This is a genomic window from Candidatus Avoscillospira sp. LCP25S3_F1 (assembly GCF_052117125.1).
Lineage (GTDB): Bacteria > Bacillota > Clostridia > Oscillospirales > Oscillospiraceae > Avoscillospira_A.
Genome location: NZ_JBQKJT010000002.1, coordinates 115,343 through 230,685 on the forward strand (window position 1 = coordinate 115,343; position 115,343 = coordinate 230,685).

The following is a 115,343-nucleotide window of genomic DNA, read 5'->3' on the forward strand; positions in this document are numbered from 1 at the left end:
GCATCCTTCCCATCCCCCCCTGTCGGATAATTTGTACACCCGTTCAGACTAAGCGATTTTGCGACTGTTCATTGTTTATCCCACGTAACCTCAGCCCTGCCGTTTCCGTCTTAAAGAGTAGATAGAAAGGAGGCGTCCCATGGACGACGAAGCAATTTTAACGCTATTTTTTGCACGGAATCAGGAGGCCATCCGGGAGACCGACCGCAAGTACGGCGCCTATTGCCGGCGGATCTCCCAACAGATTCTCGGAAGCCGGGAAGACGCGGAGGAATGTGTCAACGACACATGGTTACAGGCGTGGAACAAGATTCCGCCCCAGCGGCCACAGTGTTTTCAGGCGTTTCTCGGACGCATTGCCCGCAATCTGAGCCTGGACCGCTGGGACCGCCGCCAAGCGAAAAAACGGGGCGGCGGTCAGATCCAGATACTGCTTTCGGAGTTGGAAGCGTGCCTGCCGTCATCGGATTTGCCGGAGCGGCGGCTGGAAGAACAGGAATTGGGCAACGTTTTAAGCCGGTGGTTGTTCCAGCAGCCGGAGAAAAACCGGGTGGCCTTCGTCCGGCGGTATTGGTACGCCGATTCTCTGGCGGAGACGGCGGCACGGATTGGTTGCAGCACCGGCGCGGCCAAGTCTCTGCTCCACCGAATGCGGCGCAATCTCCGGGACTATTTAGAAAAGGAAGGTGCATGGAAATGACATCCAAGGAGTTTTTGCGGGGCATCGGCGCGCTGGATTCCGCGCTGGTGGAAGAAGCGGAAACGTATCAGGCGTCCCCGTCCCGCCATTGGGTCCGCTGGGTCGCGGTGGCGGCCTGCATAGCCATTGCAGCGGCGGTGTCCTGGAAGATGCTGCCCCGACTGACCATGGAAACAACGGAAACGCCGCCGCCGCAAAGTTCTGTGACGACGCCGGACAGAAACCACGGTGACGGCGCGGCCATCGCGCCCGAAGATACCGAAGATACTGCGGCGACAGAGTATCCGGCCGGTGAAACCCTGGGCGGCGTGGCCCTGGGTATGACCCAGGAGGAAGTGGAGGCCGTTCTGGGCAGCGATTACGACGCCACCGAACCCAGAGAGCAGGCGGAGAACTACACGGACCTCTGCTGGTACTATCCGGAGATCAATGTACGCTTTGTGGACGAGGGCGCGGGCTGGTTCGTGCAGGAACTCTATGTACAGGCGGGCAGCAGTCTGACCCTCTCCACCGGCATCGGCGTCGATTCCACCCGGGAGGAGATTCTCGCGGCGTATCCCGACGCCGATGTTGCCGAGGATACCGGTCTCTGGTCGGCCCATATGCAGTATGGGGACAGTGGCCTTTGGATTTTTCTGGACGCAGAAAATGGAAATTCTATTCGTCTTGCCGCCCTGTCGCCGGAGACGGGGGCAACGGATTTGCTGACCAATACATCCATCGGCGGGCTGACATTGGGATTCAGCCGGGAGATGGTGGAGAACGTTCTCGGTACCGATTACGAAGCCTCCGCCGTCACGGAGCTGCGAACGAATTTTAAGGCCGTTACCTGGCGCTATCCGGGCGCAGAGTTTCGGTTTGCCGATACGGGAGACGGCTGGTTCCTCAATCAGATCAGCCTGTCTGACGGCAGTCCCCTGACCCTCTCCACCGGCATCGGCATCGGTTCCACAGAAGCAGATGTCCGGGCGGCCTATCCGGATGCCCGGGTTGCCACAGAGGAAACCGATCCCTACGCGGAGAGCGTGGCACGCACGTTCCTGTATTGCGGGGATGTCAGAAGCGGCCTGCGGTTTTATGTGGATTCCAATTCGGTGTTTGCCATAGAGCTGGGGCCTTTGACCCTGGAGCCGGAACCCTTTTGGCAGTCTCTGACAGCTGAGGAAATCGTGGTGCAGCGCACCGACGGCTCCCAGGTAACCCTCATGGACAAGGCCGCCAAGCAGGTCGGCACGGTTCTGACCATTTCAGACCCGGAACCGGCAGAAAACCCCGGTGAGACGCCCCAGTGGTTGCTGGATTTTGGCAACGGTGTCTATCTGGCCGTTTACGGTCAGAATGATCTGGCAACGGTGTACACCGGCGACCATCTGGATACCACGTTGGAAACCATGACCGAAGAACTGACCGGCGTCTATCTGGACCTGGACGGCACATTGGCGAGCGCCATGGAAAATCCCACAGAGACGTGGGAATGACGCAGCCATAGATACTCCTCCCGCTCTGAGAGGCGGCGTAAAAAATCAGATGCATTGCATCCTCCCTTGCAGCGTGCGTCAGGCTGCTCTCTTCTCCCGTACAAATCAGCATTTCTCCTTTGTTCAATCTTATCTTTGAGGCATACACCATCTTGACTATTGGATATCGTTTGATATAATATTTACATATGCCATAGATGCGTCCATGTCTGTAATGACATAGTATTTCATTTGGTAATTTTCCCCGGTTTCTCTCTATATTATTGGATAAGCTCCAATAAATTTCGCATTTTTTCTATGGTATTCGCAGAAAGAATCAGAACAAAGGTGTGTGTGTGTATGGGGATTCTTCGTACAATCAAAGGAAACTGCTGCAAGATTGGGCTCTGGGCGGCCGCGGCGCTGCTAATCGTGGGAGTGGCCATGGGCTGTGTCTATGCGTCGGAACCATCGGCCAATGTTGCCGTCTCCTTCGTCAACTACGATATGGGAACGTTGCCCGGCGCCTACCCCAGCGGGTCCGTACCGGACGGCGCCATGCTGTATACCGCCGCAGATCTTGAAGCTGTGGACGGATTTCAGCCGTCTGCCGGCTGTACTTGGTACTTATACAAGGAAGCGGCCGATGGAGAGGATGCCTTCGGCCCCGCCGCTATTCCCGATCCGCCATCTCGGGTGGGCTATGAATTCTACGACTGGGCTTCCCTGAACACCACCAACGCCGATGGACTCCACACAGTGGGTGGCGACACCGTGTTTCTGGCCCGCTACGCCCGCTCCGGCCAGTATCTGGTCAATTTCTACTATCAATATAATGACGATACCCGCAGCGTGGCAGCCCCCACCACCTCTACCGTCGGCGGTTTGGGAGACTCCGTCTCCATGGAGCTGCCCCAGCTGGAAACGTTGAACGGCCTGACCCCTCAGATTCACTGTCTCTATGAGGAGGAAACGGCGCCCGGTGTCGCTGAGGCCAAGGCGGCCGCGGAGCAACTCAACACCATGCTGCAAAATGGTACCTTTTCTGCCACCTTGGACGAGAGCTTTCTGGAATTGTGCCGGACGGCCTGGTTCGTGGAATGGGATACGACTACAAACAACTATCAAACCGACGAAAATGGCGTTGTGCGGATCAATATTCCAGTCGTCTATGCATTCGATGGAACGGCCTCCTTCCAGGTACACTACTATCTGCAAGGCGCCGACGATCCCCGCAGCTATGAGCCTGTGGAAGCGGATTTTGAAACAGCGCAGATCTCCGGCAGCACCCATGTCAGTCTGGAGGAACTGGGACTTGTCAAGGAATACGAAGGGTTTACCCTCAATGCCATTTCCCGCCAGTATGCCGCCGGCTATACGGTAAGCCCCAACGGTTCCACGGTCATTGATCTGCACTATGACCGGGAGATGTACTACGTCGCCTATGCCCTCCACGGCGGCAATTTACGCGAACCGGTGGCGTACCGTTACGGACAGACCCTGCCCACCGGCAAGGCCGCAGACAACAGGCTGCTGGCCACGCCGGTGCGTGCAGGTTATACCTTCACCGGCTGGACCTACCGCAGCAGCGACGGAACCGAACTATCTGCACTGCCTGCCACCATGCCCGCATACGATCTGGTGCTGGAGGCCAACTGGGAGCCGGCTGCCACCACGGTCACCATTGCCTACTGGATGGAAAACGCCAACGACAAGGACTATACGCCGGTAGCCAGCCGGGAGATCAACGTAACCACCGAATCTGTTTTGTCCTATGAGGATATCGCCACATTTCTGGAACCGGATGCCGATGGAATGCAAGCCGCAGGCATCTCAGACGGCGCTTACTTTTCCCTGGTCACCGATGGAGACAAGGCCATCTCTCCCGTCACAGCCGCCGGAGACGGCAGCACCACCATCAACGCCTACTATGACCGTAAGGAGTATACGCTGGTGTTTCATATCGGCAAGGTTGTGGGCAACAGCTATCAGATTTCCACCAGCGGTAATTCCAGCAGTAAAGCAGGGCCAACGGATTGGACCAGTGGCTATTCCGGCTGGAAATCCGGCGCTGATGCTGTGGAATTGACCATGAACGGTCACGCATATCAAATCAGTAATGATACGGAACTCTGTTACCAGATCACAGCAAAATACGGCGCTTTTATCGGTGATGAGTGGCCTGCGGCCAATGAGAATACCGTTCCCAAAACGGTCTCTTCCGGCGGCATAACGTATCAGCTGTTCACCTGGGGCACCCATGCAGCCAGTCCCTATTTTAAAAACAAAACCAATAAAAATATCATGGGTGTCTACTCCACCATGTCCGCTGAGCTGATCATTCAGGCGGATCGGCCCGATATTCCCCACCATCTGACCGCCTATTGGGCCAAGATTTCCGGCAAGGGTGCCAACGGCAGCAACAACGGCGAGTACAAAATTCATCACTATCTGTTGGAGGCCGTTCCCGGCGCGGTGGATGCCAACACGCCGCTGGTTTCCTTTGATGATTATCAAAACTACACCAGAATCTCCGTGTCACAAAACACCAATCCAGCCACTGCCGGTATCACATCCATTGGGTTTTATGAGTACGAGGAATTGCAGGTGCGCACCACCCATACCTCCGCCGGTCAGAATCCCCCGGCCTTTGCCAATCTGACGTTCCAATACGGCTGCTACAACGGTGCGGACGTGTATTTCTTTTACACCTATGACAACTACACATTGACCTATTATGAGAACAATCCCGACCTTACCGGCGGCAGGCCTGCGGCGTCCCAAAACATTCCCTTCCACTATGTCGGCGGCAAGCCTCTGAAGGATACGCTGGCTGTGTCGGACTTTGTCCATGATTATGAACCGGAGAACCCCTATACCTGCCAGTACGGCAACCAGCACCTGTTTGCCGGTTGGTACCGGGACCCGGCGTGTACCATCCCCATCGATTGGGACACCATCGCCTCGGAAAGCTCCATGACAGCCTATGCCAAATGGGACTCCCCCACCTTCGACCTGACCCTGGAGACCCCCGGCGGCAGTCTGTCGGAGGATATCCTACAGAGCATTCGGGATAAGGGCTACGCCGTGGAGGTCACGGCGGACAGCGGCGGCTGTTCCTATCGCATCCATGATGTCACCGACGGTACGCCCATCAATCAGGTCCTGGGCCGCTCCCAGCATCCGGTGAACCGCTACGGTCTGGAATTTCAGGACTGGTATGAGACCGATGCAGACGGCCTGGCCAATCGATTCCTCTTTGATGACTCCCAGGTGATGAACGGCCACCGCACTCTCACGGCCCACTGGGTGGAACAGGACACCGGCGTCTATGTGGTTCGAGCTTTGACGACCCAGAACCCCTACAACGGTCTGGAACCCGTGGAAGTAGACGGCGTCGTTTACTACCGTCTCCGTCAGGATGAGACGGTGTCGGGTCTGGTCGCGGGCAGCACCGTCACCCTGGAGCCCCGGCTAATCAGTGCCTATCTGCCCACCCACGGCAGTCTGACCCGCATCATCACCGGCTCCGCGGACGATCCCACTATCTTTGACTTTGTATATACGCCCATGGGGAACCAGACCGTCACCTACACGGTCCACTATGTGCTGGACATCGGCGAAAATTACGGCCGTACCGCCTCTGCCAACTCCATTGCCCTTTCCAACTCCGTCACGTTCACCCTGTCGGCAGGCCGTGCCCGCAGTACCAGTTCCATTACCGGCGCCATCCGGGCCATAGCGGCGCCAATTCCCGGCTATGTCCCCCGGAACGGCTATCAGTCCGGCATGGTATTGTCCAGCTCAGCCGACGAAAACCACCTCTACTTCTACTACGTCGCCAACGCCGATGCGGGAGCGGATCTGGGCCTGGTTGGCGGAGAGGAACCATACGGCGTTTCCTGCCGGGTGGACTATTACATTTGGGATGCTGCCACCGGCGAATACACTTTGCAAGACACCACAACCATGGAAAGCGCTGTGGGTACCATTCTGTATGCCGCGCCCTATGCCCGGCAATATCTGAGCCAATCCGATACGCCCGATTTGGCCTTAGATCAAACCCATACGTCCTCGTCTGTTGTGGTATCGGAACATGGAAACAACACCCTCCCCCTCTATTTCAAGCCGTCTTCCGACGGAGAGAGCCCTCCGGACACTGATTGGAACCACCCCGCAGAAGATCTGCCGGAGCCCCAACCGAACTATGTGCCCACGCTGCCGCCTGCGCCGGTACCGGATACCGATGGAACCGGCGATGGTGAATCCGGCAGCGGTGAATCTGGCGGCGGCGAATCCGGCGGCAACGAATCCGGCAGCGGCGAGACCGGCGGCGGTGAATCTGGCGGCGGCGAGACCGGCGGCGGCGAATCCGGTGGCGGCGAGACCGGCGGCGGCGAATCCGGCGGCGGCGAATCCGGCGGCGGCGAATCCGGTGGCGGCGAGACCGGCGGCGGTGAATCTGGCGGCGGTGAATCCGGCGGTGGTGAATCCGGCGGTGGTGAGACCGGCGGCGGTGAATCCGGCGGCGGTGAGACCGGCGGTAGTGAATCCGGCAGCGGTGAATCCGGCAGCGGTGAGACCGGCGGTAGTGAGACCAGCAGCGACAACACGCCTCCCATCTACTATACCCTCCACTATGCATCCAACGGCGGTACGGTCTACCCGGCGGAACAATACACCGCCAACACCGTAGTCCCCCTGGACAAGACGCCCCTGCGGGCAGGCTGCCACTTCACCGGCTGGTATGCCGACGCGGCCCTGACCCGGCCCATCACCTCCGTCACTATGACCGGCAACTACACGGTTTATGCCGGATGGGAGTCTTCCACTGTACCGGAGCTTCTCAACGGAACCGATCATTTCGCCTATATCATCGGTTATGCCGATGGCACCGTGCGGCCGCTGGCGCAGATCACCCGGGCCGAGGTAGCCGCCATTTTCTTCCGTCTTTTGGACCCGGATATCCGGACGGCAGCCCTGACGAATCAAAACCCCTTTGCGGATGTGGACGACAGCGCATGGTACAATCAGGCCGTTTCCACCCTCCACGCCCTGGGCATCTTCCAGGGCCGGACAGAGACGCTGTTTGACGCCGATGCGCCCATCACCCGGGCAGAATTTGCTGCCGTCTGCGCCCGGTTCGACCGCAGCGATACCACTGCGACCAACAGCTTCACCGATCTTGCGAACCACTGGGCGCGAGAGGAGATTGGCTGTGCCGCCTCCCTTGGCTGGATTCTCGGCTATGCGGACGGAACCTTCCGGCCTGATCAGCCCATCACCCGAGCCGAAGCCATGAGTATGGTCAACCGGGTGCTGCACCGGCTGCCGGAAACCAGCGACGATCTGCTGCCGGATATGGCAGTCTGGCCTGACAATCGGCCGGAAGACTGGTACTATCTGACTGTGCAGGAGGCCACCAATACCCATGCCTATATTCAAAAGGGTGATCTGTACGAGACCTGGACGCAGCGGTTGGATGATCCGGACTGGAGTCAATATCAATGACTGTACGTTTCCCCTAACAGTTGTATCCCCGGAATTTTAGAGACGCCCCTCTCCCCTTTGCCTTCAGCCAAGGGGAGAGGGTGATACCGCCAACAAGCCGCCTAAGACAGCATGGTTGGAAAAAAACAGCGCCAGCCCGAAGAAACGGGTTGGCGCTGCTGTATTTTTCGGGACATTCCGAGAAGACGGCGCAAGCATTGGCATACATCCTGTGTAACTCTGACTGGAAGCAATATAGCCAACAATCGTTAAAGCACTCTATAAGGCGTCTGGAACTCCCGGCCATGACGCTGTGCCCCCTTTTGTGCGGATGCTTGTGGCTCGCCCGGTAAACATGTCCGCGGATCAAGTTGTCGGTATCACCGTGGACGGCAGAGGGCGGAAGCTGTTGCGCGTACCGTCCAGCCGCACCTGGTCCGCCCGTGCTGTGTCGAGAATGATATTATTTTGGGAAGTCTCGTCCACCTGCACGGCTATGACGTCCATAGCCACTCGCCGGTCTGCTGTCAGAATGGCCTCCACCTGACGGGTAAAGCAGGAGCCTTCCCGCTCTTCCATACTCTCATCCGCTTCGGTGGTCGCTACGATATGATTACACGCAATATAGTTGCCGCTGCCGGAAACCAGACGGATCACCACCGGCGTCACGCCCAGGGGCTTCAGATACTGCCGCTCCATGGACTCGGAAATGTGGTTGGACACCACCGTGTTGCCGCTGCCGGACAGATGAAACAGGCCGAACGTGTCATCCAGGCCGTTGTCATAGGCCTGCATGGGCGGCCACGGCTCATGGTCCCGGAGGAAGTGGTTGGAGGAAATCAGATTTTCTGAGCAGCTCCCCGCCAGAATGACCATGCCCGGGTAGAACGTATGGAATCGGTTGGCGGTGACGGAGCATCGGACGGCATTGGACAGGTGCAGGCTGCTGCTGCCTCTGGGGAACACGTTGTTGGATGTCACCAGCAGACCGCCGAAGTTCTCCGCAAAAATGGTGTAGCCCCGGAAACCGGCGCCCAGCAGATTGTCGGTGATCTTGGACGCCTGGCCGGAACCGCGCAGCTCAATGCAGTTTCCGCACTCAGCCAGGAAGCAGTCGTGAATGGACAGGGCGTCGGCGTGGCAGCAGGTGATGGCATGCTCCAGATAGATCATGCCCATGCCGGTAAACCGGAACGAATCGTGGGGCACCGCCACATAGACGCCAGTCTTGCCGTTGCAGTATGTATTCTCCGGGTCCTCCGGCATGTCCGCCGTCTCCAGAAAGTGCAACCCGTCAATGCAGAAGTTTTCAAACTCCACGGAGCTGATCCGCGGCTCTCCCTCCCGCTTTACCAGGAAGGCCGCCCGCGCCTCCTCGGTCTCGCCGGGCCACGATTCCACCAGAATACGGCTGCCGCCGGGCCACAGCTCCCGCCACCGGCTCCACTGCTCTCTGGGCGTATTAAAGCGGATGCTGGACGAGGTGAACCCATGGCCGGAGCCCTGGATCTTCAGATAGCTGATATCGATGACCACCTGAGTCCGCAGATGGTAGTCTCCGGGCGGCAGATAGATCACCGCACCGGGCTTACCGCCGCCATTGCGATCTGTGTCCGTCTGATGCAGGCGAATATGGTCCAGAATGCTGTTGATTACCTGGCCCACATCCTCATAGGGATCGCCCACAGGCCATTGGGTCACATCATAGAAGTTGGTTTGTTTCACCGTAAATCCTCCTTGCCGTCATTGGACCGTATCCAGCTGCCAGCTCTCCAGCTGCCGCAGCACAGCCCGACCGCCTCTGGCACAAATCCATGCTCCAGTCTGCCGGGGTGTGGCATAGATATTGTTGGAATGATTGTTGCGATATTGGTCGGCAAACAGTTCCAGGGAGCTCTGGTCCGACAGGATGTGCAGGTCCAGAACCGTTCTGCCGCTGAGCCGCAGGCCGCTGCGGGACACGCCGACGCTCCAGCCGTCGCTGTTGCTGCGGTCCACCCGCAGTTCGCCGCCGTGCAGGTCCACGGTGCAGACCGTCTCCCGGCCCTCGCCGCAGCGCAGGTGCAGCTCCACCGCCTCCGCGTCGGTCTCCGCCATATCCAGCAACAGCTTCAGCTCAAAGCTGATGCCGTCGCCCACCGGCAACGCCACAGGTTCCCCGGTGACCGTTGCCCGCTCCCAGCGCGTATGGTCCCGCCGCAGCGCCTGCAGCTCCGCAGCCGGCACAAACTGTAGCTGGTGATCCTCCGTCATGCGGACCTCCCGGGGCACATTGAAGAAACCGCACCAGCCCTCCTGATAGGTAGGTCCCCAGTCCTTCCACAGTGGCATCCATTCCCAGCCGTTGGCCCAGCTGACCACCAGCCGCCGTCCATCCGGGGCCAGGAAGCTTTGGGGCGCGTAGTAGTCGAAGCCCCAGTCCATTTCCTGGCAGACCTGCGGGAAAAACCGCCCCGTCTGCTGGTCAAAATCGCCAACCATATAGATCGACGTATGATCGCCTGCACCCATGGGCGAGGTCGTCAGAACATATTGATCACCTACGGGGAAAAAGTCGGGACATTCCCACATATAGCCCCACTCACCCCGACTCTCAGCCAGAATGCTGCAAAACGTCCAGTGCAGCAGGTCCTCCGACCGGTACAGCAGCGCGCAGCCCCGTCCGTGACGGCCTGCGCCGCATACGAGATAAAACTGATCTCCCTGCTTCCACACCTTGGGGTCCCGGAAGCAATCGGGGGACACCCCCTCCGGCGCTGTGATGACCGGATTACCGGCATACTTTTCAAAATGGATGCCGTCGTCGCTCCAGGCCACACACTGAGTCTGCTCAAATCCTCTGCCGTGGTTGGCGCAGCCCGTGTAGATCAGGTACAGCCGTCCATTGTGTTCGATGGCGCTGCCGGAAAAGCATCCGCCCCGCTGGTGGGCGTCGTAACTTTCGCTGGGCGCCAGAGCCAGCGGCATATACTCCCAGTGGAGCAGGTCCTTGCTGACGGCGTGACCCCAGTGCATGCTGTCCCAGAAGCCGCAATAGGGGTTGAACTGAAAGAAATAATGGTAGGCGCCCCGAAAGTATATGAGGCCGTTGGGATCGTTCATCCAGCCGGTCTGGGGCATAAAGTGGTAGCGCTGCCGCATGATTCCGCGGCCCACCGCCTCTTTGGTGCGGTCAATCTCCGTCTGTGCATGGAGAATGCGCTCCTGCATAAGTTTCTGTGACATGGTATCCTCCGATTGTTAGTCTTTTACGGCGCCGGCCGTCATGCCCTGGACAATGTATTTCTGGGCAGCCAGCGAAATGACCATGACCGGGAAACTGAACAAAAACGCACCGGCACACATGGGTCCCAGATCCAGGTTGTATGCCGAAAGGAATCCCGCCAGACCCACCGTAAAGGTCTTGGCGCTGGTACTGGTCAGCAGCAGCGCCAGCAGGAAATCATTCCAGGCCAGGAACAGCGTAAAGATAAAGGCCGTGGCCAGTCCCGGCGTGCAGATGGGCAGAACGACCCGCCAAAAGGTCTGGAAGCTGCTGGCGCCATCCACATAGGCAGCCTCGTCCAGGGTCGCCGGAATCCCTTTGTAAAAGCTCAGCATGGTCCACATGACAAAGGGCATATTGACCGCCGCATACACGATAATCAGCGCTACCCTTGTATCATACAGACCCAGGTCGCAGATCAATTCGTAAATGGGTACCGCAATGCTGGAGGTTGGGATCATTTTCAGGCACAAAACCAGAACCACCAGGGCCACGGACAGATTGGAGCCGGACCGGGAGATGGCATAGGCTGCCAGGGCGCCCAGCAGCAGGGCCAGACAGGTGCTGACTAACGCCACGCTGAGGCTGTTGACCAGATAGCTCCAGGCATCCATCCGGGAAAACAGGCCAAGAAAGTTCTCCACCGACAGCGTCTTGGGAAAGAACGCCGGTGGAATGGCGATGACCTCCTGGCCGGGCTTGAAGGAACAGGACACCACATAGAGATAGGGAAACAGCCAGAATATGGTCAAAACCAACGTCAATGCAATGATGGCGTTTTTTTTCACCGCAGTTTTTCGTTTCATATTGCTCTCCCCACTCCCTTACATGCTTTTTCTGGGGTTCCACAGGCTCTGCATAAACACCAGCGTAAACACCACCAGCACCACAATGAAGATCACTGCCATGGAGCTGGCATAGCCGATGTCGGCATACCGCGTCAGCGTCTTGTAGATGACGATGCTGATGGTCTCCGACGAACTGTTGGGGCCGCCCTCGGTCATGGCCCAGATGATATCAAAGGTTCTGGCAGCGTCGATGATGCGTACCGACAGCGCCGTCAGCAGAACCGGTTTGATCATAGGCAGTTTGATGGTCAGAATCTGCTGCAGTGGGCTGGCGCCGTCCATTTTTGCGGCCTCCAGCACGCTGGAGTTGATGCCCCGCAGACCGGCCAGCGTCATCAGCATCATAAAGGGCGTGGTCAGCCAGATATCCGCAATGCAGCAGGCCAGCAGCGACCACCGTTCGTCAGCCAGCCAGATGATATCACTGCTGCTGGACAGAATCCCCACGCGGGTCAGCAGCTCGTTGACAATGCCAAAGCTGGAGCTCATCATCAGCTTCCAGGTCAGACCGGCTACCAACGGCGCTATCATCAACGGAGCCATCATAATGGATCGCAGAATTCGGCTCCCTTTATAGTTCAATTCAAAAAACAGCGCAAAAACAAACCCCATCACCGTCTCTACGCCGACGGCGATTACAATGTAGACGATGGTATTCCGCAGCTGCTTCAGGAATCCACCAGCCGTAAAGGCCCGAATGTAATTGGCCAGGCCCACAAAGGAACGGTCTCCCGTCAATCCAATCTCAAAAAAACTGTCATAAACCATGGTCAGTATGGGATAAATCAGAAAGGCTCCCATAAAGATGGCCCCAGGCAGGAAAAACAACAGCAATGTTTTTCTGGAAATCAGTCTCATAGTATTCTCCCATCTTCCGGCACAGCATCCCATTGGCGGCCATGCCGACACGGATTTCCCGCACGGGGGGACGCTGCCCCAGGCAGCGTCCCCCGACATCTATTCTCGCAGCAGAGATACCTTGCTTACTTGCCGATGGCCTCGATCTCCGTCTTGGCATTGTTCAGGGTCTCAGTGACGTCCGCACCGCCCAGGCAGGACTCCACCACACCGATGAGGACCTCCTCAATCTGCGCCCAGGTCTTTACCATGGGTCTGGCCTGGGACTGGGTTGCGCCCAGTGTCTCCAGCACAGCCTTGGTGTGCTCCGTACCTGCCTCGTTGCCGGCCGCTTCATAGACAGAGGTTCTGGCCGCGATCTTCAGGGTCAGATCCATGTAGTCGCCGTTGTGTTCATACATGTATTCCACATACTTCTGGGCCATTTCCTTGTTTTCAGAATTCTTCATCACACACTGATACCAGGGACCGGTGGTGGCACCCACACCGGCGCTGCCGCCGATCATCGGCGCGCATCCTACCTTATCGGCGCCCATGGCTTCCACCGCAGCGGAATACTGATGGCTCCAGTTGAGCTGCATGGCCACCTTGCCGTTTGTGAACAGCTCCTGGGATTCCGTAGCAGCCGTGGCCAAGGCGTCGGCAGGCGTGTAGTCGGCGGCAGCGGTCTCTACCATGAAGTTCAGAGCGTCCACATAGGCCTGATCGGTGATGTTCACATTGCCTTCGCTGTCAAAGATCAGCCCCTCGGCGCCGGCCTGGCAGGCAAAGTCCAGGAAAGAGCAGACGGCATCGGAGCCGCTGCCGAAGACGGTGGTGCCGTACATATCACCGGTGGCCAGCTCCTGGGCCAGGGCCTTGTACTCGTCCCAGGTGGTGGGAACCTGATCCTCAGAGATCAGATCCTTTCTATAGATGAGAATCTTTGAGTTGACCCACATGGGATAGCCCAGCAGCTTGCCGTCAATCGTGCCGCTCTCCTCCAGCGTCGGAAGGAAGTCGCTGGTGTCGGCGCCAGTCACAGGCTCAATGGCATCGGCAAAGGCAGCCAGCCACACCACGTCCATGCACGCCACATCGTGTGTGGCCTGATTGGCCCGGATCTCGGTAGACAGCTTGTCGTACATTCCGGTATAGGCCACGGCGTCAATGATGACCTCACAGCCGGTCTCCTCCTGGAACGCAGCGGCAGTCTCTTTGGCCAGAGCCTCCGCAGGAGAGCCGCTCTCCACCAGTACCGTAATGCTGCTTCCCGCTCCGGTATCGCTCTCCTTGTCCCCGGTGGTCTCTTTGGAACCACAGGCGCCCATGGTGGTCATCATGGCCATGGCAAGCACAAAACTGACGATCCGTTTTTTCATTTTTCGCTCTTCCTTTCAATATAATTTTACAGTTGATTGTCCGGTGCAGCCCGATATGGAACGGGTTCCACATCGAAGAATTTATATTGCAACATGGAACCCGTTCCACATTGCAATAGACTCTCTGCCCGGTTGTCTTCATTATAAGCCCCATGGCTTTCAAGTCAATCTTTTTTTGATGATTTTTGTTTTTTTGTGCACATTATAAAACGATCATCCCGGTAATTTGTTAAATATTCCATTACCGCGTTGTATGCCCTTTTCTCAGCGTCACCCCAAGCACCACGCTTTTATTCTGGGGCTTTCTGCCCTGAATCTGATCGGTCAGCAGGCGTACCGCCTCTTTGGCCAGTCCCGCGATGGGTTGTACAATTGTCGTCATGCGTGGTTCCACCACATTGGTCAAAAACGTGCCGTCGTAGGAGACAAAGCAAATATCTCTGGGGACCTTGTATCCCCGCCGCAGGGCCTCGTTCATACATTCGATGGCCAGCCAGTCCACAGCAAAGACACCATCGTAGTCGAATGGTTGGGAGAATACCGCTTCCACCACTTCCTGATAGTATTGGGAATCCAATCGATTCCATTCCAGCTCATACATGGTTGTACGGCAATGTCTCCTAGCCATACACTTCTCAAATTCCTGATGGCGCTGGTGGTACGGCGATTCCACTGCCGTCGAGCCGCAAAAATGCAGAATGTTGCGGCAACTGCATCGCAGCAACTCCTCCGCCGCCATACGGCCGCCGGACGCATGATCCACCGCCACCACCGGGATCTCCTCGTCCAGATAGCGGTCCAGCGCCACAATGGGCTTTTGCACCTTTCTGTATTCCGCAATATCCAGGGAATGCACCCCGCTGATGACGCCGTCCACAATATGTCGGTTCAGCATGTCCAGATATTCCAACTCCGCATTATGGGCTTTGGCCGTATTGCACAGCATCATCTTATACCCCGCGTCATACAGATCCTCCTCCACGCAATCCACAAATTCCGCAAAAAAGGGATTGGAAACGTTGGGGACCATCACCGCAATAATGCCCGTCCGTTTACGATACAGATTCCTGGCCAGCTCATTGGGGGTATAGTTCAACTCCCGCATGGCCTGCTCGATTTTTTCCCTTGTCTCCTCCGCCACATATCCGCTTCCATTGAGCATTCTGGAGACTGTACCGACGCCCACCTGGGCCCGCTGTGCCACATCCTTGATCCGTGCCACATGGATCTCTCCTTATCGTTTTCTCAGTTGCCCATCAGGTTAAACGAAAACAGCTCCACATAATGGCAGCTGCCATACACCCCTGAGCCCATCGTCCATTGGCTATTGATTTTGAATATTATACCGTAAATCAGCTCCTAACTCAAGCCTTGCCTGTATGTGCTCAATGCCCATGCCGTTCAGTTCCTTTACCATGGCGTCGGGGTCGGGTCAATAGGTGGGGTCGAACTTCCATTCGCCCTGTTTGGGCCAGTGGAAGAAATCGACCACGATGACGTCGATGGGCAAACCACGGCGTTTGTATTCCCGGGCCACCTCCAGCAGCTCCTCACACCGCCCGGCCCACGCCGGGATTGTTCCACAGCAGGCCGTAGCCCCGGGACGACACCACAAATGAAGGATGAAGATTTTAAGGTGTTTCAAAACTTCAATCTGTCTCTCTCCGCCAATAGGAAGCGTCGATTTTGCATGGATGGGCTTCAAAAAACGTGAATCGTTCTTGTCATGGAAACACACTCCACCGGTGAAAGAACCGCGGCATCTTACAGCAGGTTCTGCGCTTCCGTATGTTCCATCATCTTGCAGTATTTACCAAGTTTTGATATAATCAGCTTATCAGGCAAAATAAATCAGACCCTGACTGACGGGTTCTGTCATCCAGGCCAGGATGCCTGTCCCCGTGCCAACGTAATCCACTGCCTGTGGAAGCAGTTGGCTTGCCTGTATAATCACTCGATTCTTTTCAATATTGGTACATTAAGGAGCATTCTATATGAGAAACTGTTTCTGTAAACTTGCAGCGCTGTTTCTGTCTGCGGCGCTGCTGCTGGGTACGCTTCCGGCCCGGGCGACGAGCAATGTGGACAATTTCGGCCAGCAGGGCGATGAATTGGTACAGGAAGTATATGATGCTGCCATCAACTTTGCCAACGTGCGCAATGACAAGGTATTTACCTGGCCGTCGGAAGGGACGGTGCTGGTGTATACCGGCACCACCGTGACCGCTACACTGAAAAAGAGCGTGGAACGGTTGGACGGCATGGTGATTCCCGCCGGACTGGTGGTGGATTTTTACCACGATTGCAGTGTGTTGAACAATCCAACATTCCCCCATGGGTACCAATTCATTGCCCAATACGATACCACCGACGGCCAGCCGGACACCGTCCATGCGCAAGAGCTGCTATATGAATTTGATCAAATCTTCGGTACCCATATGGCAGACAGTACCACCACCCACGGCGTCGCGTTCCGGGACTTTTATGATGTCCGGGCCACCGATTATTTTGCCGACGCCGTATCATGGGCATTGGAGGAGAACATCACCAACGGTTCCGGCGCCAACACGTTTTCACCGGATGGCACGGTGACACGGGCTCAGGCCGTGACATTCCTGTGGCGGGCCGCCGGTTCTCCCGCTCCCTCTACAACGGTCTCCCCCTTTACCGATGTGGCCGATTCGTCCCAGTATTATTACAAGGCTGTGCTCTGGGCTGTGGAGCAGGGCATTGCCAACGGCGTTGGCAACAGTCGGTTCAGTCCCGACAGCGCTCTGGCCTATGATCAGTTCCTTGCCATGCTGTGCCGGGCCGCCGGTGGCAACACCGGCAGCGACTGGTCCGCCGACGCCATGACCTGGGCGTCCCAGAACGATCTCACCGATGGGGTAACCATCACCGCCAAAGGGGCCTGTCCCCGGCGGGATGTGGTCTACTTCCTGTGGAAGCAGTCCGGCACGATTCAGGAGACCCCGGACCAGGATCGTAACATGACCTTGTCCGAAGAGGAGATGCTCACCGCGCTGCTGGTCAACGGTCTGGCAGAACAACAAAGCGTCATTGATGTATCGGACTACTATCTCAATGCCGAAACGCTGCTGGCGCTGGCCCGGGAAATCGCAGACATCGATGGAGAAAATCCGTTCTATGTCAATACCATAAACTGCACCCAGGCCCAGGACGGACATGTGCTGACGCTGAATATCGCGTACAGCTTGATCTTTACCGATGGTGTCATTGACAGCAGCAGCGGCGGTAGCTCCTGGATGGTCATCAGTCAGGAGGCCAAAGACAAAGCCAGGGAGATCGCAGCCCAGTACATCACTCCGGATATGTCGGACTACACCATCGCCAAAACCCTTCACGACTATCTGGTGCTCCACTGTGCATACGACATGCGCCTTTACAGCGGCGATATGCCGTATGTCTCCTATACAGCCAGTGGCGCACTGTTGGAGGAAACCGCGGTCTGCGCCGGCTACGCCAAGGCATATGAAGCGTTGCTGACCGAAGCCGGTATTCCCTGCGAAACGGTATCCGGCTATGGAAAAGGTGGATATCACGCCTGGAACATTGTTCAAATTGATGGGGATTGGTACCATGTGGATACCACCTGGGACGACCCCACTCCCAATCGGGAGGGCTATGTCCGCTACAACTACTTCCTGCTCAGCGACAGCGCCATGGGCCGGGACCACAGCAACTGGGATGCCGAGCACCTCTGCACCAGTACCAAATATGATACGTTAGGTCTTCCGCCTGTCACCGATGGGAAAATCTCTGGTGAAACTGGTGCAGGAGCGCAAATAACGGACGATTTTGGTGGGCTGCTGTCTCCTACGGATAACCAAACGTATCGCTCCATTATGGCGCCGATCTATGAACAGCTGATCGCGGCCGGACAGAGTTTGTCGGGGCAATCTGCGAAAATCGACATCAGCGAGTATGAATACGGTTATGTTTTGGAAGCATTGCGTAAGCTCAACGACCATCCGGACTACGGCAGCCGGTTCCTGTATGGCCGGTATGATTCGGAAACCGTGTTTGTCTACGACCGCACCTACGCCGAAGCAACGATGCAAGTGTATCTCCAGGAAGTGGAACAGGCCGTCGCGCAGCGGGAAGACGCCTACCGCACGCCGGAGCGCTGTACGATGGAGCAGTTGACCTTGTGGTATCAGGTCAGCGACCTGCTGCGTCAGGAGGGTTATCGTCTGGGCGATTTTGTCTCCGGTGAGGATTTTACCATTGGCACCGCCTATTCCGGCAGCACCGGAAATGACGCAGATGGCTGGTCCTATACCATTCCATTGCAGTACAACGATTGACTGTCCGGTTCCACCCTTCTGAGCAAATACCAGCAGCTGGCCAATCTTCTGCTGCAAAACCGCTGCATATGGAGCTGTAAAGTTTTTGTATGCAATCTATATTTCCTATAGCAAACTGCCCAACTCCGTACATGGAGTTGGGCAGTTTGTATCACCTAAGGGTTCCTGTATTGACACCAGCATTGCCAACCGGCTATTCCAGCAAATCCAGCAGTTCCTCTTTAGACATCTGGAGAATGGCGCCCTCGTTGCCTTCTCCGATGGTCTCCATCAGAGCGGCTTTTTTCGATTGCAGTTCCAGAATCCGCTCCTCAATGGTGTCCTTGGCAATCATCTGGTAGACTTGGACATGGCGCTGCTGTCCCATACGGTGGGCCCGGTCCGTGGCCTGGCTCTGGGCCGCCAGATTCCACCAGGGGTCATAGTGGACGACCACGTCCGCGGCAGTCAGATTCAGACCCGTTCCGCCAGCTTTCAGAGAAATCAGAAACACCGACGCCTCCCCCCGGTTAAATGCCTTGACCAACTGGGCTCTCTGCTCCTTTGGCGTGGAGCCTTGGAGCGTGAAATGGGAAATGAAATGGGCATCCAACCCCGCCCGAATTCGGTCCAGCATGGAAGTAAACTGGGAAAACAGGAGAATCTGATGGCCGTTCTCCACCATACCGCTGCACAATTCCAGCACCGCCTCCAACTTACTGTGGGGGCCATCATAGTTTTCAAAGCACAGCTCCGGCGCACAGCAGATCTGCCGCAGCTGGGTCAGCGCCGCCAAAATGGCCAGCTTCCCCTGCTCCCCGGTTTCCAGGTTCTTCCGCGCCTGCATGGCCGTGGCATGATACAACTTCCGTTCCTGCTCTGACAAAGGGATTCTGCGGACGTACTCAATCTTTGGTGGCAGCTCCTTGAGCACGTCTTTTTTCAGCCGCCGCAGCAGGAAGGGCTGCACCAGTCGCCGCAGCTGCTCCATAGCATCCTTGTCACCGCTTTTGACCACTGGCTTTTCCAGCTTTTCTACAAAGCTCCTGTGGGTAAACAAATAGCCGGGCATCAGAAAATCGAAGAGATTCCAAATCTCGCTGAGACGGTTTTCAATGGGCGTACCCGTCAGGATAAATCGCTGTTGACATAGAATCCGCTTCACCGCCTTGGAAATCTGGGTGGACTGGTTTTTGATGTGCTGGGCCTCGTCCAGTACACAGCAATAGAACTCCGTTTTTATATAGGATTCGATATCCTGACGCAGCAACTCATAGGAGGTCACCCACAAGTCGGCCTGGTTATAATCCTTTCTCAGCTGACGGCGCTCCGCTGCCGTACCCAGAATGGCGGCAGCCCGCAGCTCCGGCGCAAATCTTGCCAATTCGTCCATCCAGTTGAAAATCAGAGAGGCCGGACACACTACCAGACTGGTACGGCCCACAGCCGTCCGGGTAACGGTTGTCAGATAAGCAATAACTTGCAGGGTTTTTCCCAGGCCCATCTCATCGGCAAGAATGCCGCCGAAACCGCAGGATTCCAGAGTTTTGAGCCATTGAAAGCCGGTCTTCTGATAGGGGCGCAAAATGGGTTCCAGTTCCGGCGGCAGCGGATATTCGCCGTCGACCCCAGAGCGGAACTGTTGCATCATGGCGCGGAACTGCCGGTCCCGCCGCACCTCCAGGTTTTCCCCGGTTTTCAGCAGTTCCTCCACATAAGGGGCCCGAAACGCCGGCAGTTCCACCGTCCCCGCTGTCAGCTGCTTCGGCGTCAGTTGCAGCATATGGGCCATTTCTGCCAGGGTTTCATAGGCGGAGCCATCCAGAGCCAGATACCGGCCGTCGGTCAGCTTATGGTAACGGCGCTTCTTGAGCATACTCTGATAGAGCGCCTCCAATTCCTGGGGTGGAAATCCCCCGGTATCCAGCTGCACCGTCAACATTCCATCGCTGACGGAAACGCCCACAGCGGACGGCCCCGGCTCCACCCGTTTTCCTTGCAGCCGGTCGCTGAGAAATACCTCCCCCCGCTCCTGGAAGGTCTGTATCCCTTCACTGAGCAGTTGAAACAGCGCCGTGTCATCGATTTCCCATTGGAACACGGCGCCCCGGACCCATTGAAACGACTGTTCCACCAGATATTTGGCCTGCTCTTCCGCCAGAACGTCCCGCTTGATTCCCGGCGGGGCCGCTGCCCCCAGGTCAAACGTATCGGCATCATACCGAAACGCCAGACGCAGCAGCAGCGTCCTATTTTCCAGGTCCAGGTAAAACTGCGGCACACATTCATCGGGCAAAAACTCCGTCAGTAAACCATCCGGATCATATAACTCCACCATATTTTGAATGCGGGGCACCACACAGCTGCAAAACAGTGGCAAATCCTCCATGGACAATCGCATTGTATGGCTGGCGCTACCCAGCAAGGGCTGGACATTTTTCTGAAATTCCGCGTCACAGCGGATGAATTGCTTCGCACTCAGTCCATAGAATCCACTGGAATCTCCAAAAAATCTCCAGTCCTCCTGACTGTCCCATTGCAGCTGTGCACCTCCAGAATGACGGCGAATTGTAACTGAGACCTGGGGACGGCTCTCCTCCAGACAAACCGGATTTGGGCTGTCCGCCACAGACACTGTGGTGTTTTGAAGCAGAGAAAACCACTGTTTTAGCGCAAAACCAGTCAATAAAATCTGATTTTTAGGTAAGATTGGCCTAGGCAATCCCCAATGGTCAAATTGTGTTTGCAACTGCATGGGTATTTGATCCAATAATAGATTCAACAGTTCGCGAGAGTGGTCGTCAAATTGTTCCCGTCTATGCGTCAGCGTTAATGCCTTTCCATAGACGACAGTCTTCTCCAGCCGGAACGCCTGCGCAAATTGTCCCAAATCCCGAACCATATACAATTTATCAATTCCCACTTGAAAGGACCATGTGGGGTAGCTATCCCCACTTCCCGGGTGCAGAATGGGGCGCAGCTGCACCTTTGGCTCGCAGGAGAACATGGCATTGGACTGTAAAAAATACGATTGCAACATCCGGTCGACTGCTCCGTCACTGCGGTTTTTGTACACGGCATCCCGCTGGCGTAGATAGAAAATCAATGCTGCCGCAACGTGTTTGCAGATTCCTTTATCCGCAAATCGCGGACAGGAGCATTGAATCCGCAGTTTTTCCCCTTTCATATGGACCGACACATCATAAGAATCTGTCCCCGTCACTTGGCAATGGAGTTGACAATTTTCTTCCGGGCCATCTGCTGTCAAATTTTGGACACGTCCTTTTTGTACATATTGCACACCCAGCGCATAGTCCCTTTGGGAAAATATCCTTTTAATGTCATCCTCTTGCCAAATCATTGGAGATTCCTCCTGCCGGTGGAACAACCGCGCTGTTCCAATTGCACTGGCTGCACTTTACCGGCATCGGCTCTTTTTTCAGGTAAGCCAGCATCTTTTGTGTGCATCCAATTTGCATCTTATGGCTCCTCTTTCTTTTTTTCCGCTGCCTGTTGTTCCAGTATTGCATCAATGTTGTCAATGAGGAAATGCTGTGCTTCCTCCGTATAGAGAATCACCTGGTAAGTGCCATACTGTCCCGTTCGTTCTTCTAGAAAAATACCAATTTTATTTCCATTTTCCGTCGGATATTTTTTCTTTTTACCGTCAGAAAATGTCTGTTCTCGAAGCAGTCCCACAGACAGCAGCCAGTCGGTAATGGTACGGTATCCAAACTTTTTCATGGAGTCATTGGATACCGCTTCGTTGATCCGTTTGGCAATCTCGCTGACTGAAATGGGCGTAGTCGAAAAGGCAAAACGGTCCCGCTCCCCAACTGTGATGGCAAACGGCAGCTTTTTTCCCTGTTTCGCCGCCGCCATGCCGCCTTGGTCGATTAGCTGCCGCAGCACATCCGACACATAGAACAGGCAACGGGAAATCCGCACTTGATTGACCACATCCGTATCCGGCAAAATGGAATCATCCAGCGGATTGATTCCGTTGGTCAGCTTGTCCAGATACCCCTTGGCGTGTTTCATGAGTTCCAGTTCTGTCATGGCTTATTCCCCCTTTTTCCAACATCATTAGCAAGAAGTTTGGCAGACGCAAGGGCATATTCCCTGCGGCTGTTGCTTAATGTATGCTCCATCATAGATCGTGTCCTTGAGTTAAATGGTTTGATTGATTATACCACAAAGCAGCGTATTCTCAAAATCTCATTCACCGTTTTAACTACACCAGATATCTTTTTCCAGCGTAATTGCAGTATCATCAGAACCCTGCTCTCTGACGTGGAATCACGCTCCCATTTTCCGCATACACTCCACCAGTGAAAGAATAGAGGAGTGTTGCAGCTTGAAGGAGAACATCGAGGAACGGGCCTGCCGTCTGGCTGTGTACATGATCGAGAACCGCGCCACCGTCCGCGCCGCGGCACAGAAATTTGGAATCTCTAAATCTACTGTACATAAAGACCTTTCCGAACGCCTTCCCCTCTGCAATCGCGTTCTGTACGACCAGGTCAAATCCCTTTTGGAGCAGAACAAGGCCGAACGCCACATTCGCGGCGGCATGGCAACCCGCAACAAATTCAAACCGCCCTGACCAAACACCGCCGCCGTTGCTGTGCCTTCGGCGGCGGTGTTTGACTGTCATGGAATTGCCTAGGCCATATGTCATCGCAGCAGCGACAGCGCAATCGCCTTTTTTATTGTGCAAATTATACAATTTATACAATATAGTTTGAATCATTTGTACAATCGTTTTTCTTTTTGTCTTTATTGTACAAAAAACTTTTTGATTTGCTGAAATATTTTCAGAAATCAGTTGAAACTTTCCATTACTTGCCGTATACTAGCTGTAACAGAGGGGCTGCGGCCCACCTCTTACTGGTTAAATTGAACACCATCAAGATTCAGGAGGGCGATCATCATGTACAATCGTATTTACAACTTCTCCGCCGGTCCGGCCACCATGCCGGAGCCTGTGCTCGAAGAAATCCGCGACGAGATGCTCAATTACCGCGGCAGCGGCATGTGCGTCATGGAAATGAGCCATCGCTCCAAGGTGTTCCAGACCATCGTGGACGAGGCCGAGCAAGACCTGCGGGACCTGATGGGCATTCCCGACAATTACCATGTGCTCTTTATCCAGGGCGGCGCTACCCTGCAATTCTCCATGATTCCCATGAATCTGCTGAAAAACGGCGTGGCCGACTACATCATCACCGGCAGCTGGTCCAAGAAAGCCTATCAGGAGGCCAAGAAGTTCGGCAAGATCAATGTGCTGGCCTCCAGCGAGGACAAGAATTTCTCCTACATCCCCGACTGCTCCGACCTGCCCGTGGACCCGGAGGCCGATTACGTCTACATCTGCGAAAATGAGACCATCCACGGCACCACCTATCAGACGCTGCCCAACACCAAGGGAAAAATTCTGGTGGCCGACCAGTCCTCCATGTTCCTGTCCAAGCCCTGCAACGTCTCCGACTACGGCATGATCTATGCTGGCGTCCAGAAGAACGTGGGCCCCGCCGGCATGGTCATCGCCATCATCCGCAAGGATTTGATCCGGGACGACCTGGGCGACAAGCTACCGGTCTATATGAACTACAAGACCCACGCCGACAGCGGTTCCATGTACAACACCCCCAACTGTTGGGCCATCTACTGCTGCGGCAAGGTCTTTAAGTACCTCAAGAGCATTGGCGGTCTTGAGGCTATGCACAAGCTCAATATGGACAAGGCCAAGGTGCTCTATGATTTTCTGGACCAGTCCAAGCTGTTCCGCGGCACCGTGGAGCCGGAGTTCCGGTCTCTTATGAATGTACCCTTTGTCACCCCCACCAAGGAGCAGGACGCCGATGTGGTGGCCGCCACCAAGGCCGCCGGCTTCGACAACCTCAAGGGCCACAAGAGCGTAGGCGGTCTCCGGGCCTCCATCTACAACGCCATGCCCAAGGACGGCGTTGTGGCTCTGGTGGACTTCCTCAAGAAGTACGAGGCCGAGCACGGCTGATCCCCATTCCCCCAACACCCACTTTTAGAAACGGAGGATAACCCCATGATGCGGATTCTCGTAACCGACGGTATGGATCAACAGGCCGTATCCCAGCTGCGGGCAAACGGTCATGAAGTCGTGGAACAATTCTATGAGCCGGACCAGCTGGGCGAAGCCCTGCGGGAGTTTGACGCGGTCATCATTCGCAGCGCCACCAAAATCCGCGCTCCCCACATCGAACAGGCCAAGGGTTCCCGACTGAAGCTCATTATCCGGGCCGGTGTCGGCATCGACAACATCGATGTGGCCGACGCCGAGGCCGCCGGCATCGCCGTGCGCAACACCCCCGGCGCGTCTTCCGCCGCCGTGGCGGAGCTGGCCCTGGCCCATATGTTCTCCTGCGCCCGGTATGTGTCCATTGCCGGACACACCATGCGGGAGGGCAAATGGGAGAAAAAAGCCTACAGCAAGGGCGTGGAGGTCTGCGGCAAAACCCTGGGCATCTGGGGCTATGGCCGCATCGGCATGGCCCTGGCCCGGATGGCCCACGGTCTCGGTATGACGGTTCTGGTCAACAACCGTTCCGGCAAGACGGCAGGCCCCGACGACCCGGCAAAATGGGTTCCCGTGGACGAGTTACTGGTTCGAGCGGACTTTATTTCGCTAAATATGCCCTCAACTGAAGCAAAACCCTTGATAAATCGGGAAAGTATTGCTAAAATGAAAGACGGAGTGATTCTCATCAACACCTCCCGCGGCAGCAATATCGACGAGGATGCCCTGCTGGACGCCCTCAACAGCGGCAAGGTCCGCGCTGCCGGTCTGGATGTGTACGCTGAGGAGCCCACCAAAAACGAAGCGCTCTACCAGCATCCCGCCGTCTCCTGCACCCCCCACATCGGCGCCGGTACCCGCGAGGCCCAGGGCCGCATCGGCATGGAAATCGTCGAGATCATCGAGAGCTTCGGCTGATCCCCTCCGCCGTTGGGCGGCGTCTGCCGCGTGAAGGACATCTATTATGTAAGGAGCATCATGAGTATGAATGCGTACATCAACAGCGTCATTGAGAACGTGAAGAAGAAGTATGCCCACGAGCCCGAGTTTGTGCAGTCGGTGGAAGAAGTGTTTTCCTCCATTGAGCCGGTCATCAACGCCCATCCCGAGTATGAGAAAGCGGATCTGCTGACCCGTATGGTGGAACCGGAGCGGATGTTCACCTTCCGTGTCTGCTGGATGGCCGATGACGGCCAGTGGCACACCAACACCGGTTATCGCTGCCAGTTCAACGGCGCCATCGGCCCCTACAAGGGCGGTCTGCGGTTCCATCCCTCCGTCTATCCCGGCATCATCAAGTTCCTGGGCTTTGAGCAGACCTTCAAGAACTCTCTGACGGGCCTGCCCATCGGCGGCGCCAAGGGCGGCTCCGACTTCGACCCCCGCGGCAAGTCTGACGCTGAGATCATGCGCTTCTGCCAGAGCTTTATGACGGCTCTGTATCGTTACATCGGTCCCGATGTGGACGTTCCCGCCGGCGACATCGGCACCGGCAGCCGCGAGATCGGCTACCTGTACGGCCAGTACCGCCGCCTGAAGGGCACCTTTGAGAACGGCGTCCTCACCGGCAAGGGCCAGAGCTACGGCGGCTCTCTGATCCGTCCCGAGGCCACCGGTTACGGTGCAGTTTACTACCTGTGCGAGGTCCTCAAGCATGAGAACGACACCATCGAGGGCAAGACCATTGCCTGTGCCGGTTTCGGTAATGTGACTTGGGGCATCTGCAAGAAGGCCACGGAGCTGGGCGCCAAGGTGGTCACCCTGTCCGGTCCCGACGGCTACGTCTACGACGCCGACGGTGTCAACACCCCCGAGAAGATCGCCTATCTGGTGGAGATGCGCAACAGTGGCCGAGATAAGGTCCAGGATTATGCCGACAAATTCGGCGTGCCCTTCTACCCCGGTGAAAAGCCCTGGGGCGTCAAGGCCGACATCATCATGCCCTCCGCCACCCAGAACGACGTGAATCTGGACGAAGCCAAGAAGATCGCCGCCAACGGCGTCAAGTACTATATTGAGGTGGCCAACATGCCCACCACCAACGATGCCCTGGCCTACCTGATGGAGCAGAAGGGCATGATTGTGGCCCCCTCCAAGGCCGTCAACGCCGGCGGTGTCGGCGTCTCTGCCCTGGAGATGAGCCAGAACTCCGAGCGTCTGAGCTGGACCGCCGAAGAGGTGGACGAGCATCTGCACCGCATGATGGTCAATATCCACAACGCTTCCGCCGAAGCCGCTGAGGAGTACGGCCTGGGTTACAACCTGGTGGCCGGCGCCAACATTGCGGGCTTCAAGAAGGTTGCTGCCGCCATGATGGAGCAGGGCGTGTTCTAATCCCAATCAACAGCACGAACCGGGTGCGCTGCCGTGCAGCGCACCCGGTTTTTCACACTATAGCACTGTTCTCGGAAATTTTTCTGACGGAACAGCGTATGTCGCCAGGATCACTAAGCTGTTACTTTTTTCAATGGCCTGCAGAAAACAACAAGCGAACAAAGTAAGAAACTTGTAATGAGGTAGCTGTTAAACAGTTGCTCAATGAACACAACGAAAAATAGATTGTCAGCGAAAACGTCATAGATGCGGAAGGTAGACGCCCAAGTAAAATACCATTTGTGCGGCATATTTTTTAAATGCAGAATCACAGATAGTCCTAAACAGCCGCAGAGTAGAATGAGAAAAGGCCAATTTCTGTCGCCCCTGAGAATATTCCGGTTTTTCCTCCTATGATAGACCCCGACACAAAGCACTGCTAAAAATCGACTGAGATAGGCAAAAATGAGTACCCAGTCTACACTGTTCCCATGTTTGATGTAGAGCAAATTACTGATATAGAAAACCGGTGTAAAAATCAGATATACGATCAGGACGGAAACAAAGCATTTCAGCAATACCTTAAACAGATTCTGTTTTACATCAATATTGGAAATCATAGTAACCCTCCTGTACTTATAGATTTATATCTATTTGAAGCTATCGGCAGCGCCTTTCCGGCATCTTACTCATTTAATATATCGGCAAATTGTGGAATAAAGTTAAGGTTGCACCGACAATACAGCAAAGCAGTCTGGCGGTCCGGGCCTGGGCCGCCATGAGCCTGGCTTCCCTCTCCGTAGGAACGCAATTTTTTCAATTCCTCCGCTATGCGCAGACAAGGGACTGGTCCTCCATCGAGGACACCATCTATGTTCTGGTGGGGGTGGTGGTGTTATTTTTGTCCATCAGCATTGGTTTGACCGGCCTGATGCTCTTGGTCCATGGCCGCCGCAAAGTGAAATGAGCAGCCACAGCTGGATCGCCCGGCTTTGCTTTCTTCACTGGAAGTAGCAGTTTTTATATTATTCATGGGTAAATCTTAATAAATATCCGTCTGGATCTTGTACCAGAAATTCTTTTTGTTCTAAAGACTGACCATTAATTTCGTATTTGTTAATCATCATAGGACGAAAAAGTGGATACTGGGAGCGGACAATGTGCTGATAAAGTTTTTCAATGTTGTCTACTTCAATCGAAAAATTAACGCCTCGACCAAAAGGATACGTCATTTCTGCAACATTCCATCCATCTTCATGCAGTTCCTCAAACATGAATTGAGTACCTTCAAAAGATAGGAATAGGAACTTATCCTCTCGTCTTTCATATTCCAGCTTAAACTTCAACACATCGAGATAGAAATTTTTTGTTTCTTCTATATCTTTAACTGTCAGTTCCGGTATGAGTTGATTGAACTCCATCCTATTACGTCTCCTTCGCTACAGCTTTGGGTTAATCGCGTTTCGCAGATCAAAACCCCCGGCGCGTCCTTTGGGGCGGCTGCCGGGGGCTTTTGGGGCGTTCCATTCAGATTTTATAGTAGTGGGTATTCTTACTTTTCTCCCACAAACAGAAAGTGATTCGTCATGCCAAACAGTTCGGGCTTTTCGCATATGTAGAAGTGATATCGAAGATATTGCGCGTAGTCCTCGTCGGTCATTTTGTTGATCCTTTCCGCCATCAGTTCGGAAGCCCCATCCGCCGCAACCTCGTGCAGTACCCTGATGCCTCCTTCAGCAAGAACCGCTCTTGCGGCATCGACTGTGTGGAACACAAATGGGAAATTGTTGAGCTTGAAAGTTTTCTTATCATAGTCTCCGCTTGAAAAGTAGTTCACATCGTATGCAAGTTCGGTGAGAAATACAAAGTCATTGGAGATAAAGGCAAAGAAAATCTTGCCGGTATTCTTGCAGACACGTTTTGCTTCGCTGATACATTTCTGTTTGTCCGCCTCGTTTTCTAAGTGATACAGCGGGCCGAATAACAGTACAATGTCAAAGGAATTCTCTGCATAACGAGACAGGTCAAGCGCATTTCCTTGAACGAGGTCGATATGATCTTCAGGAGTGAGCTTCTTTCTGAACGCTGCGATATTGGCATCGGCAAGTTCAAGCGCCGACACTTTATATCCCTTACGGGCAAAGTACAGGCTGTATTCACCTGCACCTGCGCCAATATCGAGGATTTTGTCGCCCTCTTGTAAATATTTTTCTATATAATGGACAGTGGTCAGAAATTCAACTCGTACAGCTTTGGAATGATTGAGTCTGCTGTCTTCGTTGAATATATCATATGTCCTGTTCACACGTTCCGTTTCATTTTCAATTTTTTTCAGTTCGATAAAATTCACAGTATTCTCCTTTAAACAAGGTCTCCGGCCCAACCCTTCTGGGTGGCAGCCGGAGACCTTGTTCATATGGAATCAAATCCGATAATAGTTATTGTCGCACAGGGCCGTGAAGCACTGGTTCACCTCGTCATCGGTGAACAGGGAGCCGAACTTCCCCGCCGTCACCAGCGCTTCCAAACTCAAATCCAGACGGCCCAAATCGGAAAGAGCTTCAAAACCGTCGGATCGGCGCTGTTTCTTCAGCAGTTCCCTGGCACACGCCGCGCCGCCGAACCGTTCCACATCGGCCCGCAGCCGCTTCTGGGTCACGCCCAGGCCGTCGGCCTCGTCCATGGCCTGGGTCAACGCCTCGGTGAACGCCTGTTCCAGCTTGTCGCTCATTGCTGCATCCTCGCTTCCACGGCAGCCCGCTCCGGCACGCTGAAAATGCCGCCCAGGTTGGTGGTGGACAGGCTGGCCGCCGTACAGGCAAAGGCGGCGATTTTGGCCATTTCCTCCACGGTCACGTCCTCGGGGGCCTTGTCCAGCTCCAGCAGGCCCGTGACGGCGCTGCCGCCGAAGATATCACCGGCGCCGGTGGTATCCACCACCGTGATGTCGGTGACGCCGGGGACCCGGCCGCTGCCCTTGCCGTTGGCAAAGTAACAGCCGTCCTTGCCCAGGGTCACAAAGACCAGCTTGACGCCGAATTCCTTCAGGAGCTTTTCCGCGCCCTCCTCCACGGAGCAGCCGAAGAGGAACTCCACCTCATTGTCGCTGATCTTTACCACATCGGCGTGGCGGAAGCCCCAGAACATCTGTTCCTTGGCGTCCTCCAGATCGGCCCACAGCGGCTCCCGCAGATTGGGGTCGAAGGTCACCAGCTTTCCTTTCTGCCGGGCGTATTCCACCGCTTTGTAGTGGGCCGTCCGGGAGGGCTCATTGGTCATGCACACCGTGCCGAAGTGGAGCGCCTTGGACTGATCGATGAGATCATAGGGCACCTCGTCGGCCGTCAGGAGCATATCGGCGCCGGGCTTTCTGGCAAAGGAGAACTCCCGCTCGCCGTTGGCGTCCCGGGTGACGAAAGCCAAAGTGGTAAACACCGACCCGTCCACCAGAACGCCGCGGCCGTCAATGCCCACCTGCTGCAAAGTCTGGACCAGCTGGCGGCCCAAGGCGTCATCGCCCACCTTGGCAATCATGGCGGTCTTTTTGCCGTATTTGGTCAGAGCGGCCAGAAAGTTGGCCGGTGCGCCGCCGGGATGGGCGGCCATGACCGGATATCCGTCCTCCTGGATGCGATCCACGGTAAAATCAATCAAAAGTTCGCCGATGGCTGCTACATCATACATTGGGTGTTCCCTCCATTTTTTTGTATCGGCTCCATTATACTCCATGGCCGCCCGTCGGAAAAGAAAAATTTTATGGTTTTTGCGTATATTTTTCGGAAAGCCCTATGGAAACAGTGCGGTTTATGATATACTCATAGTACTACTACAAATCACACAGCGAGGTGTAACCAAATGAAAAAGCGGATTATTGCGCTGCTGTTGTCCCTGGGGCTTCTCTTCTCCCTGCCCACACCGGTGCTTGCAGCGGAATTTACCGATTTGGAGAACCACTGGGCCGCGCCCTATCTCAATGAACTGGCCGACCTGGGCTATCTGACCGGCTATGAGGACGGTACCGTCAAACCCGACCGGATCATCACCGCCTGCGAAGCCATTGCGCTGCTGACCCGGCTCTACAGCCCCACGGAGGACGTATCAGCCCGGATTCATGAAGATTACGGCACCTTTGTTGCCACTTATGTGGACCCCAATCTCAGCTGGGCCTATGACGAGCTGGAACTGTGTCTGGCAACGGGCATTCTGTCCCAGAACGAACTGAAAAACCTGCGTCTCACCTCCGCCATTGACAAGGAGCTGCTGTCTGTGCTCTTCGTCCGGGCATTGCAGTTGGATGACGAAGCCAAGGCGCTCAACGACAGCGGCATGACGCTGACCTTCCGGGACACCGCCGACATCACCAAGGAATATCGGGGCCATATCGCCGTGCTGCTGGACAACAAAATTGTCAATGGCAACAGCGACAACGAGTTCCTGCCCCACTCCCAGGTGAGCCGCGCCGTCATGGCCACCATGCTGGTACGCAGCCTGGAATACCTGGAGGCTCAGAATCAGACCCTGTGGATTGAGAATTACGACGGTACGGTTGTGGAGGGCGTGCTGCTGGATTACAGCGGCGGCCGTCTGGCCCTGCGGGACAATCTGGGATTCCAGCGGACCTATACCATCCCCGCCGGAGCCGAAATCGTCACCAGTAACGGCGACAAGGCGCTCAGCGCCAGCCAGAGCGGTTCCCGCGTCCGGATTCAGATTCGTGACGGTGCCATTGTCCGGGTCACCGTGTACAACCTCACCGGTGTCACCGTCCAGCAGGCCGTGGTCAAGAACTACTCCACCACCAACGGCAACCGATTTTTGCAGATCATCGACGCTAAAACCAAGGAGACCAGCACCCTGATTCTGCCCCAGAACACCAAGGTGTCGTTCACCGACGGCACCACCGGTACGGCGGCGTCTCTGGGTACCGGCATGTTTTTGACCATTATCAAGGATAAAGCCGGTAAGGTTACCGACGTGACGGCATCCGGTTCCACCCGAACCGTGGACGGCGTCATCTCCTCTGTAACCTTCGGCAGCACCGTCAATGTCTACCTCACCGACGAGGACGACAGCACCGTTCAGATTTCCATGGAACTCAATTCTCTTCCCCAGCTCCTGTGGGGCAGCACCCCCATTTCCGTGGACCGTCTGGCCGCCGGCATGGAAGTCACCGTCACCGTTGTGGGCAGCGAGATTCAAAAACTCGTGGCCAAGGACACCACGGAAACCATCCGCGGCACCCTGACCACGGTTCTTGCCACCTCCTCCGGCACCACCTGGACCATTCTGGATGATACCGGCATCAATCACACCCTGACCCTCTCCCCATCGGTCACCATCTACCACAACGGCCAGCTGGTCATGGCTTCCACGGTCCAGGCCGGTGACCTGATCTCTGTCAAGGCCGTGGGCGACACCATTCTCTCTGTGGACCTTTTGACCAGCCACGGCGACTCCTCCCGGAAGCTCACCGGCACGGTGCTGTCGCTGAATACCTCCAAAAAGCAGCTGACGCTGCTGAACAACGTCAGCCAGCGTCTGGTCTATGTGGATGTGGACAATTCCGTGACCATCCTCAACGCCGCCACGGGCCGCACCCTGCGCCTGTCGGATTTGAAAGCCGATCAGGTATTGACCGTCTACGGCAGCTACACCGACGCGTCCACCTTTGACGCCGTCACCATTCTGATTGAAGGTTAATCCAAGGAGGAATCCCATGAACTACGCCGCCATCAAGCCCTGTGACATTGCCAACGGTCCCGGCGTCCGGGTGTCCCTCTTCGTCTCCGGCTGCACCCACCACTGTCCCGGCTGTTTTCAGCCGGAGACGTGGGACTTTCAGTACGGCAGTCCCTTTACCGAGGATACTGTGGCCCATATTCTGGACCTGCTGGCCCCGGACTATGTGGAAGGTCTGACGCTCCTGGGCGGAGAGCCCATGGAACCGGCCAACCGCGAGGCATTGCTGCCCCTGCTGGACGCCGTCCGGCAGCGCTACCCCAAAAAATCCATCTGGTGCTACACGGGATACACCTTTGAAGTTCTGCGCGCCGGGAAACCCGGCCCCAAGGAAACCATTGACGCCATGCTGTCCCATCTGGACGTGCTGGTGGACGGTCCCTTTGTGGAGTCCAAGAAGAATCTGAATCTCCGGTTCCGCGGTTCCTCCAATCAGCGCCTGATTGCCATTCCCTCATCCATTTCCACCGGCTGCACCATCCTTTGGGATGACGGCCGGTAAGCGCAAAGGAGTTTTCTATCGCTATGTTACAGCAACCCATTTCCGTTCAAAAGCTGGACCCCCGGGCCCGCCTGCCGGTCTACAGCTCCGAATATGCCGCCGGTGCGGACCTGTGCGCCTGCCTGGAAGAACCGGTGACCATCGCCCCCGGTGAAACCGTATTTCTCCACACAGGGCTTGCCATGGAAATCCCCGTGGGCTACGCCGGTCTCGTCTACGCCCGCAGCGGTATGGCATCCAAACGGGGGCTGGCCCCGGCCAACAAAGTCGGCGTTGTGGATTCCGATTACCGGGGAGAATTTCTGGTGGCCCTCCACAACCACGGCACCGAGCCGCAAACCATTGAGCACGGGGAGCGCATTGCCCAACTGGTCATCACACCGGTGCTGCGGGGCCAGTTTCAGGAAGCCGATTCCCTCAGCGATACGGCCCGGGGCAGCGGCGGATTTGGTTCCACGGGACGGATGTGATGGATATGGTGCAGACAACCCTTTGCTATTTGGAACGGGACGGCCAATATCTGATGCTCCACCGGGTCAAAAAGGAAGCCGATGCCAACCGGGATAAATGGATTGGCATCGGCGGCAAGTTTGAGGACCGGGAAAGCCCTGAGGACTGCGCCCTGCGGGAGGTCCGGGAGGAAACGGGTCTGACCATGACCGACTACCGGTACCGGGGTATCGTCACCTTTGTATCGGACCGGTGGCCCACGGAGTATATGCACCTGTTCACCTGTACCGGCTGGACCGGTACGGTAAATCCGGACTGCGACGAGGGCGAACTGGCCTGGATTGGCAAGCAGGACCTGTTGGCCCTGCCCATGTGGGCCGGAGACAAGATTTTTCTGGAGCTGTTGGACAGCGACGCGCCGTTCTTCTCTCTCAAGCTGGTGTACACCGGCGAGCGTTTGACCCAGGCCGTGCTCAACGGTAAGCCCATATTATAAATATTGTTTCGGTACTGCCATGATACAAAAAGGGTGCGCTGCAAGATTACTGCAACGCACCCTTTGAACACGTTTGGAAAAAAATCAGTTGGTGGGGAACCGGACGGTAATCGTGGTACCCTTGCCCAGGGCGCTGTCCAGTTCGATGGTGGCATTGTGGATCATGGCCGCATGCTTGACGATGGACAGTCCCAGACCCGTGCCGCCGATCTCTTTGGAGTGGCTCTTGTCCACCCGGTAGAACCGTTCAAACACACGGTTCTGGTGCTCGGTGGCGATGCCGATGCCCGTATCCTGGACCTGGACCACGGCTTCATGCTCCTGCCGGGAGACGGTGACGGTGACGCTGCCGCCCCGGTTGTTGTACTTGATGCCGTTATCACAGAGGTTGTACAGAATATCGCTGAGGAGACGGGGCACGCCCAAAAGCTCCGCCGATTCGCCGCCGCACCGCAGCTGGATACCCTGCTGGGCGGCGTAGGGCTTCAGCCGCTCCACCACATCCCGTGCAATGCTCAGCAAATCCACAGGCTCCTTGGCTTCGTCGCCGCCGCCTTCGTCGAGACGGGACAGGCGGATGATATCCTCCACCAGCGTAATGAGACGCTGGGCCTCGTTGTAAATCTGGTCGATGAACTGGGGCAGATCGGCCTCCCGGACAATGCCGTTCTTGATGATTTCGGCACAGCCGGAAATGGAGTGCAGGGGCGTTTTCAGCTCATGGGACACATTGGCTGTAAACTCCCGCCGCATCTGCTCGGCGTGGCTCTTTTCGGTGATATCGAAGATCAGCAGGACAATGCCGGACACCTGGCCGTCGGAGAGAACGGGGCTGGCCACCAGCTGGTATTCGCTGTCGCCATCGGGCAGGGTGGATTGGGCATGCTGGCCGGACCGGGCCCGGAACAGCACATCCTGGATTTCCTGGGAACGGTTCACCGTCAGAATATCCCGTCCCACGGCATTCTGGTCGGTCCCCAGAAGCCGCGCCGCCGACTGGTTGATGCTGAGAATCTGACCGGACGCGCCCAGCAACGCCAAGCCCTCGCTCATGGCGCCGGTGACCACGTCAAATTCATGCTGTTTCTGCTGCAATTCCGCCAGCTGGTCCACAATCTGCCGGTGCTGCCGCTCAATGCGGCCCAACAGCGGCGCGACCTCTTCATACGTCTCATTGGACAAGGGATCGTCCAGATTCAGATTGTTGAGGGGCTCCACAATCTTCTTGGACAGGCGGCTTGCCAGCAGCGCCGACAGCAGGCAGGAGGCCAGCAGCATCACCGCCGCCGGTTGGAGCATCATCAGCAGGAAGCTGACCAGGGAATACTGGACCGTGGACACGCGAATAATGGAGTTGTCCTCCAACCGCTCCGCCGTATAGATCATACGGGTCAGCAGCGTGGCGGAATAGTGCTCGCTCTCTCCGTAGCCGTAGGCAATGGCCTCCCGGACCTCTTCCCGGTCCAGATGGTTCTCCATTTTGGAGGCGTTGGCGTCCGTGTCATAGAGCACTGTGCCGTCCGCATCAATCCAAGTGATGCGGTAGTCCTGCACCTTCAATTGCTCCAGATAGTCCGCTCCCTCATTGGCCACCGCATGGGTCACCAGGTCCGTCTGTGTCTTCAGCTGCTTATGCTGCAACTGGTTGAAAAATCCATAGAGTACGCTCATAATGAGCACCGTACCCGCCAGAAGAATCACCAGCGCCACAAAGAAAATGGAGCGGAAAATGCGCTTTGTCACGGGTGCTCCACCTCCAGTCGATAGCCTACGCCGCGGACCGTTTCGATATAGTCGCCGCAGCGTCCCAGCTTCTGCCGCAGGGTCCGCATATGGACGTCCACCGTGCGGGTCTCGCCGTCAAAGTCATATCCCCAGATTTCACCCAGGAGCCGGTCCCGGGTGAACACCTGGCCCACATGCTCCATCATGGCCCGCAGGACTTCAAATTCTTTCAGCGTCAGCGTCACCCGCTGACCGTCCACCGTTACGATGTGCTCACCCAGATTCAGGCTCAGTGCTCCCGCCTGGAGCACCTGCTGGTCCTGCCGGGGCGTGGTACGCCGGAGCACGGCCTTGACCCGGGAAACCATCTCCATCATGCCGAAGGGCTTCGCTAAATAGTCGTCGGCGCCCAAATCCAAGCCCGTGACCTTGTCGTACTCGCTGCCCTTGGCCGTGGCCAGAATCACGGGGAGTTCCGCCGTAGCCGGGTTGTTCCGGAGCTTTTTGAGAATGGTCAGACCATCGTCGCCGGGCAGCATGATATCCAGCAGCACCAGCTGGGGACGGGTCTTTTTCATGGCTTCAAAGAAGGCCGCGCCGTCGGCCAGCCCCTCTGCCTCAAACCCCGTGGAGCGCAAGGTGTAGACCACCATATTGCGGATGCCTGCGTCATCCTCCACGCAGTAAATCATTCCGCACCCTCCTCGTCGTGGCGGCCCGTGATGGAGAACACCACCCACTCGGCGATATTGGTGGCATGGTCGCCGATGCGCTCAAAGTATTTGGCGATCATCAGCAAATCCAGGGCATACTCGGCCTTTTCCGTGGATGTACGCAGAATCTCCAGCAGTTCATGCTTGACCTTGTTGAACAGGTCGTCCACCACATCGTCATACTTGATGACCTCCACAGCGGCCCGGACATCCCGGCTGACAAAGGCATCCACAGCGCCGGTGACCATTTTGATGGCGGCCCGGGCCATATTTCCAATGTGCAGGGTGTCATCGGAGGCGGTGAGATCGGCCACAGTGACAATTTCCGCAATATCCGCCGACTGATCGCCGATGCGTTCCATATCGGTGATCATTTTCAGCGCCGAAGAGACAATGCGCAGGTCCCGGGCCACCGGCTGCTGCTGCAACAGGAGTTTCAGGCACATGGCCTCGATTTCCCGCTCCTTTTGATCGATTTCCGAATCGCTGTGGACCACCTTGGCGGCCAGCTCCTTGTCCCCTTCCAGCAGGGATTTGGCGGCCATGGCAATGACCTTCTCGCAGAGAGAGCCCATGGTGATCATTTCGCGGTTCAACTGCATCAGCTGTTCGTCGAATGTCTTTCTCATTATCCGAACCTCCCGGTGATATAATCTTCGGTACGCTTGTCCTTGGGCATGGAAAAGAGCGTATCGGTGTCATCAAATTCCACCAGTTCACCCAGCAGGAAAAATGCCGTTTTATCGGAAATTCGGGCGGCCTGCTGCATATTATGGGTGACCATGACGATAGTATACTCGTTTTTCAGCTCCGCGGCAAGGTCTTCGATCTTGGAGGTGGAGATGGGGTCCAGGGCGGAGGTTGCCTCGTCCATCAGCAGAACATCCGGCTCCACGGCCAAGGCCCGGGCGATGCACAGACGCTGCTGCTGGCCGCCGGACATACCCAGGGCCGACTTTTTCAGACGGTCCTTGACCTCGTCCCAGATGGCGGCGGCCCGAAGGGACCGCTCCACAATGTCATCCAGCTTGGCCTTGTTGCGGACGCCGTGGGTCCGGGGACCATAGGCCACATTGTCATAGATGGACATGGGGAAGGGATTGGGCTTCTGGAACACCATACCGATGCGTTTGCGCAGCCAGGTCACATCCACGTCGCTGCCGTAGATGTTCTGTTCCCGGTACAGGAGCTGTCCCTTGATGGTGACGCCTGGCACCAGGTCATTCATACGGTTGATGGTCTTCATAAAGGTGGATTTGCCGCAGCCGGAGGGGCCGATGAGGGCGGTGATCTTCTTCTCGGGAATGGACATGGTAATGCCCTTCAGTGCCTGATGGTCGCCGTAGAACAAATCCAGGTTTTCCGAACGTAAAATGGTCGTGTCAGCCATGACGGATACTCCTTTGTCTTTATTGGGGCTTGAGCTTCTTACCGGCCAGAGAGGCGGCGAAGTTGATGAGCACCGTCAGCACCAGCAGGACGGTGGCAATGGAGAAGGCCACGGAGAACTCGGCCTCTTCTTTAGCATAGACGTACAGGGCCACGGTCAGTGTGGCGCCGGAACTCTTCATGATGCCGGAGATGGTGGAGAAGTCCTGCATCCCCACGGCCATGCTGACGGTGTACATGAGGACGGCGCTTTCGCCCACAATGCGGCCCACGGCCAGAATGCAGCCGGTAACGATGCCGTCGATGGAACTGGGCAGCACCACCGTGCGAATCATGTGCCATTTGCCGCTGCCCAGGCCCAGGGAACCTTCCCGGTAGGACTGGGGCACGGTCTTGAGACTTTCCTGGGTGGTCCGGATGATGGTGGGCAGGACCATGATGACCAGGGTCAGAGAACCGGCCAGCAGGGTTTTGCCCATGTTCAGGGAGATGCAGAACACCATGGAGCCCACCATGGCGTAGATGATGGAGGGGATACCGGCCAGCGTCTCCGTGGCGAACTCGATGATCTCCACCAGGCGGCGGTTCCGGGCGTATTCAGTCAGATAGATGGCCGCGCCCACACCCAGGGGCAGGGCGATGACCAGAGAAACCACGATGACATACAGGGTATTGCAGATGGCCGGGAAAATACCCATGGTACCCCGGAGGATGCTCCGCTCCGTGGTCAGGAATTCCCAGTTGATGCCCGGTATGCCTTGGTAGAGGATGTAGCCGATGAGACACACCAGCAGCAGGCAGGTGATGGCGGCGCAGAGATAGAGCATGGTCCGGGTCACAATCTCATAGGCCCGGCGGGAGGGCGACAGTTTCTTCATACGGATTTATCCCTCCTTGTCCCGCTTGAGCAGGGTGTTGAGCAGAACATTGATGAGCATGATGAAGAGGAACAGCACCAGACCGATGGAGTACAGGGCGTTTCTCTGCAAGCTTCCCACGGAAGCGTAATTCATCTCGATGGCAATGCCGGTGGTGAGAAACCGGACGCTGGAGAACAACGACGGCATATTGGCCACGTTGCCGGCCACCATGATGATGGCCATGGCTTCACCGATGGCGCGGCCGATGCCCAGAACCACGGCGGCGGCAATGCCGCTTTTGGCCGCGGGGACGCTGACGCGGAAATACGTTTCCAGCTCTGTCGCGCCCAGAGCCAGGGAGGCGGCCTCATAGTCCTGGGGCACGGCGTTGAGGGCCGTTTCCGACACAGAGATGATGGAAGGCAAAATCATAATCGCCAGAACGATGATGGCCGCGAAGAGGCTGTCACCGGCGGGCAGATGGAAGGTTTCGCGAATCCACGGCACCAGAACAAACATACCCACCAGGCCGTAGACCACAGAGGGGATACCGGCCAGCAGATTGACCGTGGTGCGGATGACGGCGGCCACCTTGGGGGGCGCCACCTTGGAGAGATACACGGCGGTGAAGAAACCGATGGGCACGCCGATGACGATGGCCCCGGCGGTACCGTAGATGGAGGTCAGGATAAAGCCCAAAATCCCATATTGATCGTTTTGGGCCGACCAGGTGGTGCCAAAGAGGAAGTTCAGCAGGCCCACTTCCCGGATGGCGGGAATGCCGGAAACAATGAGGTAAATGCTGATAATCAGCACAAAGCCTACGGCCACCAGGCCGCAAATCAAAAAGAGGATCTGCATAATCCGTTCAGCGGGCTTGATGGCGGCGCAGAACGACCGGGCTGCCGTCTGCTCCGGCTGCGGGTTCGGAGAGGTCATGGCGTCTTTCATACGTTTTGTTCAGCCTTTCGGTTTGTCGGTTTGTTGGAGTTGCGGCGAACAGGCACGGCCGGTAGGCCGGCCGCACCTGTTTGGAACCGTATGATGGCTTGCGTCAGGGAGCAACCACACCGGCCATGGTGATATACTGGGCAGCCTCGTCGCTCATGACGAAGTCCAGGAAGCCCTGGGCAGCGGCGCTCAGTTCCACACCGTCCTTGGTGACCATGACGAAGGGACGCTGCAAGGTGTAGCTGCCGTCCTTGACGGTCTCCTCAGAGGGGGCCACGCCGTCCACCTTCACAGCGGACACGGTGTCATCGACAGCGGACAGAGAGGCGTAACCGATGGCGCCGGGGTTGGAAGCGACCTGGCCGATGACGTCGCCGGTGGAGGAGTACTCATTGGTGTACTTGCACTCGCCGTCTACCCCCACGATTTCCTCGAAGGCGCTGCGGGTGCCGGAACCGTCCTCACGGCCCAGAACGGCGATCTCCTGATCGGCGCCGCCCACTTCGCTCCAGTTGGTGATCTCACCCTTGTAAATCTGGGCGATCTGGTCCACGGTCAGGTCGGTGACGGTGTTGGCGGGGTTGACCACAATGGCCACACCGTCCAGCGCCACAATGTGCTCCACCGCGCCGTTGGTCTTTTCCTCGTCCTTCAACGCACGGGAAGACAGGCCGATATCCACAGTCTCATTGAGGACCGCCTCAATGCCTGCACCGGAACCGGTACCGGAGTAGTTGACGGTAACATCGGGGTTCAGCTCCTCGAAGACCTCCATCATAATGAGCATCATTTCATTCATGGAGGTGGAGCCGTCGGTATTGACGGTGCCGGACAGGGCCTGCACGGTGCCGGTGGTCTCCTCGGCAGCGGTGTCCTCCGTGGCGGTATCCTGCGTGGTGGCACCCTCTGCAGCGGTATCCTCGGTGGTGTCGGCGGGAGCCGCAGTGGTAGAGCCGCAGCCGGTGAACATGGCCAGGACCGTCATCAGGGACAGCGCCAGGCAGACAAACTTTTTCATTGTGACATATCTCCTTTTGTTTTGCGGTGTTCTCGCGCTTGGCGAGGGAACTTACAGTTATGATGATACAAATCCTTTGTAAAATACGAAAGAAGTGTAAAATCAAATCTATGTTAAATCCAAATCCGGCGGACATTTTGTAAAATCCCGTCACAGCCCATATTTTTTATGGATATCTCCCAAATTCCCCTGTCGTAATTTAAGAAATCTGCACATTTGTAAAATAGTTGTGCCACCATAAGGTAAAAAGATTTCGTCTGTTGTTGCGCCTTGACTTTTTACAATGGCGCGGTATAATAGTGGTAAATAAACGGCATATGCCAGAAATGGAGGCAGCCAATGGCCAGACCGAAGAAGGACCGCCGCATCTGCCGTCTGCCGGGGACGTGCCGCTTCGGTCCCCTGGACGACGGCCCTTACGGGGTGGAGATCATGACCGTAGAGGAGCTGGAGGCCATCCGTCAAATTGATCTGGAGGGTCTGAGCCAGGAGGACTGCGCCGCCCGCATGAACGTGGCCCGCACCACGGCCCAGACCATTTACAACAGCGCCCGGGAAAAGCTGGCCCGCTGCGTTGTGGATGGGCTGGAGCTGCGCATCGAGGGCGGCAGCTACCATGTCTGCGGCGGCGCGGGCTGTACCGGCTGTCCCGTTCCGGCACAAATTGCCAAATTAAATGACAAGGAGACGTCCCATATGAAAATCGCAGTCACCTATGAAAACGGTCAGGTCTATCAACATTTTGGCCACAGCAAGCAGTTCAAGGTCTACACCGTGGAGGACGGCAAGGTGACCGATGCCCAGGTGGTGGACACCAATGGCAGCGGCCACGGCGCTTTGGCGGGATTCCTGGGCGGCTATCAGGTAGATACCCTCATCTGCGGCGGCATCGGCGGCGGTGCGCAGATGGCACTGGCCGAAGCCGGTATCAAGCTGTACGGCGGTGTCACCGGCGACGCCGACGCGGCGGTGGAAGCCCTGCTGGCCGGAACCCTCCAGTACCAGCCCGACATTACCTGTAGCCATCACGGCGAGGGGCACCAGTGCGGTCATCACCACGGCGAAGGCCACCAGTGCGGCCATGGCTCCTGCCACTAATTCAAATCGAATACGCTCTTAGGAAACGCACCGGCTGTCGCCCTCATGGGACGAAGCCGGTGCGTTTGCGGCTTTGCCGCAGGGATTGCGCCATCTGCCGATGGCGCTTTGGAACGCTTGGGGTATTTCGCTGGCTGCGGCCAGCGGGATTTCGTCCGCCGCGGCGGGCGACCGGGGTCCTGCCCCTGGACCCCGCAATTTTTTCGAGAAAAAATTGCGTAAAAGCTTTCACTTATCGGTTTTTCCGTGACTTCCCTCTTTTATTCCCTCCATTTCTTTGCTATACTGAGAGGTACGAATACAGGAGGAATCATCATGCGTGAATTTTTGCCCATTTCCAAGGCCGACATGAAGGCCCGCGGCTGGGAGCAATGCGATTTTATTTACATCATCGGCGACGCCTATGTGGACCATCCATCTTTCGGCCACGCCATCATCAGCCGGGTTCTGGAGGCCAACGGCTATAAAGTCGGCATCCTTTCCCAGCCCGACTGGAAGAATCCCCAGTCCATTACGGCCCTGGGCCGTCCCCGCCTGGGGTTCCTCGTCACCGGCGGCAATATGGATTCCATGGTCAACCATTACGCCGTGTCCAAAAAGCGCCGCAAAACCGACGCCTTCACCCCCGGCGGCGTCATGGGCAAACGGCCCGACTACGCAACCGTCGTGTATTGCAATCTGATTCGCCGGGTCTATCACGACATTCCCATTATCATTGGCGGCATCGAAGCCAGTCTGCGGCGTCTGGCCCATTACGATTACTGGTCCGACAAGCTGAAACGCTCCATTTTGCTGGATTCCCAGGCGGATTTGCTGCTGTACGGCATGGGGGAACGGTCCATTGTGGAGGTCGCGGAAGCCCTCAACGGCGGTCTCCATCCCCGGGACATCACCTTTGTAGACGGCACCGTTTACCGTTCCACGGAACCCACGGTACCGGTTCCCCACAAAGTCCTGCCCTCCTATGAAGAGATCTGCAAAAACAAGCGGAAGTATGCCGAGAGTTTTTACACGCAGTATTGCAACACGGACCCCTTTTCCGGCAAGGCGTTGATTGAGCCCTACGGCCCGAAAGAATTTGTGGTACAGAATCCGCCTCAGAAACCCCTATCTCAGCGGGAGATGGACCGGGTCTACGGCCTGCCCTATATGCGCACCTATCATCCCTCCTATGAAAAGGCCGGCGGCGTGCCTGCCATTGAGGAAGTTCGGTTCAGTCTGGTGTCCTGCCGGGGCTGCTTCGGCGGGTGCAGCTTCTGCGCTCTGACGTTCCACCAGGGCCGTATCATCCAGACGAGAAGTCATGAGTCCATCCTGGCCGAAGCCCGGCAGATGACCTGGGAACCGGATTTTAAAGGCTATATCCACGACGTGGGTGGCCCCACGGCCAATTTCCGGCAGCCAGCCTGTAAAAAACAGCTGAAATCCGGCGCTTGTCCCACCAAGCAGTGTCTTTTCCCCAGGCCCTGCAAAAATCTCATTGCCGACCACCGGGATTATCTGAAGCTCCTGCGGGAACTGCGGAACCTGCCCAATGTGAAGAAGGTTTTCATCCGTTCGGGCATTCGCTTCGACTATATGCTGGCGGATGAAAGCGATGTATTCTTTAAGGAGCTGGTCCGCTACCACGTTTCCGGTCAGCTGAAAGTGGCCCCGGAACATGTGGCCGATGCGGTGTTGGATAAAATGGGCAAGCCCCGCCGGGCCGTGTACGACCAGTTCCTGGAGAAGTACAAGCGGCTCAATGAGCAGTATGGGCTGAAACAGTATGTGGTCCCCTACCTCATGTCCTCCCATCCCGGCTCCACGCTGAAAGAAGCCGTGACCCTGGCGGAATATCTGCGGGACCTGGGGTATATGCCGGAGCAGGTCCAGGACTTCTACCCCACCCCCTCCACCCTGTCCACGGTCATGTATTATACAGGGTTGGACCCCCGGACTATGGAACCGGTGTACGTCCCCACCAATCCCCATGAAAAGGCCATGCAGCGGGCGTTGATTCAGTACCGGAACCCGAAAAATTATGCTCTGGTCCATGAGGCGTTGACCAAGGCGGGACGGACAGACCTGATTGGGTTTGACAAGCACTGTCTCATCCGTCCCCGGGCCGGGGAGCAAGTGGCGCGGAAACCCAAGCAGGCCCAAAGCAAAACGCCGCCCAAAGCAAAACGGGACGGCCGTGTTGGCCCACCCAAGGCCAAGCGGCCCAGCCGGAACCCGGCCAATGACCGCCGCAAAAAACACCGCTAAGCACCAATATGAAAGCTTTTACTCAATTTTTTCTCGAAAAAATTGCGGAGTCCAGAGGCAGCGCCTCTGGTCGCCCGCCGCAGCGGGCGAAATACCCGCTGGCCGCAGCCAGCGAAACTCCCGCGCCGCGCACGGCGCGAAATCCCCAATCGTCCCAAAGCGCCATCCGCAGATGGCGCAATCCCCACGGCAAAGCCGTAAGGCCGCCGTCTCCACCCCTTCGGGGGTAGCAGGCGGCGGCCTTCTTTGCGTACCATCGGATGGTGTGCGTTGTTATGGAACGTAGGGCGGGACCTGTGTGTCCCGCCGCAATAGATGGCCCCTGTCGTCCACCCCCACAAGGGGGCGGCGACAGGGGCCATTGCCGTTGGCAGGGGTTCCGCCATCTGCGGATGGCGGTTGGAACGCGAAAGGGTGTTTCGCCCGTTGCGGCGGGTGGGTATTTCGCGCCGTGCGCGGCGCGGGAGTTTCACCCGCTGCGGCGGGCGGGTATTTCGCGCCGTGCGCGGCGCGGGTATTTCGCCCGTTGCGACGGGCGACCGGGGCTCTGCCCCTGGACCCCGCAATTTTTTCGAGAAAAAATTGAGTAAAAGCTTTTACTTTTGGGCGCTTAGTCCATATTATAGAACACGCGGCAGGCCTTCATGGTCATGAAGCAGTCCACCTTAGCCACCAGCTCCCAAGGAGCGTGCATGGACAGCACCGGCACGCCGGCGTCCAGGGTATCGATATTCCGGGCGGCCATATACTTGGCCACAGTGCCGCCGCCGCCGGCGTCCACCTTGCCCATCTCGCAGACCTGCCAGGCCACGCCGCCCCGCTGGAAAGCACGGCGGAACCGGGCCATGACCTCACCGGCAGCGTCGGACGCGCCGGACTTGCCGCGGGAGCCGGTGTACTTGCACAGAGCAACGCCACGATTCAGCATGGCAGAATTGCGGCGGTCAAAGACCTCGGAGAAGCTGGGATCATAGGCCGCCGTCACATCGGCAGAGAAGCAGATGGAGTTACCCAGGCAGCGGCGGACGCTGACCTTCTGGCAGGCGCACAGGTCTTCCATCATCGTTTCAAAGTCCTGAGACTGAATGCCGGTGACACCCTCGGAGCCGATTTCCTCCTTGTCAGCAAAAATGCAGATGGACGTATGCTCGGGAGCCTCCTGCATATGCAGCATGGGGTAGAAACCGGCGTAGGCGCACACCCGGTCGTCGTGGCCGTAGGCGCCGATCAGGCTCCGGTCCAGGCCAACCTCTCTGGCCTTGAGGGCCGGGACCATGGTCAGCTCGGCGGACAGAAAATCCTCCTCGGTGATGCCGTACTTGTCATGGAGCAGCATCATAATGGCCAGCTTGATACGGTTGCTGTCGCCGTCGTCATCGTCCAGAGGACGGGTACCCAGAATCACGTTGAGCTGCTCGCCGGTGATGCCCTCGCTGAGGGTCTTTTTCATCTGCTCGCTGGACAGGTGGACCAGCAGATCGGACACGCAGAACACGGGGTCGTTGTCGTCCTCGCCGATGTTGACCTTCAGCACGCTGCCGTCGGTGAGGGCCAGGATGCCGTGGAGGGCCAGGGGCACCGTGGGCCACTGGTACTTCTTGATGCCGCCATAGTAGTGGGTCTTGAAGTAGGCGATTTCGCCCTCCTCATACAGGGGCACGGGCTTCAAATCGAGACGGGGGGAATCCGTATGGGCAATGACCATGCGGGTACCCTTATCCAGGGGCTTCTTGCCGATGACCACAAAGGACACGGCCTTTTTGCGGTTGACACAGTAGACCTTGTCGCCGGGACGCAGCTGCATCTCCGGGTTGAACTCCACAAAACCGGCAGCACGGGCGGCCTCCACGGCCACTTCCACGGCTTCCCGCTCCGTCTTGGCCCGGTCCATGAATTGCATGTAGTCCTTGCAGTAGACGTTCAGTTCCTCTTTGTCCTTGTCGTCGAGACGGGCCTGCTTGGGGTTGTGCAGCAGCGTCTCGCGGACGGCTTTCCAGTCCATTTCAGACATAGTCGTTCCTCCTAACCATTGGTGCAGCCACCGGCCGCAGACCATCGAAAAGTCCGCGGCAGTGGCGTAATTATTGTGAATCTGCCACGTACATTGGGCAGCAAATTCCGAATTGGATTTTTGGGCTGCAATGCGCAGCTGGGCGTAGTCCTCGTCGATGCCCTCCCGGGCCATAAGCCGCCGCACCCGGTCTTCTACCGGGGCCGTCACGGCCACGGTACCGTCGCACAGCTGGCCCAAACCGCTTTCTATGAGGCCCACAGCGTCGATGGCCGCCAACGGACAGCCGTCCCGCTCGGCCTGTTTCAGCCGCTGCTCCACGGCCCCAAAGATAAAGGGATGGACCAGGGCATTGAGCCGCTGCAACGCAGCTTCGTCTCCAAATACCACTTTGCCCAGTTTCCTGCGCTGCAATACGCCGTGCTGTACCACGCCGGAAAAGGCGTGGTCGATGGCGGTCAGCAATGCGTTATCGGTCTCCAGCAGCCGGTGATAGACCGCGTCGCAGTCAATGACGCAGCCGCCCAGAGCCTCCACCTGCCGCAGCAGCGTCGTCTTGCCGCAGCCGGTGCCGCCGGTGATGCCCAGCACCTTCATAGCTGGTCCTCCGTGACGATCTGGAATCCGGCGGCCTTCCGCAGCCGGTTCTGGACCGCGTATGCCACGCCGCCGCCCTCGGGGCAGCGGGCGAAGATCACCCGGATATCGGCCCGGTCCAGGTCCCGCAGGGCCGCAAACAGGCCGTGGGCCAGGGTGGCCGTATCGGATTCCTTGCCGTAGGCCATGGGGTTACAGCCCTCGTAGAGGGGCAGCTCTTCCTCAAAGCACAAAACGGCGTCACCGTCTTCAAAGTGACGGCGGATGTAGGCCGCAGCCTTTTCTCTGGGCCCGGCGATGATTTTTACTTCACCCTGGGGGGCGTAGTGCTTATATTTCATACCGGGGGCCCGCACCACGGCGTCCTGGTCGATTTGAGACGTAACGGCTTTATCGACGATCAGCTCCCCCACCACGTCCCGCAGCTGCTCCGGCGTGACGCCGCCGGGCCGCAGAAGCCGGGCCACAGGGCCGGTCAAATCAACAATGGTAGATTCCACGCCCACATCGCAGGGACCGCCGTCCACAATGGCGTCGATGCGGCCCTCCATATCGTGGCGCACGTGCTCCGCCGTGGTGGTGCTGGGCTTGCCGGACCGGTTGGCCGACGGGGCGGCAATGGGCACGCCGGACAGCCGGATGATCTCCCGGGTGATGGGCGTTCGCGGGCAGCGGACCGCCACCGTGTCCAGTCCCGCCGTGGTGCGCTTCGGCACCGACGGGCGGCAGGGCAGCACCATGGTCAGGGGGCCCGGCCAGAACCGTTCCGCCAGACGCCAGGCGGTTTCTGGAATGGGGTCGCAAATCTCCCGGATATCCTCCGGTTGGGCCACATGGAGAATCAACGGATTATCCTGGGGACGGCCCTTGGCCTCAAAGATTTTCAAGACAGCATCGCTGTCCAAGCCGTTGGCCCCCAGACCGTAGACGGTCTCCGTGGGCAGGGCCACCAAGCCGCCGTTTTTAAGAATCTCCGCCGCTTTCTCCGCCGTCTGCGGGTCCTGGGCCGGTAAAAACAGTGTTTCCATGGTCTCACGCTTTCTCGCTGCGCTGGAGCTTTTCGGCCTGGTCGGCCGTCACCAGCGCGTCGATCATTTCATCGAGATCGCCGTCCATAAAGGCGTCGATCTTGTAGAGGGTCAGGCCGATGCGGTGGTCCGTCACCCGGCCCTGGGGGAAGTTATAGGTGCGGATGCGCTCGTTGCGCATACCGGTGCCCACCTGGGACCGGCGCTGGTCCGAATGCTCCGTCTCAATGCGAGTCTGCTCGATCTCATATAACTTGGAGGCCAGCATCTTCATGCACTTTTCCCGGTTCTGGACCTGGCTACGTTCCTCCTGGCAGGCCACCACAATGCCCGAAGGCTTGTGAATCAGACGCACCGCCGAGGACGTCTTATTGATGTGCTGTCCGCCGGCGCCGGAGGACCGGAACACCTGCATTTCAATGTCCTCGGGACGGATTTCCACGTCCACCTCCTCCATCTCCGGCAGCACCGCCACGGTGGCCGTGGAGGTGTGGACGCGGCCGCCGGATTCGGTCTCCGGCACCCGCTGGACCCGGTGGACGCCGCTTTCAAATTTCAAGCGGGAATAGGCCCCGCTGCCGTTGATGATGCAGTCGGCCTCCTTGACACCGCCCAGTTCCGTCTCGTTGTAGTTGAGAATCTCCATGGTCCAGCCCTTGGACGCGGCATACATCTGATACATCCGGAAGAGAGAGTGGGCAAACAGGGCGCTCTCCTCGCCACCCACGCCGCCGCGGATTTCGAGAATCACGTTTTTATCATCGTTGGGGTCCCTGGGCAGCAGCAGGATTTTCAACTGCTGTTCCAGCGCTTCCAAATCCTTTTTGGCCTGGGTGAACTCCTCCTGGCACAGCTCCCGCAGGTCCGGCTCCAGGGAACCGTCCAACATTTCCCGCAGATCGTGGAGTTCCTGTTGGGTCTTTCGATAGGCCCGGTAGGCTTCCACCACCGGCTCCAAATCCTTCTGTTCCTTCAGCAGCTTGGCCGCCGCCTTGGGGTCGCTGTAGAAGTCCGGCTGGGCGGAGCGTTCCTCCATCTCCATGTACTTTTCTTCCACCAGCTTCAGCTTATCCAGCATACGTTACTCCTTCTTGGTTCAAATGGCGCGGTAGCCGTTGCACACCGCCTGGAAGGTGTCGGTCAGCCCTTCCGTTGCTCTGGCCCGGTCGGCCCCGGCCTTGGAAATCCGCATAAAATGGGGCGTCATGGCCAGCAGCTCCTGAACCCGGCTGTTTTCCGTCAGGGTAAAGGAAAACTCCACCGTTTCCGACCGTTCCAGCACAAAGCCCGGTAAGGGGCGGGACCGTTCCTTGTCCTTTTCCACCACCGTGTCATAGATGATGTTCCGCAGGCCCCGCAGATGGTCCGGCCCCGCCACCACCTGCAAAAACAGGCCGCCGGGCCGCAGCACACGGTGAAATTCCTCCGCCGCCGTCAGGGCGAACAGGGAGAGAACACAATCAAAGCTGTCGTCTGCAAAGGGCAGATGGGCCGCTGTGGCCGTGAGCCAGTGGGCCTGCTTGTCCCGGCCCGCCGCCCGGCGGACGGCTTCCCGGGAAATATCGATGCCCCACCGCTCCGTCTCCGGCAATGCTTTGCCCAATTCCGTCAAATAGTATCCCTCGCCGCATCCGGCATCAAGGATGGTCCGGGGCTGCTCCCCTGCCACGATCTCCGCCAACCGCGCCGCCATGGGCGCGTAATAGCCTGCACTGAGAAAGGCCCGGCGGGCTTCCACCTGGGCCGTGGAATCGCCCGGCTGTTTGGAGTGCTTCCGGTCCACCGTCAGCAGGTTTACATACCCCTGCCTTGCCACATCGAAGCTGTGACCGGCGTCACAGTGCCAGGCCGGTTTTTCCGGAATCAGCGGCTGTCCGCAGACGGGACACAAGATACGCACCATGTTCTTCCCCCCTTTCCATAATCTATTTTATTCTACTGCAAATTTCTATGGCCGTCAAATGTTCTTTCGGCACATACTATTCCCACAGGGGGGCGATGGTATGAAACGCAGCCGGTGGCTGTGGGCGGTGACGGCGGCATGTCTGCTGCTGGAACCGGTCCAGGCCCAGAAGGGGCCGGAAAAATTTGTGGCGCTGACCTTTGACGACGGGCCCACGCCCGGCGTCACGGAACGGCTGTTGGCGGGGCTGGCGGAGCGGTATGTGTCGGCCACCTTCTTTCTCTGCGGATACCGCATGGAAAATGCTCCACAGCTTGTGGAACAAATTGCGGAAAACGGTCACGAACTGGGGGTCCATGGCTATCGTCACTGTTACCTCCACGACCTGCCCCGGGATGAGGTTTGTACGGAACTCACATCGACGGCGGAACAAATTGCAGCGCTGACGGGCCGGCGGCCCACGGTCCTGCGGCCGCCGGGGGGACTGCTCAGTGATACGGTACGGGAGACGGCGGCGGAGTATGGCTTTCCGATTATCCTTTGGAATGTGGACACCATGGACTGGTGCTGCGACAACCCGCAGACGGTTGCACAGCGGATTGTGGAAACGGTGGAGGACGGCAGCATTGTGTTGCTCCACGATCTCCACGACAGCTCGGTACAAGGGGTGCTGCTGGCCATTGACCAGCTGGAAGCCCAGGGATATCAATTCTGCACCGTGTCGGAACTGGCGCTGGTCCACAATGTGACGTTGGAACCGGGCGTGGCCTATGGCAGCTTTTGACGGCGGCACTGCCGTCATGGTATAATGGGTGCATCTCAAAGCAAAGGAGCACCAAACCATGAAGATCGCCATTTGTTATTTCTCCGCCACAGGGCGCACCAAGGCCATGGCCGAAGCCATTGCCGCCGGGATTTTGGAGCAGGAGCCCGGCTGTGAAGTCCGCTGCCTGTCCATTCCAGAGGTGACCAAGGAAAACACCGAGGCCGTGGAGTTTGTCAACAGCGCCGACGGCGTTCTGGTGGGTACGCCGGACTATTACGCCGGGGAAGCCTGGCAGGTAAAGCAGTGGCTGGACGTCTGCCCCTGCAAGGTGGCCGGTAAGCTGTGCGGCGCGTTTGCCACAGCCAATTTTGCCGTTGGCGGACCGGTGGTGGCCGTGGAGCATATCCTGACCCACCTGATGGTCCAGGGAGCCATGGTCTATTCCGGCGGCGGTGCGTACGGTCAGCCCTTCATCCATCTTGGCCCTGTGTGTCTGCGGGATCAGGAGACCGAGGGCGCGGCCCTGATGAAGATTTTCGGACAGCGGTTTGCCCAACAGGTCAAAAAGATTTTCGGTTAATGGACCATTCCCCTTATAGTTTGCAGCAAAACGGTGCATCCTTATCCCAAACGGACACAGGAGGTACTTACCATGATTCAGGACGATACCCGCAAACTGTTGGGCGAATGTGATTCCGGCATCCAGATGGCGCTGCATGCCATTGACGAGGTGCTGCCGTCGGTGGAAAATCCCCAGCTGCGCCGGCAGCTGAGCCGCTGCAAGGAGGACCACCAGATTTTGTGGCGTCAGACCCATGATCTGCTCCACCGGTTTGACGGACGGCCCAAAGCGCCCAACCCCGTCGCCAAGGGCATGAGCAGCCTTAAAACCACGGTCAAGTTGACGTTGCAGCCAGGGGATCAGTCGGTCGCAGACCTGTTGGCCGACGGGTGCAGTATGGGTATCAAATCCCTGCATAAGTATTGCAATCGATATCCCCAGGCGGCCCCGGAGGCCCGGACCGTCGCCACAGACCTGATTGCCGCTGAACAGCGGCTCCAACGGGACTTGTGGTCCTATCTGTAACACCCCAGAAACAAAGTGTTTGTCAACTTTTTTCATAAAGTTGCAGGGGTCCAGGGGGCAGCGTCCCCGGTCGCCCGCCGCAGCGGGCGAACTCCCCAATCGTTCCAAAGCGCCATCCGCAGATGGCGCACTCTCCACGGCAACGCCGTAAGGCCGCCGTCCCCACCCCAAAGCGGGTGGCGGACGGCGGCCTTTTTGCGGTACATGGTCCCGTTGTACGTCGTACCAATGCGCAATCGTACTCCCGACGAGCGGCGGGGGCAATCCTACGGCGTAACACGCAAGCCTCGCCCTACATTCCCTGTCGGTGGTCCATTCCGATTCGTGGGACGGTGCCGGGAACGACACAAAAGGAGTGCTGCACAGTACAGCACTCCTTTCTTTTTTGCCTTATTGGGGCTTTTCCGCCGCGCTCTGGCGGATCAACGCCCGGCGCAGACGGCCTTCGGCCAGTTCCAGCGTCTCGGCATCATGCTGGTCGGCATGGTCCAGAATGGCCCGGGCATCGGCCTCGGCAGCCTTGGCCCGTTCCACGTCGATGTCCTCGGCCCACTCAAAGCTGGTGGCCAACAGCCGCACCTCGCCTTTGAGCACCGATACCATACCACCGACACAAGCGGCACGGCGCTCCTGGCCGTCAATGGTCACACGGGCCACGCCCATACCCAACGGCGCCACATAGTTGGTGTGGCGGGCACGGATACCCACATCGCCGGTGGTGGTACGCACCAACAGGCTCTGGGCCTCTCCGTCAAAGCGCAGACCGTCCGGCGTGACGATTTGCAGATGGTAGGCGTTCATACTTATTCACCCTTTTTCGCCTTGGCGACCACTTCGTCGATGGAGCCGGCAAACAGGAAGGCCGACTCGGGCAGATCGTCGTGGCGGCCCTCGATGATCTCCTTGAAGCCGCGGATGGTCTCGTTGAGGGGCACATACTTTCCTTGATAACCGGTGAACTGCTCGGCCACGGAGAAGGGCTGCGACAGGAAGCGCTGCACCTTTCTGGCGCGGGAAACAGTCAGCTTATCGGCCTCGGACAGCTCATCCATACCCATGATAGCGATGATGTCCTGGAGCTCCTTGTAGCGCTGCAAAATCCGCTGGACGGAACGGGCCACATTGTAATGCTCCTCACCGACGATCTCCGGCGTCAGAATCCGGCTGGTGGAGGCCAGGGGGTCCACGGCGGGATAGATGCCCAGGGAAGCAATGGCACGGTCCAACACGGTGGTGGCGTCCAGGTGGGCAAAGGTGGTGGCAGGGGCGGGGTCCGTCAGGTCGTCGGCGGGGACGTAGACAGCCTGAATGGAGGTGATGGAGCCCTTCTTGGTGGAGGTGATACGCTCCTGGAGGGCGCCCATTTCCGTAGCCAGGGTGGGCTGGTAGCCGACGGCGGAGGGCATACGGCCCAGCAGCGCCGACACCTCGGAACCGGCCTGGGTGAAACGGAAGATGTTGTCGATAAACAGCAGCACGTCCTGATGGCGCACATCACGGAAGTACTCGGCCATGGTCAAACCGGACAGGGCCACGCGCATACGGGCTCCGGGCGGCTCGTTCATCTGGCCGTAGACCAGGGCGGTCTTCTCCAGAACGCCGGACTCGGTCATTTCGCCGTACAGATCGTTACCCTCACGGGTACGCTCGCCGACGCCGGCGAAGACGGACAGGCCGCCGTGCTCCTTGGCGATGTTGCGGATAAACTCCATGATGAGAACGGTCTTGCCGACGCCGGCGCCGCCGAACAGGCCGATCTTGCCGCCCTTGGCGTAGGGGCAGATCAGGTCGACAACCTTGATGCCGGTCTCAAAAATCTCCGTGGCACCGCTCTGCTCCTCATAGGAGGGGGCAGGACGGTGGATGGGCCAACGCTCCTCGGTCTGGGGCGCGGGCTTGTTGTCCACGGGCTCACCCAGCAGGTTGAACACGCGGCCCAGGCAGACCTCGCCTACGGGCACGGAGATGGGCGCGCCGGTATCCACTGCATCAATGCCTCTCTGGAGGCCGTCGGTGGAACCCATGGCGATGCAGCGGGCGACGTTGTCGCCGATGTGCTGGGCCACTTCACAGACCAGGGTCTTGTCGCCCTGGCGGATCTCGATGGCGTTGAGCAGATTGGGAAGCTGGCCATCCGCAAAGCGGATATCCAGAACGGGGCCGAGGATCTGCACCACGGTCCCGGTATGCTGATTGGCCAATGAAGTCAACTCCTTTGTTTGCGTTTCTGCGGTGACAGGCTAGGCGTCGGCACCTCAGACTGCCAAAGTCCCCACAAAGCTGCCGCGACAGAGCAACAGGGGGTGTGTGCGGGGGACAAAGAATCCCCGCAGGTGAATTGGCCGCAGGCCAAGAGAGGTCGGCCTGGGCCGTGCACTGATTTCAATAGACCGAACATACAACTTTTTAAAGCTGTATGTTCGCCGCAAGTCTGTCAAAACACTTTTGGACCGACTCACGCGTCGGCGCCGGCGACGATTTCCGTGATCTCCTGGGTGATGGCACCCTGGCGGGCACGGTTGTACTTGAGGCTCAAATCGTCGATCATGTCCTCCGCGTTCTTGGTGGCAGCGTCCATGGCGGTGCGGCGGGCGCCCAACTCACTGGCCACGGACTCGCAGAGGGCGCCGTAGATCAGGCCGCCCAGATACTCCGGCACGATGGCGTTGAAGACGCTTTCGCTGCTGGGGTCGTACAGGGTCAGCTCCCGGGCCTTCTCGTGCTTCTCCGGCGCCGGCAGGGGCAGCAGGGACAGCACATAAGGCGTCTGGGTCAGCACCGACACAAAGCTGGTATACACCAGTCGCACAGCGGAATATTTACCCGTCCGATAGCCCTCGCAGATGGCCTTGGCCAGGGAGAAGCAGTCGCCGCTGGTGAGACCGGCGGCCTCTGCATAGGCGTCGGAAATCACCGTGTGGCCGTGGCTGCGGAAATACTCCAGGGCCTTCTTGCCTACGGGCAGGATGGCGGCGTCTTTGCCCTTGACATCCTCCTGGGCCAGCTTGATGACGTTGTGGTTGTAACCACCGGCCAGACCGCGGTCACCGGCGATGACAATTTCACACACGGGGCCCTCCTCCCGCACCTGGACATAGGGCGAAGAGAAGTCCCAGTTTTCGGCGGCAATGCCGGTGACGGTCTCGTAGAGCGCTTCAAAGTAAGGACGGCTGGTGAGCACCCGTTCCTGCGCGCGGCGCAGCTTGGAGGAAGCCACCATCTCCATGGCCTTGGTGATCTGCTTGGTGCTCTCCATGCTGCGAATCCGCAGCTTGATATCCTTCATGGATACTCCGGCCATGTCTCACTCCTCCTTACTTGCTCTTGAGAAATTGCTGCGTATAGGTGGTCAAAGCGTTTTTCAGCTCTGCCTCGGTCTCGGGGGCCAGTTTGCCGGTATCCCGGATGGCCTGGAGCACACCGGCGCCGTTGGCGTCCATATACTCGTAGAGACCCACCTCGAACTCATGGACATCGCCGACGGCCACATCCTTGAGGAAATCGTGGGTGACGGCGTAGAAGATGCACACCTGATGGGCAACCTCCACCGGTTCGCCGTTCTTCTGCTTCAGCACCTCCACGATGCGCTCGCCCTGGGCCAGACGGTCCTTGGTGTCCTGGTCCAGATCGGAGCCGAACTGGGCAAAGCTCTGGAGCTCGCGGTACTGGGAGTACAGCAGCTTCAGGGAACCGGCCACCTGCTTCATGGCCTTGATCTGGGCGTCGCCGCCGACACGGGACACGGAGATACCGGGGTTGACAGCGGGCATAACGCCGGCGTGGAACAGCTCGGTCTCCAGGAAGATCTGGCCGTCGGTGATGGAGATGACGTTGGTGGGGATATAGGCGGACACGTCGCCGGCCTGGGTCTCGATGATGGGCAGAGCCGTCAGGGAGCCGCCGCCGTGGGCGTCGTCCAGACGGGCTGCGCGCTCCAGCAGACGGGAGTGCAGATAGAAGACGTCGCCGGGATAGGCTTCACGTCCGGGCGGGCGGCGGATCAGCAGGGAAATGGCACGGTAAGCCACGGCGTGCTTGGAAAGGTCGTCGTAGATGATCAGCACGTCCTTGCCCTGGTACATGAAGTATTCACCCATGGTGCAGCCGGAGTAGGGCGCGATATACTGCATGGGGGACAGCTCCGAAGCACTGGCGCTGACGACAATGGTGTAATCCATGGCGCCGGCGGCCTCCAGGGTCTCCACGACTGCGGCCACGGTGGACCGCTTCTGGCCGATGGCCACATAGATACAGAGGCAGTTCTTGCCCTTCTGGTTGATGATGGTATCGGTGGCGATGGTCGACTTACCGGTCTGACGGTCGCCGATGATGAGCTCACGCTGGCCGCGGCCGATGGGAATCATCGAGTCGATGGCCTTGATGCCCGTCTGCAGCGGCACGGAAACGTGCTTGCGCTCGATGATGCCGGGGGCGGGCTCTTCGATGGGACGGAACTCGGCGGCTTCAATGTCGCCCTTGCCGTCGATGGGGTTGCCCAGGGCGTCCACGACGCGGCCGATGAGGGCTTCGCCCACGGGCACAGACACGACGCGGCCCGTACGCTTGACGGTGTCACCCTCGCGGATACCGGCATCGTTGCCCAGGATGACGATGGACACCGAATCCTCCTCCAGGTTCTGGGCCATGCCGTACTGGCCGCCGGGGAACTCGATGAGCTCGTTCATCATGCACTTCTCCAGGCCGGAGGCCCGGGCAATGCCGTCGCCCACCAGGATGACCGTACCGGTCTCGCTGGCGTCGATCTGACAGGCATAGTTCTTGATCTGTGCCTTGATAATTTTGGTAATTTCTTCCGGTCTCAGTTCCATGATCTACCTACTTTCTCACCGGCAGCGCCGCTGCCGGATTGTAGCGTTCTCAGGCAATACCGCTGTGCGGTGCTGCCTCCATACAATTACAGGGCGGCGCCCCGGAGCAGAGCCTGGAGCTCGTCCAGACGGTTGCGAACGGTACCGTCCAGGCGCAGGCCCTCGGTCTCCAGCCGCACGCCGCCCAACAGGCTCTCATCCACCCGGGTGTTCAGGTGGATGGTCTTGCCGGTGCGGCGCTCCAGCGCGGCCTGGAGCTTTTCTTTCAGGTCCTCCTGCAAGGCCACAGCCGTGACGGCGGTGACCTCCAGAATTCCGTTGTCCTCATTGAAACGGCGGCGGTACGCCTCCTCGCAGCCGGGCAGCTGGCGGATGGTGCCGTTTTCCGTGAGAATCTTCATAAAGTTGAGAAGATACGGGTGGACCTGGGGGCCGAAGCTCTCGTCCAGCGCGGCGCAGCGCTCGGCCTTGGGCAGGGACGGCAGGCTCAAAAGCCGCACATACTGGGGATTCTCCCGCAGAATGGCGGCCACCGCGGCCAACTGCTCCTGCAGCGGCGCGGTCAGCCCTTCCTCCACTGCCAGCTCATAGAGGGCTTCGCCGTAAGTTCTGGCTGTCTGGGTCATGCTTTCTCACCCATTTTCTCGATGAATTCCTCCACCAGATCCCGGTGGTCCTTCTCGTTGATCTCCCGCTCGACCACCTTGGAGGCGATCTCCATGGCGATGCCGGAAATCTCGTTCTTCACCTCGTTGCGGGCCTTCTTCCGCTCCTGGGCAATCTCAGCTTCGGCCTTCTCCTTGAGATGGCCGGCCTCCTGCTTGGCCTGGCGGACGATCTCCTCGCCGCGCTGCTGGGCCGTGGCCGTGGCGGTGCGCACCAGCTCGGCGGCCTCACCGCGGGCGTCGGCCAGGAGCTTTTCATAGGTGGCCTTGTCGGCCTCCGCGCTCTTCTGTGCCTCGGCGGCGTCGTCATAGATCTTGTTGACCTGCTCCTGCCGCTGACGGATGATGTTCTGAATGGGCTTGAACAGGAATCTCTTGAACAGATATGCCTGAATGAACAGATTGCAGATCTGCGCAATAAAGGTCCAGGGTGCAACGGTTACCAGGGACTGAACGTCCATGTGTTCCCTCCTCTCCGATTGATGGGCAAACTCGAATTACAGCATGCCCAGGAAGAGGCCGGGAGCCACGAAGAGCAGCAGCAGGCCGGTGACGAAGCCGTAGATACCGGTGGTCTCGGCGATGGCGCAGCCCAGCAGCATGGTGGAAGTGACGTCGCCCTTGCACTCGGGCTGACGGCCAATGGCCTCACAGGCCTTACCGACGGCGTAACCTTCACCGATACCAGGGCCGATACCGGCGATCAGGGCCAGACCGGCGCCGATGGCGCAACCCATCAATACAATAGCTCTTTCCATGTTTGTTTTCCTCCTGATGTTGTATGATTGATTTTAAGGATTGATAAAAGGAATCACTCTTCCGCGGCGTTGGCGATGTACAGCGTCGTCAGCATACAGAAGATAAAGGCCTGCATAAAGCTGGAGAACCAGTCAAAATACAGGGACAGGAACGCCGGAACGCCCACCGTCAGGAAGGGAATGCTTCCCAGGAAGTCGCCCAGCAGGCCCGGCAGCAGGCCGAAGAGGGCCTGATTGGCCACGGTCAGCGCCGCATAGACCAGCGTGGAGATGACCATACCGGAGACGATGTTGCCGAAGTGACGGAACGCCATGGAAATGGGCGTGGCGCACTCGGAAATGACGTTGAAGGGCGTCAGCACCGGAATGGGCTTGGTAAAGCCGATCAGATAACCGCCCAATCCGCCGGTGCGGATTTTGGTGGCGGTGATCATGATGAACACCACAATGGCCCAGGCCAGGGTGGTGGACAGGTCCGCCGTGGGTGAGAAGCAGCCGATCAGACTGGACAGGCTGGAAAACACCGACAGGCAGAACAGAGCCGCCACAAACGGCACATAGTGGGCAAATTTTGGTCCCATGTTGGTGTTGACGAATTTCTCCGCCGTCTTGACGAGGAATTCCGCCACGGCTTGGCGCTTGGACACGTTCTGTACCTTGAGATCTCTGGTGAGCCAGATGCACAGGCCCGTGAGGATGATCATGATGGCCCAGGAGACCACCATGGTGGCTGTAATGGGAATGCAGCCAAAGAGTTCAAAGTATATGGGTGCGCCGTTGATTTCTACATTCATTGCAATCTCATTCCCCCTTCACTTCATTGGCGCCCTTGTCGGGCTTGTAGGCGCCGGTGATCTGCAGCACCAGAATGGTGATGCGCGGCAGCAGCAGCGGGATCAGCACAGTCAGCCAGTAGAACACCTCCACGGCCATGGACAATGCCAGAGCTGCCACCACGATCAGCATTCGCAGCGAATAGGTGAACTGCATGATCTGACGGCCCCGCAGTTCCTCGGCGGCGGCGGCCTTTTGGACGCTGATGCCCAGGAACACGAAGTTGCCGATGGCCACGGTGTCGCCCAGCAGCGCGCCCCACAGCACCGGCCACGAGAACCGGCCCAGGACGGCGAACACCGCCACCATCAGCGCGCTGCCCAGGAGCACGCCTGTGGAAATGCGCTTGATCTCCCTGCGTGTCGCAGGCTGTAAATGCACGATAACGATCCCTCCTGCCTACTTATGGGTATTGAATGCATCGGGCCGCTGTTTCTGATTCTTTTTGGACTGCCGGCAGGCGTGGCGATAAAACCCCAACGCCGTACTGACCGAGCCGCCCAGGCCCAGAATCAAACCCACGACCACAATCCATCCGCCCAGGGAAAACCGCTGCTGCAACCACCAGCAGCCGCCGACACATAAAATCGGCGGCGCCACCAGGGAAAAGCCCAACTGGGTCAGCCAGGTAAGGTTGCGCAGCGCCCGGAACCAAGGTTGCAAACCGCGCCGCCTCCTCCCTGCCGCAGCTGTCTTTTAACTGCCGCACCGCGTTTTCGATGATACCAATTATTATAGCAGTTCTCCCAGTTGCGTCAAGGATTATCGCAAAATTCCCGTCGCTCTTGTGGAATGTACACAATTTCTAAGGGATTTATTCTGTTTTTTTAGCTTTAAATGGAAGAAGTTTTGTTAATTTTCTGTGGTTTCGATAACTTTTTCCTGTCTTGCGCCCCGGTCCACGGCGTGATATGATGGCGGTAAGTTCAAATTCAGGAGGAATTTCCATGGACCTGCGCGACTTCTTTTCCACCCACCCCCGGCCTGCTGTAGCCTTTTCCGGCGGGGCCGATTCGGCATTCCTGCTGTGGAGCGCCGTCCGCTATGGAGTACGGCCCACAGCCTACTATGTGGAAACATCGTTCCAGACCGACGCCGAGGGCGCGGAGGCCCGGCGACTGGCGGAGGCCCTTTCGGTCCCCCTGCGGGTGATTCGCGTGGATGCGCTCGCCCAGGACGGTGTCGCCGCCAACGGCCCCCGGCGCTGCTATTTCTGCAAACAGGCCATTTTCACCGCCATCCTGGCGCAGGCCGCCGCCGACGGCTGCGGCGTTGTGCTGGAGGGCACCAACGCGTCCGACGACGTAAACGACCGGCCCGGCTGGCAGGCGCTGCAAGAACTCGGGGTTCTGTCGCCGCTGCGGCTGTGTGGACTGACCAAGGAAACCATCCGGCGTCTGTCCCGGGAAGCCGGTCTGCCCACCTGGGACAAGCCCGCCGCGGCCTGTCTGGCCACCCGCGTGCCCACAGGCACGCCCATTACGCCGGAGGCTCTGGACCGGGTGGCCCGTGCCGAAGCGGCTGTGGCAGCCCTGGGCTTCTCCGACTTCCGGGTGCGGCTGACGGCGGAGGGCTGCCGCCTGGAGCTGACGGAGCCCCAGCTGGTCCGGGCCGTTTCCCTGCGGGAGGCCCTGGTGGAAACGCTGTCGCCCCTGGTGGGGAAGGTGTCTCTGGACCTGACGCCCCGGCAATCGTCGGTAAAGGTTTCGGACGGATTTGCGGCCGACATGGTGGCGGAACTCCAATGCAATCTGGACGATATGACCGGCGAGGACATTGCCTTTGCATCGTCGCGGCTGCTGGACGCCGGGGCGCTGGATGTGTGGACGGCCCCTATTTATATGAAGAAAAACCGTCCGGCCGTGCTGCTGACGTGTCTGTGTCCCGTCCATCGGGCCGATGAATTTACCCGGCTGATGCTGCGCCATACCACCACCCTGGGGGTCCGGCGGCGGGACTGTGAACGGACGGTGCTGCACCGCAGCGTGACACAGCGGGACGGCATCCGGTTCAAATGTGCCGTCGGCCATGGGATTGCCAGGGAAAAGGCGGAATTTGACGATCTGGCGGCACGGGCCATCGCGCAGGACTGCACCCTGGCCGAGGTCCGAAAGGCGCTGGAGCTTTCCACCCTGCCGCACACCAAACCATAAACGTTTGTGCTCGATTTTTTTAAAAAATCGAGCACAAACGTTTCATTATCGGGATTCCAGCAGCGCTTTGGCCTTACGGGCCACGATGATTTCCTCGTTGGTATCCACCACATATATCCGCACGGGACTGCCGTCCACAGAGATATCCTGTCCGCCCACGGCCGTTTCATTTTTCGCCGGGTCCAGATGGATGCCCAAGCACTGGAGATTCTCCAACGCACCGGCCCGGACGCTCTTGCCGTTACGGCCGATACCGCCGCCGAACACAATGGCGTCCACGCCGCCCATGGCCGCCGTATACGCGCCGATATACTTTTTAATGTTATAACAGTAGCTGTCCAGGGCGTTGCGGCAGTCCGTATTGCCATTGGCCGCCGCCGCCTCCACGTCCCGCAGGTCGCCGGAAACGCCGCCGGACATTCCGAGAAAACCGCTCTGTTTCTGGAGCATGGTCTTGACCTCCGACAGCTCCATGCCGCAGGCTTCCACCAGATGGAAAATCACATAGGGGTCCATATCGCCGATGCGGTTGTTGTGCATGACGCCGCATTGCAGGCCAATGCCCAGGTTGGTGTCCACACTTTTCCCGTTTTCCACGGCACAAATGGAGCTGCTGCCGCCCAGATGGCAGCAGATGAGTTTGCAGTCGGAACGGCCCAGTTCCCTGGCCGCCCAGGTGGACAGGTATTCCAAGGACGCGCCGTGGAAGCCATAGCGGCGGATGCCCTCCTTTCGGGCCAGCTCCGCCGGAATGGAATAGAGGTAGGCCTTGGGGGGCATCGTCTGATGGAACGCCGTCTCAAAGGAACCGATGAGGGGCGTATTGGGCAGCAGCTCCCGGAACTGCCGGATGGCGGCAATATAAGGCGGATTGTGGGCCGGAGCCACGGTGTTGAATGCCGCCATCGCCTCCAGAACGTCCTCGGTCAAATACTGGACGCCGGAAACACCTTTGGCGTGGACCACCTTGAAGCCCACACAGCCCAGGTCCTCCAGCTGGGTGAGGACGCCGTCCAGCAATGCCTCCAGCATCCGGCTGATGGCCTCCTTATGGGTGGGAAAGTGGTTGGCCTCCCGGCCCTCGGTTCCGTTCACCAGATTTTTCCAATAGAATTCGCTTTTCTCCGTGCCGACCCGTTCGGCGCCGCCGCTGGCCAGAACCTGTTCGCCGTTGTCCATGTCGAAGAGCTGGTATTTGAGGGACGTGCTGCCCACATTGCAGATCAGTAGTTTCATAAGACCGCTCCTTTTTACAGTAAATAATAGGTATAGTATAGCAAAAAGAGGTGGCAGATACAAGACGGGAGCGTGCCGCAGCCCGCTCCCGTTGAACAGATTCGCTTGTGATTCCTTTTTACGGCTGAGACACGGTGAACGCATGGGCTTCCCAGGTCAATTCGCCCTCTGTCAAGCCCTCTACGGTATAACCGTCGGCGGCGGTGATCTCCACGGTCCAGACGCCCGGCGTCACGTTCTCCACCGGCAGCAGCACCAATTCCGTTCCGGCGCTGGTGGTCACGGCATCGAGTGCCACCGTCTCGCCGGGGGCCACAATCTGCGCTGCAATCTCCTGGTCTGCATCGCCGTCGTTGGTCAGCAAATATGTGTCCGTCACGGTGACCTGCTCCGCCACATCCACCGCCGTATGGCGGTCTACGGTCCACACGCCATCCGAAACCATCAGCACGGCCAGTTCCGTACCCACACCATCCGTGGGCAGCATGGGCGTATCGACGTCGAATCCGTTGACCGCGCCGCCGTCCAGGGCGCTGTTCCCCGTGGCGGCACTCTCCTCCATGGCTCCGCTGCTGCTGCCTGTCGCGCTGCCGGTGGTTGCGCTGTCGAATGCGCTGTCGGTGGTGGTGCTCTCCTGCATCGCGCCATTTTCCGGCGCTGCCGAATCGGCGGTCTTGGCCCCGCAGCCCCGCAGCTGAGTCGTCGCCGTCAGGCCCAGGCCCGCCACCAAAACCAACATGGCCGCCAATGCGCCCCAGCGCTGCCACTGGGACGGCGTTCGCACCGTCTGGGCGTCGGCGGCCTCCTCAATGTACGCGTCATCCACCAGGCCGATGGCCTCAAACAGCTTTTCCGCCCGACTCATACGGCCACCCCCTCTTGCTCCAGCATCTCCCGCAGCCGCTGCCGCAGCCGGTGGAGACTGGACTTGACCGTGCCGGGCCGCATGGCAAACCGCCCGGCAATCTCCTCCACGCTGTCGCCAAACCAGTACCGGCGCAGAAACAGCTGCCGTTTCTCCGGCGGCAGCTCCGCCAGGAACCGATTGATGACCGCCGCCGTCTCATTGGCGTCGTACTGTCCCTCCACCGACTCGGCAGACGGCAAACAATGGGTCAGTTCCTCCAGCAATACGTCCATGGCGCCGCCTCCCCGCTTCTGTGCCCGCCCGGCCCGATACCGGTCCAAGGAAAGATTTCTGGTAATCCGGCCCAGAAACGCCCGCAGCGGACAGGGCCGTGACGGCGGCATGGCCTCCCAGGCCCGCAGCCACGTGTCGTTGACGCACTCCTCCGCATCCTCCAGAATCCCTACGATCCGCAGGGCGATCTGACGGCAGAACGCGCCGTACTTCTTGTCGCTCTGGCGCAGGGCTTCCTCGTCCCGCTGCCAGTACAGGTCAATGATGGCCTCATCCTCCACGGCGGCCACCTCCTTCTTCCTTTGATGTCCTCTACAGTATAACACGAAAAACCGCCGCCGCAAGTTGCACCTGCGGCGGCGGTTTTTTCTCAAAGGCTCCGGTAACCGGTCAGATATTCGTCCACATCCCGGGCCGTGGCGCGGCCCTCGGCAATGGCCCACACCACCAGAGATGCACCCCGGCGCATATCGCCGGCGGTAAACACGCCCTCTCTGGCCGTGGCGTGGGAGTCCTGTCCCTCCAGGCACAGGTTCCCGCGGCTGTCCGGCTCCAGGCCGAACGCGTCCAGCACCGTGGTGTCGCAGCCGGAAAACCCGTTGGCAATGAGCAGCAGGTCGGCAGGAATCTCCCGCTCCGTCTCCGTCAGCTCCTCCATCATCACGATGCCGTCCACCCGGACCCACTGGACATCCACAATTTTCACGGCCTTTAACACGCCGGTCTCCTCGTCCGTCACCGTGCCGGTCAGCACCGTTTCATATTGGCGCGGGTCCGTACCGAAGACGGCCACGGCTTCCTCAATGGCGTAGTCGTGCTCCTCCGGCAGCTTCCCCCACAGCCCTTTCCGCTGGCGGGCCAGTTCGGCGGGCTTGCGGATGATCTGGGTCACGGAGGCGCAGCCCTGGCGGATGGCCGTGGCCACACAGTCGGAACTGGTGTAACCGGCGCCGATGATGACCACGTGCTTGTCTTTGGCGTCCAGCGGATTTTCCACACCGTCCAGCAACGTCTTGGTGGCCGCTTTCAGATAGGGTACGGCGAAACTGACGCCGGGAATCTCCGTGGAAGCGGCGGCATAGAGCCGGGGCTGTTCCGCGCCGCAGGCCAGAACCACCGCATCGTAGTCGGCCAGCAGCCGGTCCGCGTCCTCTTTGGTCACAATGGGGCTGTTGGTGCGGAAGTCCACACCTTCAAACTGCATCAGCCGCACCCGGCGGTCCACAATTTCCTTGTCCAGCTTCATATTGGGGATGCCGTAGGTCAGCAGGCCGCCCACCCGGTCCTCCCGCTCAAAGACCGTGACACTGTGGCCCCGGTGGTTCAGCTGGTCGGCACAGGCAAGGCCCGCCGGGCCGGAACCCACAATGGCCACCTTACAGCCGGAGTGGGTCTTGGGCACCTTGGGAGCCATGCGGCCGTTGGCAAAGCCGTCCTCGATGATGCCCAGTTCATTTTCCCGGACCGTGACAGCGGGCTTCCCCGCTACGGCGCAGGTACAGGCCTGCTCGCACGGAGCCGGACAGACCCGGCCCGTGAATTCCGGGAAGTTGTTCTGCTTCAGCAGACGCGACAGGGCGTGGCCGAAGTTGTCGGTCCACAGCATGTCGTTCCATTCGGGAATCAGATTGTGCAGGGGGCAGCCGAAGATGTCGCCGCCGTAGCTGACGCCGCTTTGACAGAAGGGGACGCCGCAGTTCATACAGCGGCCGCCCTGCTCCATGCGGGCTTCCTTGGAAAGGGTCCGATGGAACTCTCCCCAGTGCCTGACGCGGCTCTTGGGCGCTTCCGCGCCGTCCTCCCGCCGCTCAAATTCCATAAAACCGGTGGATTTTCCCATGTCGTTCCCTCCTTATTTCCCAGTCATGGCGTAAAACGCCTCGATTTCCGCCGCTTCTCTGGACATGCCTCTGGCCTCAAAAGAGGCGATGACGTCCATCATGCGCTTGAAGTCCTTGGGCATGATCTTCTTGAAGTCGCCCAGCCGCTGGTCGAAGTGGTCCAGCAGCTCCCGGCCGATGGTGGAACCGGTGGCGGCGGTGTGTTCCTCGATCAGGGCTTTCAGCGCCTGAATGTCATGCTTCTCCGTGACGGAGGACATGGACACCAGTTCCTTGTTGACCCGCAGATACAGGTCGTGCTCCGGGTCCAGCACATAGGCCACGCCGCCGGACATACCGGCCGCGAAGTTGGCGCCCACGGGGCCCAGAATGACGGCACAGCCGCCGGTCATGTACTCACAGCCGTGGTTGCCCACGCCCTCTACCACCGCCGTGGCGCCGGAGTTACGGACGCAGAACCGCTCACCGGCCATGCCCCGGACGAACGCTTTGCCGGAGGTGGCGCCGTACAGGGCCACATTGCCGATGATGATATTTTCCTCGGCCTTGAATTTGCTCTTTTTCGGCGGGTAGACAATGAGCTTGCCGCCGGAGAGGCCCTTGCCGAAGTAGTCGTTGGAATCGCCCTCCAGTTCCAGCGTCAGGCCCTTGGGGATGAACGCGCCGAAGCTCTGTCCCGCGCCGCCGGTGCAGCGAATCTGATAGGTGTCCTCGGCCAGACGGTCGCCGTGACGGCGGGTGATCTCCGAACCGAACAGGGTACCGAAGGCCCGGTCGGTGCTGGAGATATCCAGAGACAGGCTGGCGGGCTTTCCGGCCAGCAGGGCGCTGGCCAGCTTCTTGAGGAGAATCTTCTGGTCCAGGGTCCGCTCCAGGTGGAAGTTGTAAACATCCCGGGGGTCAAAGCTGGTACCCTTTTCTCCGGCGTAGGGGTTTCGCAGGATGCCGGACAGGTCCACCGATTCCGCCCGATGGCTGATGGAGTGCTCCACGGGCTTCAGCAGGTCCGTGCGGCCCACCAAATCCCGGACCCGGCGGATACCCAGGGAGGCCATGATCTCCCGCAGCTGCTGGGCCACAAATTCCATAAAGGTCATGACGTATTCCGGCTTGCCCCGGAAGCATTTCCGCAGCTCCGGATTCTGTGTCGCCACACCGGCGGGGCAGGTATCCTGATTACAGACACGCATCATGACGCAGCCCAGGGTGACCAGGGGGGCCGTGGCGAAGCCGAATTCCTCCGCGCCCAGCATACAGGCCACGGCCACATCGTAGCCGTTCATGAGCTTGCCGTCGGTCTCCAGGACCACACGGGACCGCAGGCCGTTGGCAATCAGTGCCTGATGGGCCTCGGCCAGGCCCAGCTCCCAGGGCAGGCCCGCGTTGTGGATGGAGGTCTGGGGCGCGGCGCCGGTGCCGCCGTCATAGCCGGAGATCAGAACCACCTGGGCGCCGGCCTTGGCCACGCCGGCGGCGATGGTGCCGACGCCGGCCTCGGAGGCCAGCTTGACGGAGATTCTCGCCTTGTCGTTGGCGTTTTTCAGGTCGTAGATCAGCTGCGACAGGTCCTCGATGGAGTAGATATCGTGATGGGGCGGTGGGGAAATCAGGGAGATACCCGGCGTGGAATGGCGGGTCTTAGCGATCCACGGATAGACCTTTTTGCCGGGCAGATGGCCGCCCTCACCGGGCTTTGCGCCCTGGGCCATTTTGATCTGCAATTCCTCGGCGCTGACCAAATATTCCGAGGTGACGCCGAAGCGGCCGGAGGCCACCTGCTTGATGGCGCTGCACTTATCGGACTTGAGTCGGGCCGTGTCCTCGCCGCCCTCGCCGGAGTTGGACTTGCCGCCCAGCCGGTTCATGGCCAGGGCCAGACATTCGTGGGCCTCCTGGGAAATGGAGCCGTAGGACATGGCGCCGGTTTTAAACCGCTTGACGATTTCACTGACCGGCTCCACCTCGTCGATGGGGATGGGACCGCTCTCCGGCGTGGCAAAGGTCAGCAGGCCCCGCAGGGTGTGGGGCGTGGATTCGTCATCCACCAGATGGGTGTACTGCTGGAACATCCTGTAATCCCGATTGCGGGTGGACTGCTGCAACAGCCAGATGACCTGGGGATTGTACATATGGTCTTCCTTCTGGCTGCCGCTGCGGAGCCGCTCGTAACCGTTGGACTCCAGGGTGGTGTCGTTGGGCAGGCCCAGGGGGTCAAAAGCATGGGAGTGGTAATACTCGACGCCCTCGGCAATCTCCTCCAGGCCCACGCCGCCGACTCGGGAAATGGTGTTGGTGAAGTAGCGGTCCATGACGTCCTTTCGGATGCCGATGGCCTCGAAAATCTGCGCCGACTGGTAGGACTGGATGGTGGAGATGCCCATTTTGGACGCCACCTTGACGATGCCGTGGAGGACGGCGCTGTTGTAGTCGTCCACGGCCACGGTGTAGTCCTTGTCCAGCAAGCCCTCATGGATGGCCTGACGGATGCACTCATGGGCCAGATAGGGGTTGACGGCCCGTGCGCCGTAGCCCAGGAGGGTGGCGAAGTGGTGGACGTTGCGGGGCTCCGCCGATTCCAGAATGACGGAGACGGCGGTGCGCTTCTTGGTGCGAATCAAATGCTGTTCCAGCGCCGACACGGCCAGCAGGGACGGAATGGCCACATGGTTTTCATCCACGCCGCGGTCGGACAGGATGAGGATATTGGCGCCGTTTTTGTACGCCCGGTCACAGGCCACAAACAGATGATCCAGCGCCCGGTCCAGACGGGTATTCTTATAATAGAGGAGGGACACGGTTTCCACCTGGAAGCCGGGCCGGTTCATGTACTTGATCTTCAACAAGTCCACATTGGTGAGGATGGGGTTGTTGATTTGCAGGACGTTACAGTTCTCAGCCCGGTCCTCCAACAGATTGCCGTCGGAACCCACATAGACCGTGGTATCGGTGACGGATTCCTCGCGGATGGCGTCGATGGGCGGGTTGGTCACCTGGGCAAACATCTGCTTGAAGTAGTTGAAGAGGGGCTGATGCTTCTCCGACAGGACCGCCAGGGGCAGATCGTCGCCCATGGCCGCCGTGGGCTCGGCGCTGTTGCGGGCCATGGGGAGAATGGTGTCCTTGATGTCCTCGTAGGAGTAGGCAAACGCCTTCTGCAATCTGGCCCGATAGTCGCTGTCCAGCGTGACGGCCTTTTTGTTGGGAATGGGCAGGTCCTTGAGGGTCACCAGGTGCTGATCCAGCCATTCGCCGTAGGGCAACCGGGCGGCATAGGCGCTTTTCAGCTCGTCATCCTCAATGATCTTCCCTTTGACCGTATCCACCAACAGCATTTTGCCGGGCTGGAGACGGAATTTACGAACCACGGACTCCGGCGGAATGTCCAGGACACCCACTTCCGAAGCCAGAATCAGCGTCTTGTCCTTGGTCACATAGTAGCGGGAGGGCCGCAGACCGTTGCGGTCCAGCAGCGCGCCCACCACATCGCCGTCGGAAAAGACAATGGCGGCGGGGCCGTCCCAAGGCTCCATCATGGTGGCGTAATAGTGGTACATGTCCCGCTTTTTCCGGTCCATGATCTCATCCTTCTGCCAGGCCTCAGGAACGGTGATCATCATGGCCAGGGGCAGGTCCATACCGTTCATGGTCAGGAACTCAATGGTGTTGTCCAGCATGGCCGAGTCGGAGCCTGCGCCGTTGATAACCGGCAGAATTTTATCGATGTCATCCTGCATGATGCGGGAGGACATGGTTTCCTCCCGGGACAGCATCCGGTCGGCGTTGCCCCGGATGGTGTTGATTTCACCGTTGTGAAGAATCATGCGGTTGGGGTGGGCCCGCTCCCAGCTGGGATTGGTGTTGGTGGAGAACCGGGAGTGGACCAGGGCGATGGCCGATTGGTAGTCCTCGCTCTGCAAATCCTCATAGAACCGCCGCAGCTGGCCCACCAGGAACATACCCTTATAGACGATGGTCCGGCTGGAGAAGGACGCCACATAGGTGTTATCGTTGCTCTGCTCAAACTCCCGGCGGATGATGTACAGCTTCCGGTCGAAGGCAATGCCCCGCTCCACGTCCTGAGGCCGCTCCACAAAGCACTGGAGGATGGCGGGCATACAGTCCAGTGCCTTCTGGCCCAGGACCTCCGGATGGACCGGCACCTCTCTCCAGCCCAGAAACCGGACGCCCTCCTTGTTGGCGATGATCTCCAGCATCTTCTTGGCCTGATTGCGCAGGAGCCGGTTCTGCGGCATGAAGAACATACCCACGCCGTAGTCCCGGGCACTGCCCAGGGAGATGCCGCAGGCCGCCGCCGCCTTTTTGAAGAATTTATGGGAAATCTGTAACAGGATACCCACGCCGTCGCCGGTTTCCCCGGCGGCGTCCTTACCGGCGCGGTGCTCCAGCTTTTCCACGATTTTCAGCGCGTCATCCACGGCGCCGTGGTCGGGCTTGCCGTCGATGCGGACGACGGCGCCAATGCCGCAGGCGTCATGCTCCAGTTGGGGGACGTATAACCCTCTTTCTTCCATAACCGCTTCACCTTGACCTTTCCGGACCGGGGAGTTTTGGTGAAAACGACGAACATACCGGCATGGTTTCCCAAACTCCCAATCATATCCTCTATATTTTATGAAGATTATACGACGTTTGCCGGGCCAGGTCAAACAGGAATTCCCCCTTTCAAAAAAGTTTGTATGATTTATCCAGAATCAACGGCCCCGGCAGGCCCCAAATTATTTACATTACCGTCAGTGAATTTTCAAAACAAAAACTCTGTCTTGCACCATGAAATTCCGTTTGATACCGATGTTTTTCCGATTTTCCAACCGTCTATCTATCGAATACAGATTTTATCCATGTGCTTTTGATATATAGACACCTGTTTTTACACCCTATTGCACAGTATTTTGTTAAACCGCTGTTGCAAGAAATCTGTCATTTTGCCCAATTTCCTCCCAGATGCTACGGAGGGCAAAAAAAGACCGGACACCCGAAGGTGTCCGGCCGGGAAAACACTGTGCAATTACGGTGCGTCTTCAATGAGACCATAGCCACCGTTGTGGCGCTTGTAGACCACGGCAAACGCACCGCCGTTTTCCTCGTCGCGGAACGCGAAGAACGTGTGGTCCAGCAGATTCATCTGCAAGATGGCCTCGTCGCGGGTCATGGGCTTCATGGGGAAGGACTTGGTGCGGATCAGGTTGAACTCCCCTTCCTCCGGTTCCTCGGGAGCAAAGGAGGAAACGGCCTCGGGGGACCGTACAAAGGCATCCTGCCGGATGCGGCGGGCCAGCCGCGTTTTATTCTTACGGATCTGCCCCTCAATGGTACCAACGGCCGCGTCGATGGACGCGAACATGTCGGACGTACTCTCGCTGGCGCGGAAGTAGGTATTGGCGGCATGAACCGTGAGCTCCACGATATTCCGGTTTTTCTCTACACTGAAGGCGACCAGAGCCTCAGCGTCATCACGGAAATAGCGATCCAGCTTGGTGACCTTCTTCTCGGCGTAGTCACGAACGGTGCCGGGCAGGTTGAGCTTTTTCTCAAGAAACTGGATTTTCATATGCGTCGCTCCTTTCGTCCCCCTCCGGGGACCTTTGGTATAGTTTCCCTGTGCATATTATACCACATATCGACCATTTTGCAAGTCGAAAATGTGCAGCTTCACAATGTCCATCATTTACCGAAAAAAGTTCTCAGACTTCCGGGTTTTCGACGGGATTTCCGGCGGCGGCCCCCTTGGAACTGCGCCGCCCCTCGGTGCGCTCCAGCATCACGGCCATAATCTGCTGGAAGATCTCCTCGGCGTGATTGCGGAACGCGTCGGCCATGCGCTGGGCCTGCTGCTCCGACGGGGCCATCAGTTCCAGGGACATCAAGCTGCCCATGTGGTCGTGAAGCCCCATGGCCACGGTGTACTCGCCGTTGTCCCGGGGACGGATTTCGGCGCGGATGCGGTTTTGCCGCCGCTGTTCCCGGTTGTACTGGGCCACCGCTGCCTCCACCCGTTGGGCCACCGGATAGGCCAGGGAATCCTCCACCAGCGCGCCGGTCTCCCGGCCCTCGGCGGTGATCTCATAGGTGTTGTCCCCCAGCAATGCCAGATGGCCCGAGGCCTCCAGCTGGGGCAGCGCCTCCTGAATATCAAAATAGCTGACGCAGTCGTCCTGGAAGCACAACTCATAAATTTTCTGAGCCGTGGCCGTCCCTTCCACCCGGCTCATGGCATAGAGAATCAATACTTTTACATCCATCATGGAGTGGATAAATCCACGCTGTTCCATCGGCTCACCTCGTTATGGTTCTTTCTGTGGCAGCACCGCATAATTCGACAAGAGAACTGGGCGAGTCCTTTTGCTCCAAACCGTGCAGTTGGAGTAAAAGGGCCGGCCTGGTCCACAGGCATAATAATTGGCGTTGCCTTATGGTAATTATGCTCCATTATAGCCCATTTCCCGGCAAAGTACAAGGAAGTTCTCCCATGGAAAATATTACAGCTTGTAATTCTTTGTAACTTTTTGTTACCATATGGCCAGGAGGTAATGCAAAATGAACCAGAAACATACATATCGTACCGTATCCGCCGCCGTGGCGGCCCTGCTGCTGACCGGCGCCATGGTCACTCCGGCGTCCGCCGCCCGGCCCCAATGGCATTGGAACTGGAACAACTGGAATTGTATCCAGATCTGCCCTGACCATGCCGTACCGGATACGGATACCACACCGGACACCGACAGCAAGCCCGACATGGACACCACGCCGGACACCGACAATACGCCCGATATGGACGTCACACCGGACACCGACAATACGCCCGATATGGACGCCACGCCGGACACCGACAATACGCCCGACATGGACACTACACCCGATACCGATCCCACCCCGGAGACGGATACCACGCCGGACAGCGGTTCCGTCAGCTCCCTGGAGCGGCAGGTGGTGGCCCTGGTCAACCAGGAGCGTGCCGCCTACGGTCTGGCTCCTCTGACCCTCAGCACCGATCTCAGCGACGGCGCCCGGCTCAAGTCCAAGGACATGCGGGACAACCGCTACTTTGACCACAACAGCCCCACCTACGGCACCCCCTTTGAAATGATGCGCACGCTGGGTATCACCTACCGGTCCGCCGCCGAAAATATTGCCATGGGCTATCGCACCGCGGAGGCCGTGGTGAACGGCTGGATGAACTCCGCCGGTCACCGGGCCAACATTCTCTCGGACAAGTACACGGAGATCGGTGTGGGCCATGTGGACGGGTACTGGACCCAGTGGTTTGTGAATCGCTGAAAAACCTTAGAATCGTTAGAATATTTCTCATGTCATAGCAAACAATACCTCTGACAAATCCAAAAGGAGGTATTTCCCTTGACATCCAATTTCTCTCCCCTGCGCCGTGTGGCCCCGGCGGCAGGCGCGGTGCTCTGCGTCTGTGTGCTGGCCACCGGTGCGGCCGCTGCCCAGCGGGAAACACTGTATGACGCCGTCTACTGCTTTGAGGCGGCGGATTTTGCCGACAGCCAACAGCTGACCGGCATCTTTCTCACCGAGGTCCCGGCGCCCTCCGTGGGCAAGCTGTGCTATGGCAACCGGGTTCTGCAAGCCGGCGACGTGCTGCCTGCTTCGGCTCTGACCAGCCTGACGCTGCGGCCCGTCTGCACCGGCGATCAGGAAGCCGCCGTCTGCTATCTGCCCATCACCGAAGAGGGGCTGGGGCAATCACAGACCGTATCCATCTCCATTTCCTCCGGAGAAAACCACGCCCCCACGGCCCAGGACGGCACATTGGAAACGTACAAGAACATTGCCAGCGACGGCACGTTGGACGTAACGGACCCGGAGGGCGACAGTCTCCGTTATGAGCTCACTGGAGCGCCCAAGCGCGGCGAGGTGGAGCTGCGGGCCGACGGCACCTACACCTATACGCCCGCCAATAACAAGGTGGGCTCCGACCGGTTCACCTACACCGTCACCGACGCCGCCGGCAACGTGTCTAACGAGGCCACCGTGGAGATTGAAATTCTCAAGCCCATGGACAAGATCACCTACAGCGACATGGAGGGCGACGGCGACCACTTCACGGCCCTGTGGCTGCGGGAACAGCAGCTGTTCTCCGGCGAGTCCGTCGGCGGCACCCTGTGCTTCAACCCGGACAAGGCGGTGACGCGGGGCGAATTCCTGGTGATGCTGGCCCAGCTGACGGACTTGAAGCCCGACGAGGCCCAGATGACCTCCGGCTTTGACGATGAATCCCTAACACCTGTCTGGATGCGGCCCTATATCGTGTCGGCCCTGCGGGCCGGGTATATCTCCGGCACCGCCCAAGATGACGGTGTGGTATTTCGTCCCACGGCGGACCTGACCACCGCCGAAGCTGCCGTCATGGTGCAGAATGTGTTGCAGCTGCCTGCTGTGACGGAGGTTTCCGGCCAGCTGGCCGACGAGAGCGTACCCGCCTGGGCCGCCGAAGCCGTCTGCGCCCTGGATGAAGCCGGTCTGCCGGTGGGGGCCTACGACGAAACCATGACCCGCCGCGACGCCGCTAACCTGCTGTATGCCACGGCTTGCCTGTTGGAAGACCGTATGAATGAGGAGCCGGACAGCCTGTTCTGACCCGCACTTTCCCACGCACCCAACATTAAAAGTTTTACTCGATTTTTTTTCAAAAAATCGCAGGGGTCCAGGGGGCAGCGCCCCCTGTCGCCCGCCGCAGCGGGCGAAATTCCCGCGCCGCGCACGGCGCGAAATCCCCCATCGTTCCCAGCGCCATCCGCAGATGGCGCAATCCCCGCAGCGTATGCCGCAAGGCCGCCATCCCCACCCCATCGCGGGTGGTGGACGGCGGCCTTTTTGTGTGGTACCAGGTATCGTTATTCGCCGCATTTGGGCGCAGTCGTACCCTCTGCCGGCACTTCCGATTGACGGGTATGCCGCCGTTGGGTATCCCATGGACGCAAAGCCGGGGGCGTCGCTGCGGCGGCGTCCCCGGTTTTTATGCGCTCAAATCCTTACTGCTTGTCTTCGTCGTCGTTGTCGGCCACATCCACATCGATGACAACGGATTCGGCGGACTTGGGCTCGGTCACCAAATCATCCTCGGTAATATCCACCACATAGTCGTCGCCGACCATCTCCTCATCGTCGTCATGGCCCTGGCTGCGCAGCTCCTCAATGGCGATTTTCAGGTCCTCAATGGCGATTTTGGATTCGGAAATCCGCTCGCACCAAGGCGTATACACCGCCGGGTCCGGCGTCTGGCCCACAATATAGTCCTTATAGTACAGCTTGCCCAGCTCAATCTGGGCCTTCTTGATCTTTTCCTCTTCGGTGCGGATGGCCAGATTGGCCTTGGCCACGGATGCCAGCTGGCGGGTCTTCTTCACTGCCGTCTGGGCCCCCTCCACGGCCATGCCCTTGAACGTCTCCAGATAATCATTAAATGTTGCCATAGGGAATCGCTCCTTTCAGTCCTGTGGGGTTGTTTCCTCGTTTTTCGCCATTATACCACGGTTTTCAGTTTGTGGGAAGAGTTATGCCGTCTTTTCTTTCTCTTCCGCAGAGGCGGCCTTCTGCCGGTTGACCGCCAGATTGGCCGGGTCATGGGGCCGGATTTTCAGGTTCCACACCAAACATCCCACGGCCACCAGGAAGGACAGCGCCGCCAGCAGCTGGCTGACCCGGATGCCCGTGCCGAAGAGGTACAGGCTGTCGGTGCGCATCCCCTCAATCCAGGCACGGCCCAGGCCGTACCAGGCCACATACATGGTGAAAATCTGACCGTCATAGCGGCGGCGCTTTTTGAAATAGAAATGCAGGGCCAGAAAACCCACCGCGTTCCAAACCGATTCATAGAGGAACGTGGGGTGATAGTACGTCACCACACCGGCGCTGTCGGCAATGCCCATCTTGAACAAGCTGTCGGTGACGCCGCCGTGGGCCTCCCGGTTCATAAAGTTGCCCCAACGGCCGATGGACTGGCCGATGAGCAGCCCCATGGAGCCGATATCCATCATGGGCAGCAGGGGCGTTTTTTTCCATCGGGAATGGAGAATCACGCCGATGGCCGCGCCGATGACGCCGCCGTAGATGGCCAGACCGCCCTTCCAGATAAAGAAGACGGAGATGGGATTGTCGGCGTACAGCTCCCAATAGAAGATGCAGTAATAAAGTCTTGCACCGATGATGCCCAGGGGAGCGGCCAGCAGCAGCATATCGAGAATGTTGTCCTCGGTGAGGCCGAACTGCTTGGCACAGCGGCAGCCGTAGAGCACCGCCAGGGCAAAGCCGATGGCGATGAGAATGCCGTACCAGTAGATGGGTTTTTCACCCAGAGAAAAGGCCACCGGCGAGGGGTTGACCTCGATGCCCAGATTGGGGAACGTGATGGGGGATGCCAAAAACACAATACGTCATCCTTTCGCGTTGGGATAGATGAGGGAGAGGGCCGCCCGCTGGGGGACCACCGTATCCCGGATCATTCGCACCGTCTCGTCCAGGGTGATGGAGCGGTACAAATCCGGGAAGTCATAATAGAACGCCCCCTCAAAGGTGCTCTGGCACATACGGTAGCAGATGTTTTCAAAACTGTCAAGTTCGCGAATGCGGCGTCCGAACGCCGAGCGCTTGAGCCGCTGGAACAGCGCTTCATCGGCGCCCTCCCGACCCAGCCGCTCCGCCTCTTGGAGCACGGCGTCCACCACCCGCTCCGGCTCGTTGCTGTCGCCGCCGATGGACAGCATGCCCAGCGTTTTGACGCCCTCATACCCGGCGGAGAAATCGCAGTCAATGAGACCGTCCTCGTACAGCTTCGTATAGAAGGCCGTGGACTCGCCCACCAGCAGCTCCGCCGCCAGATCGCCTACCAACTCCTGTCGGAGAATGTCCGCGCCTGTTTTTGGTGTGTCGCAGCGGAACGCCACGGTGAAGCCCGGCATGGACACCTCCATGTTCTGCTCCACCCGTGCCATCTTCTCCGCCGTCAGGGGCTCGGCGGGGCCGTAGTCCCGACCGCCCACGCCGCCGGGGGTCTTGGGCAGGATATTTCTTGCGCTCTCCACCACCAGCACCGGGTCCACAGGACCCGCCACACAGAGCATCATATTGGACGGGTCATAGAAGGCCTTGTGGCAGTCGTACAGCGTCTGGGCCGTGATATCCTGGATGGATTCCACCGTACCGGCGATGGGCACCCGAATGGGATGGTGCTGATACAGGGCCGCGAAGAGGTTCTCATACATCCGGGAACCGGAGCTGTCCTCGTACATGCGGATTTCCTGGGCGATGATGCCCCGCTCCTTCTCCACGCTCTCCTCGGTGAAATAGGGCGTGGACACATACCGCAACAGCAGTTCCAGATTTTCCCGCCAATGTTCCGTGGATTCTACATGATATGCCGTCATGGAATAGCCGGTGAAGGCGTTGGGACTGCCGCCCAAGGCGGAAAACATCTGCATCACGTTGCCCTCGGGCATGTCGAACAGTTTATGCTCCAGATAGTGGGCCACACCGGCCGGTGTCTCATACACCTTGCCGTCCATGGTGAACTTCGTGTCGATAGAACCGAAGTCCGTGGCAAAAAAGGAATACGTCTTGGCGAAGTCAGGCCGTGGAATGACGCGGATGCGCAGCCCGTTGGGCAGCCGTTCCTCGTAAAACGTCTCCCGCAGCTGTTCCAGCACTACCTTTTTCATTTTGCCACCCCCTCAATAAAGTACACCGTGTCCAGCGTCACACGGCGGGCGGCCTCGGCCACCTGCTCCGCCGTCACCGTCTCCAGGGATTTTGCCAGATCGGCCATGGTGCCGTCCTGGCCCAAAATGGCCTGGCCCAATGCGTAATCGTCCAGCCGTCCAGGGCTGTCCATGCCGGTTTTCAGGGAGGACAGCAGCGCAATCCGGGCGCCCTCCAGTTCTTCCTCCGTGATCTCCCCCTGCCGCGTCAGTTCCAGCTGGTGGAGAATTTCATCCCGGGCCACTTCAAATTTATCAAACTCGATGCCCGACGATACCACCATAACGCCCTTAAACTTTTCAATGGTGGAGCTGGCATAATAGCACAGGGACATCTTTTCCCGGACGTTCATAAACAGTTTGCTGGTGACGCCGGAGCCGAACACGGCGTTCATCATCAGCGCCGCCGGATACCGCTCCACATCGTCGGCAGTGCAGCCCAGACGGAAGCCCATGGCCAGCTTGCCCTGGGTCACGTCCAGCGCTTCCCGCTTTGTCTGCACGGTCTCCGCCTTGTCCACGATCACGGTGGAGAACGCGTCGGCTTCGCCCCGGGGCAGGTCCGACAGGCCCGCTTTCAGCAGGTCCGCCACCGTGTCGGCGTCACAGCTGCCGTGGTAGAAGATCTCCATGCGGGAGTGCTCCAGAATGTGGCGGTAATGGTCATAGAGACTTTGGGCCGTGATGGGCTCCACCTCTTCCACATCGCCCAGGCGGGGCAGACCGTAGGCTTCGTCCTTGCACATGGTCCGCAGCAGCTGGGACACCACATAGCTGCGCTTGTTGTTGATGCGGGCTTCCATGGTGTTGATGAGGTTCTGCTTTTCGCCGTCCACAAAAGCGGAGACAAACGCTCCGTCCTCCGTCACCGGACGGAGCAGCAGACGGCAGACAAAGTCCACCATGGGCGCCAGAATCGGCTCGCCGTCCAAGGCGTAGCGGTCCTCCAGAAAGGCCGCATAGAAGCCCGTGGTCTGAACCTCGCCTTTTTTGCGGACGAGACTGCCCACACTGGCCCCATAGTAGCCGTCGAGAAACGCCGAAATCTCCCGCATGTCCGGGCAGCCCTCGCAGCCCCGCAGGAGCACCGCCGGAAGCAGTGCGTTGGCCGCCGCTTCCTCCCGCCGCAGGGGGCGCAGCAGGGAGACGCTGAGACAACCGGTTTTAAATTTTTCACTCTGCACACAGGTGAGGAACACACCGGGCAAAAGTTCTGTTCGTCTGTTCAATCAATTCATCCTTTCCAGGGTATGGTGACCTATTGGGTCATCATACCACAGTTCGTCAAAAAAGTAAAATATGTTGGAAACTGCTTGTCAGAACGGCGCTTTTCCTGTAAACTAATAGACTATGGCAACGCTGTATCCGTTGTGGCAAATGGGCCATCCAAGCCGCAGACACCGAGAGACGGCGTCGCCAGTCAATAAGGAGGCATACTACATGCAATGGATCGAACTGACCATCGCCACCGCGCCCGCGGGCATTGAGCTGGTGGCGGCACGGCTGACGGCCTTGGGCTTCGACAGCTTTATTATGGACGATCAACAGGAATTTCATGATTTTTTAGAGCAGAATCGTCAATATTGGGACTACGTGGATGAGGAACTGGAACAGCAAATGGCCGGAATTTCCCAGATTCGCCTCTATGTGGAGGACACGCCCCAGGCTGTGGAGACGGCGTCCTTCCTCAGCGAGCAGCTTTCCCTGCTGCGCCGTCAGTTTCCGGCCGTGGACTTCGGCCCTTTGACGGTGTCCGCGGCAGGCTGCCGGGATGAGGACTGGGAGAACAGCTGGAAACAGTATTATCAACCCCTGCCCATTGGTGAAAAACTGTTGGTGGTACCCCAGTGGCTCCACCCGGAAAACCCCGAGGGCCGCGTGGAGGTTCGGCTGGACCCCGGCATGATCTTCGGTACCGGCGCCCACGCTTCCACCCAAATGTGCATGAAGGCGCTGGAACAGTGCATCCACGGCGGCGAACGGGTCATCGACCTGGGCAGCGGCAGCGGGATTCTGTCCTTTACGGCGCTGCTGCTGGGGGCCGCCACAGCCACCGGCGTGGACATTGACCCCAAGGCCGAGGACATCGCCCGGGAAAACGCCGCCATGAACGGTCTCGACGGTTCCCGGTTCACCGCCGTCACCGGCAACGTCATTGACGATCAGGCCCGCATGGAGGAACTGGCCCAAGGCGGCTACGATGTGGTATTGGCCAACATTGTGGCCGACGTCATCATTCCCCTGGCCCCGGTGGTACCCCACTTCCTGCGCAAGGGCGGCGTGTTCCTGTGCTCCGGCGTGCTCAATGTGCGGCTGGATGAAGTAAAGGCGGCGCTGGAAGCGGCAGGCCTCACCATCACCGGCTGCAATCAGATGGACGACTGGTGCCAGCTGAGCGCCACCTGCTGAGGAGGCTGCAACTTTGGCATATATCCCCTATCGCACCCGGGTGCGCCTTCGAAAGCTGGCCGTGGCTCTGGTCATCATCGTCGTGCTGCTGCTGCTGACCGCCGTGGGCTTCGTCATCTATTTGCAGCGTTTTCTGGTCTACTCCGCCGACGGCGTCCGGCTGGAGTTCTCTCCGTCCACCGAGAGCAATACAGTTCAGGAAAAGCTGGAACCCCTGCCCGACGCCCAGGTGGTGGTGGACACCAGCCCCATAGAGGACACCAGCACCATGACCCGTCTGGAGGGCATTTACGTGACCACCGATATGCTCAGTGACAGCGACGCCATTCTCGAAGCCGTTCAGGCCACGGAGGGACAGGTGGCCGTACTGCTGGACGTCAAAAGTATCTACGGCAATTTTTATTACTCCACCGCCATTCCCGGCGCGGAAACCTCCTCCTCTGTGGATGTGACCGCCGTAGACCAGCTGATTGCCGATCTCAACGCCAACGGCCGCGTCTATCTCATCGCCCGGCTGCCGGCGTTCCGTGACAGTGCCTATGCCCTGGCCAACCAGTCCTGCGGCCTGCCCCTGGACAACGGCGCGTTGTGGATGGACAGCGACAGCTGTTACTGGCTGGACCCGGCCAATCAGCAGGTCCTTTCCTATCTCCAGAGCATTCTCTCGGAACTGGCCGGTCTGGGCTTTGAGGAAGTGGTCCTGTCGGACTTCACCTTCCCCGCCAGTCAGAACATCGCCTATGACGGCAACCGGGTGTCCGCCGTGCTGGACGCCGCCCAGCGGCTGTCCTCCAACCAGACGGAGCGCTCCCCCGCCCTGTCCCTGGCCACCACGGACCCGGCGCTGGCCGCCTATGCCGACCGGGTGTATCTGACCAGCAACGACGGCTCTCAGGTCCAGGCCCTGGTGGACACCTTCTCCGACGTCTATGACACGCTCCACGATCGTGTGGTCTTTCTCACCAGCTCCCGGGACACCCGCTTTGCGGAGTACGGCATTCTGCGCCCGGCGGTGACGGAGGACGCGGAATCGTGACGCATTTCTTTTGCGGGGCTCTGCCCCGCACCCCGCAATTTTTAAAAAAAATTGAGTAAAACTTGAAATTAGCCCCGGATTCCCATGGAATCCGAGGCTGAAATATTATTAATATAAGGATAGAGCTAAAATCACCGTTTGGAACCCAACGATAAAAGTTTACTCGATTTTTTCAAAAATCGCAGGGGTCCAGGGGACGGCGTCCCCGGTCGCGCCCCGCAGGGCGCGAAATCTCCCTTACTGCATCAAAGAGCAGATGCGGTCGGTATACTCGGTGGGGTTGTCGATGGGCAGACCCGCCATGAGCAGGGACTGATCGTACAGGACCTCCACATACTTCTTGGCCTTCTCCGGGTCCTGGGCCACGGCAACTTGCAACGTGGCAAAGACGGCGTGCTCCGGGTTCAGCTCCAGGATACGGCCGGCCTTAAAGCCCATTTCCGGATTCATCTTCTGGAAGTATTTCTCCATCTCAAAGCTCATGCCCTCGTCGGGGACCAGGCACACGGGGTAGCTCTTGAGGGTGGCGCTGAGACGCACATCCTTGACGCGGTCGCCCAGCGTCTCCTTGATGAAGTCCAGGGTGGGCTTGGCGGCCTCGTTCTTCTCCTCCATGGCCTTCTTCTCCTCGTCGGAGGTCAGGCCCAGGTCGTCGGACGCGATGTTCTTGAAGTCCTTTTCGGCAAACTTCTGGAGGGTCTGGGGAATGAATTCGTCCACATCCTCCGTGAAGAACAGGACATCGTAGCCCTTGTCCTGGAGCAGCTCCATCTGGGGCAGCTGGGAAAGGCGCTGGCGGCTCTCACCGGCGGCAAAATAGATGTGCTCCTGACCTTCTGCCATGCCGTCCACATACTCCTGGAGAGTCACCAGCTTCTGCTCCTTGCTGGACCAGAAGAGCATCAAATCCTGAAGCAGGTCCTTGTGCATGCCGTACTCGGCCACCAGGCCGTATTTCAGATTCCGGCCAAAGGCGTTAAAGAACTTCTCGTACTTCTCCCGGTCATTTTCCAGGAGCTTCTTCAATTCGGACTTGATCTTCTTTTCCAAGTTGGAGGCGATGAGTTTCAACTGGCGGTCGTGCTGGAGCATCTCACGGGAGATGTTCAGACTCAAATCCTGAGAATCCACGATGCCCTTGACAAAACGGAAGTGCTCCGGCAGCAAATCCTCGCAGTTCTCCATAATCAGGACGCCGGAGGAATAGAGCTGCAAGCCTTTCTTGTACTCCTTGGTGTAGAAGTCGTAGGGGGCCCGGGCAGGGATATAGAGCAATGCCTTATAGGTAATATTGCCCTCGATGCTCAGATGGATGGTGGCCAGAGGATTCTCATAGTCGAAGAACTTCTCCTGATAGAACCGGTTGTACTCCTCCTCCGTGACGTCCTTCTTGGCCCGCTGCCACAGGGGCACCATGGAGTTGAGAGTCTCGTTTTCGGTGTACGTCTCGTACTCGGGCTTCTCGCTGTCCTTGGTCTCCTCCTTGACGCGGGTCTTGGTCACGTCCATGCGGATGGGGTAGCGGATATAGTCGGAGTACTTGCGGACCAGCGACCGCAGCTCATGCTCCTGGAGGAACCGGCTGTAGTTCTCGTCCTCGGTGTCGGCCTTCAGGTGCATGATGACCTGGGTACCGGCGCTATCCTTCTCACAGGGGGTAATGGTGTAGCCGTCGGCGCCGGAGGACTGCCACATCCAGGCTTCGTCGGAGCCGTACTTTTTGGAGATCACCGTCACGGCGTCGGCCACCATAAAGGCGGAGTAGAAGCCCACGCCAAACTGGCCGATGATGTCGATATCCTCCTGCTGCTCCATGTCCTTTTTGAACTGGAGGGAACCGCTCTTGGCGATGGTACCCAGATTCTCCTCCATGTCCTCCCGGCTCATGCCGATACCGTTGTCGGACACGGTCAGCAGACGCGCTTTTTCGTCCACCGTAATGTCGATGGCGAAGTCGCTGCGGCTCAGGCCCACGTTCTGGTCCGTCAGGCTCAGATAGGCCAGCTTGTCCATGGCGTCGGAGGCGTTGGAAATGATCTCACGGAGAAAAATCTCCTGATGGGTGTAAATGGAGTTGATCATCAGATCAAGAAGCCGCTTGGATTCGGCTTTAAATTGCTGCTTTTCCATGATATGTCATCCTTTGTATTCAGCATTAGCACTCATAGCTCTTGAGTGCTAATGCTATTATACCGCGCTCTGAAATTTTTTCAAGTACATTTACAAAAATTTTATATTTGGCCCTTAACAGATGGGGTGGACTATGATAGAATGAGAACATCAATTTACGAAAGGAAGGTTTTCAACCATGAAAACTGTGATTTGTTCCAAGAACGCTCCCGCCGCTGTGGGTCCCTATTCCCAGGCGATTTTTGTAGGCGACACCCTGTACTGCTCCGGCCAGCTGGGTCTGGTGCCCGAGACCGGTAAGCTGGCCGAGGGCGGTCTGGCTGCCCAGGCCCGTCAGATGTTTGCCAACGTCAAGGCTGTCCTGGCCGAGAACGGCATGGACCTGAGCAATGTGGTCAAGACCACCGTGTTTATGACCGATCTGGCCGGCTTTGCCGAGCTCAACGGCATCTACGCTGAGAACTTCACCGGCGAGCATCCCGCCCGTTCCTGCGTGCAGGTGGCTGCCCTGCCCCTGGGCGGCGTGGTGGAGATGGAAGTCATCGCCGTCAAGTAATTGCAAAAACCGTCAACCGGGCGTGCCTCAAGCGGCACGCCCGGTTTTCCATTATGGCGGGAAGGAACACAATATAAAAATTTACTCGATTTTTTCAAAAATCGCAGGGTCCAGGGGCAGCGCCCCGGTCGCCCGCCGCAGCGGGCGAAACACCCCGTCGTCCACAGCGCCATCCGCAGATGGCGCCATCCCTCGGGCGTAAGCCCTAAGGCCGCCGTCCCCACCCCAACACTGGTGGAGGACAGCGGCCTTCTTTGTACAGCAAATACAAAAACCGGGCTGCCGAAGCAGCCCGGTCGAACTACGATTGTCGTGGTTCCGGCGCAGGATTACTCCTCGTCGCCGTACTCCTCGTCGTCACCCTCCACCAGCAGGGCGCGGATGGACAGGGAGATACGCTTGTTCTCCTCGTCGATGTCGATGATCTTGGCCTCGACCTCCTGACCCTCGGACAGCACATCCTCGGGCTTGCCGATGCGGCGGTCAGCGATCTGGGAGATGTGGATCAGGCCGTCCACACCGGGGATGATCTCGGCGAAAGCGCCGAAGGTCATCAGCTTGACGATCTTGACGGTAGCCACGTCGCCAACCTGGAACTGGTTCAGGAACAGGTTCCAGGGGTTGGTCTCAGCGGTCTTGTAGCCCAGAGAGATCTTCTTCTTCTCGGGATCAAAGCCGATGACATAGACGTCGATCTCGTCGCCCACCTTGACGACCTCGGCGGGGTTCTTGATGCGGCTCCAGCTCAGCTCGGAAACGTGAACCATGCCGTCCACGCCGCCGATGTCGACGAAAGCGCCGTAGGAAGTCAGGCTCTTGACAACGCCATGGTAGGTCTTGCCCTCGGCGATCTCGTTCCAGATCTGCTCGGCGGCAGCCTTGCGGGCCTCAGCGGTGACGGCACGGATGGAGCCGACCACTCTGCGGCGGGCGCGGTTGACCTCGGTGATCTTCATGCTGACGGTCTGACGGATCAGCTGGCTCAGGTCGCCGCCCTTGGGAATGCCGGTCTGGGAAGCGGGAATGAACACACGGATGCCCTTGACATTGGCAACCAGGCCGCCCTTGTTCTCCTCGGTGATGACGCCTTCGACCACAGTCTTCTCCTCGCAGGCAGTCTCGATCTCGTCCCAGCTCTTGACGGTGTCCAGACGCTTCTTGGACAGCATCACGGTGCCCTCCATGTCGTTGACACGGACCACATAGACCTCGATCTCATCGCCCACCTTGAACAGGTCCTCGGCCTTGGCCGCAGGATCGCTGCTGATCTCGCTGTAGGGGATGTAGCCGGCGTGCTTGGTACCCAGGTCCACATACACTTCGGTGGGGGTGATGGATGTGACGATGCCGGTCACCTTGTCTCCTGTATTTAAAGTCTTGATGGACTGCTCGAGAAGCTCGGCAAAGTTCTCCTCCATGGCAGCATTTTCAACACGAATTTCGTCGCTCATATGGTTGTTGACCTCCTTTATTATCCACGCCGGCGTTGACGCCCCGGCAGTGATACCAACGGATTGCACATTAGAGAAAAGCGTAGTGTCCAATTCATCGGCACTGTCCACCAGGGAAACCAGCTTGCAGTGTTCTCTGCAAATCATCGCAAGGCGCTTCGTATTGGAGCTCATTGCATCACCGACTATGACCATTCCATCGCATAGCCCGGCCAGGGCTATGGCTTCTTTCTGCCGTTTTTCCGTCGCTCCACATATTGTATCAAATATTTCGGCATTTGTATACACTTTTTTTATAATTTCACAACAACTTTTCCATAGGGCCTCGGTACTGGTGGTCTGAGACACCATGGTTACGGACAAATTAGTCCGGGCCGGGTCCTCGTCCAGCCACGCTTGGAGTTCGGCGGCGTTTTCAAACACAACCGGGTTGTCGCACCAACCGGCAATGGCTACGATCTCCGGGTGGGTCCGGGTGCCGATGATGATCACCTGGCGGCCCCGCTCCGTGGCCTTGCGGACGATCTCATGGATGCGCTTGACAAAGGGACAGGTGGCGTCCAGAATGGTGAGATTTCTGGCCTCCAGTTCCTCATAGACGGCCCGGCTGACGCCGTGGCTACGGATGATGACGGCGCAGCCGTCCTCGATCTCCGAAACCTCGTCCACCTGCCGCACGCCCATTTCCGCGAAGCGCTGCACCACATGGCGGTTGTGGATGATGGGGCCCAGGGTCACGGCGTTCAAGCCGTCTTTTGCCGCCTGCTCCACCATGGACACAGCCCGGTCCACACCGAAGCAGAAGCCCGCCGTCTTGGCAAGGTAGACCTTCATCCAACGCCCTCCCCCAGCTTGTAAATGATGTCCATCATCCGGTCGGTCTCACTGCGCAGCTCCTCCGCCGTGGCCTTGCCCGTGGCGGTGACCACCGCAAAGGGTTCGCCGATGACCATGGCCATGGGACTAAAGGGAAAGCGCTTCCGCTTGATATACACCGGCAAAATGGGGCATTTGGCCCGGTTGGCCAGCATGACCGCGCCGGTCTTGCCCTCCAGGGGGCCATCCTTGGCCCGGGTCCCCTCGGGATAGAGCAGCAGCTTTTTCCCGTCTTTGAGGGTTTTCAGCGCCTCCTTGATGGCGTTGATATCGCCCTCGCCCCGCTTGACACCGATGATGCCCGCCCAGTGGAGCAGCTTTCCCAGCAGCGGCGCTTCCAACAGGGATTCCTTGGCCATAATGCGGAAAAAGGGGCCCTGCTTCAACCCGAAAATGGCCCACAGGGGGTCCGCCATGCCGATGTGGTTGCTGCAAATCACGCAGGCCCCCTCGGGGATATGCTCCCGGCCTGTGACCCGGAACACCGGATGATAGAGGAACAGACCGAAACGGGCCAGCCGTTCCAGAACGTGATATACGATTGCATTTGCTTTCATAGCTGCCCCAGCTTCTCCTTTATGATGGACTCCATGGCCGCCGCCGCCTGTTCAATATTCAGGTCGGTGGTGTCCAGGTGGACGGCGTCCTTGGCCGGACGCAGGGGCGCGATCTTGCGGTTCCTGTCCTGCTCGTCCCGGGCGATCAGGTCCTTTAAAACCTTCTCATATTGGACCTTCTCCCCCTTGGCCGTCAGCTCGTCAAAGCGGCGGCGGGCGCGCACCTCCGGGTCCGCCGTCAGGAAAATCTTCACATCGGCCCCCGGCAGCACCACCGTACCGATGTCCCGGCCATCCATGACCACATTATGGGTCCGGGCCAGCTGGCGCTGCATATCCAGAAGATAGTCCCGGACCACCTTCTGGGCCGAGATCACCGAGGCAATTTTCGACATCTCCGGGGTACGGATATCGTCGGTGACGTCCCGGCCATTGAGCATCATATGCTGGAGACCGTCGGCGTCGTACTCGATTTGAATATTCACATCACCAATCAGGCGGGTAATGCCGTCGGTGTCCTTGGGACCGATGCCGTAAAAGTCCATATGGTAGCCCACGGTCCGATAGATGGCCCCGGTATCCACATAGACAAAGCCCAAGTCCTTAGCCACTCTCCGGGCCATGGTACTTTTTCCGCTGCCGGCAGGGCCGTCGATGGCAATGGCGTAGTTGCGTTTCGTTGTCATTTCGTATCCTCCTTAACGGCCCCGGCGGCGGCCCGTCCCGCGGCGCGGCCGGTGGCCCAGGCAATCTGTAAATTGAAGCCGCCGGTATAGGCGTCCACGTCCAGCAGTTCCCCGGCCAGATACAGGCCGGGACATTTCTTCGATGCCATGGTCTTGGGGTCCACCTCCGACACCTTGACGCCGCCGGCGGTGACAATGGCCTCCTTGACGGGCCTGGCTCCGGTGACCGTGAGGGTAAACCGTTTCATGGTTTCCAGTAACGTCCGCCGCTGCTGTTTGGTGACGGAGTGGACCTTCTCCGCCGGGTGGATGCCCGTCCGGGCCACCACCACGGGAATCATGCTGCTGGGCAGCAGATCGCCCAGGGCGTTTTCGAAATCCCGGTTCTGGTACTTCTCAAAATCCCGCAGAATGCGCTCATCCAGCTTTTTCTCGTCCAGGGCCGGTTTCAAATCAATTTCAATGGTATAGGAATCCTTTTCCTTCCGGTGGGCGCTGGCCGACAGGATCGTGGGGCCGGACACGCCGAAGTGGGTAAACAGCAGCTCTCCAAAGTCCTCGAAGGCCACCTTCCCCTTCTGATTTTTCATGCGGACGGCCACATTGCGCAAACTCAGACCCATCATGGCCCGGCATTCATCGGCCTCGGCCACCTCCAGCGGCACCAGGGAACCGCGAGGCTCCACAATGGTATGGCCCACGGAAGCGGCCATGTCGTAGCCGTCGCCGGTGGAGCCGGTCAGCGGATAGGAGCAGCCCCCGGTGCATAAAATAACCCGCCCGGCTGCAAAGGTCCCCTGATCGGTGATGACGCCGGTCACCGCGCCGTCCGCTGTTTGCAGCGACTGGACGTGGGCCGTCACCACCCGGACGCCAGTGCGCTTCAAGTACGCCCGCAGGGCGTCAATGACTGACGCGGCCTTGTCACTCTCCGGAAAAACCCGGTTGCCCCGCTCCACCTTGAGACGGCATCCCAGGCCCTCAAAAAAGGCCATGACCTCCTCCGGCGGGAAGGCTTCCATGGCGCTGTATAAAAACCGACTGTTGCGGGGGACGTTCTGCAAAACCTCCTGAGGCGTGCAGCAGTTGGTGACATTGCAGCGGCCCTTGCCGGTGATGTACAGTTTCTTGCCCAGGCGGTCGTTGTGCTCCAGAAGCACCACCCTGGCCCCCAGCTCCGCCGCCGTACCGGCGGCCATCATTCCGGCGGCCCCGGCGCCCACCACCAGGACGTCAGTTTTCCATTCGTTCATAGGCTTCGTACTCTTCCCAAATCTGTTCCAGCTCCTCATACGTCCGGGACAGGTCGTTTTCATTCTTGCGGCCCACGGATACAATGAGGGCGTTGATGACGCTCATGGGCGCCACCAGGGAGTCCACAATGGACACCATATCGCTCTTGGCCAGCAGCACATGGGTGGCCACCCGGGCGCCCGGCGCCTCCGGCGTATCGGTGATGGCCACCACCGTGGCCCCGGCCTTGCGGCAAAAATCCATGGCCTTGATGGTGCGGCTGGAATACCTGGGAAAGCTGATGCCGATAACCACATCCTGCGGGCCAACATGGACCAGCTGCTCCAGCATTTCACTGATGGAATAGGGCTCCACCAGACGCACATGGTGGAGCATATTGCGCAGATGGAAGTTGAGGAAGGTGGCCAGGGCCATGGAGGACCGGACACCGATGATATAGATGGTCCGGGCGGCCATCATCCGCTCCACCACCTGATCGAACACCTGCCGGTCCAAGGCTTCGCCGGTCATGCGCAGCGTCTCCATATCCGACTGGAGCACCATGGACACCACATCCTGATTGCCCAGCAGGTCATTGATGACGCCCATGCGCTGCACCGACGTGAGCTTGTTGCGAACCATTTCCTGCATGGCCTTCTGCATGGCCGGGTAGCCGTTGTAGCCCAGCTCCACGGCAAAGCGCACCACCGTGGATTCACTGACACCCACGGTCTTGCCCAGACGGCTGGCCGTCATAAAGGCGGCCTTGTCGTAGGACTCCATGATGTATTCCGAAATGCGCCGCTGCCCTTTGGAAAAGGTGGGCAGATCCTTTTGAATTTTGGAAAGGATATCCGTTGCCATGTTGTACCATCCCCTTTCCTGGTATGTAGTGTATTTTACTGTATGATACGGGGTTTCCCGAAAATTTGCAAGAAAAACTTCACATAAGGCTGTGGAGATAGGCAATTTCCTCGTCGGTCAGATACCGCCATTTTCCCACGGGCAGCCGGTCCAGCCGCAGCTGTCCCTCGCCGATGCGTTTGAGCCGCGTCACATGGAGCCCCGCCAGGTCGCACATACGGCGGACCTGCCGGTTGCGGCCCTCGGTGATGCCCACCTCGAGCATGGCCTGGTCTCCGTTCACCCGCCGCAGCACCACCCGGGCCGGGTTCAGGGGGCGGCCGTCCAGTTCCATTGGCCCTCGCAGCTTCTCCTCGGCCCCGGCCCGATAGCCGGTGACCCAGCAGAGGTAGACCTTTTCCACCTGTCCCGACGGGTGCATGAGCCGGTTTGCAAGGGCGCCGTCATTGGTCAGCAGCAGCAGCCCCTCGGAGTTTAAATCGAGCCGTCCCACAGGGTAGACCCGCTCCGGGCAGTCCTGGACCAGCTCTGTCACGTCGCGCCTGCCCTGCTCGTCCTTGCAGGTGGTCACATAGCCCCGGGGCTTATGCAGCAGGATGTACACAGGACGGGGCGCACGGCGCAAAACTGCGCCGTCCACCTCGATGACGTCGGTTTCCGTCACCTTGTCCCCCAACTGGGCCGTGTTGCCGTTGACCCGGACCCGGCCCTCGGTGATCATCTGCTCAGCCTGCCGGCGGGACGCCACACCGTGGGCCGACAGCACCTTTTGCAGTCGTTGTTCTTCCATTGCATTCCTACCCTTTCAAAAGCCGCTCCAAAAAGGAACGCGGCCTGTCCGGCAGCACCGCCGCCGCCGTGTCGTAGATCAGTTCTGTCCGGGCCAGAACGGTTTCACCCACCCGGACCTCCGCCCAGCCCGCCGTATCTCCGGCCCGGACCGGTGCAAAAACCATCTGGGGCAGACAGACGGTGACCGTTGGCGTCTCCTCCGGCAGCAGGGCGCAGGACAAATCCCCCCGGACGCGGCAAGCAGCGGTCTCCACTGTGCCGCCGACGATGGGCACGCTGCCCAGCATCGTACCGTCCGTCAGCGCCGTGTGGGCCGTCAGGCGGGAAAAGCCGTCGTCCAGCAGCTTACTATGGTCATTCCAGTCGTCGGGAGCGTTGATGGTCACGGCAATGAGCCGTCTCCCCTGCTGTTCCGCCGCGCTGACCAGCAGCCGCCCGGCGGCCTTGGTAAAGCCGGTCTTAACGCCTATGGCGCCCTCGTACTTCCACAGGAGCTTGTTGTGGTTGGTCAGCTGCCGCTGTCCCACCGTATACGTTTTGGTGGAGACCACCTGCCGGAACGTGTCGTTTTCCAGCGCCGCCGCCGCCAGCACCGCCAGATCATGGGCCGTGCCGTAGTTTCCCTCGTCGTCGAGGCCGTTGGGGTTGGCAAAATGGGTTTCCGTCAGTCCCAGTTCTGCGGCCTTTTCATTCATCCGGTCCACAAAGTCCTCCACGTCCCCCGCCAGATGGAGGGCCAGCGCCACGGCGGCATCGTTGCCCGAATGGAGCATGAGACCGTAGAGCAGCTGCTCCACGGTCAGCCGTTCCCCGGCCTTGAGATACAGGGAGGACCCCTCGATACCCACGGCTTCCGGCGGGATGGTCACGGTTTCCGAAAGCCGTCCCGACTCCGCCGCCAGCAGCCCCGTCATGATCTTGGTGGTGCTGGCAATAAGGCTTTTTTCGTGGCTGTTCTTCTCATAGAGGACCTGGCCCGTGGCCGCGTCCATCAAAATGGCGCTGCGGGCCGAAAGCGTACCCACGGCTCCCGCCGCGGTGCTCAGCAAAAGGACGGCGGACAGGAAACTTGCCGCCGCCCACTGCATCCGTTGTTTCATCGTTCATCACCGGTAACAGTATGCACTGCCGGGGATGGAGTATGCCTGTTAAAATTCGCCGGTCTCGTCGATGTCTTTCGGTTTTTTGTCCTTTTTAAGCAGTTCAGAGAGCTTGTCGGTCAGGTCCGGCAGCAGTTCGATGATGCGGTCCAGGGAGGATGCCGCAGGGGCCACCACCGGCAGCATCCGTACCGATTCGCCCTTGATGACGATAAAGGACACGGGCTGAATGGTGACGCCGGCGCCGGCGCCGCCGCCGAAGGGGTTGGTACCGTCGGCGGAGGTGTGCTTGGACACATAATCGCTGCCGCCGCTGGCAAAGCCGAAGGACACCTTGGACACGGGGATAATGGTCACGCCGTCGGGCGTGGTAATGGGCTCACCGATGACGGAATTGGTATCCACCATGGAGCGGATTTTCTCCATATTGACGCCCATCATGTCGGAAAGAGGATGACTCATATTACTGCACCGCCTTTTTCTTGTATTGTAGGAACACGGGAATCAGGCGGCACAGCGCCTGTAAGCCCAGCCACAGGGCCGTGCCTACCCGCAGTCTGACACGCATCTCCAGCAGCAGCCGGAGACGGTCGGAATGGTAATCACAGAGCACCTCCGCCTGCCGGTGGGCAATGCGGAAGCAGTTGTGAAGCACCGGGTCCAGGGACCCGATCAAAGCCCAGGCCTTTCCATACTGCAAAGCCGTATGGGCCGCGTCCTTGCCGCCGCAGCGGACGCAGAGAAACAGCTCCGGGACCAGGAGCTTTCGCCGCATCTGCCCCAGCAAATCCAGCAGAATGGACAACAGGGGTTTAAGCAGCTTCCAGTTGAACTTCCCGGACTTCTTTGGTTCGGGCGGCTTGTCCGGGTCCGTCCGCCGCGCTTTTTTCGGCTTGGGCGGCTTTTTCGGCTTTCGCCGCCGGGGTTCCATGGGATAGCGGAACACCGTCACCGGTCCCACGCTGGCCGCCGCTTCCAGCGTCCCGTCGTCGTACCGGAACCACACGCCCAGGGGCAGCGCCAGAATCAGCAGCACCAGGGCCGCGGCCACGGCAGCGATCATACGGTTCCCTCCTCCTTCGATACCTCCGGCAGCTGCAACTGCTGGCCCTCGGGAATGTGGATATCCGCCTTTTCAATGGGCGGCAGGTCCTCCAGCCCCGTCAGGCCGAAGGTCCGCAGAAACACCGGCGTCGTCTCATAGAGAATGGGCCTGCCCGGCACGTTGAGCCGTCCGGCCTCGGTGATCAGCTGCTTGCCCAGCAGGGCGCTGACGGCGTAGCTGCTGTCCACGCCCCGCAGCTGTTCAATATAGGCTTTCGTCACCGGCTGGTAATAGGCCACAATGGTCAGCGCCTCCAGCTGGGCCGGGGACAGCCGGGGCGGCTTGCGGGTCTCCAACGCTTTCGTCACCACGTCGGCCATCTCGCCGGAGGAACACATCTGGTAGGCGTCCTCCAGGCGGACAATGCGGATGCCGAAGCGCTCGTAATTCCACCGGCTCATGAGAGATTGGGCCGCCGTGTGGATTTCCTCCTCCGACACCCCCGCCGCCATGGCCATGCGCGACGCGCCCACCGGCTCTCCGGCGGCAAACAGAATGGCCGCCACCGCCCGTTCGATTGCAGTTTGTTCCATTTTGGCCTCCTCTATTCCTCAGAGCTGCCGAAGGGCTGTCCGTCCACGGTTCCCTGGGGCATTTGGAGAAAGGTCACATCGGCGTCGCCGCCGCCGTCATCTTCCACCCGGACGGAAGCCAGCTTGCACAGTTCCAGCACCGCCAGAAAAGTTGCTACCACCTCCGACCGGCTTTTGCAGCCGCGAAACAGGCTGCGGAATTTGTCCACGCCCGCTTGCAGCAGCCGCCGCAGAATGTGGGCCGCTTTCGTCACCACCGGGAACGGTTCCGCTCCCACGATGGCGGCAAAGGGATGGGTGGGCGATGCCAGACCGGCGGCGCTGCGTTCGGCCAGAGCCGCCCAGGCCGCCACCAAATCCGACGGGTCGTGACGGTACTGGTACGTCTTGTCCCGCCGCAGCGGCTCCGGCTCCTTGACAAAGAGATTACAGCCGATGTCGTTGCGGTCTGCCAGAAAGGACGCGGCCATCCGAATCTGTTCATAGGCCGCCGCCCGCTGCCGTTCCTCCAGGGAGTGGATCAGCAGCTCCATCTCCGACTGGGCTTCGGCCTGCTCCGTCACCGACAGGAGCATTTTTGTCTTGATGAGCATGAGATGGGACGCCATGGCGATAAATTCGCTGGCAATCTCCATGTCCATGCGCTTCTGCTCTTCCAGATAGGCCAGATACTGCTCCAGAATCTGCGAAATACTCACATTGCTGATCTCAATTTTGTGTTTGCTCAGCAGCAGGAAAATCACGTCCAGAGGGCCTTGGAAATCCTCCATGGCCTCGCTTTTCGTCTGCACCACGCCGGGCAGATAATAGCTTGGGGTTTCCATGGGCCCCTCCTACCGCAGCCGCAGCAGCAGCTCGGCGGGCCACAGGGCCAGGGGCTGCAACAGATTCAGCAGGCCGGTGCGCAGATAATAGAGCGGCCCGTCCAGCCAGCCGGCCAGCAGCACCACCATCAGCAGGAGCATGCCGTACCGCTCATAGTGCATGAGCTTGGCGTAATTTTGGGACGGCAGCACGGCAAAAAGGACCTTGGAGCCGTCCAGGGGCGAAATGGGAATCAGGTTGAACACCGCCAGACCCGCCGACAGGATGGCCACATATTCGGTAAAGGTAATCAGCCATTGGCCCAGGCTGTTGGGTCCCCGGCGAATCAGCAGCACCATCAGCAATCCCCGGACCACCAGCGCCGCCCAGGCCAGCAGGATGTTGGAGATGGGTCCGGCCAGGGCCGTCAGGGCCATATCCCGTTTGGGATTTTTGAAATTGTTCATATTGACCGGCACCGGCTTGGCCCAGCCGAACCGTGCCACGGCCATCATCAAAAGGCCGAGAAGGTCGATATGGCGCAGGGGGTTCAGCGTCAGCCGTCCGGCCAGTTTGGCCGTAGGGTCCCCCAGCCGGTAGGCGGCCAGACCGTGACACGTCTCATGGATGGTGATACACAGCAGGGACGCCAGAACAATGAGCAGCATTTCCGACAACCGGCCGAATTGCAGTTGATGGAGCCACGCGGTAAATCCGTGCAAAAAAGCCCCTCCTTTGGGTCGTTTTAACCAGTATAGCACCGGCCCGGCCCTTTTGCAAGGGACAGGCGGGCGGCAGGAAATTTCTCACGCCGCCACTATCCAAGGGCGGTAAAATCTGTTACAATAGACAAAAATAACGGGAAGGCGGGATACCCCATGGCATTGGTCTACTATGAGACCGGCATCCAGTTCCTCGGCCCCGAGGGCCACAGCGATTATCTCAACGTGTTTGTCACCCAGTCGGAAGAGGAGGCCCGGCGGGCCTACGGCAAGGACCGGCGCAATTATCTGGCCCGGCTGACCTTGGACGACGACGGCAGTCACACGGAGTTCTGGAACAGGGGGACGGGCTGTTGGGAGCCCCACGAACCAACCTTGAAATAAGATGCAATGGCGGGTGTGTCCCAGGACACACCCGCCATATGTTTGTCCATCAGGCGTCGCCGGCCACGCTCTGGAGGATGCCCACCAAAGCGTCGCGGCCCTCGCCCTTTTCCGCGGAAAAGGCGATGATCTCCACCGATTCCGGCAGCTCCAGCGTCTGCCGGATCAGGGCCAGATTGGGCGCAATGTCCCGCTTGCGCAGCTTGTCCAGTTTGTTCGCCACAATGACAAAGGGCTTGCCGGAGTTTTTGAACCACTCCGCCATGGTCATATCGTTGGCCGTGGGCTTGTGGCGGGCGTCCACAATCATCACGCCGTAGTCGATGAGACCCGAGGCAAAGTACGCCTCCATGAGCTTGCCCCACCGGTCTTTCTCCGCCTTGCTGACCTTGGCATAGCCGTAGCCCGGCAGGTCCACCAGATAGAGTTTCTTGTCGATGCGGAAATAGTTGATGTGGGTGGTCTTGCCGGGGGCCTCGCCCACCCGGGCAAAATTCTTCCGCTGCAAGACCCGGTTGATGACCGAGGATTTTCCCACGTTGGATTTACCGGCAAAGGCCACCTGGGGCAGGCCGTCCCGGGGGCAATCGGCAATGGCCGTGGAGGAGATGACAAACTCGGCGTTATGCAGGTTCACACGCTTCCTCCTCTCACTGGCGCAGGCCGGTCCGGTCGCCGCCGGTTTCCGGCACCGGCATCGGCAGCTCCTTGGCGGGCTGGGGCTCCGGTTCCGGCTCCGTGGGGACGTCGTTCTTCTGGCAGGGACCGAAGTCCAGCGCCGCCTCGATGACGGCGTCCACATGGCGGACGGTGATAAAGTTCAATGCCTTGCGCACCGTCTGGTCGATCTCCTCCAGGTCCTTCTCGTTGGCGGCGGGGATGATGACGGTTTTGACGCCGTGGCGCAATGCCGCCATGGTCTTCTCCTTCAATCCGCCGATGGCCAGGACCCGGCCCCGTATGGAGATTTCACCGGTCATGGCAATGTCCCGGCGGACCGTAGCCCCGGTCAGGGCCGACACCATGGCCGTGCAGACGGTAATACCCGCCGAGGGGCCGTCCTTGGGGACCGCGCCCTCGGGGAAATGGACGTGGATATCCTTGGTCTGGTAAAAATCCGGAGCAATGCCGAACTTGGCGGCCCGGGACCGGATATAGCTCATGGCGGCGTGGGCCGACTCCTTCATGACGTCGCCCAGGTTGCCGGTCAGCTCCAGCTTGCCGGTGCCGTCCACCACGTTGACCTCCACCTCCAGCGTCTCGCCGCCCACGGAAGTCCAGGCCAGACCCGTCACCAGACCCACCTGGTCGGTGGCGGGCTTTTCATCGGGCAGGTACCGGCGGACCCCCAGAAATTCCTCCAGATTGGCTCCGGTCACGGTGATGCGCTTGGGCGCGTTGTCCGAGACAAACCGCATATCGGCCTTGCGGCAGATGGCGGCCATCTGCCGTTCCAGATTGCGGACGCCGGATTCCCGGGTGTAGCAGGTGATGGTCTCCCGGATGGCCTCGTCGGTGACCCGCAGCTGCTGTTTCGTCAGACCGTGGCGGGCCATGACCTTGGGTAGCAGATGGTCCTTGGCAATGCGCAGCTTTTCCTCGTCGGTGTAGGAGCTGAGCTCGATGACCTCCATGCGGTCCAGCAGGGGCCGGGGCACCGTGTCCAGGGTGTTGGCCGTGGTGATGAACATGCACTCCGACAGATCGAAGGGCAATTCAATATAGTGGTCCCGGAACGCGCCGTTCTGCTCGCTGTCCAGAACCTCCAGCAGCGCCGCCGACGGGTCGCCCTTATAGTCGGCGCCCATCTTGTCGATCTCATCCAGGAGCATCAGCGGATTGCGGGTACCGGCCTGCAAAATGCCGTTGATGATCCGGCCCGGCATGGCGCCGATATACGTTTTGCGGTGGCCGCGGATATCGGCCTCATCATGGACGCCGCCCAGGGAAATGCGGGCCAGCTTCCGGTTCAGACTCTTGGCGATGGACATGGCGATGGACGTTTTGCCGGTGCCGGGAGGGCCTACCAGACAGATGATCTGTCCCGGCAGCTCCGGGGCCATCTTCTTGACGGCCAGCACCTCCAGGACCCGCTCCTTCACCTTGTCCAGGCCGAAATGGTCGTGGTCCAGCAGCTTTTTGGCGGCCTTGACGTCCACCCGCTCCTTGGTGCGCTCGTTCCAGGGCAGCTCCAGGCAGATGTCCAGATAGTTGCGGATGACGGCGGCCTCCGAAGAGCCGCCGGGCTGACGGGCCAGCCGCTGGACCTCCTTGTGGAGCTTCTTATCCACCTCTTCCGGAAGCTTGAGGGCCTCAATGCGCTCCTCGTACTCGAGAATCTCGCTGTCCTCGTCGTCCCCCAGCTCCCGCCGCAGGACCTTCATCTGCTCCCGGATATAGTATTCCTTTTGGCTGCGGTTGACGCTCTCCTGGACCTTTTCCTGGAGCTCGTTTTCCAGCCGCAGAACCTCGATCTCCTTGGCCAGCATGGCGCTGATGACGGCGGCCCGCTTGGTGGGAACCAGCTGTTCCAGAACCCGCTGCTTGTCGCTGTAGGAAATGGAGGCGTTCTGGGCGGCAAAGTCCGCCACATAGCTCAAATCCTCCGAGGCAAACACCTGATGAAGCCCCTCCTGGACCGACTTGGGCGTCAGCTCCAGGAACTGGTCGAACAGCTGCAAGCACTGCCGCAGCAGCGCTTCGCTGCGGACGGCGTCGGGGTTGTACTTGCCGTCGGGCAGCAGCTCCACCCGGCCCCGGAAAAAGGGCTCCTCCTGAATCCACTGGGTCACATGGGCCCGGTATTCGCCCTCCACCAGAATGCGCACCGTGTCGCCGGGCAGCTTCAGCACCTGGCGGATATGGGCCACGGTGCCAATCTCATAGAGGTCGTCCATGGAGGGGTCATCGGTGGCCACGTTCTTCTGGGCAACCAGAAAAATCTCCTGGTTGGCCCGCATGGCCTCGTCCACGGCCCGGATGGACTTTTCACGGCCCACGTCGAAGTGGACCAGCATTTTGGGAAATACACACAGTCCGCGCAGCGCCAGCACCGGCAGCCGCTCAGACAGGATGATATCGTTCATGGTTACACTCTCCTTTCCGGGGAATCCTCCGCGGAAATTGACAAAAGGGGGCCGTTTGGCCCCCTTTTATGGCAAGTATTGGGCCGTCGGGGGGTTCTCCGTCGGGCATGCGCCATCATCGGGGCCCATGGCCCGATTACGACGCGTCGGCAGAGCCGGCCTCCGGCAGCACGGCCCGCTCGTCCCGAAACACCTGGGGCTTAGCGCCGTTGCGGACGCTGTCCGCCGTCACCAGGACCCGGGTGATGGTGGGGTCCGAGGGGATCTCGTACATGATACCGGTCATGACGTCTTCCAGGATGGCCCGCAGGCCACGGGCGCCGATTTGCCGCTCCATGGCCTTTTCAGCCACGGCCTCCAACGCCTCCTGCTCAAAGTTCAGCTCCACATGATCGTATTCCAGGAGCTTGGCGTACTGCTTGCACAGGGCGTTCTTGGGCTCCGTGAGAATCTTGATCAAATCCTCCTTCTGGAGGCTCTGCAAACTGGTGATGACCGGCAGACGGCCCACCAGTTCGGGGATGATGCCGAATTTCAGCAGGTCATGGGGCTGCACTTCCCGGAACAGCTCGCCCACGTCCCGGTTCTTCTTGCTCTTCACCTCGCCGCCGAAGCCGATGGAGCTGCGGTCGGTACGGCGGCCGATGATCTTGTCGAGACCGTCAAAAGCGCCGCCGCAGATGAAGAGGATGTTGGTGGTATCAATTTGAATAAATTCCTGCTGGGGGTGCTTGCGTCCGCCCTGGGGCGGCACATTGGCCACAGTGCCCTCCAGAATCTTCAAAAGCGCCTGCTGGACGCCTTCGCCGGACACGTCGCGGGTGATGGAGGTATTTTCGCTCTTACGGGCAATCTTATCCATCTCATCGATATAGATAATGCCCCGCTGGGCCAGTTCTACATCGAAATCGGCGGCCTGCAGCAGCCGCAGCAGAATGTTCTCCACGTCCTCGCCCACGTAGCCGGCTTCGGTGAGGGTGGTGGCATCGGCGATGGCAAAGGGGACGTTGAGAATCTTGGCCAGGGTCTGGGCAAAGAGGGTCTTGCCGCTGCCCGTGGGGCCGATGAGCAGAATGTTGCTCTTCTGCAATTCCACATCGGAGGCGTTGCCCTCGAAGTAGATGCGCTTATAGTGGTTGTAGACGGCCACCGACAGGGCCATCTTGGCCTCGTCCTGCCCAATGATATAGCCGTCCATATATTCCTTGATCTCTTTGGGCGTGGGCAGTTTCTCCGGCAGCACCAACTGGTGGTCCGTGTCGTCCACCATCTCGTCGTGCAGAATGCTGGAGCACAGCTCGATGCACTCATTGCAGATATAGACGTTGGGCCCGGCGATCAGCCGCACCACCTGATCCTGGGTCTTGCCGCAAAAGCTGCAGCGCACGCTGCGCTCGTCGTTGCGCGCCAATGGAATGCCTCCTTCTGTCTGTTCAAAAACCGACTTCGGCGCATCAGACGGCTGTCCGATGCGCCTTGGCCGTTGTTACCGTTTGGGGTATACGATCTTGTCGATGAGACCGTATTCCACGGCCTCCTCGGCGGGCATAAAGTTGTCGCGCTCGGTGTCGATGGCGATCTGCTCAATGCTCTTGCCGGTGTTCTCCGAGAGGATCTTATTGAGCTTCTCCCGGGTCCGCAGCATCCACTCGGCCTGGATTTTGATATCCGAAGCCTGACCCCGGGCGCCGCCGGAGGGCTGATGGATCATGATTTCGGCGTTGGGCAGAGCCATGCGCTTGCCCTTGGCGCCGGCGGACAGCAGGAACGCGCCCATGCTGGCGGCCATGCCGATGCAGATGGTGGAAACGTCGCACTTGACGTAGTTCATCGTATCGTAGATGGCCATACCGGCTGTGACGGAGCCGCCGGGGGAATTGATATAAAACTGAATATCCTTATCGGGGTCCTGTGCCTCCAGATACAGCATCTGGGCGACGATCAGGCTGGCGGTCGTATCGTTGACCTCCTCGGAAAGCATCACAATGCGGTCGTTAAGCAGCCGGGAAAAAATATCATAGGACCGCTCGCCGCGGCTGGTCTGCTCCACGACATAGGGAACTAGGCTCATGGGGTTACTGTCTCCTTTCGTTGGATGAAACATTCTAACCGCCTGACCGGAAAATTATTCCTCGGTCTTGGTCTCCGTCTCGGCCTTCTTGCGGGTGGTGCGCTTCTTGGGCTTTTCCTCGCCCTCGGCGGCCTCAGCGGTCTCGTCGGCCTTCTTCTTGGTGGTGCGCTTCTTGGCGGGCTTCTTCTCAGCCTCGTCCTCGGCGGTCTCCTCGGCGGCCTTGGGCGCCACGGCCACGGCGCTGTCGGCGATCAGACGGACGGCCTTACGGGTGGCCAGGTCGATCTTCAGGCTCTCTGCGGGCAGCGCGGCCTTGACCTTCTCCAGCTCCATGGAATACTGCTCGGCCAGGGAGGCGTACTCGGCCTCGATCTCCTCCTCGGAGACCTCGATCTTCTCCTCCTCCACAATCTGGCTCAGGAGCACATTGGCGCGGACGGTCTTCTCGGCCATGGGACGCATGTTGGCACGCAGGCCGTTCAGGTCGCCGCCCATCATCTTGGCATAGTCGTCCATCTTCATGCCGCTGGCCTGCAGCTGGTAGCCGAACTGCTCCATCTGCTTGTCCACCTGCTCGTCGATCATGCAGGCGGGAATCTCACAGGTCATGTTGTCGGCGGCCATGGTGACGGCGGTGTTGTCAAACTCCTGGTCCACGGTGCGCTGGCGGTTCTCGGTGAAGCGCTTGCGGATGTCCTCCTTCAGGGCGTCCAGGGTATCGAACTCGGACACGTCCTTGGCGAACTCATCGTCCAGCGCGGGGCGCACGGTCTCCTTGACCTCGTGGACCTTGCACTTGAAGACGGCGGGCTTGCCGGCCAGCTCGGGGGTGTACTGCTCGGGGAAGGTCACTTCCACGTCCTTCTCCTCGTCAGCCTTGACGCCCACCAGGGCCTCTTCAAAGCCGGGGATGAACTGATGGGAGCCCAGCTTCAGGACATAGCCCTCGGCCTTGCCGCCGTCGAAGGGCTTGCCGTCCACAAAGCCCTCGAAGTCGAAGACCAGGGTATCGCCCATTTCTGCGGCGCGCTCCACGGTGGAGATGCGGGCGTTGCGGTCGGCCATGCGGTCCAGCTCGGCGGCGATCTCCTCGTCGGTGACGTTGACCTCGGCCTTGGGAACCTCCAGGCCCTTGTACTGGCCCAGAGTGACCTCGGGATACAGAGCGGTTTCGATGGTCAGAACGACGGTGCCGTCCTCTTCCTTGTTCAGGTCGACAACGGAGGGCATGCCCACGGCGTTCAGCTTCTGCTCCACAACGGCCTTCTCGTAGATCTCGGGGAACAGCTCATTGACGGCGTCCTCAAAGAACACCTCGGCGCCGTACATACCCTCGATGACCTTGCGGGGGGCCTTGCCCTTGCGGAAGCCGGGGATGGCAATGTGCTTGCGGTTCTTCAGATAGGCCTTGTTGAGACCGTTCTCAAAGGTATCCTTGGCAATCGCTACCACGATTTTGGCATTGCCGTTCTCTTTCTCAACGCTCTTTACGTTCATTGGTGTATTCCTCCTATGTGGTGGGCTGCCGGTGGGCAGCCATATTGCACCGAATTATATGCCGTACTATTCTAGCAGAAATCCCGGCGCATTTCCACTGTTTTTTTCAACATTTCCCGGTTTTCCGAAAAAAACCGGCCATTCCACCGCCGTCAGCGGAGTTTTTGGGGGGTGAAGTTTACATAATCAGCCGCCAGCAGCCGGTAGACGATACCGTCCACCTCCCCTTCCACAGCCAGGCGGTGGGACGGCCCGTGGAGATGGCCGTAGCAGCACGTCCGGACACCGTAGCGGTGGAGCAGAGCGAGAATCTCCGGGCAGCGGTAGCCCCGGTAGAGGGGCGGATAGTGGAGAAAGCACAATTTTTCTTTCTCCCCCGCCGCTTTCAGCGACGCCTCCAGCCGCAGGACCTCCCGGTTGTAGACCTTCTCATTGTGGGTGCCGCCGTTGTCCTCCTCAAAGAACCAGCCCCGGGAACCGCACAGGGCCACATCCTCATAATAGAGACAGTTGTTGTGGAGCAGTTCCAGGTTGGTAAAGCCGTGGGCCTCGCAGAACTTCTGGAACTTGTTGGCCGTGGACCACCAGTAATCATGGTTCCCCTTGAGGAGAATTTTCCGGCCGGGAATCTCGTTGACAAAGGCAAAGTCGGCGGCGGCGGCTTCCAGGCCCAACGCCCAGCTGATATCGCCCATCAGCACGGTCGTGTCGTCGGGGCCGATCACGGACAATCCCTGCCGCAGCTTGTCCATATAGCCCACCCATGCGCCGCCGAAGATATCCATGGGTTTGTCGGCGCCCAGACAAAGGTGCAGGTCGCCCATGGCGTATAGGGCCATTACACGAGGGCCTCCCGGACCACATCGGTCATCTGCTGCTTCTCCACCACCTGGTCGAAGCGCCGGGCCTTGCCCTTGAGACCGGCCAGGGGCGCGGGAGCCGCCTTGCCGGAGACCTCTGCCAGCTGGTCGAGAATTTCCACGCCGGTCCGCTGGTCCGTGACGCCCAGGGCCGTCAGAACGCTGTCGCAGAACTTGAAGGGGCTGGCCGTGGACACCACCACCGTGGGGGTGGCGTCGCCGGTGGCGGCCCGATGGTCCATCATCACCGTATAGGCCACGGCGGTGTGGGTGTCCATGAGGTACTTGCCGTGGGAGAACACCTTGCCGATGGCGTTGGTGGTGCGCTCGTCGTCGCAGAAACCGCAGAGGAAATTGTCCTGGATTTTTTCCAGCATGTCCTTGGACACCTCATAGCGGCCGGTCTTGTTCAGCTGCTCCATATAGCCCCGGACCTCCGCGTCGGAACCGCTGAGCAGATACAGCAGCCGCTCCAGGTTGGAGGAGATCAGGATATCCATAGAGGGAGAAAGGGTGTTGTGGAAGGGACGGTTCCGGTCATAGATACCGGTGCGGATGAAGTCGGTGAGGACGTTATTGGCGTTGGAGGCACAGAGCAGTTTGTCGATGGGCACGCCCATGCGCTTGGCGTAGTAACCGGCCAGAATGTTGCCGAAATTGCCGGTGGGAACGCAGAAATTGATCTTGTCGCCCATCTGAATGTCGCCGCGCTTGACCAGTTCGGCATAGGTGGCCACATAGTAGACGATCTGCGGCAGGACGCGGCCCCAGTTGATGGAGTTGGCCGAGGACAGGAAGTAGCCGCGGCTTGCCAGCTCAGCGCGCAGAGCCTCATCGGAGAAAATGGTCTTGACACCGGTCTGGGCGTCGTCGAAGTTGCCCACCACGGCGCACACATCGACGTTTTTTCCCTCCTGGGTCACCATTTGCAGCTGCTGAATCTCGGAGACGCCGTCCTTGGGATAGAACACCATGATCCGGGTGCCGTCCACGTCGCGGAAGCCCTCCAGGGCCGCCTTGCCGGTGTCGCCGGAGGTGGCCACCAGAATGCAGGCGGTCTTCTCCTCGCCGGTCTTGCGGAGGGACGCCGTCAGCAGATAGGGCAGCATCTGCAAGGCCATATCCTTGAAGGCGCAGGTGGGACCGTGCCACAGCTCCAGAAAATGGGTCTTGTGATGGGTGGAATGGATGGGCGTCACCGCCGCGTCGTTAAACTTGCCGGGGACGGCATAGGCCTTGGCGGCGTACTCCGCCAGCTCCACCTCGGTGAACTCGTCCAGATAGGCTTTCATGACCTTGACCGCCCGCTGCTGGTAGGTCATACCCACCAGGTCCTGCAAATCCTGGGTGGTGAGGGCCGGAATGGACTCCGGCAGAAACAGGCCGCCGTCGCGGCTCAGGCCCTGGACAATGGCCTGGGCGGCGGAGTAACGGAGGGAGGAATCTCTGGTGCTGATGTACTGCATGGTCATTACCTCTATTCTTTGGGGCGATATGACACAATCGTGTCATATCACCCTTATTTTATTTTAACTATCATAGTCCTACGAATTTCGTCGAACGTTCAGAAAGCGTTCTCCAAATGAATGTATTTCGGTCGTTTTGTGTCCAGCCCCTGGGGGGCGTAAACCTCCACCACATCAAACCGGGGCTGCAAGTCCGTTTCCCGCTGGGACAGATACAGCAAAGCCGCGCTGCGAAGCCGTTCCTGTTTGCGGCGGTCCACATACTCCCGGGCCTCGGCAAAATCGCTCCCGGCCCGGAGCTTGACCTCCACAAAGACCAGATACCGCCCCTTTTGGGCGATCAGGTCGATTTCCCCGAAGCGGCAGCGATAGTTGGCCCCCACGATCTGGTAGCCCTTTTGCCGCAGATGGTCGGCGGCCCGGGCTTCACCCCAGGGTCCCAGCAGATTCGGCTTCTTTTTCATAGAATTTCTTCAAAAAACTCTGCCGGTGGATGGGACAGGGGCCAAACTCCCGCAGGGCCGCGTAATGGCGTTTGGTGCCGTAGCCCTTGTGGACAGCAAAGCCATACGCCGGGTAGGTTCCGTCCAGTTCCTCCATAAGGCGGTCCCGGGTGACCTTGGCCAGAATGGACGCCGCCGCAATGGACGCGCTTTTGCCGTCGCCGCCGATGACGCAGCGGACCGCCACACCGTCGGGACTGGGTTCCCGATTGCCGTCCACCAGAGCCAGCTGGGGCCGGATTTTGAGATTGGCGATAGCCTGCTCCATGGCCTGGAACGTGGCCTGCAAAATATTGATCTCGTCGATGGTTTTCTCATCCACCAAGGCAATGGCGTAGGCCGTGGCCTGTTCTGTAATGAGATCGTACAGCCCCCGGCGCTTCTTGTCCGTCAGCTTCTTGGAGTCGTTGAGGCCCGGCAGTTCCAGATGAGGCGGCAGAATCACCGCCGCCGCGCAGACCGGCCCGGCCAGGGGTCCCCGGCCCGCCTCATCCACGCCGCAGACCAATTCGATCCCCTCGTCAAAACAACCCTGCTCGATTTCCCATAAGTTTGTCATTCCGTCACCTCGTAGACCTCGGGGCCCTCCAGCGTAAACCGGCCGATTTTACAGCCGCGGTACTCGTCCAGCAGGACCTTGGCGGCCCGCTCCAAATCCACATCGCCGCCGGAAATCCGGAAGCCCCGGCGTCTGCCCAGTTCCTCCAGCAGTTCCCAGCCGGGGGCGTCGGCGGGACAGTCCATCTTATACCGCTCTTTCAAATTCTGTGGGTAGCGCTGCCACAGCATTTCCACCAGATGGCAGGCCAGTTCCTCCACATCCAATACGCCGTCCTTGACGGCGCCGGTGTATGCCAACATCATGCCCACGCGCGGGTCCTCAAACTTGGGCCACAGAATGCCCGGCGTGTCCAGGAGCAGCAGCTCCTTGTCCACGGATACCCACTGTTTTCCGCGGGTGACGCCGGGACGGTTCTCCGCTTTGGCGCCCTTGCGGCCGGAGACCTGATTGATAAAGGTGGATTTGCCCACGTTGGGGATGCCCACCACCATGACCCGCAAACTGCGGCCCACCTGGCCCTTGTCCCGGTAGCGCTGCAATTTCTCGGCCAACAGCTCCCGAACGGCAGGTTGGAACGACGACACGCCCTTTTTGGATTTGCAGTCGGTCTGGATGGCCGCCAATCCCTGGGAACGGAACCACTCGGCCCACCGCTTCGTCTCCGCCGGGTCGGCCAGGTCCGTGCGGTTGAGAATCACCATCCGGGGCTTGCTGCCGCAGATGGAAGCAATGTCCGGGTTGCGGCTGGAATAGGGAATGCGGGCGTCGAGAATCTCACAGACCGCGTCCACCAATTTGAGGTCCTCTTCCATCTGCCGCCGGGTTTTCGTCATGTGGCCCGGATACCACTGGATATTCAGATTGTCCTGGTCCATTCAGGAAACACCTCCGATTCTGCTCCAATCCCGCTTCCCGGTGTCCTCGTCGGCGCCGGGCAGCAGGATACCGAGGACCTTCCCCAATACGTCCCGCTCGTCCACCATGCCGATGGGGGCATAGCGGCTGTCGGAGGAGCCGTTGCGGTTGTCGCCCAGGACAAAAATATGGCCCTCCGGCACGGTAACCGGATAGTCCAGCCCCTCTCCGATTTCGTGGAAGCTCACATAGGTGGGTTCATACGTATAGGGTTCGTCCAGCGCCACACCGTCCACATAGACGACGCCGGCGTTAAAATCGATATCCACCGTCTGGCCCTCGGTGGCAATGACCCGTTTGACAATGGGCTCGTCCTGAAACTCCTCGGCGGGCACCGTCATCACCACAATGTCCCCCGGCTCCGGGTCGCCGCAGATGGTACTGCTGAGCAGGGCCAGATAGTCGGTATGGTGTAGGGTCGGATACATGGAGCTGCCGTCCACGCTGACCATACGGATGACAAAGACGAACACAATAGTCACGGCCACCAGCGTATAGACCATGTCCCGCAGGAGCTGGTACAGCTCAAAGCCACTATTTTTTTCGTCTTTTTTCTTGGAGTTTTCCGGCGTTTCCGCCGGGTGCTGCCGTGCTTCTTCGTTCATAAGGGCCTTCTTTCTATGGTCAGCCGCAGGCGGTCAACGCCGCGGCGATACTTCCATGTTCCATTCGGCGCGTCGCGCCACTATACATTATACACAGTCCCGGCACATAAGAAAAGTCTCGGCCGGACTTTTTTACACAATCGTCATAAATGGTCATATTGTCCCAAACAAATGCAAAAAAGGAGGCCCGAAGGCCTCCTCTTTTTTGAGAATTACACCTTTTCCTTGACCTTGGCAGCCTTGCCCAGGCGGGAACGCAGGTAGTACAGCTTGGCGCGGCGCACCTTACCGTGGCGGACCACCTCGATCTTCTCCAGCAGGGGAGAATGCAAGGGGAACACCTTCTCGCAGCCCACGCCGTAGCTCAGACGGCGAACGGTGATGGTCTCTTCCAGACCGCCATGCTTCTTGGCAATGACAGTGCCTTCAAAAACCTGGATTCTCTCGCGGGAACCTTCCTTGATTTTGACATGAACGCGAACCGTATCGCCAACGCTGACCTGAGGAGCGTTTTCTTTCATGTACTGGTTGGCCAGAGCCTTCATCAGATCCATTTGTTTGTCCTCCTTATTCATTTGGACGTTCATACCGCAGGGAATGCCGCAGCACCTTTGTGCCGGCAGCGGCAGAGGACGCATCCATTTCACAGACTAACAAATGATATCATATCTTTCACGAAAAAGCAAGCAGAATTTAATGTTTCTGTCAAGTGATTGCTGCTTTTTTCAGTCTTCCCACCGTCTGCGGTCGTTTCGCTTCTTTTCAGCAGCAATTTAACTCATTATATCGCATGAGTTTTCCCAGGTCAAGAGAAAAAATGGCCCGCCGTATCCCGCCCATGGCAGGAGCGGCGGGCCATTCATACCGCTGCGATTGCAAAAATCGGAATATTTTCTATTTTAGACGTTGCGGCCCTTGGTATCGATTTCCTCGCGGATGCGCTTGCCGAAGTCCGCCACGGTCATGACGCCTTCGTCTACACCCTTGCGGGTCCGGACAGCCACCTGGCCGTTCTCGGCCTCCTTGTCGCCCACCACCAGCATAAAGGGTACCTTCTCCAGCTGGGCCTCGCGAATCTTCTTGCCGATCTTCTCATTGCGGTCGTCCACTTCCACCCGGATGCCCAGGGCTTCCAGCTGCTTCTTGACCTCCCAGGCGTAGTCGTTGGTCCGCTCGGTGATGGTCATAATCCGGGCCTGCTCGGGCGCCATCCACGTGGGCAGCGCGCCGGCGTACTCCTCAATCAGATAGGCCAGGGTGCGCTCGTAGCAGCCCAGAGACGTGCGGTGGATGATATACGGCGTCTTCTTCTGGCCGTCGGTATCGGTGTACTCCATGCCGAACTGCTTGGCCAGGAGCATATCGATCTGGATGGTGACCAGCGTGTCCTCCTTGCCGTAGACATTCTTATACTGAATGTCCAGCTTGGGACCGTAGAAAGCGGCTTCGTCGATGCCGACGGTGTAGTTCACGTCCAGATCATCGAGAATCTGGCCCATCACCCGCTGGGCTTCCTCCCACTGTTCCGGCGTGCCCTCATATTTATTGTTGGGGTTGGCCGGGTCCCACTGAGAGAAGCGGAACGTACACTTGTCCAGCAGGCCCACGGTGCCCAGGCAGTATTTTGCCAGGTCCAGGCAGCCCTTGAACTCCTCTTCCAGCTGTTCCGGACGCAGGACCAGGTGGCCCTCGGAAATGGTGAACTGCCGGACACGGATCAGACCGTGCATCTCGCCGGAATCCTCGTTGCGGAACAGGGTGGACGTCTCACCCAGCCGCATGGGCAGGTCGCGGTAGGAACGGGCACGGTTCAGGAACACCTGGTACTGGAAGGGGCAGGTCATGGGACGCAGGGCAAAGCATTCCTTCGTCTCATCGTAGGGATCGCCCAGAACAAACATACCGTCCAGATAGTGGTCCCAGTGACCGGAAATCTTATAGAGGTCCCGCTTGGCCATGAGCGGCGTCTTGGTCAGCAGATAGCCCCGCTTCTGCTCCTCATCCTCCACCCAGCGCTGCAGCTGCTGGACCACTCTTGCGCCCTTGGGCAGCAGCACCGGCAGGCCCTGGCCGATGACGTCCACAGTGGTGAAGTATTCCAGTTCCCGGCCCAGCTTGTTGTGGTCCCGCTTGAGGGCCTCGGCCTGCTTGGCCAGATACTCGTCCAGCTCGTCCTTCTTGGGGAAAGCCACGCCGTAAATACGCTGGAGCATCTTGCGGTTGGAATCGCCGCGCCAATAGGCGCCGCAGCACTGGGTCAGCTTGATGGCGTTGCCCTTGATGCGGCCCGTGGAGTCCAGATGGGGACCGGCGCACAGGTCGGTGAACTCGCCCTGCTTATAGAAGGAGATGTGGGCGTCCTCCGGCAGATCGTTGATGAGCTCCACCTTATAGGGCTCGCCCTGCTGCTCCATGAGGGCCAGGGCCTCGGCACGGGGCAGCTCAAACCGCTCCAGCTTCAGCTTTTCCTTGCAGATCTTCCGCATTTCGGCCTCGATTTTCTCCAGGTCCTCGGGGGTGAACGCCTTCTCGGAGTCCAGATCATAATAGAAGCCGTTGTCGATGGCGGGACCGATGGCCAGCTTTGTCTCAGGCCACAGGCGCTTGACGGCCTGGGCCATCACATGGGAACAGGTGTGCCAATAGGTCTTGCGGTATGCCTCGTTTTCAAAGGTGTACAGGTTTTCTTCGGACATAGGGAGTTCCTCCTTTTTTGATTGAGGGGCAAAAGAAAAATCCCGCCCCTGACTGTAATCAGGGGTGGGATACAAAGTCGTATTCCACGGTTCCACCCTGCTTGCGCCCCACAGGACGCCGCTCATTGGCCGCTGTAACGGGCGGTCCCGTCCCGCTTACTGCTTAAAAAAGGTTCAGTCGGGCAGCTCGGAAGTGGTGGGCCTTCGTCCATAAAACAGGACCCTTTCACCATCCGGGCCCCTCTCTGGGTTTCTGGGAACGATGCGCGTCTTCGTCAACGCCATTTTGTCATCTCCTACTCTAGCACAGCCCACGGCAAATGTCAATTACCATTTGCTGCTGTCATTATGTTAACCCTTTTGTAACAGTATTCATTTTTAACGGAGTTTTAACGGGAAATCTTCGAATATATACAAAATAACAGATGTAACCTGCGTTTACATAAATTCTAAAAAATTCAGAAAATAATGCAATTTTACTCGAAAACTTGACAAAATTGAATTTCTCGTTATAATACATACCTGTCGTGCATATGATTACAAAAAGTTACAGCTTGTAAACAATCGTTATTTATTCAACAAGAGTATACAGGCTGCAAAAGGAGGTATCCCCATGCACTACAGTACCTACTCCCTGCTGCATCGCCATTCCCCCTTGCAGCGTCTGGCCTCTGCCGTGATCACCACGGCCCTGACGGCTTCGGCGCTGATGATTCCGGCGGCAGCCCAGAGTACCTACGTGATTCACGATCGGGACGAGGTCATCGTTCACACCACCTTTACCCGGGACCCGGGCGCGGTCCTGCAGGAAGCCGGTGTGACGTTGGGCCAGTCCGATGTCTATACCGCCGCCCAGGGGGCCGATGGTCTGGATCTGACGGTTCTGCGCCGTCAGACGGTCCATCTGGTGGCCGACGGACAGGTCCGCACCCTGGCGACTTACGGCGAGCCGGTCTCCCAGGTGCTGGACGCCGTGGGCATCACCCTGGACAGTGACGACAAGGTTTCCGTTCCCCTGGACGCCCCCACAGAGACCGGCATGGCCATTGTGGTCACCCGCGTCGAAACCAAAACCCTCACCTATGAGGAAACCGTCCCCGCCGGGGAGCAGGTCTTCCACAACAACGTCCTCCAGCCCGGCCAGGAAACCGTTCTGGAAGAGGGCAGCGACGGCATGCAGACCGTCACCGCCGCCGTCACCTACGAAAACGGCGTGGAGGTGAATCGCACGGTCATCGACACCAATGTGACCACCGCAGCCAAGGACCGCATTGTCATCCGCGGCGCGGAAAGCGCCGCCATGCCCACCGATGCCGAAGGCAACGCCATTGTCACCGCCGGCGGCGAGGTTTTGGAATACGAGCGGGTCATTGACGGCAAGGCCACCGCCTACAACTGTCCCGGCTATGTGGGCCACACAGCCTCCGGCACCGTGGCCGAAGTGGGCAAGGTGGCCGTGGACCCCAAGGTGATTCCCCTGGGCTCCAAATTGTACATCGTCTCTCAGGACGGCCAGTACGTCTACGGCTACTGCATTGCCGAGGACACCGGCGGCCTCATCAAGGGCAACAAAGTGGACCTCTATTTCAGCACCTGGGATGAGTGCATCCAGTTCGGCTACCGGCCTGTCACCATCTATGTGGTGGAAGAATAAAAATTGAAAAATCGTCCGTTGTCTGGTACACTATCCATGACAACGGACGATTTCTATATTATATAGTATACCACGGAGGATCACCATGGATCTTTGCAATATCAATGACATCAAGGAACTGCTGCACCGGCACGGCTTCCGGTTCTCCAAGGCCAAAGGCCAGAATTTTCTGACCCAGAGCTGGGTGCCCCGGCAGATTGTGGAAGCCGCCGGCATCGATGAGACCTGCGGCGTCCTGGAGGTGGGACCCGGCATCGGCCCCCTGACGGAACAGCTGTGCCTGAACGCCAGAAAGGTGCTGGCTGTGGAAGTGGACCGGACCTTGCAGCCCATTCTGGCGGAAACCCTGGGCCGCTTCGACAATCTGCGCATTCAGTTTGACGACGTGCTCAAGCAGGACATTGCCCAATTGGTGCGGGAGGAATTTCCCGGCCTGCGGCCCATGGCCTGCGCCAACCTACCTTATTATATTACGTCTCCCGTGCTGGCCGCCCTGCTGGAAAGCCGGGCCTTTGAAGCGGTAACGGTCATGGTCCAGAAAGAAGTGGCCCAGCGGATCTGTTCCAGACCCGGCAGCGGCAATTACGGCGCGTTCAGCGTCTTCTGTCAGTATTACGCCCAGCCGGAGCTGCTCTTTGACGTGCCGCCCTCCTGCTTCATCCCCCAGCCCAAGGTAATGTCCGCCATTCTCAAGCTGACCATGCGGACGGAACCGCCCTGCCACATCGAGGATGAAGCGCTCTTTTTCCGGGTGGTCCGGGCCAGCTTCGCCCAGCGGCGCAAGACGCTGCTCAACGGCCTGTCCAGCGGCTTCTCCAATCTCACCAAGGAACAGCTTTCCGCCGTCATCGAGGATTGCGGTCTGCCCGCCAATGTCCGGGGTGAGACGCTGGAAATCGAGGGCTTTGCCGCCATCGCCAACGGGATTTACAAGCTGCTGCACTGACTGGGCAGCACCACCGGCACCGGCCGGGCAGCGGTGATGGAATCGGGTGTCACATCGCATTCCACCGCCAGCAGCTGTACGCCCGCTTCCCGGGCCGACCACAACGCCTGTGCAAACGCCGGGTCCCGGTCGATGTTGGGTTCTACGCGCAAAATGCCCGCCATCTGGCAGACGAAGAGGATATAAGCCCCGTAGCCCTCCCCCACGGCTTGGCGCAAGTGGTGGACATGCTTGGTCCCCCGTTCCGTGGGGGCGTCGGGGAACCGGGCCACACCATCCTGTTCCAATGTGACCCCCTTCACTTCCAGCAGGCAGGGCCGCCCGCCTGCGACAAAATACCAGTCCAGCCGGGCATCGCCGTAGCGGTGCTCGGCTTTCTGCCGCTCCACGGCCACCCCCAGGCCGCCCTGCTGCATCCACTCCCCGGCCAACCGGTTCGGAACCTGGGAATCGATATTAAATAAGGTATCGCCCTTGCGGACAGTAATGAGGGACCACCGGGTTTTTCTCTGCGGGTCGTCGTGGTAGGTACACCAGACCTCCGTGCCGGGAATCAGAAGTTCTCCACAGCGGCCCGTGTTTTTCACATGGGCCACCACTTCCCTGCCGTCGATGACCACATGGGCCAGAAAGCGGTTGGGGCGGCGAAGAAAGACGCCCTGATGGATGTTGTCATATATTATCATAGGACCTCCCAGTTTTGCACAGCCCAAACAATTAAAGTTTTACTCGATTTTTTTCAAAAAATCGCAGGGGTCCAGGGGGCGGCGCCCCCGGTCGCCCGCCGCAGCGGGCGAAATACCCGTGCCGCGCATGGCGCGAAATCCCCCAGCGTCCCCAGCGCCATCCGCAGATGGCGCAACCCTCGCGGCAAATGCCGCAAGGCCCTCGTCTCCGCCCTGGGGCGGCAGACGAGGGCCTTCTGCTTATTTCTCGTAGGTGAATTCCCAGTTGTAGATGCTGACGGTGTCGCCGTCCTGGATACCCATCTCCTCCAGCCGGGCAAACAGGCCGCTCTTGCGCAGCTGCCGGTCGAAGTACATCCGGGACTCGTAATCGTCAAAGTTGACGTCACCCAGCAGCCGCTCCATCCAGGGACCGGAGACGCTCCACACGTCGTCAAACTGCTTGATGGTCAATTCCTCTACACCGCCGGCCTCGGCCAGGGGCTTGACGTACTCCGGCTCGTAAACGATGACCGGAGGCAGCTGGGCCAGCTTCCCAGCCACCACCTTCATCAAATCCCGCGTACCGGCGGTGGTGGCGGCGGAAATTTCATAAAACTCATAGCCCCGTTCGGTGACGTAATTGCGCAGCCGTTCCAGGCTATCGCTGTCGGGGGACAGCAGATCGATCTTGTTGGCGGCCACGATCATGGGCCGCTCCGCCAGCTCCGGAGAATACTCCCGCAGCTCGGCGTTGATCTTCTCAAAATCCTCCACCGGGTCCCGGTCCTCGCTGCCGGACACGTCCACCACATGGATCATCAGGCGGCAGCGGTCGATGTGACGGAGAAAATCGTGGCCCAATCCCGCGCCCTCTGCGGCGCCTTCAATGATACCGGGGATATCGGCCATGACAAAGGATACGCCCTCCTCCACATAGATGACGCCCAGATTGGGGAACAGGGTCGTAAAGTGGTAGTTGGCGATCTTGGGCCGGGCGTTGGATGTGACGGACAGCAGCGTGGACTTGCCCACGTTGGGGAAGCCCACCAGACCCACATCGGCCAGGAGCTTCAGCTCCAGAATCACATCGTGGCTCTCGCCGGGCAGACCCGCCTTGGCAAAGCGGGGCACCTGCCGGGTGGGTGTGGCGAAATGGTGATTGCCCCAGCCGCCCCGGCCGCCCTTAGCCAGGATGAAGTCCTCGTCGTCGGACATATCCTTGATGATCTCGTTGGTCTCGGCATCCCGGACCACGGTGCCGCGGGGCACCTTGATGATGAGGTTTTCACCGGCCTTGCCCTTACGGCGGCCGCCCTCGCCCTTGATGCCGTCGGCGGCGGTGTATTTGCGCTTGTAGCGGAAGTCCATCAGCGTGGACATATGATCGTCCACCCGCAGGACAATGCTGCCGCCATTGCCGCCGTCACCGCCGTCGGGGCCGCCGGCGGCCACAAACTTCTCCCGGTGGAAGGCCACGGCGCCATCGCCGCCGCGGCCGGCCTTGACGGTGATTCTTACTTTATCGATAAATGCGGACACGGGTCTTCCTCCATTCTGAATAAAAAAATCCCGAACAGTGCTGTTCGGGATTTTTCATCGGTAAATTACTGCTCTACAGCGTAGACGGACGCCATCTTGCGGTCCTTGCCCATGCGCTCGAACTTGACGGTACCGTCGATCAGAGCGAACAGGGTGTCGTCGCTGCCGATGCCCACGTTCTTGCCAGGGTGGATATGGGTGCCTCTCTGCCGAACCAGAATGTTGCCGGCCAGGACAAACTGACCGTCGGCACGCTTCACGCCCAGGCGCTTAGCCTCGGAATCACGGCCGTTCTTGGTGGAACCGCCGCCCTTCTTGTGAGCGAAGAACTGAAAACCAATGTTAAGCATGTTATTGCACCTCCATGACTTCGATATAATCCGGATACTCGTCCCGCAGCTCGCAGAGGGTCAGCATCAGGCCGGTGAGTACCGCCTGTACCGTCTCCTCCTCGTCGCAGCTGGCGGGGAGTGTCAAGGTGATCCGGGCCTCCTTGTCATTGACACGGGTTTTGGCGCGGCAGCCGCACACATCGTTGATGGTGCACTCGGCCATCCGAATGGCCGTGGTGACGGCGGCGCAGACAATGTCGCTGCCCGCCTCGGCGTAGCCGCTGTGGCCCTCGCAGCAGAATCCGGTGATTCTGCCGTCCTGATCAAAAAATTCGACTCTGGTCATTACACAGAGATCTTCTCGATCTGCACCTTGGTGTAGGGCTGACGATGGCCCTGGCAGCTCTTGGAGTCCTTCTTGGGACGGTACTTGAAGACGGTGATCTTCTTGCCCTTGCCGTTCTTGAGGACCTTGGCAGCCACGGAAGCGCCAGCAACCACGGGAGTACCGAACTTGGAGTTCTCGCCATCAACCACAGCCAGAACCTTGTCGAACGTCACGGTCTGATCGGCTTCAACATTCAGCTTTTCGATGAACAGCACGTCGCCTTCCTTGACGTTGTACTGCTTGCCACCGGTAACGATAATAGCCTGCATTTCAAATTGCACCTACCTTTTGTTTGTAGACTCGCTCTGGAGGTGCGAGGGCATACCTCGACTGTCAACCTCTTCGATGCGGCTTTTCCAGTATAGCAGGACAACCACCGAATGTCAAATAGTTTTTTGCTTTTTTTCCCGTTTTCCCTATCGTTTTTTTAAATTGGTGCAGATTTCCGCCAGACAGTCCGACGCCTCCATGCGGAACCGGTCGTTGACCGTCAGATCGCCTAGGGACAGCACCCCCACCAGCTTGCCGCCCTCCACCACCGGAAGACGCCGCACCTGTTCCAGGGCCATGCGCTGGGCGGCTTCCTCGGCATCGTCGCCGGGGGCGGCGGCCACAATGCGCCGGGTCATGATATCGGCCACGGCGGTTTTTTCCGGCGGCAGTCCCGCCGCCACACAGCGCAATACAATGTCCCGGTCCGTCAGCAAGCCGCAGAGCTTTCCGCCCTTGGCGCAGACCGGCACGGAGCCGATGTTGTACCGGGACAGCACCCGGGCCGCCGACGCGGCCATGTCCTCCGGGGCCACGCAGACCGGTCCCGGTGTCATAAAGTCCTGTACTTTCATAAGTAAAAACTCCCTCCAGATGATTCTGAAGGGAGTTTGGGAAATTTTTTCAGATTCTATACATTAAAAGGTATAGACACCGTCGGCGGTCTGGGTGAATTCCCGCTGAAAGAAGGTTTCGCAGGCTTTTGCCATATGGGCCGGGTCCTCGCTGCCCGCCGTCTCCACGGCGGAGTGCATGGCCAGCTGGGCCATGCCGATATCCACCATGGGGATACTGACCAACTGGGTCAGCAAATTGCCCAACGTGGAACCGCCGGCCTCGTCGGCCCGGTTGGCGAAAATCTGGACCGGTACGCCGGCTTCGTCGCAGACGGCCCGGAACAGGCCCGCCGTCACGCCGTTGGTGGTGTACTTCTGGTTGGCCGAATATTTGACCACCACGCCGCCGTTGGGGTAGACCCGGTTGGCCGGGTCGGCCTTTTCGGGGAAATTGGGGTGGACGGCGTGGCCGTTGTCGGCACTGAGGAGCATACTGTGGGCCAACGCCATGCGGCGCTCCTCGCCGGTCAGGCCCAGGGCGTCAGCCGTCCGCTCCAGCACGTCGGGCAGCAGGGTACTTTTTGCGCCCTGGCGGGTGCCGCTGCCCACCTCTTCATTGTCAAACAGGCAGTAAATCTGCCCCAGTTTTTCGCTGGTTCCAGCATGCAGAAACCCTTCCAGCGTGGCGTAGGCACAGGCCAGATCGTCAATGCGGGGCGACTGGAACAGTTCTCCCTCCGCGCCGATGCGGACAGCCTTCTGCCGGGGGCACAGGAACAAATCCCGGCCCAGAATGTCCGATTCCGCCACGTTCAGCGCTTCGGCCAGCAGGGCCGTCAGGCTCTTGCCGCCGGACAGGCCGTACAGGGGCTGCAATTCCTTCTGGCCGTTGAACTCGTGGCCCCGGTTCACGTCCCGCTGCTGGTGGATGGCCAAGCTGGGCATGGTCAGCAGGTCCCGGTCCAGATACACCAGACGACTTTCCACCCCCTCTTTGGTACGGACAATGACACGGCCCGCCACGGTCAGGGGCCGATCCATCCAGGTGTAGTGAATCATGC

General features: G+C 58.9%; 105 protein-coding genes and 1 pseudogene (1 of these 106 cut by a window edge). 27 read left to right on the plus strand and 79 right to left on the minus strand.

Annotated features, from left to right (window positions below; genetic code table 11):
- Window positions 1-139 precede the first annotated feature (139 nt).
- The 3 genes from ACTQ33_RS02285 (at window position 140) to ACTQ33_RS02295 (ending at window position 7,668) form a co-directional block, all read left to right on the plus strand.
- A complete protein-coding gene (locus ACTQ33_RS02285) occupies window positions 140-700 on the plus strand; it encodes an RNA polymerase sigma factor (protein WP_441461790.1) in 561 nt (186 codons plus the stop codon).
- Complete coding sequence (locus tag ACTQ33_RS02290) at window positions 691-2,178, plus strand: hypothetical protein (RefSeq protein WP_441461792.1); 1,488 nt, start codon at window positions 691-693, stop codon at window positions 2,176-2,178. The genes ACTQ33_RS02285 and ACTQ33_RS02290 overlap by 10 nt, the downstream gene beginning before the upstream one ends.
- Window positions 2,179-2,517: 339 nt before the next feature.
- Window positions 2,518-7,668, plus strand: coding sequence for an InlB B-repeat-containing protein (locus tag ACTQ33_RS02295; RefSeq protein WP_441461794.1), 5,151 nt, complete (start codon window positions 2,518-2,520; stop codon window positions 7,666-7,668).
- A gap of 345 nt (window positions 7,669-8,013) precedes the next feature.
- Here the strand turns inward: ACTQ33_RS02295 and ACTQ33_RS02300 are convergent, their stop codons facing one another.
- The 7 genes and pseudogenes from ACTQ33_RS02300 to ACTQ33_RS02330 all read right to left on the minus strand — a co-directional run.
- Window positions 8,014-9,372 (minus strand): NosD domain-containing protein, encoded by a 1,359-nt coding sequence (locus ACTQ33_RS02300; protein ID WP_441461796.1) that lies wholly within the window; start codon window positions 9,370-9,372, stop codon window positions 8,014-8,016.
- A gap of 18 nt (window positions 9,373-9,390) precedes the next feature.
- Complete coding sequence (locus ACTQ33_RS02305; protein WP_441461798.1) at window positions 9,391-10,872, minus strand: glycoside hydrolase family 32 protein; 1,482 nt, start codon at window positions 10,870-10,872, stop codon at window positions 9,391-9,393.
- Window positions 10,873-10,887: 15 nt separating this feature from the next.
- Window positions 10,888-11,718, minus strand: a complete 831-nt coding sequence (locus ACTQ33_RS02310; RefSeq protein ID WP_441461800.1) for a carbohydrate ABC transporter permease — start codon at window positions 11,716-11,718, stop codon at window positions 10,888-10,890.
- An 18-nt stretch (window positions 11,719-11,736) separates the two neighbouring features.
- On the minus strand, window positions 11,737-12,618 hold the full coding sequence (locus ACTQ33_RS02315; RefSeq protein ID WP_441461802.1) for a carbohydrate ABC transporter permease: 882 nt from the start codon (window positions 12,616-12,618) through the stop codon (window positions 11,737-11,739).
- 125 nt (window positions 12,619-12,743) lie between these two features.
- Entirely contained in the window at window positions 12,744-13,979 is a 1,236-nt protein-coding gene (locus ACTQ33_RS02320; RefSeq protein ID WP_441461804.1) for an ABC transporter substrate-binding protein, read from the minus strand.
- Between the two features lie 241 nt (window positions 13,980-14,220).
- On the minus strand, window positions 14,221-15,201 hold the full coding sequence (locus ACTQ33_RS02325) for a LacI family DNA-binding transcriptional regulator (protein WP_441461806.1): 981 nt from the start codon (window positions 15,199-15,201) through the stop codon (window positions 14,221-14,223).
- A gap of 213 nt (window positions 15,202-15,414) precedes the next feature.
- Window positions 15,415-15,531: pseudogene (locus tag ACTQ33_RS02330) on the minus strand (TIM-barrel domain-containing protein); the annotation flags it as partial.
- 442 nt (window positions 15,532-15,973) lie between these two features.
- Here ACTQ33_RS02330 and ACTQ33_RS02335 point away from each other — a divergent pair.
- Window positions 15,974-18,307 carry an S-layer homology domain-containing protein gene (locus ACTQ33_RS02335; RefSeq protein WP_441461808.1) on the plus strand — a complete coding sequence of 778 codons (2,334 nt, stop codon included), beginning with the start codon at window positions 15,974-15,976 and terminating at the stop codon, window positions 18,305-18,307.
- A 193-nt stretch (window positions 18,308-18,500) separates the two neighbouring features.
- On the opposite strand, the gene ACTQ33_RS02340 is transcribed toward ACTQ33_RS02335, so the two are convergent.
- Window positions 18,501-21,647, minus strand: a complete 3,147-nt coding sequence (locus ACTQ33_RS02340; RefSeq protein WP_441461810.1) for a DEAD/DEAH box helicase — start codon at window positions 21,645-21,647, stop codon at window positions 18,501-18,503.
- A gap of 119 nt (window positions 21,648-21,766) precedes the next feature.
- Window positions 21,767-22,345 carry a hypothetical protein gene (locus ACTQ33_RS02345; protein WP_441461812.1) on the minus strand — a complete coding sequence of 193 codons (579 nt, stop codon included), beginning with the start codon at window positions 22,343-22,345 and terminating at the stop codon, window positions 21,767-21,769.
- 298 nt (window positions 22,346-22,643) lie between these two features.
- Between ACTQ33_RS02345 and ACTQ33_RS02350 the strand changes: the two genes are divergently transcribed.
- The 4 genes from ACTQ33_RS02350 (at window position 22,644) to gdhA (ending at window position 26,675) form a co-directional block, all read left to right on the plus strand.
- A complete protein-coding gene (locus ACTQ33_RS02350) occupies window positions 22,644-22,892 on the plus strand; it encodes a sporulation transcriptional regulator SpoIIID (RefSeq protein WP_441461814.1) in 249 nt (82 codons plus the stop codon).
- 327 nt (window positions 22,893-23,219) lie between these two features.
- A complete protein-coding gene (gene serC, locus ACTQ33_RS02355; RefSeq protein WP_441461816.1) occupies window positions 23,220-24,305 on the plus strand; it encodes a 3-phosphoserine/phosphohydroxythreonine transaminase in 1,086 nt (361 codons plus the stop codon).
- Between the two features lie 45 nt (window positions 24,306-24,350).
- On the plus strand, window positions 24,351-25,259 hold the full coding sequence (locus tag ACTQ33_RS02360) for a D-2-hydroxyacid dehydrogenase (protein ID WP_441461818.1): 909 nt from the start codon (window positions 24,351-24,353) through the stop codon (window positions 25,257-25,259).
- A gap of 66 nt (window positions 25,260-25,325) precedes the next feature.
- Window positions 25,326-26,675: an NADP-specific glutamate dehydrogenase gene (gdhA, locus tag ACTQ33_RS02365; RefSeq protein ID WP_441461820.1), complete on the plus strand. Its 1,350-nt coding sequence runs from the start codon at window positions 25,326-25,328 to the stop codon at window positions 26,673-26,675.
- 113 nt (window positions 26,676-26,788) lie between these two features.
- Here the strand turns inward: gdhA and ACTQ33_RS02370 are convergent, their stop codons facing one another.
- Window positions 26,789-27,274, minus strand: a complete 486-nt coding sequence (locus tag ACTQ33_RS02370) for a hypothetical protein (RefSeq protein ID WP_441461822.1) — start codon at window positions 27,272-27,274, stop codon at window positions 26,789-26,791.
- Between the two features lie 89 nt (window positions 27,275-27,363).
- On the opposite strand from ACTQ33_RS02370, the gene ACTQ33_RS02375 reads away from it, so the two are divergent.
- Entirely contained in the window at window positions 27,364-27,621 is a 258-nt protein-coding gene (locus ACTQ33_RS02375) for a hypothetical protein (protein WP_441461824.1), read from the plus strand.
- A gap of 58 nt (window positions 27,622-27,679) precedes the next feature.
- On the opposite strand, the gene ACTQ33_RS02380 is transcribed toward ACTQ33_RS02375, so the two are convergent.
- The 4 genes from ACTQ33_RS02380 to ACTQ33_RS02395 all read right to left on the minus strand — a co-directional run bounded on the left by ACTQ33_RS02380 (window position 27,680) and on the right by ACTQ33_RS02395 (window position 30,338).
- Window positions 27,680-28,075 (minus strand): bleomycin resistance protein, encoded by a 396-nt coding sequence (locus ACTQ33_RS02380; protein ID WP_441461826.1) that lies wholly within the window; start codon window positions 28,073-28,075, stop codon window positions 27,680-27,682.
- Window positions 28,076-28,206: 131 nt separating this feature from the next.
- Complete coding sequence (locus ACTQ33_RS02385) at window positions 28,207-29,004, minus strand: class I SAM-dependent methyltransferase (protein ID WP_441461827.1); 798 nt, start codon at window positions 29,002-29,004, stop codon at window positions 28,207-28,209.
- A gap of 72 nt (window positions 29,005-29,076) precedes the next feature.
- A complete protein-coding gene (locus ACTQ33_RS02390; RefSeq protein WP_441461829.1) occupies window positions 29,077-29,385 on the minus strand; it encodes a hypothetical protein in 309 nt (102 codons plus the stop codon).
- Complete coding sequence (locus tag ACTQ33_RS02395) at window positions 29,382-30,338, minus strand: carbohydrate kinase family protein (protein ID WP_441461831.1); 957 nt, start codon at window positions 30,336-30,338, stop codon at window positions 29,382-29,384. Before ACTQ33_RS02395 ends, ACTQ33_RS02390 begins: the two co-directional genes overlap by 4 nt.
- A gap of 171 nt (window positions 30,339-30,509) precedes the next feature.
- Here ACTQ33_RS02395 and ACTQ33_RS02400 point away from each other — a divergent pair, with 171 nt between their 5' ends.
- The 4 genes from ACTQ33_RS02400 to ACTQ33_RS02415 are packed head-to-tail and all read left to right on the plus strand — an operon-like array spanning window position 30,510 to window position 33,841.
- Window positions 30,510-32,354 carry an S-layer homology domain-containing protein gene (locus tag ACTQ33_RS02400; RefSeq protein WP_441461833.1) on the plus strand — a complete coding sequence of 615 codons (1,845 nt, stop codon included), beginning with the start codon at window positions 30,510-30,512 and terminating at the stop codon, window positions 32,352-32,354.
- Between the two features lie 16 nt (window positions 32,355-32,370).
- Window positions 32,371-32,895 (plus strand): anaerobic ribonucleoside-triphosphate reductase activating protein, encoded by a 525-nt coding sequence (nrdG, locus tag ACTQ33_RS02405; protein WP_441461835.1) that lies wholly within the window; start codon window positions 32,371-32,373, stop codon window positions 32,893-32,895.
- 23 nt (window positions 32,896-32,918) lie between these two features.
- Window positions 32,919-33,365: a dUTP diphosphatase gene (dut, locus tag ACTQ33_RS02410; protein WP_441461836.1), complete on the plus strand. Its 447-nt coding sequence runs from the start codon at window positions 32,919-32,921 to the stop codon at window positions 33,363-33,365.
- A gap of 5 nt (window positions 33,366-33,370) precedes the next feature.
- A complete protein-coding gene (locus ACTQ33_RS02415) occupies window positions 33,371-33,841 on the plus strand; it encodes an NUDIX hydrolase (protein ID WP_441461838.1) in 471 nt (156 codons plus the stop codon).
- Window positions 33,842-33,925: 84 nt separating this feature from the next.
- Here ACTQ33_RS02415 and ACTQ33_RS02420 read toward each other — a convergent pair whose 3' ends face one another.
- The 7 genes from ACTQ33_RS02420 to ACTQ33_RS02450 all read right to left on the minus strand — a co-directional run bounded on the left by ACTQ33_RS02420 (window position 33,926) and on the right by ACTQ33_RS02450 (window position 40,497).
- Window positions 33,926-35,584, minus strand: coding sequence for an ATP-binding protein (locus ACTQ33_RS02420; RefSeq protein ID WP_441461840.1), 1,659 nt, complete (start codon window positions 35,582-35,584; stop codon window positions 33,926-33,928).
- Entirely contained in the window at window positions 35,581-36,258 is a 678-nt protein-coding gene (locus ACTQ33_RS02425; RefSeq protein ID WP_441461842.1) for a winged helix-turn-helix domain-containing protein, read from the minus strand. The genes ACTQ33_RS02420 and ACTQ33_RS02425 overlap by 4 nt, the downstream gene beginning before the upstream one ends.
- Complete coding sequence (gene phoU, locus ACTQ33_RS02430; RefSeq protein ID WP_441461844.1) at window positions 36,255-36,908, minus strand: phosphate signaling complex protein PhoU; 654 nt, start codon at window positions 36,906-36,908, stop codon at window positions 36,255-36,257. The genes ACTQ33_RS02425 and phoU overlap by 4 nt, the downstream gene beginning before the upstream one ends.
- Window positions 36,908-37,669 carry a phosphate ABC transporter ATP-binding protein PstB gene (gene pstB, locus ACTQ33_RS02435; RefSeq protein ID WP_441461846.1) on the minus strand — a complete coding sequence of 254 codons (762 nt, stop codon included), beginning with the start codon at window positions 37,667-37,669 and terminating at the stop codon, window positions 36,908-36,910. The genes phoU and pstB overlap by 1 nt, the downstream gene beginning before the upstream one ends.
- Window positions 37,670-37,688: 19 nt before the next feature.
- Entirely contained in the window at window positions 37,689-38,546 is an 858-nt protein-coding gene (gene pstA, locus ACTQ33_RS02440; protein WP_441461847.1) for a phosphate ABC transporter permease PstA, read from the minus strand.
- A 6-nt stretch (window positions 38,547-38,552) separates the two neighbouring features.
- Window positions 38,553-39,389, minus strand: coding sequence for a phosphate ABC transporter permease subunit PstC (pstC, locus tag ACTQ33_RS02445; protein WP_441462035.1), 837 nt, complete (start codon window positions 39,387-39,389; stop codon window positions 38,553-38,555).
- Between the two features lie 193 nt (window positions 39,390-39,582).
- Window positions 39,583-40,497: a phosphate ABC transporter substrate-binding protein gene (locus ACTQ33_RS02450; RefSeq protein ID WP_441461849.1), complete on the minus strand. Its 915-nt coding sequence runs from the start codon at window positions 40,495-40,497 to the stop codon at window positions 39,583-39,585.
- A 339-nt stretch (window positions 40,498-40,836) separates the two neighbouring features.
- Here ACTQ33_RS02450 and ACTQ33_RS02455 point away from each other — a divergent pair, with 339 nt between their 5' ends.
- Window positions 40,837-41,595, plus strand: coding sequence for a NifB/NifX family molybdenum-iron cluster-binding protein (locus ACTQ33_RS02455; RefSeq protein WP_441461851.1), 759 nt, complete (start codon window positions 40,837-40,839; stop codon window positions 41,593-41,595).
- Between the two features lie 315 nt (window positions 41,596-41,910).
- The gene (locus ACTQ33_RS02460; protein WP_441461853.1) at window positions 41,911-43,845 is read left to right on the plus strand and encodes a YgiQ family radical SAM protein; all 1,935 of its coding nucleotides are present in this window, start codon (window positions 41,911-41,913) and stop codon (window positions 43,843-43,845) included.
- A 610-nt stretch (window positions 43,846-44,455) separates the two neighbouring features.
- Here the strand turns inward: ACTQ33_RS02460 and ACTQ33_RS02465 are convergent.
- From ACTQ33_RS02465 to ACTQ33_RS02480, 4 genes are read right to left on the minus strand one after another with little or no spacing between them, the layout of a single operon-like run.
- Window positions 44,456-46,453: an aminopeptidase gene (locus ACTQ33_RS02465; protein ID WP_441461855.1), complete on the minus strand. Its 1,998-nt coding sequence runs from the start codon at window positions 46,451-46,453 to the stop codon at window positions 44,456-44,458.
- Window positions 46,450-47,481, minus strand: a complete 1,032-nt coding sequence (locus ACTQ33_RS02470) for an L-threonylcarbamoyladenylate synthase (protein ID WP_441461857.1) — start codon at window positions 47,479-47,481, stop codon at window positions 46,450-46,452. The genes ACTQ33_RS02465 and ACTQ33_RS02470 overlap by 4 nt, the downstream gene beginning before the upstream one ends.
- Window positions 47,482-47,485: 4 nt before the next feature.
- The gene (gene prfA, locus ACTQ33_RS02475; RefSeq protein WP_441461859.1) at window positions 47,486-48,559 is read right to left on the minus strand and encodes a peptide chain release factor 1; all 1,074 of its coding nucleotides are present in this window, start codon (window positions 48,557-48,559) and stop codon (window positions 47,486-47,488) included.
- Between the two features lie 18 nt (window positions 48,560-48,577).
- Complete coding sequence (locus ACTQ33_RS02480; RefSeq protein ID WP_441461861.1) at window positions 48,578-49,384, minus strand: putative RNA methyltransferase; 807 nt, start codon at window positions 49,382-49,384, stop codon at window positions 48,578-48,580.
- Between the two features lie 100 nt (window positions 49,385-49,484).
- Here ACTQ33_RS02480 and ACTQ33_RS02485 point away from each other — a divergent pair, with 100 nt between their 5' ends.
- The 3 genes from ACTQ33_RS02485 (at window position 49,485) to ACTQ33_RS02495 (ending at window position 51,237) form a co-directional block, all read left to right on the plus strand.
- Window positions 49,485-50,168: a polysaccharide deacetylase family protein gene (locus tag ACTQ33_RS02485; protein WP_441461863.1), complete on the plus strand. Its 684-nt coding sequence runs from the start codon at window positions 49,485-49,487 to the stop codon at window positions 50,166-50,168.
- Window positions 50,169-50,226: 58 nt separating this feature from the next.
- On the plus strand, window positions 50,227-50,730 hold the full coding sequence (locus ACTQ33_RS02490) for a flavodoxin family protein (RefSeq protein ID WP_441461865.1): 504 nt from the start codon (window positions 50,227-50,229) through the stop codon (window positions 50,728-50,730).
- Between the two features lie 72 nt (window positions 50,731-50,802).
- The gene (locus tag ACTQ33_RS02495) at window positions 50,803-51,237 is read left to right on the plus strand and encodes a hypothetical protein (protein WP_441461867.1); all 435 of its coding nucleotides are present in this window, start codon (window positions 50,803-50,805) and stop codon (window positions 51,235-51,237) included.
- A 390-nt stretch (window positions 51,238-51,627) separates the two neighbouring features.
- On the opposite strand, the gene atpC is transcribed toward ACTQ33_RS02495, so the two are convergent.
- The 10 genes from atpC to ACTQ33_RS02545 all read right to left on the minus strand — a co-directional run bounded on the left by atpC (window position 51,628) and on the right by ACTQ33_RS02545 (window position 58,986).
- The gene (gene atpC / locus ACTQ33_RS02500) at window positions 51,628-52,038 is read right to left on the minus strand and encodes an ATP synthase F1 subunit epsilon (protein ID WP_441461869.1); all 411 of its coding nucleotides are present in this window, start codon (window positions 52,036-52,038) and stop codon (window positions 51,628-51,630) included.
- Window positions 52,039-52,040: 2 nt separating this feature from the next.
- Window positions 52,041-53,438 (minus strand): F0F1 ATP synthase subunit beta, encoded by a 1,398-nt coding sequence (atpD, locus tag ACTQ33_RS02505; RefSeq protein ID WP_441461870.1) that lies wholly within the window; start codon window positions 53,436-53,438, stop codon window positions 52,041-52,043.
- Between the two features lie 254 nt (window positions 53,439-53,692).
- The gene (atpG, locus tag ACTQ33_RS02510) at window positions 53,693-54,538 is read right to left on the minus strand and encodes an ATP synthase F1 subunit gamma (RefSeq protein WP_441461871.1); all 846 of its coding nucleotides are present in this window, start codon (window positions 54,536-54,538) and stop codon (window positions 53,693-53,695) included.
- 13 nt (window positions 54,539-54,551) lie between these two features.
- Window positions 54,552-56,066 carry a F0F1 ATP synthase subunit alpha gene (gene atpA, locus ACTQ33_RS02515; RefSeq protein WP_441461872.1) on the minus strand — a complete coding sequence of 505 codons (1,515 nt, stop codon included), beginning with the start codon at window positions 56,064-56,066 and terminating at the stop codon, window positions 54,552-54,554.
- Window positions 56,067-56,152: 86 nt separating this feature from the next.
- Window positions 56,153-56,692 carry an ATP synthase F1 subunit delta gene (gene atpH, locus ACTQ33_RS02520; protein ID WP_441461874.1) on the minus strand — a complete coding sequence of 180 codons (540 nt, stop codon included), beginning with the start codon at window positions 56,690-56,692 and terminating at the stop codon, window positions 56,153-56,155.
- Window positions 56,689-57,192 (minus strand): F0F1 ATP synthase subunit B, encoded by a 504-nt coding sequence (gene atpF / locus ACTQ33_RS02525; protein WP_441461876.1) that lies wholly within the window; start codon window positions 57,190-57,192, stop codon window positions 56,689-56,691. The genes atpH and atpF overlap by 4 nt, the downstream gene beginning before the upstream one ends.
- Before the next feature lie 36 nt (window positions 57,193-57,228).
- The gene (atpE, locus tag ACTQ33_RS02530) at window positions 57,229-57,489 is read right to left on the minus strand and encodes an ATP synthase F0 subunit C (RefSeq protein WP_441461877.1); all 261 of its coding nucleotides are present in this window, start codon (window positions 57,487-57,489) and stop codon (window positions 57,229-57,231) included.
- Between the two features lie 53 nt (window positions 57,490-57,542).
- Window positions 57,543-58,283, minus strand: a complete 741-nt coding sequence (locus tag ACTQ33_RS02535; protein WP_441461881.1) for a F0F1 ATP synthase subunit A — start codon at window positions 58,281-58,283, stop codon at window positions 57,543-57,545.
- Window positions 58,284-58,290: 7 nt separating this feature from the next.
- On the minus strand, window positions 58,291-58,704 hold the full coding sequence (locus ACTQ33_RS02540; protein ID WP_441461883.1) for an ATP synthase subunit I: 414 nt from the start codon (window positions 58,702-58,704) through the stop codon (window positions 58,291-58,293).
- Between the two features lie 18 nt (window positions 58,705-58,722).
- Window positions 58,723-58,986, minus strand: coding sequence for an AtpZ/AtpI family protein (locus tag ACTQ33_RS02545; protein ID WP_441461884.1), 264 nt, complete (start codon window positions 58,984-58,986; stop codon window positions 58,723-58,725).
- Window positions 58,987-59,270: 284 nt separating this feature from the next.
- On the opposite strand from ACTQ33_RS02545, the gene larC reads away from it, so the two are divergent.
- Window positions 59,271-60,476: a nickel insertion protein gene (larC, locus tag ACTQ33_RS02550; RefSeq protein ID WP_441461886.1), complete on the plus strand. Its 1,206-nt coding sequence runs from the start codon at window positions 59,271-59,273 to the stop codon at window positions 60,474-60,476.
- A 45-nt stretch (window positions 60,477-60,521) separates the two neighbouring features.
- Here the strand turns inward: larC and ACTQ33_RS02555 are convergent, their stop codons facing one another.
- The 7 genes from ACTQ33_RS02555 to ACTQ33_RS02585 all read right to left on the minus strand — a co-directional run bounded on the left by ACTQ33_RS02555 (window position 60,522) and on the right by ACTQ33_RS02585 (window position 70,984).
- On the minus strand, window positions 60,522-61,712 hold the full coding sequence (locus tag ACTQ33_RS02555) for an acetate/propionate family kinase (protein WP_441461888.1): 1,191 nt from the start codon (window positions 61,710-61,712) through the stop codon (window positions 60,522-60,524).
- Between the two features lie 118 nt (window positions 61,713-61,830).
- Window positions 61,831-62,577 (minus strand): hypothetical protein, encoded by a 747-nt coding sequence (locus ACTQ33_RS02560; protein WP_441461890.1) that lies wholly within the window; start codon window positions 62,575-62,577, stop codon window positions 61,831-61,833.
- Complete coding sequence (locus ACTQ33_RS02565; RefSeq protein ID WP_441461892.1) at window positions 62,574-63,134, minus strand: RNA polymerase sigma factor; 561 nt, start codon at window positions 63,132-63,134, stop codon at window positions 62,574-62,576. Before ACTQ33_RS02565 ends, ACTQ33_RS02560 begins: the two co-directional genes overlap by 4 nt.
- A gap of 89 nt (window positions 63,135-63,223) precedes the next feature.
- The gene (locus ACTQ33_RS02570) at window positions 63,224-64,693 is read right to left on the minus strand and encodes a glutamate synthase subunit beta (protein ID WP_441461894.1); all 1,470 of its coding nucleotides are present in this window, start codon (window positions 64,691-64,693) and stop codon (window positions 63,224-63,226) included.
- Window positions 64,694-64,705: 12 nt separating this feature from the next.
- A complete protein-coding gene (gene gltB, locus ACTQ33_RS02575) occupies window positions 64,706-69,226 on the minus strand; it encodes a glutamate synthase large subunit (protein ID WP_441461895.1) in 4,521 nt (1,506 codons plus the stop codon).
- Between the two features lie 494 nt (window positions 69,227-69,720).
- The gene (gene hpf / locus ACTQ33_RS02580) at window positions 69,721-70,263 is read right to left on the minus strand and encodes a ribosome hibernation-promoting factor, HPF/YfiA family (protein WP_441461897.1); all 543 of its coding nucleotides are present in this window, start codon (window positions 70,261-70,263) and stop codon (window positions 69,721-69,723) included.
- 133 nt (window positions 70,264-70,396) lie between these two features.
- Window positions 70,397-70,984 (minus strand): DUF4364 family protein, encoded by a 588-nt coding sequence (locus ACTQ33_RS02585; RefSeq protein ID WP_441461898.1) that lies wholly within the window; start codon window positions 70,982-70,984, stop codon window positions 70,397-70,399.
- Between the two features lie 265 nt (window positions 70,985-71,249).
- Between ACTQ33_RS02585 and ACTQ33_RS02590 the strand changes: the two genes are divergently transcribed.
- Both ACTQ33_RS02590 and ACTQ33_RS02595 read left to right on the plus strand, forming a co-directional pair.
- A complete protein-coding gene (locus ACTQ33_RS02590) occupies window positions 71,250-71,990 on the plus strand; it encodes a CAP domain-containing protein (protein ID WP_441461900.1) in 741 nt (246 codons plus the stop codon).
- A 78-nt stretch (window positions 71,991-72,068) separates the two neighbouring features.
- Entirely contained in the window at window positions 72,069-73,313 is a 1,245-nt protein-coding gene (locus tag ACTQ33_RS02595) for an Ig-like domain-containing protein (RefSeq protein ID WP_441461902.1), read from the plus strand.
- 395 nt (window positions 73,314-73,708) lie between these two features.
- Here ACTQ33_RS02595 and ACTQ33_RS02600 read toward each other — a convergent pair whose 3' ends face one another.
- From ACTQ33_RS02600 to yfmF, 4 genes are all read right to left on the minus strand, one after another.
- Window positions 73,709-74,149, minus strand: a complete 441-nt coding sequence (locus ACTQ33_RS02600; protein WP_441461903.1) for a hypothetical protein — start codon at window positions 74,147-74,149, stop codon at window positions 73,709-73,711.
- Between the two features lie 81 nt (window positions 74,150-74,230).
- The gene (gene lgt, locus ACTQ33_RS02605) at window positions 74,231-75,103 is read right to left on the minus strand and encodes a prolipoprotein diacylglyceryl transferase (RefSeq protein WP_441461904.1); all 873 of its coding nucleotides are present in this window, start codon (window positions 75,101-75,103) and stop codon (window positions 74,231-74,233) included.
- 6 nt (window positions 75,104-75,109) lie between these two features.
- A complete protein-coding gene (gene yfmH, locus ACTQ33_RS02610; RefSeq protein WP_441461906.1) occupies window positions 75,110-76,390 on the minus strand; it encodes an EF-P 5-aminopentanol modification-associated protein YfmH in 1,281 nt (426 codons plus the stop codon).
- A complete protein-coding gene (gene yfmF / locus ACTQ33_RS02615) occupies window positions 76,387-77,658 on the minus strand; it encodes an EF-P 5-aminopentanol modification-associated protein YfmF (protein ID WP_441461908.1) in 1,272 nt (423 codons plus the stop codon). Before yfmF ends, yfmH begins: the two co-directional genes overlap by 4 nt.
- Before the next feature lie 211 nt (window positions 77,659-77,869).
- Here yfmF and prmA point away from each other — a divergent pair, with 211 nt between their 5' ends.
- Window positions 77,870-78,838, plus strand: coding sequence for a 50S ribosomal protein L11 methyltransferase (gene prmA / locus ACTQ33_RS02620; protein WP_441461910.1), 969 nt, complete (start codon window positions 77,870-77,872; stop codon window positions 78,836-78,838).
- 13 nt (window positions 78,839-78,851) lie between these two features.
- Window positions 78,852-79,874 (plus strand): putative glycoside hydrolase, encoded by a 1,023-nt coding sequence (locus ACTQ33_RS02625; protein WP_441461912.1) that lies wholly within the window; start codon window positions 78,852-78,854, stop codon window positions 79,872-79,874.
- Window positions 79,875-80,111: 237 nt separating this feature from the next.
- On the opposite strand, the gene htpG is transcribed toward ACTQ33_RS02625, so the two are convergent.
- Complete coding sequence (gene htpG, locus ACTQ33_RS02630) at window positions 80,112-82,004, minus strand: molecular chaperone HtpG (RefSeq protein WP_441461914.1); 1,893 nt, start codon at window positions 82,002-82,004, stop codon at window positions 80,112-80,114.
- A 178-nt stretch (window positions 82,005-82,182) separates the two neighbouring features.
- On the opposite strand from htpG, the gene ACTQ33_RS02635 reads away from it, so the two are divergent.
- Complete coding sequence (locus tag ACTQ33_RS02635) at window positions 82,183-82,560, plus strand: RidA family protein (RefSeq protein WP_441461916.1); 378 nt, start codon at window positions 82,183-82,185, stop codon at window positions 82,558-82,560.
- Window positions 82,561-82,889: 329 nt separating this feature from the next.
- Here ACTQ33_RS02635 and ACTQ33_RS02640 read toward each other — a convergent pair whose 3' ends face one another.
- From ACTQ33_RS02640 to ACTQ33_RS02695, 12 genes are all read right to left on the minus strand, one after another.
- Window positions 82,890-84,845, minus strand: a complete 1,956-nt coding sequence (locus tag ACTQ33_RS02640) for a bifunctional 4-hydroxy-3-methylbut-2-enyl diphosphate reductase/30S ribosomal protein S1 (RefSeq protein WP_441461918.1) — start codon at window positions 84,843-84,845, stop codon at window positions 82,890-82,892.
- The gene (locus ACTQ33_RS02645) at window positions 84,842-85,444 is read right to left on the minus strand and encodes a lysophospholipid acyltransferase family protein (RefSeq protein WP_441461919.1); all 603 of its coding nucleotides are present in this window, start codon (window positions 85,442-85,444) and stop codon (window positions 84,842-84,844) included. The genes ACTQ33_RS02640 and ACTQ33_RS02645 overlap by 4 nt, the downstream gene beginning before the upstream one ends.
- The gene (gene cmk / locus ACTQ33_RS02650) at window positions 85,441-86,130 is read right to left on the minus strand and encodes a (d)CMP kinase (RefSeq protein WP_441461921.1); all 690 of its coding nucleotides are present in this window, start codon (window positions 86,128-86,130) and stop codon (window positions 85,441-85,443) included. The genes ACTQ33_RS02645 and cmk overlap by 4 nt, the downstream gene beginning before the upstream one ends.
- Window positions 86,127-87,383, minus strand: a complete 1,257-nt coding sequence (locus ACTQ33_RS02655; RefSeq protein ID WP_441461923.1) for an NAD(P)/FAD-dependent oxidoreductase — start codon at window positions 87,381-87,383, stop codon at window positions 86,127-86,129. Before ACTQ33_RS02655 ends, cmk begins: the two co-directional genes overlap by 4 nt.
- Window positions 87,364-88,227: a MurR/RpiR family transcriptional regulator gene (locus tag ACTQ33_RS02660; RefSeq protein WP_441461925.1), complete on the minus strand. Its 864-nt coding sequence runs from the start codon at window positions 88,225-88,227 to the stop codon at window positions 87,364-87,366. Before ACTQ33_RS02660 ends, ACTQ33_RS02655 begins: the two co-directional genes overlap by 20 nt.
- A gap of 79 nt (window positions 88,228-88,306) precedes the next feature.
- On the minus strand, window positions 88,307-89,017 hold the full coding sequence (locus ACTQ33_RS02665; protein WP_441461927.1) for a pseudouridine synthase: 711 nt from the start codon (window positions 89,015-89,017) through the stop codon (window positions 88,307-88,309).
- A 7-nt stretch (window positions 89,018-89,024) separates the two neighbouring features.
- Window positions 89,025-90,119: a D-alanyl-D-alanine carboxypeptidase family protein gene (locus tag ACTQ33_RS02670; protein WP_441461928.1), complete on the minus strand. Its 1,095-nt coding sequence runs from the start codon at window positions 90,117-90,119 to the stop codon at window positions 89,025-89,027.
- A gap of 48 nt (window positions 90,120-90,167) precedes the next feature.
- Window positions 90,168-90,581, minus strand: coding sequence for a GerW family sporulation protein (gene ytfJ, locus ACTQ33_RS02675; RefSeq protein WP_441461930.1), 414 nt, complete (start codon window positions 90,579-90,581; stop codon window positions 90,168-90,170).
- A gap of 1 nt (window position 90,582) precedes the next feature.
- Window positions 90,583-91,182: a DUF2953 domain-containing protein gene (locus tag ACTQ33_RS02680; protein WP_441461931.1), complete on the minus strand. Its 600-nt coding sequence runs from the start codon at window positions 91,180-91,182 to the stop codon at window positions 90,583-90,585.
- Window positions 91,179-91,757 (minus strand): SMC-Scp complex subunit ScpB, encoded by a 579-nt coding sequence (gene scpB, locus ACTQ33_RS02685; RefSeq protein ID WP_441461933.1) that lies wholly within the window; start codon window positions 91,755-91,757, stop codon window positions 91,179-91,181. The genes ACTQ33_RS02680 and scpB overlap by 4 nt, the downstream gene beginning before the upstream one ends.
- An 11-nt stretch (window positions 91,758-91,768) precedes the next feature.
- The gene (locus tag ACTQ33_RS02690) at window positions 91,769-92,581 is read right to left on the minus strand and encodes a segregation and condensation protein A (RefSeq protein WP_441461935.1); all 813 of its coding nucleotides are present in this window, start codon (window positions 92,579-92,581) and stop codon (window positions 91,769-91,771) included.
- A gap of 9 nt (window positions 92,582-92,590) precedes the next feature.
- Window positions 92,591-93,283 carry a site-2 protease family protein gene (locus ACTQ33_RS02695; RefSeq protein WP_441461937.1) on the minus strand — a complete coding sequence of 231 codons (693 nt, stop codon included), beginning with the start codon at window positions 93,281-93,283 and terminating at the stop codon, window positions 92,591-92,593.
- A gap of 156 nt (window positions 93,284-93,439) precedes the next feature.
- Between ACTQ33_RS02695 and ACTQ33_RS02700 the strand changes: the two genes are divergently transcribed.
- Window positions 93,440-93,667: a hypothetical protein gene (locus tag ACTQ33_RS02700; protein WP_441461939.1), complete on the plus strand. Its 228-nt coding sequence runs from the start codon at window positions 93,440-93,442 to the stop codon at window positions 93,665-93,667.
- Window positions 93,668-93,716: 49 nt separating this feature from the next.
- Here ACTQ33_RS02700 and yihA read toward each other — a convergent pair whose 3' ends face one another.
- From yihA to thrS, 13 genes are all read right to left on the minus strand, one after another.
- Window positions 93,717-94,304, minus strand: a complete 588-nt coding sequence (gene yihA, locus ACTQ33_RS02705) for a ribosome biogenesis GTP-binding protein YihA/YsxC (protein ID WP_441461941.1) — start codon at window positions 94,302-94,304, stop codon at window positions 93,717-93,719.
- 13 nt (window positions 94,305-94,317) lie between these two features.
- Window positions 94,318-96,753, minus strand: coding sequence for an endopeptidase La (gene lon / locus ACTQ33_RS02710; protein WP_441461943.1), 2,436 nt, complete (start codon window positions 96,751-96,753; stop codon window positions 94,318-94,320).
- 136 nt (window positions 96,754-96,889) lie between these two features.
- Window positions 96,890-98,164, minus strand: coding sequence for an ATP-dependent Clp protease ATP-binding subunit ClpX (gene clpX / locus ACTQ33_RS02715; protein ID WP_441461945.1), 1,275 nt, complete (start codon window positions 98,162-98,164; stop codon window positions 96,890-96,892).
- 75 nt (window positions 98,165-98,239) lie between these two features.
- Entirely contained in the window at window positions 98,240-98,824 is a 585-nt protein-coding gene (gene clpP, locus ACTQ33_RS02720; RefSeq protein ID WP_441461947.1) for an ATP-dependent Clp endopeptidase proteolytic subunit ClpP, read from the minus strand.
- 54 nt (window positions 98,825-98,878) lie between these two features.
- A complete protein-coding gene (gene tig, locus ACTQ33_RS02725; protein WP_441461949.1) occupies window positions 98,879-100,321 on the minus strand; it encodes a trigger factor in 1,443 nt (480 codons plus the stop codon).
- Window positions 100,322-100,473: 152 nt separating this feature from the next.
- The gene (locus ACTQ33_RS02730; RefSeq protein WP_441461951.1) at window positions 100,474-101,160 is read right to left on the minus strand and encodes a metallophosphoesterase; all 687 of its coding nucleotides are present in this window, start codon (window positions 101,158-101,160) and stop codon (window positions 100,474-100,476) included.
- On the minus strand, window positions 101,160-102,647 hold the full coding sequence (gene thrC / locus ACTQ33_RS02735) for a threonine synthase (RefSeq protein WP_441461953.1): 1,488 nt from the start codon (window positions 102,645-102,647) through the stop codon (window positions 101,160-101,162). Before thrC ends, ACTQ33_RS02730 begins: the two co-directional genes overlap by 1 nt.
- A gap of 98 nt (window positions 102,648-102,745) precedes the next feature.
- Complete coding sequence (locus ACTQ33_RS02740; protein WP_441461955.1) at window positions 102,746-103,111, minus strand: YraN family protein; 366 nt, start codon at window positions 103,109-103,111, stop codon at window positions 102,746-102,748.
- On the minus strand, window positions 103,074-103,709 hold the full coding sequence (locus ACTQ33_RS02745) for a ribonuclease HII (protein WP_441461957.1): 636 nt from the start codon (window positions 103,707-103,709) through the stop codon (window positions 103,074-103,076). Before ACTQ33_RS02745 ends, ACTQ33_RS02740 begins: the two co-directional genes overlap by 38 nt.
- Window positions 103,706-104,587 carry a ribosome biogenesis GTPase YlqF gene (gene ylqF, locus ACTQ33_RS02750; protein ID WP_441461959.1) on the minus strand — a complete coding sequence of 294 codons (882 nt, stop codon included), beginning with the start codon at window positions 104,585-104,587 and terminating at the stop codon, window positions 103,706-103,708. The genes ACTQ33_RS02745 and ylqF overlap by 4 nt, the downstream gene beginning before the upstream one ends.
- Window positions 104,588-105,232, minus strand: a complete 645-nt coding sequence (gene lepB / locus ACTQ33_RS02755; protein WP_441461961.1) for a signal peptidase I — start codon at window positions 105,230-105,232, stop codon at window positions 104,588-104,590.
- Between the two features lie 212 nt (window positions 105,233-105,444).
- Window positions 105,445-105,786 (minus strand): 50S ribosomal protein L19, encoded by a 342-nt coding sequence (gene rplS / locus ACTQ33_RS02760; RefSeq protein WP_441461963.1) that lies wholly within the window; start codon window positions 105,784-105,786, stop codon window positions 105,445-105,447.
- Window positions 105,787-106,131: 345 nt separating this feature from the next.
- On the minus strand, window positions 106,132-107,928 hold the full coding sequence (thrS, locus tag ACTQ33_RS02765) for a threonine--tRNA ligase (protein ID WP_441461964.1): 1,797 nt from the start codon (window positions 107,926-107,928) through the stop codon (window positions 106,132-106,134).
- 613 nt (window positions 107,929-108,541) lie between these two features.
- Here thrS and ACTQ33_RS02770 point away from each other — a divergent pair.
- Together ACTQ33_RS02770 and rsmA are read left to right on the plus strand one after the other, a co-directional pair.
- On the plus strand, window positions 108,542-109,582 hold the full coding sequence (locus ACTQ33_RS02770) for a 3D domain-containing protein (protein ID WP_441461966.1): 1,041 nt from the start codon (window positions 108,542-108,544) through the stop codon (window positions 109,580-109,582).
- A gap of 85 nt (window positions 109,583-109,667) precedes the next feature.
- Window positions 109,668-110,528: a 16S rRNA (adenine(1518)-N(6)/adenine(1519)-N(6))-dimethyltransferase RsmA gene (gene rsmA, locus ACTQ33_RS02775; protein ID WP_441461967.1), complete on the plus strand. Its 861-nt coding sequence runs from the start codon at window positions 109,668-109,670 to the stop codon at window positions 110,526-110,528.
- Here rsmA and sfsA read toward each other — a convergent pair.
- From sfsA to ACTQ33_RS02810, 7 genes are all read right to left on the minus strand, one after another.
- Window positions 110,510-111,211, minus strand: a complete 702-nt coding sequence (gene sfsA, locus ACTQ33_RS02780; protein ID WP_441462037.1) for a DNA/RNA nuclease SfsA — start codon at window positions 111,209-111,211, stop codon at window positions 110,510-110,512. The two genes, rsmA and sfsA, sit on opposite strands and share 19 nt — an antisense overlap.
- Before the next feature lie 243 nt (window positions 111,212-111,454).
- On the minus strand, window positions 111,455-112,735 hold the full coding sequence (gene obgE, locus ACTQ33_RS02785) for a GTPase ObgE (protein ID WP_441461969.1): 1,281 nt from the start codon (window positions 112,733-112,735) through the stop codon (window positions 111,455-111,457).
- A 65-nt stretch (window positions 112,736-112,800) separates the two neighbouring features.
- Window positions 112,801-113,085, minus strand: coding sequence for a 50S ribosomal protein L27 (gene rpmA / locus ACTQ33_RS02790; RefSeq protein WP_441461971.1), 285 nt, complete (start codon window positions 113,083-113,085; stop codon window positions 112,801-112,803).
- Window position 113,086: 1 nt separating this feature from the next.
- Window positions 113,087-113,413, minus strand: a complete 327-nt coding sequence (locus ACTQ33_RS02795; protein ID WP_441461972.1) for a ribosomal-processing cysteine protease Prp — start codon at window positions 113,411-113,413, stop codon at window positions 113,087-113,089.
- On the minus strand, window positions 113,413-113,724 hold the full coding sequence (rplU, locus tag ACTQ33_RS02800) for a 50S ribosomal protein L21 (RefSeq protein WP_441461974.1): 312 nt from the start codon (window positions 113,722-113,724) through the stop codon (window positions 113,413-113,415). Before rplU ends, ACTQ33_RS02795 begins: the two co-directional genes overlap by 1 nt.
- 147 nt (window positions 113,725-113,871) lie before the next feature.
- Window positions 113,872-114,300 (minus strand): CBS domain-containing protein, encoded by a 429-nt coding sequence (locus ACTQ33_RS02805; RefSeq protein WP_441461976.1) that lies wholly within the window; start codon window positions 114,298-114,300, stop codon window positions 113,872-113,874.
- 63 nt (window positions 114,301-114,363) lie between these two features.
- Window positions 114,364-115,343 carry the 3' portion of a M18 family aminopeptidase gene (locus ACTQ33_RS02810; RefSeq protein WP_441461978.1) on the minus strand. Its footprint extends 319 nt past the window's final position, so 980 of the gene's 1,299 nt are visible here — the last part of the coding sequence; its start codon lies beyond the right edge, outside the window; it ends in the stop codon at window positions 114,364-114,366.

What these genes read in the sequence shown, in the direction of transcription:
- ACTQ33_RS02285 (WP_441461790.1), top strand. Translation starts at nt 140, where the DNA reads ATGGACGACGAAGCAATTTTAACGCTATTTTTTGCACGGAATCAGGAG.
- ACTQ33_RS02290 (WP_441461792.1), top strand. Translation starts at nt 691, where the DNA reads ATGGAAATGACATCCAAGGAGTTTTTGCGGGGCATCGGCGCGCTGGAT.
- ACTQ33_RS02295 (WP_441461794.1), top strand. Translation starts at nt 2,518, where the DNA reads ATGGGGATTCTTCGTACAATCAAAGGAAACTGCTGCAAGATTGGGCTC.
- ACTQ33_RS02305 (WP_441461798.1), bottom strand. Translation starts at nt 10,872, where the DNA reads ATGTCACAGAAACTTATGCAGGAGCGCATTCTCCATGCACAGACGGAG.
- ACTQ33_RS02310 (WP_441461800.1), bottom strand. Translation starts at nt 11,718, where the DNA reads ATGAAACGAAAAACTGCGGTGAAAAAAAACGCCATCATTGCATTGACG.
- ACTQ33_RS02315 (WP_441461802.1), bottom strand. Translation starts at nt 12,618, where the DNA reads ATGAGACTGATTTCCAGAAAAACATTGCTGTTGTTTTTCCTGCCTGGG.
- ACTQ33_RS02320 (WP_441461804.1), bottom strand. Translation starts at nt 13,979, where the DNA reads ATGAAAAAACGGATCGTCAGTTTTGTGCTTGCCATGGCCATGATGACC.
- ACTQ33_RS02335 (WP_441461808.1), top strand. Translation starts at nt 15,974, where the DNA reads ATGAGAAACTGTTTCTGTAAACTTGCAGCGCTGTTTCTGTCTGCGGCG.
- ACTQ33_RS02340 (WP_441461810.1), bottom strand. Translation starts at nt 21,647, where the DNA reads ATGATTTGGCAAGAGGATGACATTAAAAGGATATTTTCCCAAAGGGAC.
- ACTQ33_RS02345 (WP_441461812.1), bottom strand. Translation starts at nt 22,345, where the DNA reads ATGACAGAACTGGAACTCATGAAACACGCCAAGGGGTATCTGGACAAG.
- serC (WP_441461816.1), top strand. Translation starts at nt 23,220, where the DNA reads ATGTACAATCGTATTTACAACTTCTCCGCCGGTCCGGCCACCATGCCG.
- ACTQ33_RS02360 (WP_441461818.1), top strand. Translation starts at nt 24,351, where the DNA reads ATGATGCGGATTCTCGTAACCGACGGTATGGATCAACAGGCCGTATCC.
- gdhA (WP_441461820.1), top strand. Translation starts at nt 25,326, where the DNA reads ATGAATGCGTACATCAACAGCGTCATTGAGAACGTGAAGAAGAAGTAT.
- ACTQ33_RS02370 (WP_441461822.1), bottom strand. Translation starts at nt 27,274, where the DNA reads ATGATTTCCAATATTGATGTAAAACAGAATCTGTTTAAGGTATTGCTG.
- ACTQ33_RS02380 (WP_441461826.1), bottom strand. Translation starts at nt 28,075, where the DNA reads ATGGAGTTCAATCAACTCATACCGGAACTGACAGTTAAAGATATAGAA.
- ACTQ33_RS02390 (WP_441461829.1), bottom strand. Translation starts at nt 29,385, where the DNA reads ATGAGCGACAAGCTGGAACAGGCGTTCACCGAGGCGTTGACCCAGGCC.
- ACTQ33_RS02395 (WP_441461831.1), bottom strand. Translation starts at nt 30,338, where the DNA reads ATGTATGATGTAGCAGCCATCGGCGAACTTTTGATTGATTTTACCGTG.
- ACTQ33_RS02400 (WP_441461833.1), top strand. Translation starts at nt 30,510, where the DNA reads ATGAAAAAGCGGATTATTGCGCTGCTGTTGTCCCTGGGGCTTCTCTTC.
- nrdG (WP_441461835.1), top strand. Translation starts at nt 32,371, where the DNA reads ATGAACTACGCCGCCATCAAGCCCTGTGACATTGCCAACGGTCCCGGC.
- dut (WP_441461836.1), top strand. Translation starts at nt 32,919, where the DNA reads ATGTTACAGCAACCCATTTCCGTTCAAAAGCTGGACCCCCGGGCCCGC.
- ACTQ33_RS02415 (WP_441461838.1), top strand. Translation starts at nt 33,371, where the DNA reads ATGGTGCAGACAACCCTTTGCTATTTGGAACGGGACGGCCAATATCTG.
- ACTQ33_RS02425 (WP_441461842.1), bottom strand. Translation starts at nt 36,258, where the DNA reads ATGATTTACTGCGTGGAGGATGACGCAGGCATCCGCAATATGGTGGTC.
- phoU (WP_441461844.1), bottom strand. Translation starts at nt 36,908, where the DNA reads ATGAGAAAGACATTCGACGAACAGCTGATGCAGTTGAACCGCGAAATG.
- pstB (WP_441461846.1), bottom strand. Translation starts at nt 37,669, where the DNA reads ATGGCTGACACGACCATTTTACGTTCGGAAAACCTGGATTTGTTCTAC.
- pstA (WP_441461847.1), bottom strand. Translation starts at nt 38,546, where the DNA reads ATGAAGAAACTGTCGCCCTCCCGCCGGGCCTATGAGATTGTGACCCGG.
- pstC (WP_441462035.1), bottom strand. Translation starts at nt 39,389, where the DNA reads ATGCAGATCCTCTTTTTGATTTGCGGCCTGGTGGCCGTAGGCTTTGTG.
- ACTQ33_RS02450 (WP_441461849.1), bottom strand. Translation starts at nt 40,497, where the DNA reads ATGAAAAAGTTTGTCTGCCTGGCGCTGTCCCTGATGACGGTCCTGGCC.
- ACTQ33_RS02455 (WP_441461851.1), top strand. Translation starts at nt 40,837, where the DNA reads ATGGCCAGACCGAAGAAGGACCGCCGCATCTGCCGTCTGCCGGGGACG.
- ACTQ33_RS02460 (WP_441461853.1), top strand. Translation starts at nt 41,911, where the DNA reads ATGCGTGAATTTTTGCCCATTTCCAAGGCCGACATGAAGGCCCGCGGC.
- ACTQ33_RS02465 (WP_441461855.1), bottom strand. Translation starts at nt 46,453, where the DNA reads ATGAAGGTGCTGGGCATCACCGGCGGCACCGGCTGCGGCAAGACGACG.
- ACTQ33_RS02470 (WP_441461857.1), bottom strand. Translation starts at nt 47,481, where the DNA reads ATGGAAACACTGTTTTTACCGGCCCAGGACCCGCAGACGGCGGAGAAA.
- prfA (WP_441461859.1), bottom strand. Translation starts at nt 48,559, where the DNA reads ATGCTGGATAAGCTGAAGCTGGTGGAAGAAAAGTACATGGAGATGGAG.
- ACTQ33_RS02480 (WP_441461861.1), bottom strand. Translation starts at nt 49,384, where the DNA reads ATGGTGCGTATCTTGTGTCCCGTCTGCGGACAGCCGCTGATTCCGGAA.
- ACTQ33_RS02485 (WP_441461863.1), top strand. Translation starts at nt 49,485, where the DNA reads ATGAAACGCAGCCGGTGGCTGTGGGCGGTGACGGCGGCATGTCTGCTG.
- ACTQ33_RS02490 (WP_441461865.1), top strand. Translation starts at nt 50,227, where the DNA reads ATGAAGATCGCCATTTGTTATTTCTCCGCCACAGGGCGCACCAAGGCC.
- ACTQ33_RS02495 (WP_441461867.1), top strand. Translation starts at nt 50,803, where the DNA reads ATGATTCAGGACGATACCCGCAAACTGTTGGGCGAATGTGATTCCGGC.
- atpC (WP_441461869.1), bottom strand. Translation starts at nt 52,038, where the DNA reads ATGAACGCCTACCATCTGCAAATCGTCACGCCGGACGGTCTGCGCTTT.
- atpG (WP_441461871.1), bottom strand. Translation starts at nt 54,538, where the DNA reads ATGGCCGGAGTATCCATGAAGGATATCAAGCTGCGGATTCGCAGCATG.
- atpA (WP_441461872.1), bottom strand. Translation starts at nt 56,066, where the DNA reads ATGGAACTGAGACCGGAAGAAATTACCAAAATTATCAAGGCACAGATC.
- atpH (WP_441461874.1), bottom strand. Translation starts at nt 56,692, where the DNA reads ATGACCCAGACAGCCAGAACTTACGGCGAAGCCCTCTATGAGCTGGCA.
- atpF (WP_441461876.1), bottom strand. Translation starts at nt 57,192, where the DNA reads ATGGACGTTCAGTCCCTGGTAACCGTTGCACCCTGGACCTTTATTGCG.
- atpE (WP_441461877.1), bottom strand. Translation starts at nt 57,489, where the DNA reads ATGGAAAGAGCTATTGTATTGATGGGTTGCGCCATCGGCGCCGGTCTG.
- ACTQ33_RS02535 (WP_441461881.1), bottom strand. Translation starts at nt 58,283, where the DNA reads ATGAATGTAGAAATCAACGGCGCACCCATATACTTTGAACTCTTTGGC.
- larC (WP_441461886.1), top strand. Translation starts at nt 59,271, where the DNA reads ATGGACCTGCGCGACTTCTTTTCCACCCACCCCCGGCCTGCTGTAGCC.
- ACTQ33_RS02555 (WP_441461888.1), bottom strand. Translation starts at nt 61,712, where the DNA reads ATGAAACTACTGATCTGCAATGTGGGCAGCACGTCCCTCAAATACCAG.
- ACTQ33_RS02560 (WP_441461890.1), bottom strand. Translation starts at nt 62,577, where the DNA reads ATGAGTCGGGCGGAAAAGCTGTTTGAGGCCATCGGCCTGGTGGATGAC.
- ACTQ33_RS02570 (WP_441461894.1), bottom strand. Translation starts at nt 64,693, where the DNA reads ATGGGAAAATCCACCGGTTTTATGGAATTTGAGCGGCGGGAGGACGGC.
- gltB (WP_441461895.1), bottom strand. Translation starts at nt 69,226, where the DNA reads ATGGAAGAAAGAGGGTTATACGTCCCCCAACTGGAGCATGACGCCTGC.
- hpf (WP_441461897.1), bottom strand. Translation starts at nt 70,263, where the DNA reads ATGAAAATCCAGTTTCTTGAGAAAAAGCTCAACCTGCCCGGCACCGTT.
- ACTQ33_RS02585 (WP_441461898.1), bottom strand. Translation starts at nt 70,984, where the DNA reads ATGGAACAGCGTGGATTTATCCACTCCATGATGGATGTAAAAGTATTG.
- ACTQ33_RS02590 (WP_441461900.1), top strand. Translation starts at nt 71,250, where the DNA reads ATGAACCAGAAACATACATATCGTACCGTATCCGCCGCCGTGGCGGCC.
- ACTQ33_RS02600 (WP_441461903.1), bottom strand. Translation starts at nt 74,149, where the DNA reads ATGGCAACATTTAATGATTATCTGGAGACGTTCAAGGGCATGGCCGTG.
- yfmH (WP_441461906.1), bottom strand. Translation starts at nt 76,390, where the DNA reads ATGAAAAAGGTAGTGCTGGAACAGCTGCGGGAGACGTTTTACGAGGAA.
- prmA (WP_441461910.1), top strand. Translation starts at nt 77,870, where the DNA reads ATGCAATGGATCGAACTGACCATCGCCACCGCGCCCGCGGGCATTGAG.
- htpG (WP_441461914.1), bottom strand. Translation starts at nt 82,004, where the DNA reads ATGGAAAAGCAGCAATTTAAAGCCGAATCCAAGCGGCTTCTTGATCTG.
- ACTQ33_RS02635 (WP_441461916.1), top strand. Translation starts at nt 82,183, where the DNA reads ATGAAAACTGTGATTTGTTCCAAGAACGCTCCCGCCGCTGTGGGTCCC.
- ACTQ33_RS02640 (WP_441461918.1), bottom strand. Translation starts at nt 84,845, where the DNA reads ATGAAGGTCTACCTTGCCAAGACGGCGGGCTTCTGCTTCGGTGTGGAC.
- ACTQ33_RS02645 (WP_441461919.1), bottom strand. Translation starts at nt 85,444, where the DNA reads ATGAAAGCAAATGCAATCGTATATCACGTTCTGGAACGGCTGGCCCGT.
- cmk (WP_441461921.1), bottom strand. Translation starts at nt 86,130, where the DNA reads ATGACAACGAAACGCAACTACGCCATTGCCATCGACGGCCCTGCCGGC.
- ACTQ33_RS02655 (WP_441461923.1), bottom strand. Translation starts at nt 87,383, where the DNA reads ATGAACGAATGGAAAACTGACGTCCTGGTGGTGGGCGCCGGGGCCGCC.
- ACTQ33_RS02660 (WP_441461925.1), bottom strand. Translation starts at nt 88,227, where the DNA reads ATGGCAACGGATATCCTTTCCAAAATTCAAAAGGATCTGCCCACCTTT.
- ACTQ33_RS02665 (WP_441461927.1), bottom strand. Translation starts at nt 89,017, where the DNA reads ATGGAAGAACAACGACTGCAAAAGGTGCTGTCGGCCCACGGTGTGGCG.
- ACTQ33_RS02670 (WP_441461928.1), bottom strand. Translation starts at nt 90,119, where the DNA reads ATGAAACAACGGATGCAGTGGGCGGCGGCAAGTTTCCTGTCCGCCGTC.
- ytfJ (WP_441461930.1), bottom strand. Translation starts at nt 90,581, where the DNA reads ATGAGTCATCCTCTTTCCGACATGATGGGCGTCAATATGGAGAAAATC.
- ACTQ33_RS02680 (WP_441461931.1), bottom strand. Translation starts at nt 91,182, where the DNA reads ATGATCGCTGCCGTGGCCGCGGCCCTGGTGCTGCTGATTCTGGCGCTG.
- scpB (WP_441461933.1), bottom strand. Translation starts at nt 91,757, where the DNA reads ATGGAACAAACTGCAATCGAACGGGCGGTGGCGGCCATTCTGTTTGCC.
- ACTQ33_RS02690 (WP_441461935.1), bottom strand. Translation starts at nt 92,581, where the DNA reads ATGGAAACCCCAAGCTATTATCTGCCCGGCGTGGTGCAGACGAAAAGC.
- ACTQ33_RS02700 (WP_441461939.1), top strand. Translation starts at nt 93,440, where the DNA reads ATGGCATTGGTCTACTATGAGACCGGCATCCAGTTCCTCGGCCCCGAG.
- lon (WP_441461943.1), bottom strand. Translation starts at nt 96,753, where the DNA reads ATGAACGATATCATCCTGTCTGAGCGGCTGCCGGTGCTGGCGCTGCGC.
- clpP (WP_441461947.1), bottom strand. Translation starts at nt 98,824, where the DNA reads ATGAGCCTAGTTCCCTATGTCGTGGAGCAGACCAGCCGCGGCGAGCGG.
- tig (WP_441461949.1), bottom strand. Translation starts at nt 100,321, where the DNA reads ATGAACGTAAAGAGCGTTGAGAAAGAGAACGGCAATGCCAAAATCGTG.
- ACTQ33_RS02730 (WP_441461951.1), bottom strand. Translation starts at nt 101,160, where the DNA reads ATGGCCCTATACGCCATGGGCGACCTGCACCTTTGTCTGGGCGCCGAC.
- thrC (WP_441461953.1), bottom strand. Translation starts at nt 102,647, where the DNA reads ATGCAGTACATCAGCACCAGAGATTCCTCCCTCCGTTACTCCGCCGCC.
- ACTQ33_RS02740 (WP_441461955.1), bottom strand. Translation starts at nt 103,111, where the DNA reads ATGAAAAAGAAGCCGAATCTGCTGGGACCCTGGGGTGAAGCCCGGGCC.
- ACTQ33_RS02745 (WP_441461957.1), bottom strand. Translation starts at nt 103,709, where the DNA reads ATGACAAACTTATGGGAAATCGAGCAGGGTTGTTTTGACGAGGGGATC.
- ylqF (WP_441461959.1), bottom strand. Translation starts at nt 104,587, where the DNA reads ATGGACCAGGACAATCTGAATATCCAGTGGTATCCGGGCCACATGACG.
- lepB (WP_441461961.1), bottom strand. Translation starts at nt 105,232, where the DNA reads ATGAACGAAGAAGCACGGCAGCACCCGGCGGAAACGCCGGAAAACTCC.
- rplS (WP_441461963.1), bottom strand. Translation starts at nt 105,786, where the DNA reads ATGGATCTGATGAAGGCTCTGGCCAACCAGTACATGAAAGAAAACGCT.
- thrS (WP_441461964.1), bottom strand. Translation starts at nt 107,928, where the DNA reads ATGTCCGAAGAAAACCTGTACACCTTTGAAAACGAGGCATACCGCAAG.
- ACTQ33_RS02770 (WP_441461966.1), top strand. Translation starts at nt 108,542, where the DNA reads ATGCACTACAGTACCTACTCCCTGCTGCATCGCCATTCCCCCTTGCAG.
- rsmA (WP_441461967.1), top strand. Translation starts at nt 109,668, where the DNA reads ATGGATCTTTGCAATATCAATGACATCAAGGAACTGCTGCACCGGCAC.
- rpmA (WP_441461971.1), bottom strand. Translation starts at nt 113,085, where the DNA reads ATGCTTAACATTGGTTTTCAGTTCTTCGCTCACAAGAAGGGCGGCGGT.
- ACTQ33_RS02795 (WP_441461972.1), bottom strand. Translation starts at nt 113,413, where the DNA reads ATGACCAGAGTCGAATTTTTTGATCAGGACGGCAGAATCACCGGATTC.
- rplU (WP_441461974.1), bottom strand. Translation starts at nt 113,724, where the DNA reads ATGCAGGCTATTATCGTTACCGGTGGCAAGCAGTACAACGTCAAGGAA.
- ACTQ33_RS02805 (WP_441461976.1), bottom strand. Translation starts at nt 114,300, where the DNA reads ATGAAAGTACAGGACTTTATGACACCGGGACCGGTCTGCGTGGCCCCG.